109 protein-coding genes, 2 pseudogenes and 1 other annotated feature (1 of these 112 running past the window's edge) are annotated in these 115343 nt (G+C 35.3%); of the genes and pseudogenes, 27 read left to right on the forward strand and 84 right to left on the reverse strand.

Features of this window, described 5'->3' with window-relative positions; all coding sequences use genetic code 11:
* The 6 genes from NQZ71_RS22565 to NQZ71_RS22590 form a co-directional block, all read right to left on the reverse strand.
* Positions 1–880: the 5' portion of an MFS transporter gene (locus NQZ71_RS22565; protein ID WP_186304140.1), read on the reverse strand. It extends 524 nt beyond the left edge of the window; the window shows 880 of its 1404 coding nt (coding positions 1–880); the start codon lies at positions 878–880; its stop codon lies beyond the left edge, outside the window.
* Between the two features lie 356 nt (positions 881–1236).
* Positions 1237–1971 carry an alpha/beta hydrolase gene (locus NQZ71_RS22570; RefSeq protein WP_317012478.1) on the reverse strand — a complete coding sequence of 245 codons (735 nt, stop codon included), beginning with the start codon at positions 1969–1971 and terminating at the stop codon, positions 1237–1239.
* Positions 1972–1980: 9 nt separating this feature from the next.
* Complete coding sequence (locus tag NQZ71_RS22575) at positions 1981–2976, reverse strand: FecCD family ABC transporter permease (protein ID WP_317012514.1); 996 nt, start codon at positions 2974–2976, stop codon at positions 1981–1983.
* 13 nt (positions 2977–2989) lie between these two features.
* Positions 2990–4000: a FecCD family ABC transporter permease gene (locus NQZ71_RS22580; RefSeq protein ID WP_317012479.1), complete on the reverse strand. Its 1011-nt coding sequence runs from the start codon at positions 3998–4000 to the stop codon at positions 2990–2992.
* 64 nt (positions 4001–4064) lie between these two features.
* A complete protein-coding gene (locus tag NQZ71_RS22585; RefSeq protein WP_394374155.1) occupies positions 4065–5027 on the reverse strand; it encodes an ABC transporter substrate-binding protein in 963 nt (320 codons plus the stop codon).
* 88 nt (positions 5028–5115) lie between these two features.
* Positions 5116–6732, reverse strand: a complete 1617-nt coding sequence (locus tag NQZ71_RS22590; protein ID WP_317012480.1) for an ABC transporter substrate-binding protein — start codon at positions 6730–6732, stop codon at positions 5116–5118.
* Between the two features lie 120 nt (positions 6733–6852).
* On the opposite strand from NQZ71_RS22590, the gene NQZ71_RS22595 reads away from it, so the two are divergent.
* On the forward strand, positions 6853–7668 hold the full coding sequence (locus NQZ71_RS22595) for an alpha/beta hydrolase (protein WP_317012481.1): 816 nt from the start codon (positions 6853–6855) through the stop codon (positions 7666–7668).
* A 600-nt stretch (positions 7669–8268) separates the two neighbouring features.
* Here NQZ71_RS22595 and NQZ71_RS22600 read toward each other — a convergent pair.
* Complete coding sequence (locus NQZ71_RS22600) at positions 8269–8733, reverse strand: HTH domain-containing protein (RefSeq protein ID WP_275008872.1); 465 nt, start codon at positions 8731–8733, stop codon at positions 8269–8271.
* 70 nt (positions 8734–8803) lie between these two features.
* Between NQZ71_RS22600 and NQZ71_RS22605 the strand changes: the two genes are divergently transcribed.
* Positions 8804–9283, forward strand: coding sequence for a hypothetical protein (locus NQZ71_RS22605; RefSeq protein ID WP_317012482.1), 480 nt, complete (start codon positions 8804–8806; stop codon positions 9281–9283).
* 739 nt (positions 9284–10022) lie between these two features.
* On the opposite strand, the gene NQZ71_RS22610 is transcribed toward NQZ71_RS22605, so the two are convergent.
* From NQZ71_RS22610 to NQZ71_RS22640, 7 genes are all read right to left on the reverse strand, one after another.
* Entirely contained in the window at positions 10023–12104 is a 2082-nt protein-coding gene (locus NQZ71_RS22610; protein WP_317012483.1) for a TerD family protein, read from the reverse strand.
* A gap of 207 nt (positions 12105–12311) precedes the next feature.
* On the reverse strand, positions 12312–13232 hold the full coding sequence (locus NQZ71_RS22615) for a hypothetical protein (protein WP_317012484.1): 921 nt from the start codon (positions 13230–13232) through the stop codon (positions 12312–12314).
* 161 nt (positions 13233–13393) lie between these two features.
* Positions 13394–14068 carry an aspartate/glutamate racemase family protein gene (locus NQZ71_RS22620; RefSeq protein WP_317012485.1) on the reverse strand — a complete coding sequence of 225 codons (675 nt, stop codon included), beginning with the start codon at positions 14066–14068 and terminating at the stop codon, positions 13394–13396.
* A gap of 21 nt (positions 14069–14089) precedes the next feature.
* Positions 14090–14971 (reverse strand): LysR family transcriptional regulator, encoded by an 882-nt coding sequence (locus NQZ71_RS22625; protein WP_144457216.1) that lies wholly within the window; start codon positions 14969–14971, stop codon positions 14090–14092.
* A 69-nt stretch (positions 14972–15040) separates the two neighbouring features.
* Positions 15041–16318, reverse strand: coding sequence for a four-carbon acid sugar kinase family protein (locus NQZ71_RS22630; protein WP_317012486.1), 1278 nt, complete (start codon positions 16316–16318; stop codon positions 15041–15043).
* A 13-nt stretch (positions 16319–16331) separates the two neighbouring features.
* On the reverse strand, positions 16332–16973 hold the full coding sequence (locus NQZ71_RS22635; RefSeq protein WP_260055274.1) for a class II aldolase/adducin family protein: 642 nt from the start codon (positions 16971–16973) through the stop codon (positions 16332–16334).
* Between the two features lie 56 nt (positions 16974–17029).
* Entirely contained in the window at positions 17030–18109 is a 1080-nt protein-coding gene (locus tag NQZ71_RS22640) for an isocitrate/isopropylmalate dehydrogenase family protein (protein ID WP_144457210.1), read from the reverse strand.
* Between the two features lie 356 nt (positions 18110–18465).
* Between NQZ71_RS22640 and NQZ71_RS22645 the strand changes: the two genes are divergently transcribed.
* On the forward strand, positions 18466–18960 hold the full coding sequence (locus NQZ71_RS22645; protein ID WP_275008863.1) for a PTS sugar transporter subunit IIA: 495 nt from the start codon (positions 18466–18468) through the stop codon (positions 18958–18960).
* Between the two features lie 47 nt (positions 18961–19007).
* Here the strand turns inward: NQZ71_RS22645 and NQZ71_RS22650 are convergent, their stop codons facing one another.
* The 3 genes from NQZ71_RS22650 to NQZ71_RS22660 all read right to left on the reverse strand — a co-directional run bounded on the left by NQZ71_RS22650 (position 19008) and on the right by NQZ71_RS22660 (position 22281).
* A complete protein-coding gene (locus NQZ71_RS22650; RefSeq protein ID WP_317012487.1) occupies positions 19008–19799 on the reverse strand; it encodes a TerC family protein in 792 nt (263 codons plus the stop codon).
* Between the two features lie 74 nt (positions 19800–19873).
* On the reverse strand, positions 19874–21166 hold the full coding sequence (locus NQZ71_RS22655) for a CitMHS family transporter (RefSeq protein ID WP_127738638.1): 1293 nt from the start codon (positions 21164–21166) through the stop codon (positions 19874–19876).
* A 35-nt stretch (positions 21167–21201) separates the two neighbouring features.
* Positions 21202–22281, reverse strand: coding sequence for an isocitrate/isopropylmalate dehydrogenase family protein (locus NQZ71_RS22660; RefSeq protein WP_182102907.1), 1080 nt, complete (start codon positions 22279–22281; stop codon positions 21202–21204).
* Positions 22282–22537: 256 nt separating this feature from the next.
* Between NQZ71_RS22660 and NQZ71_RS22665 the strand changes: the two genes are divergently transcribed.
* Positions 22538–23161: an RraA family protein gene (locus tag NQZ71_RS22665; RefSeq protein WP_317012488.1), complete on the forward strand. Its 624-nt coding sequence runs from the start codon at positions 22538–22540 to the stop codon at positions 23159–23161.
* A 52-nt stretch (positions 23162–23213) separates the two neighbouring features.
* The gene (locus tag NQZ71_RS22670) at positions 23214–24359 is read left to right on the forward strand and encodes an MFS transporter (protein WP_144457203.1); all 1146 of its coding nucleotides are present in this window, start codon (positions 23214–23216) and stop codon (positions 24357–24359) included.
* A 37-nt stretch (positions 24360–24396) separates the two neighbouring features.
* Here the strand turns inward: NQZ71_RS22670 and NQZ71_RS22675 are convergent, their stop codons facing one another.
* Both NQZ71_RS22675 and NQZ71_RS22680 read right to left on the reverse strand, forming a co-directional pair.
* The gene (locus tag NQZ71_RS22675) at positions 24397–25182 is read right to left on the reverse strand and encodes a class I SAM-dependent methyltransferase (RefSeq protein WP_275008859.1); all 786 of its coding nucleotides are present in this window, start codon (positions 25180–25182) and stop codon (positions 24397–24399) included.
* Positions 25183–25445: 263 nt separating this feature from the next.
* On the reverse strand, positions 25446–25901 hold the full coding sequence (locus NQZ71_RS22680) for a hypothetical protein (RefSeq protein ID WP_260055268.1): 456 nt from the start codon (positions 25899–25901) through the stop codon (positions 25446–25448).
* Between the two features lie 184 nt (positions 25902–26085).
* Here NQZ71_RS22680 and NQZ71_RS22685 point away from each other — a divergent pair, with 184 nt between their 5' ends.
* Positions 26086–26961 (forward strand): VanW family protein, encoded by an 876-nt coding sequence (locus NQZ71_RS22685; protein WP_260055267.1) that lies wholly within the window; start codon positions 26086–26088, stop codon positions 26959–26961.
* Positions 26962–27011: 50 nt separating this feature from the next.
* Here NQZ71_RS22685 and NQZ71_RS22690 read toward each other — a convergent pair whose 3' ends face one another.
* The 3 genes from NQZ71_RS22690 to NQZ71_RS22700 all read right to left on the reverse strand — a co-directional run bounded on the left by NQZ71_RS22690 (position 27012) and on the right by NQZ71_RS22700 (position 28815).
* On the reverse strand, positions 27012–27446 hold the full coding sequence (locus NQZ71_RS22690; protein WP_260055266.1) for a hypothetical protein: 435 nt from the start codon (positions 27444–27446) through the stop codon (positions 27012–27014).
* A 93-nt stretch (positions 27447–27539) separates the two neighbouring features.
* Positions 27540–27941, reverse strand: a complete 402-nt coding sequence (locus tag NQZ71_RS22695; RefSeq protein WP_317012490.1) for a hypothetical protein — start codon at positions 27939–27941, stop codon at positions 27540–27542.
* A gap of 46 nt (positions 27942–27987) precedes the next feature.
* Positions 27988–28815 carry a TrmB family transcriptional regulator gene (locus NQZ71_RS22700; RefSeq protein ID WP_275008855.1) on the reverse strand — a complete coding sequence of 276 codons (828 nt, stop codon included), beginning with the start codon at positions 28813–28815 and terminating at the stop codon, positions 27988–27990.
* 138 nt (positions 28816–28953) lie between these two features.
* Here NQZ71_RS22700 and NQZ71_RS22705 point away from each other — a divergent pair, with 138 nt between their 5' ends.
* Positions 28954–29583: a homoserine/threonine efflux transporter gene (locus tag NQZ71_RS22705; protein WP_260055263.1), complete on the forward strand. Its 630-nt coding sequence runs from the start codon at positions 28954–28956 to the stop codon at positions 29581–29583.
* A gap of 545 nt (positions 29584–30128) precedes the next feature.
* On the opposite strand, the gene NQZ71_RS22710 is transcribed toward NQZ71_RS22705, so the two are convergent.
* From NQZ71_RS22710 to NQZ71_RS22730, 5 genes are all read right to left on the reverse strand, one after another.
* On the reverse strand, positions 30129–31994 hold the full coding sequence (locus NQZ71_RS22710) for a serine hydrolase domain-containing protein (protein WP_317011773.1): 1866 nt from the start codon (positions 31992–31994) through the stop codon (positions 30129–30131).
* A gap of 328 nt (positions 31995–32322) precedes the next feature.
* Positions 32323–33210 carry a DMT family transporter gene (locus NQZ71_RS22715; protein ID WP_275008852.1) on the reverse strand — a complete coding sequence of 296 codons (888 nt, stop codon included), beginning with the start codon at positions 33208–33210 and terminating at the stop codon, positions 32323–32325.
* Positions 33211–33274: 64 nt separating this feature from the next.
* Positions 33275–34195 (reverse strand): D-alanine--D-alanine ligase, encoded by a 921-nt coding sequence (locus NQZ71_RS22720; protein ID WP_317011774.1) that lies wholly within the window; start codon positions 34193–34195, stop codon positions 33275–33277.
* Between the two features lie 5 nt (positions 34196–34200).
* Complete coding sequence (gene pdxR, locus NQZ71_RS22725) at positions 34201–35649, reverse strand: MocR-like pyridoxine biosynthesis transcription factor PdxR (RefSeq protein ID WP_275009032.1); 1449 nt, start codon at positions 35647–35649, stop codon at positions 34201–34203.
* A gap of 204 nt (positions 35650–35853) precedes the next feature.
* Positions 35854–36399 carry a sugar O-acetyltransferase gene (locus NQZ71_RS22730; RefSeq protein WP_317011775.1) on the reverse strand — a complete coding sequence of 182 codons (546 nt, stop codon included), beginning with the start codon at positions 36397–36399 and terminating at the stop codon, positions 35854–35856.
* A 199-nt stretch (positions 36400–36598) separates the two neighbouring features.
* Here NQZ71_RS22730 and NQZ71_RS22735 point away from each other — a divergent pair, with 199 nt between their 5' ends.
* Complete coding sequence (locus NQZ71_RS22735; protein ID WP_275008849.1) at positions 36599–37342, forward strand: SDR family NAD(P)-dependent oxidoreductase; 744 nt, start codon at positions 36599–36601, stop codon at positions 37340–37342.
* A gap of 99 nt (positions 37343–37441) precedes the next feature.
* Here NQZ71_RS22735 and NQZ71_RS22740 read toward each other — a convergent pair whose 3' ends face one another.
* Together NQZ71_RS22740 and NQZ71_RS22745 are read right to left on the reverse strand one after the other, a co-directional pair.
* Positions 37442–38695, reverse strand: coding sequence for a DUF445 domain-containing protein (locus NQZ71_RS22740; protein ID WP_260055259.1), 1254 nt, complete (start codon positions 38693–38695; stop codon positions 37442–37444).
* Between the two features lie 149 nt (positions 38696–38844).
* Positions 38845–39012, reverse strand: a complete 168-nt coding sequence (locus NQZ71_RS22745; RefSeq protein WP_186304134.1) for a hypothetical protein — start codon at positions 39010–39012, stop codon at positions 38845–38847.
* 223 nt (positions 39013–39235) lie between these two features.
* Between NQZ71_RS22745 and NQZ71_RS22750 the strand changes: the two genes are divergently transcribed.
* Positions 39236–39706, forward strand: a complete 471-nt coding sequence (locus tag NQZ71_RS22750; RefSeq protein ID WP_144457175.1) for a DinB family protein — start codon at positions 39236–39238, stop codon at positions 39704–39706.
* A 167-nt stretch (positions 39707–39873) separates the two neighbouring features.
* On the opposite strand, the gene NQZ71_RS22755 is transcribed toward NQZ71_RS22750, so the two are convergent.
* The 3 genes from NQZ71_RS22755 to NQZ71_RS22765 are packed head-to-tail and all read right to left on the reverse strand — an operon-like array spanning position 39874 to position 42138.
* Positions 39874–40515, reverse strand: a complete 642-nt coding sequence (locus NQZ71_RS22755; protein WP_317011776.1) for a hypothetical protein — start codon at positions 40513–40515, stop codon at positions 39874–39876.
* A gap of 32 nt (positions 40516–40547) precedes the next feature.
* Complete coding sequence (locus NQZ71_RS22760; RefSeq protein ID WP_317011777.1) at positions 40548–41150, reverse strand: hypothetical protein; 603 nt, start codon at positions 41148–41150, stop codon at positions 40548–40550.
* Between the two features lie 58 nt (positions 41151–41208).
* On the reverse strand, positions 41209–42138 hold the full coding sequence (locus NQZ71_RS22765; protein WP_317011778.1) for an arginase family protein: 930 nt from the start codon (positions 42136–42138) through the stop codon (positions 41209–41211).
* Between the two features lie 192 nt (positions 42139–42330).
* On the opposite strand from NQZ71_RS22765, the gene NQZ71_RS22770 reads away from it, so the two are divergent.
* Positions 42331–42798 (forward strand): flavodoxin domain-containing protein, encoded by a 468-nt coding sequence (locus NQZ71_RS22770; RefSeq protein ID WP_144457169.1) that lies wholly within the window; start codon positions 42331–42333, stop codon positions 42796–42798.
* A complete protein-coding gene (locus NQZ71_RS22775; RefSeq protein WP_317011779.1) occupies positions 42788–43672 on the forward strand; it encodes a hypothetical protein in 885 nt (294 codons plus the stop codon). The genes NQZ71_RS22770 and NQZ71_RS22775 overlap by 11 nt, the downstream gene beginning before the upstream one ends.
* Positions 43673–43726: 54 nt before the next feature.
* Here NQZ71_RS22775 and NQZ71_RS22780 read toward each other — a convergent pair whose 3' ends face one another.
* From NQZ71_RS22780 to NQZ71_RS22810, 7 genes are all read right to left on the reverse strand, one after another.
* Positions 43727–44116, reverse strand: a complete 390-nt coding sequence (locus tag NQZ71_RS22780; RefSeq protein WP_260055255.1) for a hypothetical protein — start codon at positions 44114–44116, stop codon at positions 43727–43729.
* Positions 44117–44234: 118 nt separating this feature from the next.
* Positions 44235–44630 (reverse strand): hypothetical protein, encoded by a 396-nt coding sequence (locus NQZ71_RS22785; RefSeq protein ID WP_317011780.1) that lies wholly within the window; start codon positions 44628–44630, stop codon positions 44235–44237.
* A 324-nt stretch (positions 44631–44954) separates the two neighbouring features.
* Positions 44955–46472 (reverse strand): ABC transporter permease/substrate-binding protein, encoded by a 1518-nt coding sequence (locus NQZ71_RS22790; protein ID WP_317011781.1) that lies wholly within the window; start codon positions 46470–46472, stop codon positions 44955–44957.
* On the reverse strand, positions 46469–47419 hold the full coding sequence (locus NQZ71_RS22795; RefSeq protein WP_317011782.1) for an ABC transporter ATP-binding protein: 951 nt from the start codon (positions 47417–47419) through the stop codon (positions 46469–46471). The genes NQZ71_RS22790 and NQZ71_RS22795 overlap by 4 nt, the downstream gene beginning before the upstream one ends.
* Positions 47420–47440: 21 nt before the next feature.
* A complete protein-coding gene (locus NQZ71_RS22800) occupies positions 47441–48409 on the reverse strand; it encodes a zinc-binding alcohol dehydrogenase family protein (RefSeq protein WP_317011783.1) in 969 nt (322 codons plus the stop codon).
* 62 nt (positions 48410–48471) lie between these two features.
* Positions 48472–49401, reverse strand: a complete 930-nt coding sequence (locus tag NQZ71_RS22805) for a Bcr/CflA family efflux MFS transporter (protein ID WP_317011784.1) — start codon at positions 49399–49401, stop codon at positions 48472–48474.
* Between the two features lie 17 nt (positions 49402–49418).
* Positions 49419–49685: an MFS transporter gene (locus tag NQZ71_RS22810; RefSeq protein ID WP_317011785.1), complete on the reverse strand. Its 267-nt coding sequence runs from the start codon at positions 49683–49685 to the stop codon at positions 49419–49421.
* A gap of 192 nt (positions 49686–49877) precedes the next feature.
* On the opposite strand from NQZ71_RS22810, the gene NQZ71_RS22815 reads away from it, so the two are divergent.
* The gene (locus tag NQZ71_RS22815) at positions 49878–50234 is read left to right on the forward strand and encodes a winged helix-turn-helix transcriptional regulator (protein WP_317012517.1); all 357 of its coding nucleotides are present in this window, start codon (positions 49878–49880) and stop codon (positions 50232–50234) included.
* A 230-nt stretch (positions 50235–50464) separates the two neighbouring features.
* On the opposite strand, the gene NQZ71_RS22820 is transcribed toward NQZ71_RS22815, so the two are convergent.
* On the reverse strand, positions 50465–51643 hold the full coding sequence (locus NQZ71_RS22820) for a glycoside hydrolase family 88 protein (RefSeq protein WP_317011786.1): 1179 nt from the start codon (positions 51641–51643) through the stop codon (positions 50465–50467).
* A gap of 60 nt (positions 51644–51703) precedes the next feature.
* On the reverse strand, positions 51704–52810 hold the full coding sequence (locus tag NQZ71_RS22825) for a DUF2264 domain-containing protein (protein ID WP_317012518.1): 1107 nt from the start codon (positions 52808–52810) through the stop codon (positions 51704–51706).
* Positions 52811–53047: 237 nt separating this feature from the next.
* Between NQZ71_RS22825 and NQZ71_RS22830 the strand changes: the two genes are divergently transcribed.
* Positions 53048–53914, forward strand: coding sequence for a helix-turn-helix domain-containing protein (locus NQZ71_RS22830; RefSeq protein ID WP_317011787.1), 867 nt, complete (start codon positions 53048–53050; stop codon positions 53912–53914).
* A gap of 131 nt (positions 53915–54045) precedes the next feature.
* Here NQZ71_RS22830 and NQZ71_RS22835 read toward each other — a convergent pair whose 3' ends face one another.
* The 12 genes from NQZ71_RS22835 to NQZ71_RS22890 all read right to left on the reverse strand — a co-directional run bounded on the left by NQZ71_RS22835 (position 54046) and on the right by NQZ71_RS22890 (position 65716).
* The gene (locus NQZ71_RS22835; protein ID WP_317011788.1) at positions 54046–54441 is read right to left on the reverse strand and encodes a GyrI-like domain-containing protein; all 396 of its coding nucleotides are present in this window, start codon (positions 54439–54441) and stop codon (positions 54046–54048) included.
* Between the two features lie 284 nt (positions 54442–54725).
* Complete coding sequence (locus tag NQZ71_RS22840; protein WP_317011789.1) at positions 54726–55694, reverse strand: transketolase family protein; 969 nt, start codon at positions 55692–55694, stop codon at positions 54726–54728.
* A complete protein-coding gene (locus tag NQZ71_RS22845; protein WP_317011790.1) occupies positions 55691–56542 on the reverse strand; it encodes a transketolase in 852 nt (283 codons plus the stop codon). Before NQZ71_RS22845 ends, NQZ71_RS22840 begins: the two co-directional genes overlap by 4 nt.
* An 87-nt stretch (positions 56543–56629) precedes the next feature.
* Entirely contained in the window at positions 56630–58006 is a 1377-nt protein-coding gene (locus NQZ71_RS22850) for a PTS ascorbate transporter subunit IIC (protein WP_144457138.1), read from the reverse strand.
* Positions 58007–58049: 43 nt separating this feature from the next.
* Positions 58050–58331, reverse strand: a complete 282-nt coding sequence (locus NQZ71_RS22855; RefSeq protein WP_127738611.1) for a PTS sugar transporter subunit IIB — start codon at positions 58329–58331, stop codon at positions 58050–58052.
* 30 nt (positions 58332–58361) lie between these two features.
* Positions 58362–60428 (reverse strand): BglG family transcription antiterminator, encoded by a 2067-nt coding sequence (locus NQZ71_RS22860; RefSeq protein ID WP_317011791.1) that lies wholly within the window; start codon positions 60426–60428, stop codon positions 58362–58364.
* Positions 60429–60801: 373 nt separating this feature from the next.
* On the reverse strand, positions 60802–61434 hold the full coding sequence (locus NQZ71_RS22865) for a LysE family transporter (protein WP_275008831.1): 633 nt from the start codon (positions 61432–61434) through the stop codon (positions 60802–60804).
* A gap of 488 nt (positions 61435–61922) precedes the next feature.
* Complete coding sequence (locus tag NQZ71_RS22870) at positions 61923–62672, reverse strand: ABC transporter permease (RefSeq protein ID WP_144457132.1); 750 nt, start codon at positions 62670–62672, stop codon at positions 61923–61925.
* Positions 62673–63434 carry an ABC transporter ATP-binding protein gene (locus tag NQZ71_RS22875; protein WP_275008829.1) on the reverse strand — a complete coding sequence of 254 codons (762 nt, stop codon included), beginning with the start codon at positions 63432–63434 and terminating at the stop codon, positions 62673–62675.
* Between the two features lie 145 nt (positions 63435–63579).
* Positions 63580–63921, reverse strand: coding sequence for a DUF1048 domain-containing protein (locus NQZ71_RS22880; protein WP_144457129.1), 342 nt, complete (start codon positions 63919–63921; stop codon positions 63580–63582).
* A gap of 50 nt (positions 63922–63971) precedes the next feature.
* The gene (locus NQZ71_RS22885) at positions 63972–64292 is read right to left on the reverse strand and encodes a PadR family transcriptional regulator (RefSeq protein WP_144457304.1); all 321 of its coding nucleotides are present in this window, start codon (positions 64290–64292) and stop codon (positions 63972–63974) included.
* Positions 64293–64582: 290 nt separating this feature from the next.
* On the reverse strand, positions 64583–65716 hold the full coding sequence (locus NQZ71_RS22890; RefSeq protein ID WP_144457127.1) for a polysaccharide deacetylase family protein: 1134 nt from the start codon (positions 65714–65716) through the stop codon (positions 64583–64585).
* 804 nt (positions 65717–66520) lie between these two features.
* Here NQZ71_RS22890 and NQZ71_RS22895 point away from each other — a divergent pair.
* Complete coding sequence (locus tag NQZ71_RS22895; RefSeq protein ID WP_260055725.1) at positions 66521–66997, forward strand: hypothetical protein; 477 nt, start codon at positions 66521–66523, stop codon at positions 66995–66997.
* Between the two features lie 61 nt (positions 66998–67058).
* Here NQZ71_RS22895 and ahpF read toward each other — a convergent pair whose 3' ends face one another.
* The 4 genes from ahpF to NQZ71_RS22915 all read right to left on the reverse strand — a co-directional run bounded on the left by ahpF (position 67059) and on the right by NQZ71_RS22915 (position 70781).
* Complete coding sequence (gene ahpF, locus NQZ71_RS22900; protein WP_317011794.1) at positions 67059–68588, reverse strand: alkyl hydroperoxide reductase subunit F; 1530 nt, start codon at positions 68586–68588, stop codon at positions 67059–67061.
* 12 nt (positions 68589–68600) lie between these two features.
* Positions 68601–69164, reverse strand: a complete 564-nt coding sequence (ahpC, locus tag NQZ71_RS22905) for an alkyl hydroperoxide reductase subunit C (protein WP_127738603.1) — start codon at positions 69162–69164, stop codon at positions 68601–68603.
* A gap of 681 nt (positions 69165–69845) precedes the next feature.
* Positions 69846–70466 carry a hypothetical protein gene (locus NQZ71_RS22910; RefSeq protein ID WP_275008826.1) on the reverse strand — a complete coding sequence of 207 codons (621 nt, stop codon included), beginning with the start codon at positions 70464–70466 and terminating at the stop codon, positions 69846–69848.
* 138 nt (positions 70467–70604) lie between these two features.
* A complete protein-coding gene (locus NQZ71_RS22915; RefSeq protein WP_317011795.1) occupies positions 70605–70781 on the reverse strand; it encodes a hypothetical protein in 177 nt (58 codons plus the stop codon).
* 615 nt (positions 70782–71396) lie between these two features.
* Between NQZ71_RS22915 and NQZ71_RS22920 the strand changes: the two genes are divergently transcribed.
* On the forward strand, positions 71397–72080 hold the full coding sequence (locus tag NQZ71_RS22920) for an Ltp family lipoprotein (RefSeq protein WP_394374136.1): 684 nt from the start codon (positions 71397–71399) through the stop codon (positions 72078–72080).
* A gap of 485 nt (positions 72081–72565) precedes the next feature.
* On the opposite strand, the gene NQZ71_RS22925 is transcribed toward NQZ71_RS22920, so the two are convergent.
* Positions 72566–73000: a PH domain-containing protein gene (locus tag NQZ71_RS22925; RefSeq protein ID WP_317011796.1), complete on the reverse strand. Its 435-nt coding sequence runs from the start codon at positions 72998–73000 to the stop codon at positions 72566–72568.
* Positions 73001–73360: 360 nt separating this feature from the next.
* On the opposite strand from NQZ71_RS22925, the gene NQZ71_RS22930 reads away from it, so the two are divergent.
* Positions 73361–73996 carry a pentapeptide repeat-containing protein gene (locus tag NQZ71_RS22930; RefSeq protein WP_317011797.1) on the forward strand — a complete coding sequence of 212 codons (636 nt, stop codon included), beginning with the start codon at positions 73361–73363 and terminating at the stop codon, positions 73994–73996.
* An 840-nt stretch (positions 73997–74836) separates the two neighbouring features.
* Here NQZ71_RS22930 and NQZ71_RS22935 read toward each other — a convergent pair.
* From NQZ71_RS22935 to NQZ71_RS22950, 4 genes are all read right to left on the reverse strand, one after another.
* Entirely contained in the window at positions 74837–75367 is a 531-nt protein-coding gene (locus NQZ71_RS22935) for a cysteine hydrolase family protein (RefSeq protein WP_317012519.1), read from the reverse strand.
* A gap of 167 nt (positions 75368–75534) precedes the next feature.
* Entirely contained in the window at positions 75535–76158 is a 624-nt protein-coding gene (locus NQZ71_RS22940) for a chloramphenicol phosphotransferase CPT family protein (protein ID WP_317011798.1), read from the reverse strand.
* A gap of 591 nt (positions 76159–76749) precedes the next feature.
* Entirely contained in the window at positions 76750–76974 is a 225-nt protein-coding gene (locus NQZ71_RS22945) for a hypothetical protein (protein WP_144457116.1), read from the reverse strand.
* Between the two features lie 269 nt (positions 76975–77243).
* The gene (locus NQZ71_RS22950) at positions 77244–77603 is read right to left on the reverse strand and encodes a MerR family transcriptional regulator (protein WP_275008818.1); all 360 of its coding nucleotides are present in this window, start codon (positions 77601–77603) and stop codon (positions 77244–77246) included.
* Positions 77604–77735: 132 nt separating this feature from the next.
* Here NQZ71_RS22950 and NQZ71_RS22955 point away from each other — a divergent pair, with 132 nt between their 5' ends.
* Positions 77736–78578 carry an SDR family NAD(P)-dependent oxidoreductase gene (locus tag NQZ71_RS22955; protein WP_317011799.1) on the forward strand — a complete coding sequence of 281 codons (843 nt, stop codon included), beginning with the start codon at positions 77736–77738 and terminating at the stop codon, positions 78576–78578.
* 133 nt (positions 78579–78711) lie between these two features.
* Here the strand turns inward: NQZ71_RS22955 and NQZ71_RS22960 are convergent, their stop codons facing one another.
* A complete protein-coding gene (locus tag NQZ71_RS22960; RefSeq protein ID WP_275008816.1) occupies positions 78712–79200 on the reverse strand; it encodes a hypothetical protein in 489 nt (162 codons plus the stop codon).
* A 367-nt stretch (positions 79201–79567) separates the two neighbouring features.
* On the opposite strand from NQZ71_RS22960, the gene NQZ71_RS22965 reads away from it, so the two are divergent.
* Complete coding sequence (locus NQZ71_RS22965) at positions 79568–79981, forward strand: helix-turn-helix domain-containing protein (RefSeq protein ID WP_260055718.1); 414 nt, start codon at positions 79568–79570, stop codon at positions 79979–79981.
* 391 nt (positions 79982–80372) lie between these two features.
* Here the strand turns inward: NQZ71_RS22965 and NQZ71_RS22970 are convergent, their stop codons facing one another.
* The 4 genes from NQZ71_RS22970 to NQZ71_RS22985 all read right to left on the reverse strand — a co-directional run bounded on the left by NQZ71_RS22970 (position 80373) and on the right by NQZ71_RS22985 (position 85364).
* Positions 80373–80825 carry a S1 domain-containing RNA-binding protein gene (locus NQZ71_RS22970; RefSeq protein WP_144457106.1) on the reverse strand — a complete coding sequence of 151 codons (453 nt, stop codon included), beginning with the start codon at positions 80823–80825 and terminating at the stop codon, positions 80373–80375.
* Positions 80826–81634: 809 nt separating this feature from the next.
* Positions 81635–82414, reverse strand: a complete 780-nt coding sequence (locus NQZ71_RS22975; RefSeq protein ID WP_144457102.1) for an alpha/beta fold hydrolase — start codon at positions 82412–82414, stop codon at positions 81635–81637.
* 444 nt (positions 82415–82858) lie between these two features.
* On the reverse strand, positions 82859–83806 hold the full coding sequence (locus NQZ71_RS22980; protein WP_317011801.1) for a sensor domain-containing diguanylate cyclase: 948 nt from the start codon (positions 83804–83806) through the stop codon (positions 82859–82861).
* A gap of 367 nt (positions 83807–84173) precedes the next feature.
* A complete protein-coding gene (locus NQZ71_RS22985; protein WP_275008813.1) occupies positions 84174–85364 on the reverse strand; it encodes a Ger(x)C family spore germination protein in 1191 nt (396 codons plus the stop codon).
* Between the two features lie 789 nt (positions 85365–86153).
* Here NQZ71_RS22985 and NQZ71_RS22990 point away from each other — a divergent pair.
* Positions 86154–86312 (forward strand): hypothetical protein, encoded by a 159-nt coding sequence (locus tag NQZ71_RS22990; protein ID WP_186304132.1) that lies wholly within the window; start codon positions 86154–86156, stop codon positions 86310–86312.
* 309 nt (positions 86313–86621) lie between these two features.
* Here the strand turns inward: NQZ71_RS22990 and NQZ71_RS22995 are convergent, their stop codons facing one another.
* Positions 86622–87521 (reverse strand): CPBP family intramembrane glutamic endopeptidase, encoded by a 900-nt coding sequence (locus NQZ71_RS22995; RefSeq protein ID WP_317011802.1) that lies wholly within the window; start codon positions 87519–87521, stop codon positions 86622–86624.
* 462 nt (positions 87522–87983) lie between these two features.
* Between NQZ71_RS22995 and NQZ71_RS23000 the strand changes: the two genes are divergently transcribed.
* The 3 genes and pseudogenes from NQZ71_RS23000 to NQZ71_RS23010 all read left to right on the forward strand — a co-directional run bounded on the left by NQZ71_RS23000 (position 87984) and on the right by NQZ71_RS23010 (position 90886).
* The gene (locus NQZ71_RS23000) at positions 87984–88994 is read left to right on the forward strand and encodes a DUF3231 family protein (RefSeq protein ID WP_260055716.1); all 1011 of its coding nucleotides are present in this window, start codon (positions 87984–87986) and stop codon (positions 88992–88994) included.
* A 95-nt stretch (positions 88995–89089) separates the two neighbouring features.
* Positions 89090–90164: pseudogene (locus tag NQZ71_RS23005) on the forward strand (cation:proton antiporter).
* A gap of 548 nt (positions 90165–90712) precedes the next feature.
* Positions 90713–90886 carry a hypothetical protein gene (locus NQZ71_RS23010; RefSeq protein WP_186304131.1) on the forward strand — a complete coding sequence of 58 codons (174 nt, stop codon included), beginning with the start codon at positions 90713–90715 and terminating at the stop codon, positions 90884–90886.
* A gap of 85 nt (positions 90887–90971) precedes the next feature.
* Here the strand turns inward: NQZ71_RS23010 and NQZ71_RS23015 are convergent, their stop codons facing one another.
* Both NQZ71_RS23015 and NQZ71_RS23020 read right to left on the reverse strand, forming a co-directional pair.
* Positions 90972–91577, reverse strand: coding sequence for an NDxxF motif lipoprotein (locus NQZ71_RS23015; protein ID WP_317011803.1), 606 nt, complete (start codon positions 91575–91577; stop codon positions 90972–90974).
* Entirely contained in the window at positions 91574–92152 is a 579-nt protein-coding gene (locus NQZ71_RS23020) for an HAAS signaling domain-containing protein (RefSeq protein WP_317011804.1), read from the reverse strand. Before NQZ71_RS23020 ends, NQZ71_RS23015 begins: the two co-directional genes overlap by 4 nt.
* A 1152-nt stretch (positions 92153–93304) precedes the next feature.
* Between NQZ71_RS23020 and NQZ71_RS23025 the strand changes: the two genes are divergently transcribed.
* Positions 93305–94708 carry an MFS transporter gene (locus tag NQZ71_RS23025; protein WP_144457089.1) on the forward strand — a complete coding sequence of 468 codons (1404 nt, stop codon included), beginning with the start codon at positions 93305–93307 and terminating at the stop codon, positions 94706–94708.
* 144 nt (positions 94709–94852) lie between these two features.
* Here the strand turns inward: NQZ71_RS23025 and NQZ71_RS23030 are convergent, their stop codons facing one another.
* The 5 genes from NQZ71_RS23030 to NQZ71_RS23050 form a co-directional block, all read right to left on the reverse strand.
* Positions 94853–95461, reverse strand: coding sequence for a transglutaminase-like domain-containing protein (locus NQZ71_RS23030; protein ID WP_275009031.1), 609 nt, complete (start codon positions 95459–95461; stop codon positions 94853–94855).
* A gap of 558 nt (positions 95462–96019) precedes the next feature.
* The gene (locus NQZ71_RS23035; protein WP_275008806.1) at positions 96020–96187 is read right to left on the reverse strand and encodes a hypothetical protein; all 168 of its coding nucleotides are present in this window, start codon (positions 96185–96187) and stop codon (positions 96020–96022) included.
* A gap of 36 nt (positions 96188–96223) precedes the next feature.
* On the reverse strand, positions 96224–97792 hold the full coding sequence (locus NQZ71_RS23040; RefSeq protein ID WP_317011805.1) for a 2-isopropylmalate synthase: 1569 nt from the start codon (positions 97790–97792) through the stop codon (positions 96224–96226).
* A gap of 54 nt (positions 97793–97846) precedes the next feature.
* Positions 97847–98092: a binding site (T-box leader), on the reverse strand.
* A 289-nt stretch (positions 98093–98381) separates the two neighbouring features.
* Positions 98382–98747: a cupin domain-containing protein gene (locus tag NQZ71_RS23045; protein WP_317012520.1), complete on the reverse strand. Its 366-nt coding sequence runs from the start codon at positions 98745–98747 to the stop codon at positions 98382–98384.
* Between the two features lie 83 nt (positions 98748–98830).
* Entirely contained in the window at positions 98831–99193 is a 363-nt protein-coding gene (locus NQZ71_RS23050) for a cupin domain-containing protein (RefSeq protein WP_144457083.1), read from the reverse strand.
* Positions 99194–99413: 220 nt separating this feature from the next.
* On the opposite strand from NQZ71_RS23050, the gene NQZ71_RS23055 reads away from it, so the two are divergent.
* The gene (locus NQZ71_RS23055; protein WP_275008804.1) at positions 99414–100277 is read left to right on the forward strand and encodes a LysR family transcriptional regulator; all 864 of its coding nucleotides are present in this window, start codon (positions 99414–99416) and stop codon (positions 100275–100277) included.
* A gap of 143 nt (positions 100278–100420) precedes the next feature.
* Positions 100421–100759, forward strand: coding sequence for a nuclear transport factor 2 family protein (locus NQZ71_RS23060; RefSeq protein WP_317011806.1), 339 nt, complete (start codon positions 100421–100423; stop codon positions 100757–100759).
* Between the two features lie 108 nt (positions 100760–100867).
* Here the strand turns inward: NQZ71_RS23060 and NQZ71_RS23065 are convergent, their stop codons facing one another.
* The 8 genes from NQZ71_RS23065 to NQZ71_RS26275 form a co-directional block, all read right to left on the reverse strand.
* On the reverse strand, positions 100868–101311 hold the full coding sequence (locus NQZ71_RS23065) for an ASCH domain-containing protein (protein WP_317011807.1): 444 nt from the start codon (positions 101309–101311) through the stop codon (positions 100868–100870).
* Between the two features lie 463 nt (positions 101312–101774).
* Entirely contained in the window at positions 101775–104453 is a 2679-nt protein-coding gene (locus NQZ71_RS23070) for a beta-glucosidase (protein ID WP_317011808.1), read from the reverse strand.
* A 948-nt stretch (positions 104454–105401) separates the two neighbouring features.
* A protein-coding gene (locus tag NQZ71_RS23075) for an IS3 family transposase (RefSeq protein ID WP_317010862.1) occupies positions 105402–106960 on the reverse strand; the annotation gives its coding sequence in 2 pieces (ribosomal slippage) (positions 105402–106309 and positions 106309–106960; 1560 coding nt in all).
* Between the two features lie 462 nt (positions 106961–107422).
* A complete protein-coding gene (locus NQZ71_RS23080; protein ID WP_317011809.1) occupies positions 107423–108853 on the reverse strand; it encodes a 6-phospho-beta-glucosidase in 1431 nt (476 codons plus the stop codon).
* Positions 108854–108864: 11 nt separating this feature from the next.
* Positions 108865–110739, reverse strand: a complete 1875-nt coding sequence (locus NQZ71_RS23085; protein ID WP_144457066.1) for a beta-glucoside-specific PTS transporter subunit IIABC — start codon at positions 110737–110739, stop codon at positions 108865–108867.
* A gap of 127 nt (positions 110740–110866) precedes the next feature.
* Complete coding sequence (gene licT, locus NQZ71_RS23090; RefSeq protein WP_144457064.1) at positions 110867–111703, reverse strand: BglG family transcription antiterminator LicT; 837 nt, start codon at positions 111701–111703, stop codon at positions 110867–110869.
* A gap of 204 nt (positions 111704–111907) precedes the next feature.
* Positions 111908–112249, reverse strand: a complete 342-nt coding sequence (locus NQZ71_RS26270) for a glycoside hydrolase family 3 N-terminal domain-containing protein (protein WP_394374137.1) — start codon at positions 112247–112249, stop codon at positions 111908–111910.
* A 31-nt stretch (positions 112250–112280) separates the two neighbouring features.
* Positions 112281–112619, reverse strand: coding sequence for a hypothetical protein (locus NQZ71_RS26275; RefSeq protein WP_394374138.1), 339 nt, complete (start codon positions 112617–112619; stop codon positions 112281–112283).
* Positions 112620–112744: 125 nt separating this feature from the next.
* Between NQZ71_RS26275 and NQZ71_RS23100 the strand changes: the two are divergent.
* Positions 112745–113023: pseudogene (locus NQZ71_RS23100) on the forward strand (IS3 family transposase); the annotation flags it as partial.
* 409 nt (positions 113024–113432) lie between these two features.
* On the opposite strand, the gene NQZ71_RS23105 reads toward NQZ71_RS23100, so the two are convergent.
* Positions 113433–114179: an SDR family NAD(P)-dependent oxidoreductase gene (locus NQZ71_RS23105; RefSeq protein ID WP_260056148.1), complete on the reverse strand. Its 747-nt coding sequence runs from the start codon at positions 114177–114179 to the stop codon at positions 113433–113435.
* Positions 114180–114342: 163 nt separating this feature from the next.
* Between NQZ71_RS23105 and NQZ71_RS23110 the strand changes: the two genes are divergently transcribed.
* Positions 114343–114699 carry a winged helix-turn-helix transcriptional regulator gene (locus tag NQZ71_RS23110; RefSeq protein ID WP_317011810.1) on the forward strand — a complete coding sequence of 119 codons (357 nt, stop codon included), beginning with the start codon at positions 114343–114345 and terminating at the stop codon, positions 114697–114699.
* Positions 114700–115343: the final 644 nt, after the last annotated feature.

Below are 115343 nucleotides of genomic sequence, written 5' to 3' on the forward strand. Positions count from 1 at the left end.
ACATTGCAACTGTTGCAATCAGTCCTGAAATACTTAATGCTTTAGCATTGTCGAAATAGTTTTTGAACAAATACACATCGACTGCGCCCTTTAACATGGAGCTCATAATAAATACTAAAGAGGCAGAAAGAATGATGAGCAGTGGCTTGTTTTTTGCGACCCCTTTTAAAGTAAGTTTAAGAGAGGTTTTTTTCTGCTCTCTCGTTTCCGTAATACGTTCGGTAGACATCTTATAGCATGCCATATAACAAGCAAGAGAAAGGATCGCAAAAATTATCGCTGCTAAGAAAAAACGGTTAGGATCTGCTTTGTTGTCGACAAAAATGATTAGCGGACCCACCACGTTTACAATTAACCCTGCTAATGTAGCTCCCATTGTCCGGAAACTGGACAGCGACGTACGCTCGACAGGATCACTTGTGATGACAGAAGCCATTGATCCATATGGAATGTTCACTGTGCTGTAAAGTGTTCCCCATAATATATATGTCACAAAGGCATATGCCTCATAAAATCCTGTTGACATGCCGGGGATATGTATAAACATCAACACACCCGAAAAGACGAGAGGAAACGACATTCTGAAAATCCATGGTTTAAACTTACCATGTCTGCTTGGCTTTCTCGTATCGATAAAACGACCCCATGTTACGTCAGCCACTGCATCCCAAAGGCGGGCAATCAGAAAAATCGTTCCTACCATTGCAGGGCTGAGACCAAATACATCTGTGTAATACACCATAAGAAATGAACCTACTAGGATAAAAAAGAAATCATTGCCAAAATCACCAAACAAATAGCCTAACTGATCTTTCACTCCAAATTTTTGTACTTTCCTGTCTACATCCGGTATTTCCAGCTCTCTATTAGTTTGAGCCATCAGTATCCCTCCATACAGAATTGTAATTAGTGACGGAAATTTCAAATAAATCAGTTCGTGCATATGCAATTGTCTCTAGAGGCATAAAAAAGTCTAGCATGCAGTACTTTCGTCAAAATAGAAAACTAGCTCCTCCCCCCTGTTTAACCATTTTGTAAACCCTTACATTTTAGAGAAAATGCACAACCCATAATTAATTATTATTAAACATAATTAATTTGTTTAATGAACTAATTAATTGGTCGTTATTAGATTAACACCCTCTTACTCGTTCGTCAAACACTTTTTTGAAAGCGCTATTATTTTTTAGGACAGGATATAAATAATGCGATGTCTTCATTAAAGAAGCATCGCAATCATTGCCTGTATAGCCAGCGTAAAGCAGTGAAAAATTGCTCGATAAAGAATTCACGATGATGATTAGCAAGTAGCTTAATTTCAAAATGGAGATTATCCTGTGAGAACCCCTTTTGCTTTAGGATGTCATTAGCGTCTTTTACAGCTTGAACCATGTTATTTTGAATATTCGTTTTTCCTTTTCCTTCTTCACTGCCAACATATAAATACAGCTTCTTCCCCTCAATTTTGCAGTCTTGTGTTTCCATGTATTTAAGTATGTCTGGAAACCATAAGGATGGGGAAATTAAACCGTATTTTCCTATTTTGTAACCTGTTGTAAACAGCGCAAACAGTGTGATTAGGCCACCTAGAGAGGCGCCAAGCATACCTGTTTCCTTCATATTCGGAATTGTGCGGTAGTTGCTATCCATATATGCTTTAATAGAATTCTTCCATTCTTGCAAATATCGATTTCCTTCTCCCTTAAAAGCTGGAAAATCTGATGTTAAGCTCTCTGCAGGCCACGGAGTATACTCATGAAGTCTATCAATCGGTTCCATACCAATAAAAATCACTTCTTTCATTTCTTGGCGGAAATAGCTTTCTTTTAATCTTTCGAGATTATGAGAAAATAAATAGTGGCCATCATGCACATACACTGCTGGATAATGATGATCTGTTTGATGGTAGCTGGGAGGCAAATAAATATACAGCTTCCTGCCAGCAACGGTTCTTTCAATAATCTCTTCCATTTTTGCCTCCTACACTTTCGCTTTAACTAACAAAAAGATGAAAAATGGTGCACCGATTATACTTAAAATAATCCCAACAGAAATCTCTGCAGGCGCGACAACACTTCTGCCGATAAAATCAGCTACTGTCAGGAGCAGCATACCGACAAGCCCACAAACCAGCAAGGAATGGCGGTGCTTTAAACCGACAAGAAGTCTTGCAATATGAGGACAAATAAGGCCAATAAATCCAATGCTTCCAGAAACAGAAACACAGGAGCTAACTAAAACGACTGCACCTGCCATTAACAGCCATTTTTCTTTCTCGACCTGTATGCCAAGCCCCTTCATCACATTCTCTTGCAGTCTAAATAAATCAAGCTTGAAGGCTTTAATGATAATAAATGGCACGACAAGCAAAAACCAAGGCAGAATCGAAACAACATAAGTCCATGTAGCATTATAAATTGTTCCGTTTAGCCAAACTGTTGCCATTTCAAAATCCTGTGCTTTCATCTTCAAGGATAGAAACATTGAAAGAGATCCAAACCCTGTACTAATAGCAATCCCCGTTAAAAGCAGCCGCTGGGAGTCAAGGCCGGTAATTCGATTCCATGCTAACAGGAAAATAATACTTGCCGCAAATAACCCGCCGACCATTCCAATCAGCGGCATAAGCAGCTTCATCAACAACTGATCTCCAGAAAAGGTGCCTTGAAAAAGGATCATATATGCAACAATAAAGGCTCCTGCTCCACTGTTTATGCCGAGAATTGCTGGATCTGCCAGCCCGTTCTTTGTTATCCCCTGCAGGACTGCACCTCCAACTCCAAGTCCAAAGCCAATCAGTAAGGCAAGTACAAGTCTTGGCAGTCTTAATTCGAAAATAACTAAATCAATATCCTCCTGTTGCTGCAAGCGGAAGATACTTTCAAAGAATTGATTGAAGGTGATTGGGTACACGCCATTTGTGATGCTGTAATACCCCGCTGCAAGTATTAACGCAAGTAAGACAGCAACAATTATGTAAAATCTTTTATTAAACACGTTGAGAGCCTCCTCCCTTCCGTTTGATTAAATAAAGAAAGAAAGGAACACCGATGATGGATGTTATGATGCCAATAGGTGTTTCAAACGGATAGTTGACAAACCTGCTGATCACATCACAGAAAACCAAAAATACTCCTCCAAGTATGCCAGCACACGGGATAACTGCCCGATAGTCGCTGCCTACTAGAAATCTCGTAATATGGGGAATAATCAGTCCAATAAAGCCTATCTTTCCAACAAGCGCAACAGATATCCCAGTCATTAAGCCGACAGCTGCCATTGATAACAGCTGAATCCAGCGAGTTTCTTGCCCTAAGCCTGTTGCCAAATCCTTACCTAAGGATAGGATTGTCACTGATTTGGACAAAAGAATGGCGATTATGATACCGATTATGCCAAATGGAATGACAAAGGTTAGTAAATTCAAATCAATTTGGTGAAGTCTCGCATTGTACCAAAAGCTCATTGTTTGCGATACTTGAAAATAGGAGGCAAGACTTGAGGATACCCCGCTAAGAAATGTCCCAATGATAGTCCCGATAATTGCCAGCTTGACAGGCGAGTATCCGTTCTTAACGAAAGCTGCCAAGCCCATAACAAGGGCTACACCAAACAGAGAGCCTAAAAACGAAAGACATAATAATTGAAAGGAAGACAAATTAGGCAAAAAAATAAACGAGATTGTAATAAAAAAGGCAGAGCCGTCTGTCACACCCATAATCGATGGTGACGCTAAATAGTTTCTCGTAATCCCTTGCATTAAAGCACCTGATACTGCCAGCAATACCCCAATAAGCAAGGCGCCGACTGCTCTTGGTATTCTTGATGTCCTTACGATTGTCTGCTGCATATTTTCTTGATCATAGTGAAAAATAGCCGCAAAAATATCTTTAAAACTCGTATCTGTTGCCCCATATCGAATCGATAGAAGGATTACTACTGCAAATAAGACTGGTGATAATAGGATAATTAAATAGGTTGCTAGTTTTTTATGATACATACCGATTCACCTTTATAAACAATTAGTACTTGTCCGGCAATTGCTGGACAAGTACTTGTTTTTTTTACAGACCTAATTCCTTTTTAAATGCTGCAAGGAAATTTGTTTTGCTCCAAGCAGTACCGCCTGCTGCCATCGGATCAATGACATTTTCATATACATGACCGTCTTTCACTGCATTTAATTTCTTCCAAATTGCATTGCTCTCTAAATCCTTCAATGCATCTTTATTTTCCTGATTTTCGGAATCCTCAAATTGAACAAACAAATAATCAGGATTCATTTCTGCTAATTTTTCCAGGGAGATTTGCTCCTGTGCTTTTGCTGCTTTCACTTCTTCTGGAACTGTAAGTCCTAAATCTGTGTAAAGAACAGGATTGAAATAAACACTTTCTGGATAAATAGTAATGCTGCCATTACGTACTCGGAACATCAGCACTTCCTTATCACCTAGTTTTTCAGTAACTGCAGTTTTTGTCTCCTTCACATTTGCTTCATAATCAGCAATATACTTTTCTGCTTCCTCTGTTTTGTTCGTAATTTCTGCCAACACAAGCAGATTATCCTTCCAATGTGTAGAAATATGAGAAATCGGAATCATTGGCGCAACTTTGTTCAAGCTATCGGCAACATCTGCTTGGAACTTGCTCGTACCAAGAATAACATCAGGTTTTAATTGCAGTAATTTTTCTGTACTTGGCTGGAATTTGTCACCAATTTCCTCTGCCTCTGACATAGAATCACCTAAAAAGGCCGGAAACTCGCCACCGGTTGCAACTGCCCCAACTGGTTTAACACCTAAAACTGCAGAATCCTCCATTGCTTCCTGACTTGCTGCAACAATTTTTGTACTGTTGCTTGGAATTTCATATTCTTTATCTAAGAAAGTAATCGTTTTTGTTGTATCAGCACTTGCCTCTTCTGACGCAGCTGCTTTTTCATCAGTGCTTGCAGATTCTTCTTTCCCGCAGGCTGCTGCTATAACTAGCAGTATTCCTAACATTATAATAAGTGCATATTTTCTCACGAGTATCTTCCCCTTTATATAGTCTAATTGATATTGATAACCACTATCAATTAGGATTATACAAAACTATCTTTTATTGGAACATGGATTATTTCCTCTCTTTTCCTTGTACTTTTTCCGTAATCAACTCTACTAAATTATCAATAACCCGTATATGCGAGCTTGCAGAGCATTCATTCCACGGGTCTGATTGGATAAAATATACCTGCTGACGTTTGACTGCTTCTATATTGTTCCACTCTGACGATTTCCTTAGCTTCTGCCAATATTTCAGTGTTTCCTCATCCTGCCGTATATTCAGCAGAATAAAATCAGGCTGCCATTTGATAATCTTATCTAACTGAGTGCCCTCATTATGCTTCCATTGATTTTTAGCTTGAGATGAAGCAATCTGCAGTTCTTCAAATATAACCTCAATAGCCGTTCTGGAGCGATTTAAATAAAAATTATCCTTGAAAAGGCTGATGACTAGTCCTTTCTTATCATTGAAATAGGGAGTTAATTGGACAGATGTACGCTCAACATGCCTTTCATAGTTATCCATCCACTCCTTCGCTTCTTTTGTACAATTCAAAAACTCTGCAATTTGGAAAAACTGCTTCTTCCAATTATCATTTTCTGAATAATAAAAGACAGAAGCGATTTTTTCCAATTCTGCCTTTTCCTCTGCAGTTATATCCTGTTTCGCAATGATTAGATCTGGCTTTGCCTCTTGTAGCTTTGCAATGTTTTTCCCCCATTCCGTATGTTTTCGATATGACTCAAGGTGAAAGATAATATCATCTTTAAATTGTTCATAATAGTCAAGTGTCCATTTCGGATGAATAGGTGCAGCATATGGAAGTATTTGCAGTGCAAGCAAATGTCCTGTTGTTGCAAAGTCATATGAGGCGATTTTCCTGTTTCGCTTCTCACGATATGCTGATGGAGATATACCGACAGCTTGTTTAAATTTTCTGCTCAAATAAAATTCATCTGCATAGCCAACAGAGCTGGCAATGATACGAATACTGTCCTTTGTCATTAATAATAACTGCTTTGCCTTATTTACACGCAATCTTGTAATATAGTCGCTAACTGTAATCCCATATTGCTTTTTAAACATTTCTGAGTAGTATTTCGGACTAAGCTCTGCCTGTTGTGCCAGCGTATCAATCTTTAACTTTTCATTGAAATGCATATCCATATATATTTTTGTTTCCTCGATCGCTAAGAGAGTATCATTAGGTGTTACGTGCTTTTTATATGATAATAAATGAAAAAACATTTCATTTAGCTTTGCTTTTTGCAGGAAATGCAGGTGTGGAATTTCCTCTCCTTTAAGGCGGTATAAATCCTCTATTAGTCCCGCTATCACTTGATGAAACGGAATCACCTGCTGCTGAATACACGCCAATCCGGCTAATGAAGGCTGAGCCTCTTCTTTCATATCCTTCATAAATACTTGAAAGGAAACAAGATAATAATCCACTTCACTAGCAAATGTTAGTTTATATGTACTGCCTGGCGGTATTAAAAGCAGCTGATGGCTGGCAAAGTGTTTTTCTTCTTTATTAATCGTAAATGTGCCCCTGCCAGCATGAATATAGATTAGTTCAAAATAAGAAGTGATTTTATTTTCTTTCCTTTGCTTCTGAATACGATTAATACTGTTCAAATCTAAGTAGATGTTTTTCCAAATATTATGATTTGTTATGGTTGCCACTTGTTTTCCTCACCAGTTCCCTTTAAAATATGAATGATATTGATAATCATTTTCATTAATAGTACCAAATTTTATCCAATTAATAAAGATAACCTATCAAATATGGAAATGGAGAAAACTATGATAACAGAGCCATATGCTTTACCTCACACGGAAACCTGGTCTATCTGTTCACAAGAAATAAAGCGTATTTATAAAATATTTGTGTCTGTTCCTGATTCACCGCCACCTGATGATGGCTTTCCGATTATGTATGTTTTAGACGGAAATTCTGTATTTGCCAGTTTTACAGAAACGATGAACCTGCAAACAAGCAGAGCAGACATAACAGGCAAAAAACCGCATATTATTGTAGGCATCGGCTATGAAACAACTGGTCCATTTAATGACAATAGATATTATGACTTAACGTTTTCACCAGACATTGATTTTTTATCGTATTACCCTATTGATAGAGAGCTGCCACAAGCGGGCGGCGGCGAGTACTTTCTGACGTTTATTGAAAAAGAATTGAAGCCGCAAATTGAACAAAAGTACGATGTCAATAAGGAGAACCAGGCGATTATCGGCCATTCTCTTGGTGGATTATTTGTCCTATCAACATTGTTCACATCGCCTTCGTCGTTTCAATATTATATTGCCAGCAGTCCTTCCATCCATTGGAATGAAGCGTTTCTGAACACAGCAAAGCAGCAGTTTTTGGCAAGCGAGATGAAAGCGAATCTGCTGATTACGAGCGGAGAATTGGAAAGAGATCATTTTTCACAAATGAACGAAAAAGCGAAAATGCTTAATGATGAGCTTCAAAAACATACTACTGCCGTGTTTAAAAGTGAATTCCTCGAATTTCCCGGTGAAGATCATATGACTGTTCTCCTCCCGCTCATTAATAAATCGATACTTTTTGTTAATGATATAAAAACACAAATTAAATAACTGGGTTGATTTTGCTTGAGTGAATAGCAGCATGTGTATGATATGAGAAAATAAGAAAAGCCAAGGAGCGGTAACTCCTTGGCCTTGGCAATATATTAGATTAGGAAGAAGAACTATCCTTACGTTTGTGGCGCGGGGGTGGTTATTCTTTGCTTTTAGCCAATGTAGCGATGTTTAAGTTTAATGAAGGTTGGTAGAACAGAAATAGAAACTCAAATCCTTAGTTTTTAAATTCTTTAGGAGTTTTTTATTACATTAGTACAATAATTTATTTTGTCGAACTAATTTCAAACATAACTAAATCTTTTGTTACATTACTATATACTAATTTTAATGTTACGTTATTATAATATTTGATTTCTATTTTTGTAGTTCTAGTAATTCTTACTGTTTTAAGAGGTTATAAAAAAGAATAGTTAATATTAAAATAAAAAACGTTAAGAAAGTGATGCACCCCAAAAGTTAGAGTTGAAATCTAACTTTTGGGGTGTTTTTTTTATGTCACTAAAGAACCTTTAAGAAAGTAAAGAATATATTTCCCTTTCTTTTACTTGAACAACTTTTAATCAAACTAATGTATCACATTCTTATTATGAAACTTTAGTCCTCGAATAACTTACTCAACATAAATAAATTAAGACAAATTTTAACTAGATGCTCTTTTTCTATTTCTTCATTTTGATTATAAAATGTATCAAACACTTTATAGGGAACCCCAGCATATGCAGCTAAACTTTTATCTGTAAAACCATATTCATCCTTAAGTGGTGATGCTATTAGTGTCTTTATCCTTTCTTGTGGCTCTAACAAAGAATAGCCTTCCGTTAAGAAAATAGTACGATGAAGAATAATACTGATTTCTTCATCAGTCAATATAATTTCTTCTTGATTCCCTTGTAAAACTTGTTTAACCATTTCAGTAGAGATTCCTAATAATTTTGGAATTTGATTTTCATTCACATGAAAATTCTCTATAACAGCTAGGATTTTCTCTTTTAAAAAGCTGTTAAACCCTTCAACTTGTGAACAACTTTCGACAATTATCTCATCCTTATACTCTTTCATATCTTTACCCCTTATCAAATTTTTGTATTTATTATACAATTATTGCGACAATTATAAAAGGAGGAGAACTATGAAAAAAGTTATTAGCTTTTTATTGTTATCAATTTTATTAATTACTATCACACCTGTTATTACTCAAGCTGAAGATGTAACTGAACAAAATCAGAGCCCCATGATAGAAGAATTCAGTATACCAGTTTACGAAGATATAAATAGTTTGATTGATTCGCCTAAAAAAGCAGCTGTAGTAAAGAAAGTGGCTGACATCAAATTTTGGGTAACTCCTAATACAAAACAAATACAATGGACTGTTATTATGAAGCCAGGATATTTATTCGGTTCGTTTAAAGCAACTATTCATGTTACAGATCTGACTAGTGGCAAAAGAGACGGTTATCATGATTTAAAAACTAGAGCAGGAAACCTAAATGTGCCCCATCTGAAAGGACATACAATGTTTGCACAAATTGTTTCGGGTAAGCTCCTAACTAACAAAGGTGTAGCACAAACTATTCCAAGTGGCTCCGCTTTAAAATGGAAAGCCAAGTAAATTTATAGCTAATAAACCAGTATGGAGAATTCCTCTATCTTTATAGTGGAAGATCCAGGATATGTTGGTGCTTGAGAAGCTATAAAATTTCATGATTTCACATTAGAACTTTACGTGTTTTTGAAACAGATACATTTTTTTCTAACCTGAATCAGAAGAAATTACGACTAATTTATATAACACCCTCTCACCAGAGTGAATGTCCATCCAAAGAAAGCTTAAAGCCTATAAATTGGAATAATGTTAAAACAGGGATTTATTATTAAAAGATGTGATAGTGAATTCCGTTATACACAAACAACCATCCCAACATCAGCCTCCATTAATTTAGCCAGAGTCATTTATTTGGGAACTTTTCGAAGACTTTTCTTCCTGGAAAACGAATAAAGATTTATTAATAAACCAGGATAAAAAGCAATTTTCTCTTTTTGAATGCCTTACTTCGCTTCTTAACCAGATTTCAATGGCCAAATTTATTAAAGATGCTGAATGGAATCATATCTTAAACGAATGCGTCTTGTTTCAGAGTGATAAAAAACCAAAACTACAATAAATAAAGCCAGACCCTAATAAGAGCCTGACTTTACAAGGAAACTGCCATACCTAAGTTCGATAAAACTTGAGAGTTTAAGAAGGAAGGTATGGCATAGCCTTAATATCAATCGGGAAAGCTATCCATCTAACATTTTTGAAAGATACGAGAGTTAGAAGGAAGATGGATAATAGCCCAATATGTAAATTATAGATAGTCTGCAACAATAATATCAAGATCAAAAGGGGTTATCCCTTTATCAACAGAGAAAACTAAATCTGCTTCCTCTATCTTATCAGAAAGTTCTCCTCTTGCCTCAATATGAAGCTTAAATAAATCATATAAGTTTGGTTTGACGAGTGTGGTTAACGCCTTCCCCATCAAAACCATACCCATTTGATTTTCTTCTACATTATTAGCATAATCTGGTTCATTCCGAAGTGCAATATCTGTCCAAATAACTTTATTCTCATATAAATCAAGAATCATTGGTATACAAATCATGGAATCAGATGTAATATCCAGTCTGTTCTCAACTGTTTTTGGTTCATATATTTCCCCAGAATTAGGATTTTCTCTGCTCATCCAGCCCATAAAGCATTCTGGCAGCTCATTAAAAGCTTCCCCGCTGAAAGAGTGAATGGAAAACACAATATATCTTCCGCCAAAGTTCCGAACCGACTGTATGTCTAAATCAATGAACTCACTAGCGCCAGCTGGTGCTGAGGTAATATCTCCGCTGTGACATGATTTATATTTAGCTGACCTTAAATTTGTATACGAAACATGTTCCAAGTATCCCCATGAGTCGTCATACATAACAGCGGATAAATCGATATCTGTGCCCCATTCAGTTGACCCGTCCTTCCAATATAAAAAGGTTCTAATTGTATTTGTTGACTCAGCTATATCAATCTTTGAGCCTCTGACAACAGATTTTATCGACTTATTTGCAGAGCGCTGCGAAAATGGAACAATATAATTTTTGAGCGCTTCATCCAAGTAAACCTTTCCAAGCGGCTCCTTTTGCTTGTATGCCTCAATCAAGCTGTTTTCGCAAACAGAGACAGCAGCTTCGCAAACATTTTCGTCTATTGCAGGCAATGTATTATCAATTACAAACATCTTAGCAACATTCCCTTTAGGGAAAAACGACCTCTTTTCTTTGTCTTTATTTCTGTGCTTGAAATGCTCTCTTACTTGCAGTAGTACAGTCGTTTCGACTTTATCAGTCACTAGCTGAAAGCTGTCTATCACAGACTGAGGTTGGGGATGCATGCGTAGAAGCTGATCAAGCTTGCGGGCAAACTCCCCTGGTCTTTTTGATAATAACCTAATCGCATCGTCTATTTGGTTATTTTGCAGTGCCTGTGCAACAAGCCCATTAAATGTAGGAATATCCTCATTGTTTCTCAGCTTTGAAAATGCTTTGTTCGCTTTTGTAAATTGCTTGTATTCTGCAGGATGCAGTCGCTCTCCTAATCTAATCCATCTGTTTTTATATCGCTTCATATCCTCTTCGATGCTTCCGCAATTTTCAAGTAAAGCTAATAATAAACGCCTTTCTTTTCTTTTAAAGCTCTTAAAACGCGTATTCGCCGCTAAACTGATGTCTCCATCAGACAGAGACACTGCAATTCTTAACACATCTGTCGCCGTTTTAACATATTGATTCAGCGGTTTGTAGTTAAGTTTGTTTTCGACTATTAGTTTTCCGAGCAGTGCAACATTCTCCTTAAGAGGAATGTCTTGCGGAATTATTTGCTCAACATGTTCTGGCAAACTAGCAAAAACATAAGCTAAATCTTCCCTATCACTTTTTGATAAAGATGTTTTTGAAGAGAGTAGGTTCCGGAAAATCATCAGAAAATCGTTCATTGAACCAAGGGCAATCAGCTTTAGATTTGTCCTGTCATATAATGGCAATCTTGTCTGTTGTTCATAATGAGGCAGAATCTTACCTAAAGAAGCGTAATGAATAAGTGCATTCATATATAATTCTGCATCACTTGCTTTCATTACCTGTTGCGGAAAATTAGGATACATTGGCTTATAGGTCTTATCAGCACCCAATAACTCTTTCAAACTTTGGAAAGTCGATAAATAGAATTCGTTAAGCTGGTCTGTGGAATATGTATAAAGGATATCTATGACAGGCTTTGACAGTGAATAGCCCAGTGACTCGAAATTAGCTGCGATTGTGGCTATGTAATGGAGTTGCGGTGTGGGTTCATTGCTTTTGTTAAGTATGAGTTTGTTTTTTCTTCGTAAGTAGATTTGATTAATCATTATTCACCTCTTATAAATAAATACCTTTCTAGTTATAACATTATTTAGGAGGAAAATAAAATAATAGCTTCCAGTTTTATTATAATTTGGGAATTTTATAGTATATATATAATGAGGCAGGCTTTTCAAAGGTTTAGCTTAGAATGACAAATTTCAAGGGAACAATCAGTATCCCCCTCATTTATTTTATTAATACAGTATTCAATATTAAAAATCCTCTTCATCCTCAATAGGAGTGATATCAAATAGATAATCTGTGAATTCAGTTCCTTCCCAGCCTTCTTGTATGATATTACCTTGTTCATCTGTCTCCTCGCTCATTCTCTTCAAAGCATATGTGGAAATATAAAAAGCATCAACTGGCAACTGTTTTTTACTTAATTTCTTTATTTCTCCATTTGAAATGTCATGTGGTTCATTTTCGGCAAAGTCATATTGTGATCTTTCTCCGTAACTGAATAATTTATATGAAGAAAACTTACCCTTGGCAATTGTAATATCTTGAATATCAAGCAAATCCAAATTTTCGAAGTAATGCTTTGTATCCACTAGAAACACAAATTGGCTCCATTCTTCATGATGACTCTTAGATATTTCGTATTCTTTCTTATCAGTAAAGTATTGAATTCTATAATAATCATACTCATTGTCTTCTTCCCCAAGCATCTCCCAGCTTAAGTCAGTTATATTTCCAGATTGGGTGTAGTTCATACTAAAATTATCGAGCTTTATATCACTCTCCTCTAGTTTTAATTCCTTCGTAATCAATTCATTCTCTTCCGCAAAATCAATCGTAAACGCCGATTCTAGTTCATGCTCGATTGTTATCGTACGGCTTTCCCACATATAGACAGTAATTGGTGTAATCCATTGAACAATGATAAATATGATTAAACCAAAGATGGCTGCTTGTCGTTTAATATCTGCATTTACCTTAGGCCGGAAAAACAGTAAATAGATAATAAAGCCAAGCGGCAAGGCAATTCCATTAAATTTAAATGCAAATACACCTAAAATATAATAACCAATTATTTTTAATGGAAATTTTGCTTCTGTATCACGCTTTTTCTTGATTAAATACAATAACCCTCCAACAACTAACACGATGTAAACAATAGATGCAATCACACATGATCCCCCTGACTGGAGAGTTTTTGGATTTCTCCAGCTTTTTCTCTGTATTATAATCCCAATATAAGTATAACATGGTAATTATGATTAATTTATAATTTTTTTTGTGTATCCTAATATAAATAAGACCTCCATTTAGATGAAGGTCTTCCTATTATTTAACGATAAAATGATTCTAGCTCACTGACAATCTTATTAGAGCTTATTTCTGGACTAGTCAATATTGGAATTTCAACATCCTTCAAAGCAGTCGTTGCTCTTGCCATCGAAAGCTGGGCCAATATAATAACATCGACTTGATTGTTGAGCAGTTTATTGACACTGCTTACAATATAACTGTCATGTGTTTCATAGTCTTTTTTACTTAGAGCAGTAAAAGCGGCTGTATTAACTTCAACAAGCACCTCTACTTCTTTTCCTAAAGCTTCTGCCTTTTCTAGTACGGCTTTTTCTGTGGTTGGTCCTGCAGTTGCTACTGTGGCAACCACACCTATTTTGCTTCCGAGCTTTACTGCTTGTTCAATCATCGCGTCATCTACATTTTCAATTGGAAGCTGGGGAAATCTTTTGCGCATTTCTGTAATTGTTGGACTGTAGGCAGAGCAGGATAGAAGGATTCCATCCACCTCTGTCTCCACCGCTCTCCCTAGCAAACTCGCAAAGCGTTCTACTAATGCAGGGGTAATTTCCCCTTCTTTGTTTAATGCTTTGAGCAGTCCCTCATCCATGAAATTAAGCGTTTCAATTTCAGGGAAATTCTTTGCGAAAGCTTCCAGTATTGGGTTAACTGAGTTCAGTGTAGCATGGATCAAACCGACCTTATATTTTTTCATGTTCCACACTCCATCCTTTTTTTAAGCTTGCTTCGATATCATATCTTGAAAGTTTATTTCGTCCATAAACTCAATAAATGTTTTTACTAATTTTAAATTATAGTCATCTTGGTTATAGAACATCCAAGTATGTCTGGTGATTGGGTTATTATCCTTGTCATTTAATGGTAGCTGATATAAATTACCTGTGTTTTTAATAACTAGACTAGGCATTATTGCATATCCTAAATCATGTGCTACCATTTCACGGCAAGTGTCTGTCTTATCTACTTTAATACCTACCTTCGGGGGTACAGAAAAGTTCTCTGACCACCATGTATCAATCATATCTTGAAGCTTAACATCGCATATATAATCAATACGCGGTAATGATGGCAGGTCTTCCAAATCAACCTTACTATGAGCTACTAGCGATAAGTTCTCTTCTAATAATAATCTTTTACCGCCAATCCACTTATAATCACCTCGTACAAAGCCAATATGGATTTCGTGATTATACACTTGATTAAAAATTTGGCTGCTCCATTTGCTTGTTAAGCTGAAATTGACCTTTGGATGTCTTGATTTAAACTCTTTAAGAACAGGCGGGATTTTTCTTGTTATGAAGCTTGAAACACCTAACCGTAATGTACCGGAAATCTCGTCATCCATATTAGCTAAATGATCCTGTACTTCTATATCTCTTTTTATCATTTCATCTGCATAGTTTACGAGGTATTCTCCTTGAGGTGTGAACTGAATCCCCTTTTTACTGCGATGAACGATTGTTACCTTATATTCTGCTTCAATTTGCTGAATTCTTTTTGTAAGTGCTGGCTGTGACATGAACAGACTTTCTGCAACTTTTGTTATATTTTTTTCCTTGTATAACTTTTGCAATATCTGCCAATCTCGTTTGTCCATGTTATACCTCCTGAAATCATAACCTCTAGTTTAAATTATATAGAACGTTAATTGATTTAGAAAGCGCACTTACAGTGAAGTTAGTTCTTCAAGGTGTGTAACCGCTTTAATAAGAAAGTCCTTTTTACCGAAACTGCCTGACTTAAGGACAATTAACATTTCTTTATCAATTACTAAGCCAGATGGCACACCTGTATCAATTTCCTTCACAATATAATTGCCTTTAATTTCTAAATGCCTGCATACAGTGCCAGAAGTGTCTCCGCCCGCAACGACAATTCTTTTTAAATTGAGAGTATCAGTCAGTCTTTTAGCAACAGCAGCTAAAAAGCTGGAGATTCTTTTACTAATAATTAATTCACTTAAACCCTTTAGTTTTCCGATTTCCTTTGTTTCCTTTACAATGCTTGGATTATTTTCCGCCATAATTAACACGTCTTGCCCGTCTTTCAATAGCAAATTCGCTTCATTATATACTTTGTCCAGTTCTCCTTGATAATTGCTGTCTAAAATTTTTCTTGAATCAACGATGATAGCTGAAATCCCAGAATCTATTAACTCTTTCGTCTGCTCTTTTGTTTGCGGTGTTAAGCTTCCGGATATAATTAGAACTCCATTTTCATCCTTTATTGATACAGTGCTAGCTAAATGAGGAAATTCTGATTTCGGCAGAGCTTTAGGCAATTCCTCTCCTAAGGCAGAGCTTCCAGCGAGAACTTTATATCCTGCTGCAGCTTGGGCGATAATGTTTAGATCCTCTTGTGTTTCCCCATCAATGAGTACGTACTGATAATCGTTTTTTGCCTTTTCAATCGCCGTTTTTAATTCTTCGGGACCTTTTCTGACTACATCTAAATAAATAGAAGTCACTTTTCTTCTCGTTTGCTTTTTCAAGATGGATTCTAAGTTTGACTCTATCGTTGGATGAACAGGGTCATGGAGGAACTCTGAATCTTCTAGTCTATTCCCGTTAACCTTGTGAATCCCATTTACGGTAGTTCGGCCGTTTTGTGGAAAGGATAGTGAAATAATCGCAAAATCTTCTTCCAATTCATCAAGCATGGCGTCAAATTCTACACCAATATTCCCTCTAAACACGGAGCATGTTTTATTGTAGTACATCGAACAATTTGCATTCTGTAAAACCTTGGTTGCTTTAAAAACCTTATCATAAGCAGTTTTTGGACTGTCTAAGCGACTGTCTGTATCAATAATAACTACATCTGCATCTTTAACTATTTCCATATTTTCTTCAAAGGTAAGCACCTTTACCTTATAGCCGCTTTTTGAAAACATGATGCCAATATCATTTGCGCCAGTTGTATCATCTGCTACTACACCAATCATCGTAATGGCCTCCTTATCGTTTAATCCTTGGCTTATAAAGGGACTCTTCCAAAAACTCTGTCACTTTAACGCTTGGCAGCGAATGTAATTCAACCCCACTGGATTTTGCTGTTAACAACATTCTGCACGTCATTTCTAATGTTTCTATTCTCATTAAAGCTTCAGAAATGGAGGAATCCATTACTACTACACCATGATTTCGCATCATGATGACATCAGATTTCTTTGCCTCTTCCGCTATCGCTTCTCCTAGCTCTCTTGTTCCTGGATGAAAATAGTCTACATAGCCGATATTTTCCAGGTAATAAAAGTTTTCAATAAACAGGTTTGCCAGTATTGGTTCTTTACTGCATGCAAAGAGCGTTGTATAGAATGGTGATGAATGGATAACCGCTTGTACATCTGGCCTTGTTTTATAAATTCCTGTATGCATTGGCGTTTCTTTCGAGGCTTTTCGTTCACTTAAATTTTGTTCATTCTGAAGGTCAAATAGGACAAAATCTTCGTCTTTCAAATCCCCCATAAAGGTGCCTGAAGCAGTTATCAGCATTGTATTTCCATCGACTCTGCTGCTGATATTTCCTGATGTTCCCCATGCCAAATTATTATTGAGCATATATTTGCCACATGCTATCAGCTCATTTCTGCTATTCATGAATTCATCCTCCTATATAAAAAACCAAACAGATACCCGTTTGGTTTTTATTTTATTTATGCTTGCATTCTTTTGATAACAGCTTCTGTAAATTCTGTCGTAGATGCCGTTCCGCCAAGGTCACGGGTAGTTGGTCCTTCGGCGATTGTTTGTAAGACAGCATTTTCGATTACTTCGGCAATGACATTTAAATGATGGTCATCATGATGGTTTGCCAGCCACTGTAGGAGCATCACTGTTGACAGCAGCATACTTGTTGGGTTTGCAACATTCTGACCGGCAATGTCCGGTGCTGAACCGTGTGCTGCCTGTGCCATTGCTTGCTCACCATTTGTATTGAGTGATGCTGACAAACCAAGACTTCCAACAAGTTCACCAGCAAGATCTGATAGGATGTCACCGAATAGATTAGTAGTTACGATGACATCAAACTCTTCTGCTCTTCTTACTAAGTGTGCTGTCATTGCATCAATATGAAAATCATTCACTTCTACTTCTGGATAATACTTTTCGCCAACCTCGTAGCAAACATCACGGAATAATTCATAGGCAAACTTGATTACATTTGCTTTGTGAACGATTGTTACTTTTTTTCGTCTTGTCATTGCCAGCTTAAATGCTTCATGGGCAATTCTTTCTGTTGCTTGTCTTGTAAATACGCCTGTTACTAATGCAACATCCTTATTTACCATGTATTCTCCTGTCCCTTTATACATATTTCTATCGGACAGGAAGCCCTCCGTATTTTCTCTAAAAACAACAAGATCTGCATTTCCTACTAAACTAGTAGTCCCCGGCAAGGCGCGGCTTGGACGTACATTAGAATATAGATCAAAATGATGTCTAAGTTCACCACTTGGATTACGCTTCGAGATTCGATGCTCATCAGGGTAAGCTGCTGAATCATGTGGAGCCATCAGCCAGCCATTTGTATCCTCCAGGCCTTTTTTTGTTATTTCTGGAACAGGATCATTATATTTTTTAATACCTTCCCATCCCATCGGCAGCTCCTTGTATTCAAAAGTTGTACCATTATTTGCTTGTTGAGTGGCAGCCTTCAATACTTCTACAGATGCTTTCACAATTTCAGGACCAATTCCGTCTCCATAAAGAACACCTAATTTATAATTTGCCATCAGATAACCACCTTTATTGTTGTATGAATTAACTGGTTAATACTTACTTTCTACATTTATTCTATTACATTTAAACCATAATAAAAAATACACATTTTTTATTAAATATCATAAAAAAAAGTTATGGATGTACGAGATTACCACCCAAATTTCTTAAGAAAGTCTTCCATAACTTTTCATTATCTCTGTTCATTCTATATTAGAATAATGCCTGAATCTGTTGGTATCACTAGGTTTCTAGGTTTGTATATTGATGATCTCCTAAAAAGGAATTGACGAACAGTTTGCCACTCGTTACATTTACTTTTAAAGGGAACAGGAGATTTAGTATCTCTTGTATGAAAGGAGATTAAATAATGTTTAAAAATAGTCATCAGAAGAAAACAGAAGCAAATTCTATTTTTACTCCTGCAGATGGAAAGTTTGTCTCTTTAGAAACTGTACCAGATCCGATTTTCAGTAATAAGCTTGTTGGTGAAGGCTTCGCGGTCCATCCTTCCAATGGTAAAATTGTTTCACCCGTTTCTGGTGTGGTTACCCATATTTCTAATACGAACCATGTGATGACGGTAAGAAATTCAGAGGATATAGATGTTTTGATCCACATCGGTCTTGAAACCGCTTCCTTAAAAGGTGATTATTTTAAAGCTTTAGTCACACTTGGTAAATCTGTAAAAATGGGCGATGCTCTCCTTGAATTTGACCTGAATTATTTAAATGAAAATGCTTATAGTCCGCTAATATTAGTAATTTTACCGAATATCAAAAATAAAAACTACTCGCTTATATGGCAGGATGCTGTTACTTTAGCTGCTGGCGAGACAAAAATTGTTTCTGTTGTGGAAAGATAGTTAAAAAAAGAAGGTGCCGATTTGAAATTCGGCACCTTCTTTTTTTATCAAACTTTTGTCAGCTCTCTTTCCCGTTCTTTATGGCTCTCTATATTTTCGCCATTCAGGAAATCTTCAGGTTTTTCCTCATCTATAAAGCCAATTGATTCCTTTACTTCAGCAAAAGCTACATCACCCGCTGGAATATCTGCCGCTTTCTTATTTTTATAAACTCCTATCCCAACTACCAATGCAATGACTAATAGTTCAAAGCCATACTTTAATAATGGGTTTTGGAAGTATGTGCCTATAAAGGGTTCCGCGACGATCATTTTCGAGGCTGTCCATGCTAAAATCCCTGCACCGAAAGTAATAATGACAGGAAAGCGCTCAATCCATTTCAATATTAATGTACTGCACCACATTACGACAGGAATGGAAATTAATAAGCCAATGACTACTAATAAAATACTGCCATGGGCAGCTCCTGCAACTGCTAGCACATTATCTAAGCCCATTAAGGCGTCGGCAATAATAACTGTTCTGACAGCACCCCAAAAATTATTGCTCGATTTTATATCGCTATGTTCCTCATTTTCTACTAATAATTTATAAGAAATAAAAACTAGCATTAGCCCGCCTGCTACATGCAGCCCTGGTACCTTTAATAGCCATACAACAGCTAGAGTTGCTATAATTCGAATAATGATGGCACCAAGTGAGCCCCACATAATAACCTTTTTCTGCTGGTCTTTTGGCAAGTTTCTAGCAGCTAGACCTATTAATATGGCATTATCTCCTGCCAATACTAAATCAATAACAATAATGGACAATAATGCCGTGAAAAATTCGAGTTCCATTTTCATCCTCCTTCATAATATAAATAGCCCTTTCGCAAGGGCTATTATATGTGGTTACATTTAGTTTCTTGAACTCACAGGACCATTGCTCCTGTTAAGATTCCAACGATAATCATCACAACTGCAGTTAAGAGAATCCAGCCCATTGTAAATTTTTGTAGTTTTCCTAAATCACTTCTGATTAATTCGATTAACACCCATAATGGTGCTGATGTTGGACCTATTAAGTGTATTGTCTGTCCAATCACTGATGCTCTTGCAATACTGACAGAATCAACGCCATACTGACTGCCTGCCTCTGCTAATACTGGTAATGCCCCAAAGAAAAAGGCATCATTAGACATAAGGAAGCTAAGCGGCAGACCGATGATTGCGACAATGATAGTATAGTAGTCTCCAAACGCGCTTGGAATAATCGAAACAATATCATTTGCCATATGGTCAACCATTTCCGTACCTTGAAGAATACCTGTGAATATACCTGCTCCCAGCACAAGCGATACAACTGGTATGGCATTTGAAGCATGTTGTTTTAGCACCTTTTTTTGTTCTTCAATATTTGGGAAGTTAACTACTAAAGCAATGGCGAACCCAATGATAAAGAGAATATACAATTCTACTACGTCTAGAATTAATACGCCCATTATTGCTAAAGTCAGAAATAGGTTAAACCAAATGATTTTAGAGTTCTTTTTCACTGGTGCTTCTGCTGTTGCTGCAATCTCTTGATTATATTTAGCAATAACTTCTGCGCCAAGACGCTTTCGTTCTCTTTTTCCTAAGAAATAGGCAATCGCTAATGTAGAAATCGCCCCAGCAACCATAACCGGCAGCATTGGAATAAAGTATTCATTAGCATTAAGACCAAGCACACTTATTGCTCTTGTTGCAGATCCGCCCCATGGCGTACTTCCGGCAATAATTCCTAATGACATGATAGAGACAGTTGCTAATATTAAAGGATTCATGCCAATTTTTCGGTACACGGGCAGCATCGCTGAACAAATAATCATATATGTTGTTGTTCCATCTCCGTCTAATGCTACAAGCAATGCTAATATCGCAGTCCCCATTGCTATTTTAACCGGATCCCCTTTAGCAATCTTTAAAATCATATTACTAACAGGATCAAATAAACCAGTATCCATCATGATACCAAAGTAAAGAATTGCAAATAAGAGAAGTACTGCTGTAGGAGCGGTAAGCTCTACTCCCTGTACCATCATATCCCCTAATTCTGACCCAAATCCCCCGAGTAAGGCAAAAATTACAGGAACAAAAATGATAGCTGTAAAGGCAATTAATCGCTTAGACATGACTAAGTAAGTAAACACCGCAATAGTTAGAAACCCTAGAATTGATAACAAATTTATACCCCCAAACACACTGAATGCGTTTTCATTTATTTGACAGCTAACTCACCAATTCTTGCGATAATCGCCTCTGCAAACTCAGAAGTTGATGCAGATCCCCCTAAGTCCCCGGTCATTGTCCCGTCTTTAAGGCAGCTATTTATTCCTTGTTCAACAAGCTCGCCAACCTGGTGTAATTTTGCGTCATGATGTCTTTCACTCAACCAATCCATCAGCATAACTGTTGACAGCATGATTCCAATTGGATTGGCAATATTCTTCCCAGCAATATCCGGTGCTGATCCGTGAGCAGCTTGAGCCATTGCCTGATTTTCATTCGTATTGATAGAAGGAGCTAGTCCAAGGCTTCCAACTAATTCACCAGCCAAATCTGATAATATATCACCAAACATATTCTCTGTTACTATAATATCAAAATCTCTTGCTCTGCGGACTAAGTGTGCTGTCATTGCATCGATATGGTAGTCATCAACCGTAACCTCTGGATATTGCTGTGCTACCTCTTTACATGTATTTAAGAAAAGTCCTGTTCCTAGCTTGATAACATTTGCTTTATGAACAATTGTTACTTTTTTTCTGCGCTGCATTGCCATTTTAAAAGCAGCGTGTGCGATTCTTTCAGCGGCTTTCTTCGTAAATACACCTGCAGAAACGACAACCTCTGGCGTTATTTGCCATTCTCCCCCGCCTATATGCATGTTTCTATCTGTGTAAAAGCCTTCTGTATTTTCACGATAAATAATTAAATCCGCTTCACCTACTACGCTTTTCGCTCCAGGCATTGTTTTTGCTGGTCTGATATTTGCGTATAAATCTAAAGTGTGACGAAGCTCACCGCTTGGGTTTCTTTTTGCTTTATGTTCTGGCGGATATGCTGCAGAATCGTGTGGCCCTAGTATCCAGCCATCACAGTCATTTAACATTTCCTTCGTATAGCTAGGTGTTGGATCATTATACTTTTCAATCCCCTCCCAGCCCATCGGAAGCTCTGTCCAATCAAATTTAACATCTAATTCCTGTGCAGCTGCTTTAAAAACCTTCACTGTAGCGCTTACAATTTCTGGACCGATACCGTCACCTTGTAATACTCCTAGCTTATATGCCTTCATCATTTCATCTCCCTATTTGTTTTGTTCTTGTAGATTTTCAATATTGAATTTCTACTATCACTGTAATATAAAGCTAACGATAAATGAAATATCGCTTTTTTATGTTTATCCATAACTATTTTTTATTTTTGATTTCTAGACATGACGATTTAACCATCACTTTTTTTTATAGATAACGATAACTTATATTGATTTCTATCCTATCGTGTATGTTTTGTATAATGATAGAAAACGGTTATCAAAAGGAGAGACTTACATGGAAAAAATAATAGAGCAATTCAAAAGCATTCCTACTACCTCCATTTCCGATACAATGAATGGATTAAATAATCTCGATCCTTCTATTAAGCCTATTAAGGAGGAATATTCCTTCGCTGGGAGAGCACTTACTGTTAAGATTCCTGTTGGCGATAATTTAGCTGTTTTAAAGGCAATTAGAGAGGCAAAACCCCATGATGTTATTATTGTTGATGCAAAGGGGGATACATATAGAGCTGCTGCAGGAGACTTTGTGATTGGTATGGCCAAAACGCTTGGGGTTGGTGCATTTGTTGTGGATGGTGCTATTAGAGATATTAATGGCATTAAAGAACTTGACTTCCCTGTTTTCTGTAAAGGAACAACTGTTGCAGCAGGTGGAAAAGCTGGCATGGGAGAGATTAATGTCCCAATTTCTTGTGGAGGCGTTACGGTAAAACCAGGTGATATACTTGTCGGCGATATTGATGGTGTTGTTGTAATTCCTCAGGAGCAGGAAGAAGAAATATTGACCAAATCACTTGATAGAGTGGAAAAAGATAAGTTAAGAGAAGAAAAAGTCTCAGGCAATAAAGAAGAAATTATTAAATACCTTGATCAAATGATCAACTCTGTTAAATAACTAGTAGGAAAGGAAGACCTCAGCTCTTCCTTTTTATTATGGGGAGATATAGATGATATTAAGAATTATTATATTTTCGGTTTTTGCGTTTCAATTAATTATTAATATTACTCGGCCAATTATCACGCTATATGCTTCTAACTTGGGCTCAAATACATTTGAAATAGGCATTTTAACGGCTGCATTTGCTTTTTTCCCACTGCTATTTGCCTTACAGGCTGGCAGAATAGCGGATAAGTATGGTGATCGCTATCCAGTTATCTTTGGGATGATTGGATTAGCTGTTGGGATGTTTTTTCCATACTTCTTCACCACGATTTGGGCGCTTTATATTAGTCAGTTTATTGTTGGGATATCCAATATCTTTATCGCTGTGTCCTTGCAAAATGTAATTGGAAATATTGCTACTGAATCAAATCGAGATCAGTATTTCAGTATGTTTGGCATGGCAGTTGCAGCAGCCTCGTTAATAGGACCGATTCTAGGAGGCTATATTTCCGAACATTATAACTATAATAGTGTGTTTCTCGTTTCCCTCCTATTAGCTATTTTCCCAATTTTCATAAGCTTTAAGGTTCCTGCCATAAAAAAGGACGTGAGTGAAAAGAAAAGCATCATCGAGTCAATCGGCCTATTAAAAATCCCTTTACTGAAGAAGGCTTTATTTTCAAGCGCTTTAGTCTTATACTCCAAGGATATTTTCGTTGCCTACTTTCCAATTCTTGCAAAGGAAGCAGATTTATCTAATTCCCAAATAGGGCTCGTTATTTCCTTACAAGGATTAGCAATGATTATTATTCGGTTTGTTTTACCAAGACTTCTTATACTAATGAGCAGGGACTTCATTTTATTTATTTCCGTCATCTTGGCAGGGGCCTCTTTTCTGCTAATTCCATTTACAGGCAGTCTGATTTTTTATTGTGTATTTAGCTGCTTAATGGGGTTTGGACTTGGTTGTGGCCAGCCATTATCCCTAACCACTACTTATAACGCTTCCCCGTTAAACAGAACTGGTGAAGTGCTTGGTTTACGACTATCTACCAATAGATTATCTCAATTAATAGCACCAATATTCTTTGGCCTTGTCGGCTCATGGATGGGCATTCTGTCTGTGTTTATTTTTAGTGGCTTTTTCTTAATTGGCGGGTCTTGGTTTTTAAAAGAAAATAAAACTGGTTCTATTCAAATAAACAAATAATAAAAGGATAAGCTGGGTCAGCTTATCTTTTTTGTGTTTACTTTTTTTCCAACAATGCAATCCATTCGTCGAGTTTAAAGGAATGGATTGCATTTTGTGTCAGTTGAAAACCGAAATAATCCTTCACCTGTTTTTCGGCATTTTGTATGTACTGTGCTACTTTTGAGATTTCCTCTTCCGAACTAGTTGTTCGTTCGACCCAGCCTTGGTATTCTAGTTGTTTTTTTCTTACTTTGGATTTCAAAAGAACAAAACCTGCTTCATCTATCCAGTTTTGCCATTCATTCTGTGAATAGCAGCGAACATGGCTGTTATCTCTCAGCTGTTCTAAAGTATTAATAAAATTATCTAGCTGAGGATCTACTGGTGCAATATTATCAACTAATAACAGCCTTCCGCCCTGCTTTAATACCCTGTGTGCTTCCTTTATAAATTCCTTCACATTTGGAAAATGATGTGCAGCAATTCTGCATGTAACTAGATCAAAGGAGTCGTCTAAGAATGGTAAGCTTTCTGCATCTGCGACAATGTAATTAACGTTGGAAGCAGATAAATCCACAAAACGCTTCGCTTCTTTTAGCATTTCCCTTGTGATATCAGTTGCTATAACTTGGTTAACCTGTGGAGCTAAAAGCTTTGTTACATGTCCGCCGCCTGTTGCAATATCAAGTACAGTCCAACTCTTTTTGGGCTCAGTCCACTCAAGCAACATTTTTAAGTCTTCCCCAGATGAATGGCTTTTACTTTCTACATATTTTTTGGCGTTTGCCCCGAATTGCTGCTGTACTTTCGACTTTATTTCACTGGAATTATGATCATTCATTCTCCTCACCTCTCTTTATACTATATAACTAATTATTCATTGTTTATCATCGAAAATAATTATCGGTAAGGATAAGTTTTCGTTATTACACAAAAAAAAGCTGCCAATATGGCAACTGAATATCTTCTAACATTAAGAAACATCCTTATCCTGTGTAAAGAAAAAAATAAAGATAACAATTGGCAAGGCGATCAGAAACAAACTGGTTTTATTTGCACCTTTAATTGTTGGTAAATCCGTTAAAGCCATTTGCGTTCACCTCGTTAGCACTTTTTTAATTTTTCCAATAATGTATGATCGATAATGTAACTGGAGTTCACAATTTCATTAAGCTCCCTTTGATTCTTTTTTAAATACGGTAATACGGGTACTACCTTCTCCCTGCCTAATAGTGGACCGCTTATACTTAAAGAAAATCTTGCATCAGAGGAAATAAAAAGCCCCACAAGGTTTATTTCGTCTTTTATTAAAAGAATAGCCACTAAGATATCAATAACATCTAGCGAAAAGTTAAACAAATGATTCTTCCCTTTTCCTTCTAACCTCGAAACTCCTGTAATCGGACCACCAACGGTTACCCCAAAATAACCTGGCCCAAAGTAAATTCTTGTTAATGTTATTTGTCCCGTTAATAATAGGGCGGCAATAATGAGATCAAGATCCCGTTGTATTTCTCTAATAACAGCACTATCTAACATTGCTTTTTCTTCCAATTTCATGATATTCAGCACCTACGAACCGACATATGTTAGTTATATGCCTAGAACCAAAAATGGTTCCTGCAAGGTCGTTTATCTGTAATAGATGGACTGTCCAAAACCTGTTTCCATTTCTTAACTATTTAATAAAGCTTACATAAAAATTAGGCTATTATCCCAAACTGATAATAGGGAGGGTTTGCAAATGTTACTTAGTTGGATGCTTGCACTTTTAATTTATACGCAGCAGGAAAATGTACAAGATAACTTAATTATTACGAACAAGGGCGATGAAATGTACGTTGTAAATCGGTCTAACTTTTCCATGCAGTTCCCTATACTGCCTTTTATAGACACGAAAAAAGTGAAAGACTTTATGGATGAAATAGATGAGCAAGTAAGCAAAAAACCTAAAAATGCTTCTTTGGACGCTAACGGAAATATTACATCAGAACAAGTTGGCTATCGCTTAAACAGAAGAGTTTTCACAGAGGAAATGCTTTCTTATTTTTTTAATAAAGGCACATCGACTATAGAGCTGCCGATAGTCGCTAATTATCCTCGGGTGGACAGTGAGTTACTTGGAAACATTAAAGGGGAAAAGATTGGGGAATATATAACATTTTATAATCCTTACAATAAACAAAGAAAAAATAATATTGACCTCGCAGCAAAGGCAATCAATAATTATGTTCTATTTCCAGGAGAGGTGTTTTCCTTTAATAAGGTGGTTGGAGAAAGAACGGTTGATAGAGGATATATGCCTTCAACTGCAATCGTTAACGGGGAATATTCTGAAGAATTCGGCGGAGGAATTTGCCAAGTTTCCTCTACGCTTTTTAATGCTGTCGATAGTGCAGGTTTAAATATTGTGAAGCGCTTTACACACAGTAAAGGGGTTGCGTACGTTCCAGTTAACAGGGATGCAACAGTAAGCTGGGATGGACCGGATTTTATCTTTAAAAATGATTATAATCAGCCTATCCTCATCCTTGCAAAAGCAGTTAATAACCATGTAAAAGTTGAGATTTATTCATCTGATGTAATTACATATACGCCTAAAAAAATTCCATATCTTTAATAGTTAAAAACAAAAATTATTTCAGACGTATTTAAGATTTTTGGCTCTCTTCAATTACTTGTCACGATAAGTTCTTTTGTATTGATATCATAAATTGCATAGCTTATTTCCCACATATGATCCTTTGTGACGGTTATTGCACAATAATAGGGTATATTCCTACCATAGGCGTCAAGCTGTGGAATTTCTTTAAATGAATAAATGTCGTTTGAATTTTGCATGATAAAGTCCACCATAGTAGACCTCCCAGCGGAATCTACTTCAATTACACACTTTCCTTTAACGACATCATATTCTTTAAACAGCATGTATTTTAAGCTTGGCAAAAACACTATTAAAATTAAAGTGCCTAAAACAATTGCTCCACTGGCTTTTCCTATCTTTATAAAAGGATAGGTCTTTTTTCGATACATTTGAATAAAGGAATAAACCGAAAAAATTACCAGCAAGAAGCCAACACAAAGGCCGAAATAATATACAAGCATTTTCTCACTTCCCAGCATACTAACAAATTAAAGCAAGTGACCCGTAGGCGGCTTATTAAGATTAAACATTTAACCAAATTTCTAACAGCAGGATTATAAACAATCACTCACCAATTCCTCAAGAAAAAGTGTCAATTCTTGTTCGATTTCTTCTACAGTTTCATCGATTAGTTCTCCTGTGATCTTACTGCCCGGTATCCATCGTCCTATTGGTACACCCAAAAAGGTACAATTACATTCCCAGATATAAATGATATGTATATCTAAAGGTTCCCCTTCGCTTTCACTTATGCCTACTGAAATGGAGGAATTGTAACCAGGGATAAATGAATCATTTCCTTCGATTACAAATTCAGCTTCAAGTAATAGTCCTTCCTCCATTAAAATAGGCTTCTTTTTCTTTACGTATTCTTTTACAAAAATAGTTAAGACTTTTTCTTTATTTTTTATTAGCTTCCTCAAATCACTATTAAATTCTTTTTGAGGATATTTCATTAAACTATCACATCACTTTTTTTATTTCACATAAAAATCAAATCTGCTAGTCCACATAATGCTTCTTAAAGTCTGGATGAATGGAAAATTTGCGGCGCAGCTGAGTGAGATTTTTCCCGAAGCTTTCCTCTAATAGTTCTCTGTGCTTCGCCATAATTTCCATAAGATATAAATCGTGAATCATCACTTCTGTTATTGGCATCACTAATCCAACATGCATTGTCCATGCTGCACGGCTATCATCACCAAGTGAGACAATTCCTGCAACTACTTCCGAGTCATCGCCACTGATTACAATCCATCTTCCGCCATACTCATCTGTAATGGCATCACCCATATAATGCAGATATACGTTAGCGAAATCAGAAACAATTTCCCCGTACGCAATAATCGTTACGTTGACCCCTCTTGCGGCTGCTTGTTTTAGTTCAGCCTCCAGCACTTCGTATTCCTCTTTCCAAACCTCAAGTAAAATTCGTGTGGAGGAAGATGAAATACAAGCTTTTACCTTATCGAGTATTTCACTTCGACCCATAATGTTCCAAATGTTCTCACGGTCATTTGCAGAGTTCTCAAACTGAGCTAATGATTTTTCGGCAAGCTCAAAATTCTCTTCCGCTTTTTGTCTGCGGTTTCTAATTAGCTCCTTCGCAGGCACTGGTGTGTACTGCGGCGTATTACCTAGACTAACTAAAATATCACCTCTGCTTGTAAGATTGTCCAGTACTTCATATATGCGCGAACGCGGGACACCGGAATTTTTTGCGACAGCATAGCCTGTTAATGGTGAATCCTGTAAAAGTGTGAGATATGCTTTTGCTTCATACTCTGTAAAATGAAGATTTTTTAATGTTTCGAGAATGTTTTCTTTCATAAAGCCTCCATCCAATAGTCGCTATGTTTGTAACTAATATTTTAACAAAATCTGTTGATTATTTCCAAATCAATCTGCTATACTCATTTAAAAGTAGTTACCTAAGTAGTCACTATCAAAAAAAGGGGGAAATGTAACATGGATAGCTTATTAACATATGTAACAATTGCTGCGATGATGGTTATTATTCCGGGAGCTGATACAATGCTGCTTGTAAAAAACACGCTAGGTTATGGTGCGAAGGCAGGACGCTTCACTGTACTGGGGATGGCAACTGGATTATGCTTTTGGACACTTATTGCAATTCTTGGGTTAGCGGTTGTTATTGCAAAATCTGTGATTCTTTTCAGTACCATTAAATATTTAGGGGCTGCTTACTTAATTTACTTAGGAATTAGAAGCTTCTTTACTAAAAGCGTCTTCTCTTTAAAGGAAATCCAAGCACAAGCAAATGCACCAATAAAGTCCTCAAAACGTTATAATAAAGAGGCTTTTATGCAGGCGTTGCTGAGCAATGTTCTTAATCCAAAGACTGTTTTAGTTTACATAACAATCATGCCGCAATTTATCAATCTGAAGGAAAATGTGAACGAGCAGCTGATTATTTTAGCTCTCATCCTGACATCACTTGCTGTTGTATGGTTCTTATTTCTTGTTCAGCTTATTGATTATGCGAAAAAATGGTTGAATAATTCTAAATTCCAAAAAATCTTCCAGAAGTCGACGGGAATTATGTTAGTTGCTTTTGGAGTTAAAACAGGAATTTAAACCTTAAGTTTATTATTTCCGTTCAGAGAATCATCTGGACGGTTTTTTTATTATGTACACTACATAGATTTTCTTTACACTTGACAATAACTTTGTTATGATAAACCAAGTTCCAATATAAGGAAGGATGTAAAGACATGGTTTTACTTATTATCTTTGGACTATGCCTCGTTTATTTATTACCATTAGCTTATATGTTTTTTAAGACTGACAGTTTTTTTGTTAAGATTATTTCTTTTTTTGTAGCTATATCATCTGTCGCTGTTGCCCTTATTATCATGTGTGTATTACAGAACTTTGATATATTTTCAGATGATCGCTTCATGCACTTCTTTTACATAAATAACGTAAGTAATTAAAGGATCCATATTTATTGCATTGCTTAACGGAGGCTTTCTCGTTGACGGTTAAATGAAGACTTACCGTATAGCGATGCAATAGACCTTAAAATTCCGCTATAAAAAAGGATGCCTTATAGACATCCACCGTACATACCTCTTATTACAATTTTTTTGTATTAGGTTTAAGATAATAAAGAAATTTAGTTAACTATAAAACTGCCATGTTAATAGTAAAAAAATCAGCATGCTAATCGAAAATATTGTTAATACATAAAAGCACTTCTGTAATTTTGTTAATTCAACCGTGTTCCACTTAAATAATATGAAACCAATAGTTATAGCAGCAATAACGGTTAAAATATAATTTATCATTATCTGTGGTAGTACCTCAGCATAACCTCTATCACTATTACTTAGCATCCTTATTATTAATACCATTATGTTTACTATGAATGCTGTGCCAACAATGTTTAATAGATATATCCATTTTCTAAGTTTTAAAATCAACTGTTTTCGCTTCTTAGTTAATAAACTTGTTATTATTAAAACAAAAGGAGAGATGATAAAGAAAAGGACGCAATATGCGAATAAAATTGCGCTGAATGCTAGCCAATAAGTGTTATTCTTCATTGGCAGATAATCAGAAATCGATGTATGAATTTGATTAACTGAACCATCTTCGAATGAGAAATAAAGAACATTTGTCGGAATAAACATGGAATGACCTTTGTTCATTTTATAAACATATGGATATATTTGCGTGTAAATAGCTGTTTGCCCTGCCAAACTAACCTCTATATCAGTCTCATTCACTGATTTCACTACAAGCGGCATTAGCTTGTAATACACATTTAAGAAGCCACTTTCCATTTGTCTTGCAGTAATATATTTTCCTTCGGTTATTTTCGAATCTGGCAAGTCTGTTAATTTGACGTCATTTATTTCTCTCTCTCCAACTAATTCTTTCGTAAGCCCATATGTTAGATCAACCTCTCCTGCTTGATTCGTTAACACAATAACAGCAAAGTTTTCTTCCGGGACTATATGAAAATTACTGGAAAATGATGCCGTATTACCTCCATGTGTGTATCCTTTTGACTTACCATGATATTCCCAAAAACCGTGAGCAATACCAGGAACATTTCTATTAACAGTATAACTTTGCTTAAACATGCTACTTAACGTATTTTCGTTCTTAAATAAAACCGACTTCATAACCTGCGGCATCAACGCACGTGCAAATTCTGCTAAATCCTGTGCTGTTCCATTTATTCCTCCGCTCGGGTACATAGACATATAATAAGGTGTTGATGGTTTAAAATCCCCTTTTCCAAGCAGTTCATAACCATTCACTTTAGCCTTTGTTAACGGCTCTTTTACACCTAAATAGAACGTTGAGTCTGAAATCCCCAACTTTTGAAAAATATGTTCTTCCACATAATCACTAAATTCTTGTTCCGTAATTAATTGAACAATATAAGCTGCCAGGCTTGTAGAATAATTGGAGTACGCCACAACTTCCCCAGGACGATAAATTTGGTTCGGCTCATGCTTTTTTAATCCTTCTTCTAATGTTTTCATATGGTCATCTGTCGCATATCCTAAGTCAAATATCCATTCCTCAAAACCCGCTGTATGGTTCATTAAATTCAGCATGGTTATTGGATCCTCATATTTTAAATTGTGGAGAAATCCTTTAGGCAAGTAATTACTTATATCTTCATCCAACTTGATTTTCCCTTGTTCCTCTAATTGCATTACTGATACCCAAACAAACAACTTACTTATGGAACCCCATTCAAAAACGGACGTATCCGGATTTATTTTCTGTTTCTTGTCAACATCTCCATAGCCATATCCTTTTGAAAAAATCACTTCATTATTTTTTACGATAATAATGCCTGCACCAGCTGTTTCTTTACCAATATAGTCACTCACATAGTCATCAACAAAGCTCTCTATTTCAGTAAGTGGAATTCCTGACGGAGTTGTAAGTTCCTTTGCATAAAGTGTCTTTGGTACAAATAATGCAAATACTATGAGCAAAAATACAATAACTATTTTTTGCATATTACCCCCTTATTATTATGCGAAAAAGATACCGTAAAAATATCCAAATTTTCTGTTATTTTCATGTATAGTAATAAATACACTTTTGCGCATTAATTGGCATTCTTCTCCCTTTAATTGTATCTGTAAATCATTTACAAGTAATCGACTACAAGACCTGTTCTTCTCTAAGCCTTTAGAAGTAGTAAATATATAAATTGAAACTTTTTTTGGCAAGATGATAAATAAATGAGCACATATGTTAAGGAAGCTAGGTTCATATTCCACAAAAAAAAGCCGCAACTAGCGGCTGACAAAAATAATCCTATTTTAGAAGTCCAGCATTTGTTTATGTTTTATAAGAGTCGCTTCGTGTAACCTTTGTATTTTTACCGACAATAACAGAAAGCAGAACTATGATAGCAATACCAATTGTCATAAAACTTATAGCTTCATTGAGAAAAATAGCAGCAAATAAAATCATAAGAAATGGCTGTAAGTATTGTATTTGACTGACTCTGGCAATACCGCCCAAGCTCATTCCGCTATACCAGGCAACATACGCAAGAAACTGACTGACCACACCAAGATAAAGTATGCTGATCCAAGCTTGCATTGGTGCATGTATCATATCTTGCGTGAAATTTAAGCCGACAGGAATAATGAAAAATGGTGCAGCAATCAAAATTGCCCAGGCAATCACTTGCCAGCTGCCTAATTCCTTCGCTAATCTTCCTCCCTCTGCATAACTAAAGCCCAGCAGCACCACAGCAGCAAGTAAAGCTAAATCGGCGAAGTGTAATTGACCAAAACCTAGAATTAGTGCATACACAATAACTGCACAAGACCCTATCAGACTAGAAAGCCAGTATTTAAGTGATGGTTGTTCTCCTGCTCTTAACATGGCAAATCCTGCTGTTACTAACGGCAGGAGTGCAACTTCAACAGCTCCGTGTGATACTGGCAAGTATTCCATTGCCCATGATGTGAGGAGAGGAAATCCTAACACAGCACCGAGTGCAACGATGAGAATACTTTTAAATTGCCGAAAAGAAGGGAGCTTTTCTTTACGGAAGATCAGGATGATAGCTACTAATATAGCGGCAATAACTGTTCTTCCTAACCCGACAACGGTCGTTCCGAAATAAGCTACTGCTATACTTGTCGCAGGGAGTGTTAAACTAAAACACATAACACCGACTATTCCAAGTAAAAAGCCTAGTTTTTCTTTTGCCATGTAAAAGCCACCCTTTCCCCCGCATTTTATTCAAGAAAACACAGTAGTTATTCTTTGTAGTTTTTTATTGTTCCGTATACTCTTTTGCTCTTTCTTTCCATGAATTTTCAATAATTACATCAAGCAACTTACCATATGAGATTCCTGCTGCATGAGCACTCTTCGGAAGCAGGCTGTTTTTCGTCATGCCTGGTAGTGTGTTAACTTCTAAAATATAAGGGATACCATCTTTAAGCATCATGTCGATTCGCGCATACACACTGCATTTCAATGAATGATAGCAAGTCATTGCAGCTGCAGAAACGCGTTTTTCTATGTCTGGGGGAAGCTGAATCACCTCTTCAATCGTAGCTGCATCATCATATTTGGAAGTATAATCAAAAAACTCTCCTTTATGTTGAATCGAAATAATCGGCAACAGCTCCCCATTTATGACAGAACAAGTAATTTCCTCACCCTTAATATGCTGCTCAATCACCACTTCATAATCCCATTTAAGTACTTCTGATAAGGATGATAGTAACGACTCTTGATCATGGACAATTTTCACCCCTACACTCGAACCGCCTGAATTAGGCTTTACAACTAGTGGATAGCCCATTTTTTCTATTTCACTTAAAGGCAGTTCCTCCAGGCTTGATAGCTGAATCCAATTTGGTGTTAACATACCTTCATAGCGGATGATTTTTTTGGAGAGATTTTTATCCATGCATAAGCTGCTTGAAAGGACACTGCTTCCTGTATAAGGAATGCCGAGGGTTTCAAGTGCTCCTTGAATGACACCATCCTCCCCGAACTTGCCATGCAGAGCAAGCAGTGCGATATCAAGGTTTTTTGCCTTTTCGACGACTTCTTGTTTACTGTTAAGCTCAATGGGGATAATTTCGTACTTATTTGTATCTAAATGAGCAATCATTTCCTTCCCTGTCATAATGGACACTTGCTTTTCAGAGGATACTCCACCCATAATTACGCCAACTTTCATAATCTTTAGCCTCCATAATGTTCTTTTATCGTTTGTCCTATCAGCTTTATTCCACTGCTTATTTCGTCTTCCTTCAATCTTGAAAAGCCTAAGCGCAGTGTATGTTTTCCACTATCGTCAGTATAAAAATCATTTCCTAGTGAAAAGACAACGCCCTTTTGAGAGCATTTTTTTAATAGCTCATGGGAATCAATCTTATTATCCAGCTCAATAAAAAGATGCAGACCACCATCACCAGTGATTCTTTTCATTGGGATATATCTTTTCGAAGAAGTTAATGCTAGTTCATACTTTTTCTTATAAACGGATCTTGCTTTTTTTATATATTTCTCAAAGTAACCATCATGTAAATACTGATATAAAACTGCTTGATCTAATGTAGACGTATGAATGGTGCGAGCACGCTTCATACTTTCCAAATAATAAATTAAGTCTTTATCCGCTAGGACCCAGCCGACCCTTAAACCGGGAAAAAGAATTTTGGAGAAGCTGCTTGTATAAATGACATTATTACCGCTTCCAGCAAATGCTGCCAATGGCGCAAGATGAGCCCCTGAATATCGCAGCTCTTCATTAAATCCATCCTCAACAATTGGAACTTGATAGGCAGAAAACAATTCCATCATTTTCTTCCTTTTTTCAGATGAGGTTACAATACCAGTTGGATTATGATAGGAGGGAATTAGGTAGGCAAAATCATATTTGTTTTTTGTTAAAAGGGATTGCAGCATGGAAATATCCATACCGTCATCTTCCATGTCAATTCCATCGATTTCATAACCGTGCATGCGAAATAGCTTAAGTGCAGAATGATGTGTTGGATTTTCACATATAATTCGGCCATTTTTCTTATTTAAAGAAGATAAAATAATATCTAGGCCCTCTGTGAAGCCATTTGTTATCAAGATATCCTTATCTTTAATGTCAACGCCTTTCACTTCCATATAATGCAGCAAGTATTCAATAAGTGGTTTATAGCCCTTTGCATAACCATAATTCAGAACAATATCTCCTTCAATAGCCATTCTGTTTAAAAAGGCTCTTTTAAAATTTTCCACGTCAAAAAGCTTTTCATCTGGTGCAATACTATTGAATGAGATCATTTCATTCCTTCGGCGCACGCCATGCTTCATTAAGTCGAGGTTTTCTGCCATAATTGCTTGCTCACTCATCTTTTCTTCCCAATTCACTTCGATAGATGGGGTTTTAGAGGTTTCCACACTTTTAACAAAGTTTCCTTTTCCCTTAACTGCGTAAATAAGGCCTTCTTGTTCCAAATCTGCATATGCTGTTAAAACCGTATTTCGGCTAATAGCTAACGAGACGCTCAATTCCCTTGTTGATGGAAGCTTTTGATTTTCAAGCAAATGCCCATTTGTAATCATTCTTTTCAGATATTCTTTAAGCTGTATATATACTGGACGCCCTTGGTTAAGTTTAAAATCATTAAACACAGCCTTCATCCTCTCCCTTACATTTTTGCATTTCCAGCGATATTTCTAAAGGTCCACTCAAAGTGGATTTTTATCAATTGGTGGTATGTAATACTTTCTAATCACGGTAAGATAAATAGTTATTAGTTAAGTATAAAGCTAATTTAATCATTTTTGCATTCCTCTAATAAATTAAAAAAAGCCGCCGTTTGGCAGCTATATTATTTACTTGTTATCAATGTTTTTTATCACTTTAGCTGGATTTCCTGCAACTACAGCGTTTGCCGGGACATCCTTTGTCACAACAGATCCTGCAGCAACAATAGAATTATCGCCGATTGTAATTCCTGCCAATATAACACAGCTGCCGCCGATCCACACATCATTGCCTACTGTAATAGGGATTCCATATCCGCTTTTATTTCTGCCCTGTGGTCCGATTGCATGTCCAGCAGTATAAATTCCGACATCAGGTCCAATCATACAGTTATCGCCTATTCTAACTTCTGCCATATCTAAAATCGTGCAGTTGTATCCAGCGTAAAAGTTATCTCCAACATGAATATTGTAACCTAAGTCACAATGGAAATTATGTTCAATCGCTGAATTTACGCCAACACTCCCGAATAATTCTCTGATTACTTCTTCTCTTTTTTCTGAATCCTCTACTTCACTATTATTAAATGCGCGGACAAGTTTTTGTGCACGGATGCTTTTTAATTTTAACTCATCTGTCCCCCGTTCATAGAAGACCTTCTCTTTCTCGTTCACATTAACTTCCTCCCTTCAATTCTATCTATTTTACCATGCAGTGGTATATTTATCCTTTTATACTTATTTTATTTCTATAAACGTAATATATTAATTTGAGATATTTTAATTGACACTTTTAGACTATAGGTATATTATTAACTTGTAGATAAATACTAGTTAATAGAAATACAACTTAGACATTATTGGAGGAATTAACATGACAAATTTACAAGACAAAGTAGCAATCGTAACTGGCGGTGCTTCAGGTATTGGATTAGCAACCGTTAAAGCTTTCCTAGATAAAGGTGCGAAAGTTGTTTTAGCAGACTATAATGCAGAAGCAGGCGCTGCTGTTGAAAAAGACTTAAAAGAAACGTATGAAAATGTATTGTTCGTAAAAGCAAATGTTGCCGAAGAAAGTGAAGTTGAAAATTTGGTTTCTGAAGCGGTTAAACATTTCGGCAAACTAGATATCATCTTTAACAATGCTGGCGTAGGTGTTCAAAAGCCAACACATGAACTTACTGCAGAAGAGTACAAACGTGTTATTGCGATTAACCAAGATGGCGTATTTTATGGTGCAAAATATGCAATCCGTGAAATGCTTAAAACTGGCGGAGGTTCGATTATAAACACTTCTTCTATCTTAGGATCTGTTGGGGAACCTACTTCTATTCCTTACGCTGCAAGTAAAGGTGCAGTAAATCAAATCACAAAATCACTAGCTTTAGAATATGCAGATCGTAGTATCCGTGTTAACGCAGTAGCACCAGGATTTATCGAATCTGGCATGGTTAGTAAAGAAGCTTTAGGTGATTTCTATGATGGTTTAGTTGCAAAACATCCAATCGGACGCTTAGGTAATCCAGAAGAAATTGCACATGCTGTTATGTTCTTGGCAGAAAATGACTTTGTTACAGGTACAACAATCTTTGTTGATGGCGGTTATACTGCCATATAATAAAAAAATCCCTCCGATTTAATAAAATCGGAGGGATTTTTTATTTTTAATATATGATAGTTGCTTTAACTAAAGCTTTTACCATAAAGGCCTCACTATTTAAATCAACCCAATTAAATAATGAATACCAGTCAAAATAATCCCGATAATAAATCCGCAAATTGCTCCATTTACTCGAATCCACTGCAGGTCTTTGCCAATATTATTTTCAATCATGTCAATCATTGTTTCATTGTCGAGCTTATCGAGATTTTCCTGAACAAGATCACCAATCTTAGAATGGTTTTTCTCGATCAGTATGGAAATTTGTGTTTGAATCCATTTATCAATCGTTACACTATTTTTCTGAATCATGCCTAAGAAATGCAGGCATAGTGGCATAAGATACGTATCAATAAATTCTTCATCATCTAATTGAAGCAATATATTGTCCTGTAGCTTTTGTAAAGCTTCCAATACTGTATTATCTAAATCCCATTCAGATAGTAGCTGATTTTTCCACTTGTCGATACCCTCAATTAACTGCTCATTATCGTTCATTGCCTCAATTTCTTTACGAATATATTTGACGAGAGCTTCGCGGTTTGGTTGCCCTTTATGCTGCAAGCTTCTTACCCCGCTCAACAAAAGGTTTTGAACAATATTCCCGAGTTTCTCTTCGCTAAGTAAGCTTTCAATTGATCTTAACGCGAATTTGAGCATGCCATCTGCTTCAATTCTGTTGATGACATTCATAGAAACACTGCCAAGCTTTTCCTTCGTATCCTCTTGTCTTAACCAATTGTCTGCTTTTTTCAGCACATGGTCTAATACTTTTTCATCGAAATTTTCATTCACTAATTTTGAGCTTATCATTTGCAGAATTTTATTCACTTCAATATTAGAAAGCGTCAAAACAATTTGTGTCTTAATGAAAGGCACCATTTTTTCAATTTCAATATTGCTTACTAGTTTTTTAACTGCTTTAACCAATCCAGCTTTCAGAGACCCTTTCGTTATAAGTTCTGTTATGGTTGGGAGCAATTTATCTGTAAATGAAATATCCTTAATCTTATCTTGGATGCTCTCCTTTGAAAGCCAATCATTTTTCAGCACTGTTACAAGTCCGTTTGTGACCCTTTTACGATTATTAGGCAATAATGCTGTATGGGGTATTGGCAATCCAAGTGGATGACGGAACAATGCAGTAACTGCAAACCAATCCGCTAATCCGCCGACAAGACCTGCTTCAAATCCTCCTTGCAGTAATCTGATCCAAATGGAATCATCAAACGGTGCTGTTGCGATATAACCTATTCCCATAATAATAAGGGAATATACAGCTAATTTTTTTGATTTTGTTTTCATAGACATCTTTTTTCCTCATCCTTAAATAATAGTAAATATCTAGTCTTTTCTTTATTATAACCTTCAATTGCCGAAAAAAACGTTGAAAAGGCATTGGATAAATAAAAAAGCCGAATTTTTCATCCGGCCCCTTATATAATCTATAAAATTCTCTATTATTTGTCTAGTTTATTCAGCTTTTCAGAGATATCTTTAAGAAGACTATTTTTTTCCTTTTGCAGCTTTAACAGCTTCCAAGCATACCAAATTGCAAATACAAAGATTGCTATTTTCCCTAAAAATATAAAAGGAATTACTATTAAATTAGCATCCATCCAACTCATGTTAAAACCCCACTTTTTTTCTTTTTACTTATCTAACTGGCTAATTATAACTTTTATTCATCTTTTTAACAAACCCTCATGCAAACAGATCCGCTTTCCTCATTAGTTTTTACGAAATAAATGAAAAAAGGTTCCCTTCTTTTTTTAACAAATACGCTTTATTTTTTTAACTCACTTATCCATTATTGTATAATAATAACAAGTGTAAAAAGAGGGGGAAGCTATGAATTCAATTGATTTGATTTTATTAAATTTTACAGAAGTAAGAAGAAGAAGTATAAAGGTATGGACATCCATTCCTGCAGAAAAGCTGTTATGGAAGCCGGATAATGAGGCGATGAATTGTATCGAAATGATTAGGCATGTCCTGGAAAGCGAGCATTATTATCATCTGGCAATTAAAAACAAAGGAAGTTTAGACGTATTTAATTCTCCATTTGAAGGACTGCCGTACACGACAGTTAAAGATGAATTAGATTTTGCTGAACCATATCGCAATGATTTTTTGAAGACAATAAAATCATACACACAAGAAGACTTAGCTACTATAAAAATTGATCGCTCAGAATCAGGTTACATAAGAGAATTGGGAGATATGCTGTTGCGAGTAGCCTATCATGAGTCTGTTCATACAGGCCAGTTATTGGATTACTTAAGGTCAGCAGACGTTCCTAGAGTGCGTATTTGGGATTAAAAACTACATAAGACATTAATCCTTTGTTGACTGCTTTTATTTATATGGAAGCTTGTTACTGCTCCTCAAAAGTTCTCACTGTTATGCCATTATTACAAAATAAAAAGGGCTGCAATCTGTGATTATTTAACCTCTAGTCAAATAATCACAGATTGCACCCTAAAATATTATATTTCATCTATCAACTTATGATTAATTTGCGTAACCACTGTTCCCTCTGGCAGGTTATCCATTAACTTCATAATACTTGAATATCGTTCTTCGTTGGAAAACAGATAAAATCCATGCCCATCAAAACCAGGTGTAATATAAAAAGAATTAGGTTTTTCCTCAATAACTGCTAGGCGTTCCTTATGATCGAACCGAACGTTATCTTCTGAAGAAATCGCAAAGAATTCGTTCATTTGGGCGATTCCATAATTGGCATTGATTATTTTTGCTAATGTATTAATGTCCATAAATTTCACACAAATGCTTGCAGGATGATAATAACGTCTAATTCTTCTATGTGTGTAAAAAACTCTCTGTGAAGTTGTATACCTTACCTCATATTCTAATCCTAACTCATTTAATTCCTTTTCATATTCCGCCAGTATTAAATATTCAATGGAGTATGTAACATACAAAGGAAAGGTTTTAGTAGCAGACAAAAATTTAATTAAATACTCCTCTTCCGTTCTATCATCTTTGTCATCAACACTAATACAATAAACCTTAGGTTCTCCACCTGAAAGTTCAATCCTAACGGGCAAAGAATGCTCCTTCAACACCTCTTGTAAATCCTCTTCTTGAATCCATAACTCATCCATTGTTTTTCCCCTTAATAAGTAATAAGACTGCTTTATTCTAAAGTCGTTCCATTCGGTAGATGGCTACTCAGCTGTTCAACTGTTGAATACTTAGAATCATTCGTGTAGAGGTTAAACCCTTGGCCATCATGCCAGATTTTAATGACAGTCGCTGGATGCTTCATATTAAAGCATGGTACTAAGTATTGTTTCATCTTTCCAAATAACCCTTTTTTAAGGATAGACTTATAGCTAGTATTATCAGAAAAGGAGATAGAATAAAACTGATTAGAAGCAGCAATCCAAAAGCTTTCCTCTAGAACAAGCTTTAATGCGGATGGACCATTAATTGTAATCGTTAAGACAGGAAATCGTTTAAACTCTGAACCCTCATACCTTAATGAATATGGAATACCCTCACTTATGTATAAATTCTCTATTTCTTCCGTTACGTCACCATATGGTTCATACAAGACAAAATAAGGAAAAGCATTTTGTTCACATAAAAATTCGTATAAAAATTGTTTAGTATCCTCATCGTAATTTTCATACTCAGAGGGTCCAATATACAATTTCTTCAGTTTTTTTGCCTCTTCAAAACCAATACAATCCTCTTCAGAATCAAACGGTACTTCCGTTATTGATATTTTTGTCAAATGCCATCCCTCCCAAAAAAGGGACATTCAAAAAATCTAATGACCCTTTTATATAGTATTAAAATATCCAGTTATAAGACGGTTTGTCTGTTTTATTTATATCACCAATTAACGGAAGACGTCTTAGCATATTCGCCAATGCAACAGCCTCCCATGGAAAATGCTCTGTAATCCCAAGTCCAACAATGTCATAAGCCTTTCCAACATCTTGAAGGACCCGAATGATCGTTTCCATGCTGGAACCTTTTGGTGTTTTTTCAACCTTTGTGCTATATGTATCTGGATTTGCAATTAGTAATGAACGAAACTCTCTTAAATCAAGTACATCTAAATCAAAATGAACAATTACTTTTGAAACATTTCGATTATCTAGCCAATCTAAAACTGAGCTGCTATCCTTCACAATTTCCTCAGGCTTAACAACACTCAAATTAAATCGGTCCATCACTTCTTTTTCTGAAGCTGTTCCATCATTTAAACCAACATATAACACGTTTTTGGGATCGACCAATTTGGGCACTTCAGCCACAAAGTCCTCATCTCCCACCCCAATGAGATTTGCAAGAACATGTGCATGATGGTGTTCAAAATGCTCTGGAGTGTTTACATCTGGATGTGCGTCAATCCAAAGAATTGCGGCATCCCCATCATACCTATTATTGAGATAGGCAAACGGAGCTAATTCAACGCCACAATCTCCACCGAAAACGACAACACGATCGGGATTATGTTTATCGAGTATTGCTTTCGCAGCATGTACTTGTTTAAGGAGTGTACTCCTTGCAAAAATCCCCTTCTCAACAGTAAGCCCTTCTGCTGACAGGTCAATCGGAACCTCTTCAAAGGCATCATTTGAACTTGGAGCAAGCCAATTAAGAAGCTGTGCACCGAGGTAATAAGCTGAATTATTCCCGCCTTGCCATTGTGGCATTAGTAGCCTTAATGTCTTGTCGCCTTCAGTTTTCAAGCTTACATTCCTTTTCATCATACAGCCTCCCATTAATACAAGATTATAAAAATTAAACTATATTTTTATAGTAATACTCCTCCAACCAGCTTGTAAAATTTAACTCCTTGGCCTTTTGTCAAATATTGAAGCATTTTTTACATTGACATTGATAATCATTATCATTTATAGTTATTAATAATGAAAATTATTCTCATTTAAGAGGTGTTAATTATGAAAGTACTAATTGGGTTTGCAAGCTTAACGAGCAATACAGAGGATATAATGATGATTTTAAAAAATAAATTAGAAGCATTAAATTGTGAAGTGGCTGTTGAGGATTTAGACTTAATTCCGCTTCAAAAGCTGTCACAATATGACCTTGTTTTTTTTGGAAGCTATACATGGGGTGATGGAGATTTGCCGTATGAGCTTGAAGATATGTATGAAGAATTAGACGAAGTGGATCTAACTGGGATGTCCTTCGGCGTATTTGGCTCAGGAGACCGTTTTTATCCTGCCTTCTGTCAGGCTGTTGACCTGTTGGCAGACAAGGTGAAGGAACGAGGCGCAGATGTGTTTAGCTCTTTATTGAAAATTGAGTTTAGTCCTGATAGTGAGGAGGAAGTGCAAGAATGTGAACAATTTGCAGTAGGTGCCTATGAGTGGGCAAAGGAAAAGGATACTAGTCATGCACGCTAATGGAGCGACTGCTGTTGTTTCTACCTCCCCTAATGAATTTTTAGTTTCCATTAAAGGAGAAGGCATTTATTCGTTTAAGCATAATAGTTGGAAGCTAATCATTCCAATACAAGACTCTATCTATCAACTGAAAAGAATTGGTGATTACATTATGGGTGTTGGTGACAGAGGTAGATTCATTCGACTCCATGAAAGAACAGGTAGATGGAAGACCTCCTTCTTTCCAACAAGTCAGCGCTTATGGAATATTGTTGGCAACGACAGTGGGTTAGTTATTACACATGCAGGTACACAATTACTTGTGTCCTCAGATTTCGGGGTAAACTGGAAAGTCATTTCGCTTTTTAAAGAACTTTCCGTTAGGCCCATTATTCGCTCTTTAACAATACATGATGAAGACTTATATGTTGGTACACAAATACATAAACAAAATGGCGGGTTGTGGAAATACACATTATCTTCCCAGCAGCTGGTCCCAGTTCTTCATGATGAAGAAACAATGGTTTCCTCTATTCATGTTGATAATTCCTTTCTATGGCTGACAACAGGTGCATGCCAGACAAAAAAAGGCACTTTCGCCTTCCGAAATCATCGAGACAACAAATGGCATTCCCTTACTTGTGAAATAGAAGAACGTGCTTTTTTAGGCATGGTACATTTTGGCGAGCATATTTACGTTTGTTCCAGCAAGGACGAATATGGATATTCACGTATTTATCATGGTGACTTATCACAAATGACACTAGAGCCAGTTGAAACAATTAAAGGCCATTGCTTTTGTGTAGCTGCCAGTGCGGAAGACCTGTTTTTGGCTGGTGGAGAAGAATGCAAATGGATGAAAGCGAGCTTAAAAGAAACAAAGATTCTTCATTAAAAGGAACAAGGAGCATCGCTAAGAAGACGCTCCTTCTCTTTTAAGCTGTAACTCTTAGCCCTCTACAATAGCTAGATAATGAAATAGTCCTGAGTCATTTTCAACAATTAGAATATCTTTACGTTCTTTAGCAGAAAAAATCTTTGACCCTACCTTCAGCTTATTTGCCATTTCATCGTTAAAATCTGTATTTGCATCATTTATTTTTTTTATTTCACCGACTTGAACATCCTTCGTTAAAGCTAATTTATCTACCCAATCAATGTTTGTTTGATATATTACTCCTTCAAACTGAAAAATATCGGCGTCTGGGTCCAAACCTAGCACTTCCTCAGCATCAATTTCACCACTAACCTCTGTTACTTCATCCCCTTTTGCAGAGCATCCAGTGATAATAAGCAAGGCTAAAGCAGTCAAAACAATATACAGCTTTTTCTTAACCAAACCAATAACCCCCTTTTTATCCTTTAGACGCTTGTTTAGGACTTAAGGTTACTGGATTATTGGTTATTTTTGTAAAAAAAACAATTCTTCCTAAAAAAAGAATCGCTGAGAAATAAAGCTATTTATTTTTCAAACTAATGCTTTCCGTCTGATTATTCCACTCAACGGTTACATTTACTTTAGACTTATCCGTCACTTTTGCATTTGAGGCATTATTCTCATTTGTCTCTGTATAAATACCTTTCTCATCAAGGGTAGCACCGTTGCCACTATAGCCGCTTGCTTTAGTTGCTACAGTATAGATAATTTCACCAACGGAGTTCACGTCCTGCCCCTTATATTGCAATGTTAAATCTTGTTTTTCATAATCATCCTCTCCCTGCGTAACCTTTAATTCAACCGACCAATTGTCTGATTCACCTGTAAAGGTAAACGGCTTGGAATAATTATTACTGGTGCATCCTGATAAGACAAGGATGATTACTAACGATAAAGCAGTTAATATACGCTTCATCTCTTTCCCTCCGAATAAATATATAAATAAATTATTTTACAAACCATTATACGTTCAGGCAGGATTAAAGTTTCGGTTCTAAATAACATTTTTGTATCTCTTTTCACCATCATTTTTGAGTTTTTTCTTGTTGGTTTAAATGGAGTAAATCTCAATGATAATTAGTCGAATGTTGAAACATCAAAAAAATCAAACAGCTTAATCTTCTTATGAAGATATAATCCGTTTGATTTCTCCCTTAATTGATCTCTTAAGAATCAGCATTTTTGGATACAGAATAATTTATACTAGCTAACATAGTTGGAAAATTTTTATTATCCATCATTAATTAAGTAAGTTCTTCTCTTCTAAAAACGTTTTAGCAACATCGCTTGCTTTTTTCTTCTCAACTGCAACTTCATAGTTCATTTCTCTCATTTCGTCATCTGTTATTTGATCTGCTAGTTTATTTAATATGTCTTCTAACTCTGGGTATTTCTCTAACGTCTCTTTTTTTAGGATTGGTGCTCCTTGATATGGTGGAAACAGGTTTTTGTCGTCTTCTAAAACAGTTAAATTATTTCGTTGGATTTCACTATCTGTTGAATAGGCATCTACAATATTTATATCGGCTCTTTTAACAGCAGCGTACCTCAATTCAGGCTGCATGATGTTTACCTTGGAGAACTGGATACCATAGAGATTTTGGATTCCTACATATCCATCTTGACGTTCTGGAAACTCTGGTGTAAAGCCTGCTTTCATACTTCCTTCAATTGCTTTTAAGTCGGAAATGGTCTTTAAATTATACTGTTTTGCGAGTGCTGCAGGAACAGCTAATGCATAGGTATTATTGTATTTCATTGGCTTAAGCAAAACTAAATTCAATTTAGTTAAAGCCCCTTCTTTCGCTTGATTATAAACCTCTTGGCTATCCGTACTTTTCGGCTGGTCTTTTAAAAGATCAACGATAACGGTCCCAGTAAATTCCGGATAAATGTCTATATTGCCTGATGTTAAAGCGTTATAGACAAAAGTAGTTCCTCCCAAATTTGGTTTGATGTCCACTGTTAGGGAAGATTCCTGTTCAATTAGCAGCTTATACATATTCATTAATATTTCCGGCTCTGGTCCCATTTTGCCGCCTATTATTATATCTGCATCTTTAGGCTGATTTAAGGCGGATACTGTGATAATTAAAAATGCAATTACGATTACAGATACGATTGAAACAAATGCTTTCTTAAAAGAAAGCTTTTCAAATTGTCTTAATAAGAAGTCAAAAAACAGGGCTAAAAGAGCCGCTGGAATGGCACCTAATAGGATAAGAGTAGTGTCATTTCTGCTAATCCCCACTGTAATTAAGTCTCCCAAACCTCCTGCACCAATAAGTGCAGCAATTGTAGCTGTACCAATGATAAGAACCATCGCTGTTCTTATACCAGCCATAATAACTGGCATGGCAAGAGGTAGCTCTACCTTAAAAAGCAGCCTTCGGTTATTCATTCCTAACCCTTTTGCGGCCTCAATTAAATTTGGATCAACCTCTTTTATTCCTGTATAAATATTTCTTAGAATTGGAAGTAATGCGTAAATAACTAATGCAATAATCGCTGGTATTGTTCCGATTCCAACAATCGGAATAAGTAAACCTAATAAAGCTAAAGACGGTATTGTTTGGAATACAGATGTAATGCCGATAATGATTTCGGCAGCCTTTTTCTTTCTTGTTAAATAAATCCCGAGCGGAACTGCGATAATTAATGCAAAAAAGAGCGCAATAAATGATATTTCGATATGCTGAATTAAATCCTTTAGTAACTCCCCTTTTCTTTCTAAGAAGGCTTGATATAGATTACTCACTCATTTCCACCTTCCTTCATGCCATTTAATTGATATTGGATAAGCGATTGCCTATCTATCAAGCCAATGATTGCTCCATCCTTTTCAATTCCTATTTGATCGTTTTCAGACAGTGCTTCTAAGGTTTCTTGGAAAGAGCTTGTTACTGGAATAATCGGTCCGGCGAAATGACTGATGGTTAATGGAGACAGAATATGTTCAAGCTTAAAGGAAATATTTTCATGACTTACCCTTCCAATAAAATCTTTTACAAAATCATTCACAGGATTATTTATTAATTCCTCTGGAGTTCCAATTTGGATAATCTCCCCATCTTTCATTATGCAAATTCTATCACCTAATTTTAATGCCTCCTGCATGTCATGTGTGACGAAAACAATTGTCTTTTTTATCGCTTTTTGCAGGCTTACAATATCATCTTGAAGCTTTTCTCTGCTTATTGGATCAAGAGCACTAAAGGGCTCATCCATTAGGATTATTTCTGGGTCTGCGGCTAATGCTCTGATTACCCCTATTCTTTGCTGTTGTCCGCCAGACAGCTCATTCGGTTTTCTGTTTTTATATGTTTGCGGCTCTAATCCGACCATTTCAAGCAATTCATCAACTCTTGCAGCTATCGTCTCTTTCGTCCACTTTTTCATTTCAGGTACAACTGCTATATTTTCTGCAATGGACAAATGAGGAAATAAAGCAATTTGTTGCAATACATAGCCAATATTCCAGCGCAGTTCACTAATTTCGTATTCACTTATTTTTTTCCCATCAACGAGAATGGTTCCATTTGTTATATCTATTAACCGATTTATCATTTTTAATGTGGTCGTTTTACCACTCCCGCTTGGCCCAATCAGAACAAATAGTTCTCCTTTATTGATTGTTAGATTTATTGAATTAACAGCTGTCGTACCATCTTGGAATAGCTTCGAGACATTTTCAAATTGAATCATATGTAATCTCCCTTACATTTATTATGTATTTACTATTACAATCTTGCCATTTGCAGTATTGCTCTCCATCATCAAGTGGGCTTGGCTAATCTCCTCTAAAGTAAATACCCTTGCTATCGGTACTTCTATCGCAAATTGTTCCATATGTTGAAATAATTTAGTCAGCAATTGGGGTTTGAAGTTAACTCCACTGTCAAATTGGGTAAAATACGTTCCAGAAGGGATATCTACCATTGGCTCAAAGCTTGCCATCTCCCATTCACCGCCCAATATGCCAGCCATACAAAGGATTCCTTTTTCATCAAGCATCCTCAGCGAATTCTTTAATGTGACAGTGCCAATTAGTTCTAATATCTTATTAACGCCATCTGGGAAAATACTATAAAGCTGTGGCTGTATATCCCCTTCATCTAATAAAACGTAATCAGCACCAAGCTTGTTCAATTGTTCTACCTTTTGTTTATTTCGTGTTGTTGACACAACTGTTACGCCAATACTTTTAGCTAACTGGAGTGCAGCTATTCCTACCGAACTTGTGCCGCCACGGATTAGAAGGGTATCCCCTGTTGTCAGCATTAAACTATCAAATAATGAAGCATAAGCTGTATAATACATTTCGGGAATTGCCGCAAGCTTTACCCAATCCAGTTCATTGTTTATGGCATATACTTGGCTGGAAGGTATTAGTGCATATTCTGCATAACTTCCATTAAATTCACGACCTAGCCCCCCCATCAAGGAAACGACCCTTTGCCCTTTTTTCATCGTACTATCTGATGGATCTGCAATCTCTCCAACACATTCGATCCCAATAATTCGCGGCAGCTTCACAGATGGTGAATGCCCTTGTCTTGTATAAATTTCCGAACGATTGATTCCGAAGGCTTTTATTTTTACTAGTACCCATCCTGGCTTCACTTTAGGCATTGGTACTTCCTTTAAATATAAATCCTGTGGTGCACATGCTTTTTCTAAAACAACTGCTTTCATTCAAGCGCACTCCTTTGCTTTATCAATTCATGAACGTATCTGACTTTTAATAGATTTTACTTTTAGAGCATTTTTAACCGCAACGAGTAGGTCAGCACAGCAACAAGACCACTGCAGAAAATAATGAACCCAAATGGTATGGCAGAATTTTCACCGGCTATTCCTACAAGGGGGCCAAAAATGGCACCTAATAAAGTCGGACTAATACCAAGTAAGGCAGATGCACTTCCTGCAATATGGCCTTGCCTTTCCATCGCTAACGTAAAAGATGCGGAGCTAATGTTACCAGTTGACCCAACAAACAAGAAAAGAGCGATAACTAGAGCATATAAAGGACTTTGAATAAGTACTATCAACATTACTGCTCCGCAAGAGATAAATGCGACAGCTAACCCTATTAAAACAATTTGTTGTTCTGCGATTTTACCAGCCATTTTTTTAACAAATTGAGAGCCAAGGATTAAGCTGATACCATTTAAAGAAAATAAAAGTGAATAAAGCTGTGGAGAAATACCATAAATCTTCTGATAAACAAATGGTGATCCAGAAATATATGCAAATACCCCCACAAATATAAATCCTTGAATTAAGGTATATCCCAAAAACGTTCGATCTTTCATCAAAATGGTAAAATTCCAAAAAAACTCTCTTAAATTATTAGGGACACGCTTTTCGACAGGAAGTGTTTCTGTTAATCCCCAAGCTGTTAAACTTGTTAATAATATGGCAAGAACTCCTAAGAAGAGAAAAACACCAGTCCATACAGTAAACGCAAGAACTGCACTTCCTGCAAGTGGTGCAAGCAATGGAGCCAAATTGGTAAACATCATAAGCAAAGAAAAAAATTTAGTTAACTCTACTCCGCTATACATATCACTGACTATTGCACGCGAAATAACAATGCCTGCAGAAGCTGAAAATCCTTGAATAAAGCGTAAGGCAATAAACACCTCTATATTTGGTGCGAATACACAGGCAAAAGAAGAAACCAAATAAATAATCATCGAAATTAGTAAGGCTTACGTCTGCCATGAACATCACTTATAGATCCCATTACAAGCATCCCAATACTCATTCCAATCATACAAGCCGTCAAGCTCATCTGTATCATAGAGGCAGTTGTTCCAAAGTACTTCATCATTTGCGGAAATGCGGGAAGATAAGTATCAATAGTAAACGGCCCTAAGCTAGAAAACACAGCTAACAATATGGCAAGCCTTACTGAATTTTTGTTACTTTTATTTAGATTAGGATATTTATCGCCAGTAATATTCATTTTGGATTCATTCCCCTTTCGTTTTAAATGCTTAGAAAGATTTTAAATTTTAAAGAAACATACTGTATTTACATCTAAATTGACAATGAAATGGTTAAATCATAAAATCATGATAAATGTCATTGTTACTTTTGAAAAGTAGGTACCTTTAGGTTGTATAGTAACCTTTTAGTAACTATTGGAGGTCTTATGATGGAAACAAAAAAAGAACTGCCAGCTTGTCCTGTTGCAACAACAGTAGGACTGATAGGCAACAAGTGGAAGCTATTAATCCTAAGGGAATTATTAACTGGCACAAAAAGATTCGGTGAACTCAGAAGTGGCATTGAGGGCATTAGCCAAAAAGTCTTAACTCAAAATTTACGCTCTATGGAGGAAGATGGCATTATTAAATGCCAAGTTTTTGCAGAGGTTCCACCACGGGTCGAATATTCACTTAATGACTTGGGAAATAGTCTTAGACCAATAATTAGTGTTATGGAAGAATGGGGATTAGGTTATAAAGCATTGATAAACGGGGAAACAAATCAATTGATAGGCAATAAATAAAACTAGATTTAGAGCTGAGTCTTTGCCAGATTGTTGGATGACAGCTAATACATAATAAAAAATGTCTAATCCTTTATATAAAAGATTAGACATTTTTTACCATGGTTTTAATCTTTCTCTCATTGTCCATTACGAACTAACTTTTACGTCTGTGTTAATTTATATTTGTCCATAGCGCCACCGTTATTGTTGCAATCACTAATTCACTGTTTGTATTCTCCTATTCTATCTTACCAGTACATCCTCCAGCTCATAGCTGTACGGATTAAAGCTTCAAAATAATAATAATCTCCCCAAATACAACATTCATCAACCCCATTATCATCAGGCTTTGAGTAAACAGCATGTTGCAGAATACCATTGGAAGGAACCTCTTTCGTTGTATAGTTTGCGGCAAGTGATTTAATCATTTTTATGGCTGCATTTTCATAGAGTTCTCTGTATGGATTGGAAATCGGCAGGTGCTTGCTTAATTCTAACAGTCCACATGCCATGATGGCAGCTGCTGAACTGTCGCGCTCCTCCGTACCATCTGTAAAAACTAAGTCCCAATAACAGATTGCATCTTCAGGAAGGCGATTAAGAAAATAGTTTGCTAGTCTTTCTGATAAATCAAGGAATTCTCGATTCCCTGTATGCACATAACTTAATACAAATCCGTACACTCCCCATGCCTGACCACGAGCCCAGCATGATTGATCCGTATAGCCTTGCGCCGTCTTTCCATATAAGGGATTTCCGGTTTCCGTATCCATGTAAAAGGTATGGTATGTGGAAGAATCTGCTCTAACAATATATTTTGCTGCTTGTTCAGCATGATTTGCGGCAATATCATAATACTTTTTATCACCTGTTACCTTTGAAGCAAAATACAATAACGGCAAGTTCATGTTGCAATCTATAATCATTCTTCCATGCTGCTCAGGGTCCGATAAATCACCCCATGCTTGCAGAATTTTTGCTTTTTTATGATAGCGAGTCATTAACTTATCAGCCGCTTTTATGGCAGTTTCCTTTGCTGTTTTGTCATTCAGCACTTCATATCCCGCTACACAAGATAAAGAGTATAAAAAGCCAATATCATGTGTTTCTAACTGGATATTTTTTGTTAATCGGTCTTTAAAGCTTTCAAGCTGTATTTTTATTACATGAAGATACTTATCATCATTTGTATATTCATACGCTAGATAAAGCATGCCTATCCAAAAGCTCGCCGTCCAATCCGTGTTTTCTTCCGGGATATAAACTAAGTTTTTTGACGCAGCAGGCGGTACTTTCGTTTTAAATATATCGAGATTTTCATCTATTTTTCGCAAAACGAACTGAATTTCCTTATCCAACCACTCTTTATTTAATTCCGTTCTGATTTTAAAATTATTATGTTTTATCCCTTCATCAATGCTTTTCATATTCTGGCTCCTTCCATGATTTCAATTTATTAAGTCATAATGTCTGTTGAAAAAAATCTTCTACAAACACTGGTCAATTGGAAATGCCTTTCCTGACCAAGCTCTTTTCGATTTCCATTCCATCGATGGGTGACTCCAGAATGGATCTGATTCTGCCAGTCCTAGTGGCAGGAACATCGCGGCACATAAATAAACACTGCCTGTCGAGATATATCCTTCACCAATCTCTGGTTGATGGCCACAAAACATTATAGTAAGCCAGCCTGTATCGGTAAACGTACCCGGAGCTTCCATTGACCGTTTCAATACTTGAGTTAGCGCACTTCTGATTTGTTCAGGAGCTAATTCTCTCGGTAAATCCTGACGAAGTGCATGATGAGCTAATGTTTGAAAAACACCGAAGCGATAAGCAATCGATCTTCCAACTGGCGGAAAAGTCCCTTCTGGTGAAATTAAACGCTCTTGTATAACCGCATACCTTTTCGATCTTTCTATAAAAGTTCCCTTTCTTTCAAGCCAGTCCTTGTACTCATGTCCAACCGTTTCTAATAAATCTACTAGCATAGGATGGATAACAAAGCTATTATAATAATCATAATGAAACTCAGGACCATCGCTGTAAATTCCATCACCCAAATACCATTGATCAAATTGTTTAACAGCATAATCAATCCGCATCGGGTCCCAGTCCTTCTCACCAGCTTTATATAAAAAGGCCTCAATAACTGCAGAAAATAAAAGCCAATTAGAATAAAACGGTTTCCTTGTCCTGCTAGCTTTCATCGCGTTTATCACATTTTTCTTAACCCTTTCATGGAGTGGATCCCATAACTCATTTGGAGCTCTAAGAAAGGCATGGGCAAGAAAAGCTGTATCCACAATTGGCTGAAAATCACTAGAAAAATTCATGTAGTCTGGAGAATGAGGATCTGTACCTGCATCAATCGCTAAGCGTGCTAGCTCACAATACTGGATACGAAGTGCATTTTCCTCACTATTTTCGCTTTTCATTTCTAACCACGGAGCCATTCCAACAAGCAGTCGAGATAACGCTTCCAAATGAGTGAATTGATCACGGTTCGTGTCTTTTTTCATCTCGATCGGCATTACTTTTTTTAGAGTTCCAGCCTTTAAATTTTCAAGTACCGGGTTTGCAATTTTAAGCATGGCTTGAAGCCAATATTTGCGAATTTGCTCGTTCTCCTCGGCCACTTTTTCACCCTCCTATTTCTACCAATTTCTTTACTAAATTATAACTTACGTATTATTCTTAAAGTGTTTGTTAAATAACCAAAAATGTTGTTCTATTGCTCTATATCGGGAAAGATAAATAGTTAAAAAGAATAATCTAGAGATCTCGAATAGTAAGCTTTCAATGATTGATTAATAGGTGGAGGAATTTCGGTGAATAATTTATTTGAACAAATTGATCTTAAACCATTTAACTGGGTTTATCGCAGGGTTTCAGAGAAGGATTTCCAAGGTTATTATCACTGGCATCAAGGCTGTGAACTATTATTCGTCTATCGTGGAAAAGGGCGAGTAATTGTTAACCAGCAGACTTATGAGATCAAAAGAGGGATGCTTTTCTTTTTTCAGCCATTTCAATTACATAAAATACATGTAGAAGTATCACCTGAAACTCCGTATGAGCGAAGTATTCTTCATTTCGGTACGTTGATGCTTGGAGAAAGTAATCTTAACCATTTCCCTGGTCTTAATAGTCTGTTAAAACAATTACAATATGGCGTAAATGAGCTGCAGGCATTTGATTTAGAAGATATCTATAGTTACCTATATGAGGTTTATGAGATATTTAACAAATCATTACAAACAAAAAACTGGGAGGAAGATGCCCAGCTCTTTCTAATGCAGTTACTCTCTTGTATCCGCTTAAAAGACTACAATACTGATACTAATGCAACCTCTAATCTTCCTTTGCGGCCCTTGCTCTATTCTGAAAGGCTTATGAACTGGATAGAAGCGCATTATATGGAGCCCTTTAACTTAGAACAATTAGCTGATGAGCTTCATTTATCAAAATCATATTTATCAAGAAGCTTTAAACGTGAGACGGGAAGCAATTTAACAGAATACCTTACAATTCGAAGGATAAAGGAAGCATGTCAATTACTTGAGATGACTCATAAATCGGTTGAATTTATTGGTGAAAGTGTAGGACTAAAAAATGCGTCCTATTTTATTCAGTTATTTAAAAAAGTGATCGGAATCACCCCGCACCAATATAGGCTAACACACCAGAAAGCTTAAAGAATAGCATTAAAAAAACAATAAAAATAGTAAATGATTGAAAAGTCGAATGGAGACGTGTCTTATCAGATGTGATAAGACACGTCTCGTTTATATACAGAGTAAATCACCTTAGGTACTTGCGTTGTAATCTATTTAATTGCTATGCGAATCTCTATTTGACCATTAGGGTAATATTTCTCAAAATCATAGGAGTAAGCTCTTTTTAATTGCCCCTTCTCTTCACGTTCCCAAATCTTTTGCCAAGCATTTAATACTCCCGTTTCCTCAGAGGTATCTACAGTAAAAACTTCATATTCACTGGTATTTAGTATTGTAATGGAGGGATTGTATGTATCTTCTATAGCTACGCTTACTGTATAGTCACCTTTATAATTACTTTCGTAATTATAATACACTCCATATGTAGCCACATTTTGATTTTCCAAAAGACTTGATGCCTCTTTCCACATCTCTGTGATTTTTTGCATGATGGCTGCATCTTTAAAATTATTCGTTCTAACACTATTAAGAATTCTTAAATTCATATTAATTCTTCCTCCCGCATTTTTATTCGTAAAAGTAAAATTTCGCCATTTAATTTAAATAAATCATAAAAGCAATTAAACTAGCTGTTCTCCATTCACCTCAGATTCTATATTTCTATTTCTTTTTGCTATCAGTATCCGAAAAAGTCTGAATAATTAATATCAACTATACCATAAAATATTAAAAAAAGGAACTTATGTTCTCGTTTGATCAAATAAAAGCATAGCCCCCTTCCATTAACGGAAGAGGGCTATGTTCATCCATATTCAACTTACAGCAACTATTAATCTTTCTTTGACATCACTACCTCTTCAACAGCACTAGTAATATCACTCGCTGTTAACTGATAAAATTCTTTTAAATATTCAAGCTTACCAACCTGACCGAATTGCTCTTTGCCGCCAATACGTTTCATTGGTGTAGGGCAATGTTCACTTAATACCTCTGCCACAGCACTTCCTAGTCCTCCGATGATATTATGATTTTCTGCTGTAACAATTGCTTTTGTTGTTTGAGCGTACTTCACAATTAAGTCCTTATCAATTGGTTTAATTGTGAACATATCAATAACCGCTGCTTTTATTCCTTGTTGTTGAAGTATGTCTGCTGCCTTTAATGATTCAGCCACCATAATACCGCTCGCAATAATCGTTACATCCTCCCCTTCACGAAGGACCTTCCCTTTTCCCGCTTCGAAAACTTCATTTTCCGGGTAAAGCTTTACTGCGTTTTTACGGATTGTGCGGATATAATGGATGCCATGCTCTTTTTCCACCTTTAGAAGCAGGTAGCGCAGCATAGTAGAATCACTTACTTCATAAACATGACAATTTGGAATGAGCCTGGCTAGGCCGAGATCTTCAAATGCCATATGTGTACCACCGTTATGCTCTGCGGTTACTCCTGAATCAGATCCTAATATTTTTATATTTGTTTTAGCATAGGCGCCTGAAATGAACAGTTGATCAAAGGCACGACGGGTAGCGAACTGACCGAATGTATGAACAAAGGGAATTCTTCCTGTTAGCGATAAACCTGCGGCAACTCCCATCATATTTGCTTCCATAATTCCTGTATTGATCAGTTGATTAGGGATTTCCTTGATAATTTTATTCGTTGAAATGGCGCTCATTAAATCTGCTTCTAAGCCTATCACCTGAGGATTTGCCTTAGCCATTTCCATTAAAGTATTTGCATATACCTGACGCATTTCCACGCTTTCTAATTCATAGTTTTTAGACGCTGTAATCATCCCTTCACACCCTTTCCAAGTTTCGTTTCTAATTCGGCAACTGCACTTAAAATAGCTGCTTCATCTGCTTCACTAGGACGAATATGATGGTTATCGGCCTTCTCCTCTAAATAAGGAACCCCTTGCCCTTTGACTGTATCTAGTATAATTGCTATCGGCTTAGCATTTTGCGCTTTTCCCAGTTCAATTGCTTCATATATTTCTTGCACGGAAGCACCATCCACCCTCCTAACATAAAAGCCAAAGGCATTAAATTTCTCTACGAAATCTAGTGGATCAATAATATCCTTCGTTAACCCATCTAGCTGTTTTTTATTGTCATCAACAAGTACAACAAGCTGATTCAGCCTGTGATGCGCTGCAAATTGAAATGCCTCCCAGCACTGTCCTTCGTTTAATTCACCATCTCCCACAATACAATACGTATAGTTGTCTTTATGAGCGAGCTTATGAGAAAGTGCTACTCCAACAGCCGCTGAAATTCCTTGCCCGAGAGAGCCTGTTGTCATATCGACGCCAGGTGTTAAATTTTTGTCTGGATGTGAAGGCAGCTTCGTACCATTTTGATTTAATGTATACAAAAGGTCTTCTGGGAAATAGCCTTTAGCCGCTAAAGTTGCATATAAACTCGGTCCACCATGCCCTTTTGATAGAATAAAATAATCACGCTCTTCCCAATTAGGATTTTCCGGGTCTATCTTCATCACTTTTCCATATAAGACGGCCAATGCTTCAACAATTGACAAGCTTCCGCCATAATGACCAAAACCTAAGTTATATAACTCTTTTAATGTTTTTAAGCGTATCTCATCTCGGAACAGCTCTAACTTTTGTGTATCCAAACTCATACTAATTCCTCCTTTTGTAAACAAATGACCTGCTATATCAAACATCTCTTCACAAGCAGCGTTAGCGTTCCATATACCTTCTTAGCATCAGACACCAAGCTTTTGTGAATTATTGCTGTCTTTGTTTTTCTTAAAGAAGCCAAATACAACAGCAAGTAAGACAAGACCAACAACCGTAATGGTAACACCAGTAGCTCCAAACGATTTAGCGACGTTTCCAAGAACAATTCCAGATACAGCGAAGTCTGCATCAGAAAATGTTGTGCTAACAAAGCCTAAGTCTCCAAGTACAGGCATTAAGAATACAGGCAGGAAGGTGATTAATAATCCATTAACAAATGATCCAACTGTAGCGCCTCGAACGCCACCTGTTGCATTTCCAAAAACCCCAGCTGTTGCACCAGTAAAGAAATGCGGGACTACACCTGGCAAAATGATTACGGAGCCTGTCAGTGCAAGGATTACCATGCCGACAATTCCGCCAGCAAAGCTTGAAAAGAATCCAATTAAAACTGCATTTGGCGCATATGGAAACACAATAGGGCAATCAAGAGCAGGCTTAGAATTCGGAACTAGTTTCGTAGAAATCCCTTTAAATGCTGGGACGATTTCTGCTAATACGAGACGAACTCCTGAAAGGATGATAAATACTCCTGCAGCAAAAGTAACTCCTTGAATAATAGAGAAAACAAGGTAATGACTGCCATTACTTAGTTCCTGCTCCACATAGGAAGGACCAGCAAAAAGGGCAATGATTACATAAAGAACCACCATTGTTAACGAGATTGTCACAGAACTATCACGCAAGAAGCCTAAACCTTTCGGAAAGTTTATCTCTTCTGTTGAGCGTGATCCTTTTCCTACAAGCTTTCCAATAAGTCCAGACGCAACATAGCCTAAGCTCGAAAAATGGCCAAATCCAACATTATTGTTACCTGTAATTTTACGCATAATCGGCTGACAAATTGCAGGAAACACTGCCATGATTAACCCTAGGGCAAGTGATCCAATAATAATAAGGGGGATTCCTTTTAAACCAGAGACAACTAAGATAACAGCAAGCATACATGCCATATATAAAGTATGATGACCAGTTAAAAAGATATATTTCAATTTTGTAAACCGTGCAATTAAAATGTTGGCAATCATTCCAAAGAACATAATAAAGGCTGTCGTACTGCCAAATTCGTTAAGTGCCACTGCAACAATTGCCTCATTATTCGGAACAACACCTGTTACATTAAAGGCGTGCTGAAACATTTTCCCGAACGGATCGAGAGACTGAGTTATGATTCCAGCGCCTGCTGAAATCACTAGAAAGCCAAGAAACGTTTTAGTTGTACCCTTTACGATTTCACTTGTTGGTTTTTTCTGTATAATAAGTCCTACTAATGAAATTAATGCAATTAAGACAGCTGGTTGGCTCAAAATATCCATCATCAATTTGAGAATTCTTTCACCCATTATATATGCCTCCCTATAGTTCACTTAAACTAGCATTTGATTCTTACAGCAAGCCCTTTTGTTGTAAAACTTCTTGCAGTTTCGCTCGTAGCCCATCCATATCTATGATGCTATCAATAACAATAACCTCACCTAAATGGCCCATTCCTGTGGCAATGTCCTTTGCCGCTATAAACAGATCTGCTGAATCTGGCGTTGCTGAGCTAAGGTCACAATGATCTACCTCAATCCCACTGATCCCAAGCTCTGACAAAATTTGCTGCACGTTCATCTCCAACATAAAACTGCTTCCTAAGCCTGTTCCACAGATTGCTAATATTTTCATCTTTATTCCTCCTAGTAAATGTTTTTTATATTAAACCGCTCCCGAATATAGCTCGAATAAATGAAGAATGCTCTCCAATGACTCTGTTTCTTTTAACATTTCAATGTTGTTTTTATCGCTCAGCAGCTTCGTCAATTGCGACAGTGCTTTAAGATGTGTTGTATTATCGCTGGCCGCAATACAGAAAAACAAGCGGACAGGGTATCTTTCATCATTTAAAATATATACAGGCTCATTAAGCTTTAAAAAGCTCATCCCAACTCGATTCACTCCCATTTCCGGCCGTGCATGCGGGATGGCAACTTCAGGACCAAGTACTACATATGGGCCTAATGTTTTAATATTGGCAATCATCGCTTCTATATAAGAGGACTCAATTATGCCTTTTTCTAACAACGGATTTGCTGCAAATTTTAAAGCTTCCTCCCAATCGGGCAGTTGTTCTACAACTTGAATGGTGTCTTCTTTTAATAAATCGCTTAACACAGGTTGGTTCCTCCCCCTCTGAATATCTGTTTTTCGATGATAAGTCAGTTGACTTAAAGCACTTGTTAACCCCTTTTCATCATATATATTTGCATACCGCCCAATTGTTTGGACAAGCTCTTTCAAAGATATATCATGGTATTGAATATTAAATAGCTGCTGATATACTTCATTAACTAAGCTGTTTTTTTCATTTGGCGTCATTAATGGCTTAACATAATAACAAGGCAGCTTTGACTCGATCTCTACTGTCGAAAAAACAAGGTCGTATTGATTAACATCCTCTTTTTGATATCCTTGTAACGATAATGTTTTTTCTACCGTTATTTCTGAAAAAAGCGACTCGACAAGATGTCTTACCATTAACGAAGAGCTAACACCACTTGGACATACGACAATAGCACGTTTCTTTTTCGGCATAGCCTGCTTTGGTTTTGCTAATAATGCCCCAAAATGAATCGTAATAAAGCCGATTTCTTCCTCTGGGATATTTATTCCTAATAGTAAGCCAATCGGCTGGATCAGCTCCTGTACAATGGTATAAAGCTCTTTATGCTCATTTTTAATTTGTTTGATTAACGGATTATTAATAGGAATGCGGTATTTCATTCGATAATAAGCTGGCTTTAAATGTTGATACAAGGTGTGAACAACTTCACCCTTTTTTTCAAAAACGATGGCCGCTTTATATTCAAAATCAAATACTAGCTGTTCACATAAGTTGAAGAGTAAATCCCTCCCGCTGCCTTGAGTAGCATGACTTCCCAATGAGAGCCCTAATAATTGAATCGTAAAATAGCATAATTCATTTTCATCTGCCTCTAAATCAAGAAAGCGACATAATTCCTCTGCGACTAACCACATAGGGTCTTTTTTTAATAATGCGATCTCATCATAGTGAAAACGAATTAATTTCTGCTCTTTAAGCCGATAAGAATAAAAAATAAGAAAATAAGTAAATTGATGCAATCGTTCCTCTACAAAATGTAAATCAAACTCTTTTTCTATTTGGGTTAATACACGGTGAATCCAATCTAATTGAATTGGATCTTTTCGGTCGTTTCCCAAATAACTGATAATCGTTGAGAAGTAAGGTACTTGCAGCATCTTAGCTACATGATGTTGGAGAAGAATTCTCTTATCAGACTCTGTTCCAGAAAGATGGTAGCCCTTCTGCCTGGAATAGCGAATTTCGACCAATGATGATTGATTTTTTTGATTGGCCTTTTTGACATCGGATATAACCGTATTTTTACTAACCTGTAAAAGCTGTGTTAAATGAACAGATGAAATGGCTTCCTGCCGAATAAACAGATAAAAATAAATGAATATTAAACGTTCCTCTTCTGTTAAAAAAATAGATTGTTCCTTTTTTTCTGGTTGCTGTTTTTTATAATGGAACACCACCTCTTCTGGGACTTGAATATAATTAATTCCTTTGTACGCAATACTAGGCAGCTTTCGCTCCTTTAACCAATAATTGATTTTATCCAAATCATAGGCAATTTGCCGTTTGGATAATTGAGTTTGTTCGATAACCTGATTCATAGTTGTACTCTTCACTTTTAAAAGGTACTCCAGTAAAAGTGCAGGTCGTTTATCAATCATCATTGGAACTACCTCCTGAAACAATCTTATAATAAAACGCTTACATTTAGAGATATCATTGGGAACAAACAATGGTATGCGCGCGTTAGCAAAATTGTGATGAACCCCTGTTGAGACAAAGCTTTGTTTCCTCCTTAACCTTTCCTTGTCTCTATCTATAAAGTACATTTGAGTATAACCATTTAATCATCCAGCCTCAAGAGGATTTTTTATTGGTGGGTTAATAGCCATTTGCTTTTAAAAAATGGTAGAGCTTCACATAATGGAAAACACAATTGAAATTTTTATACCGACAAAAAAAGGCATTTTCCAATTAAGGAAAACACCTTTTTACACTGCTCTGCTATATTTTTAAAATTACCTTTTCATATATACCTTATAGTAATGCTTGAATTCCGATATAAAACTCATATAAGAAATAGAAGCCGAATCCAGACAATAAAATCCCTGCAATAATAGATGTCCATTTAATCATTTGGCGGTTCATAATTTTTCTTGTAAACGACACGATCGTTAACAACCCAATATCATGTAATAAAATGCCTGTAATAATACCTAATGCAACAATGACAAAGCTGTTTGATTCACTGCCTTTATAGGAATCTGCTAACACAGCTCCAAATACAGAAACCCAAAACACTAAATTCCCAGGTGATACCGCGACAAGCAGGCCATTACGATATGTTTTGAAAAAGGATTTGTTGACTTTTTCACCTGCCATAGTAATATCCTTATCTGCGTTTTTAATAGAATCATAGGCAAGGAAAAATAAAAAAATGGCTCCCACAATCCATAATGGCATTTGTATAAAGGGAATAGCTAATATCTTCGCTAAGCCTAAATACAGTGCTATGATCAAAATTAAATCAACAGTCATACCTCCGATACCTACTGCCCATCCATGCAAAAACCCATTTTTTAAGCCTTGCTTCGTCATCTCAACTGTAATTGCTCCAACCGGCATTGCAATCGCAAGCCCAACCATTACATAAGCAAAATACAAACTCACATAAACACTTCTTTCAACTCATAAGATTCCTTCTTACGTCCGTTTATATGAATTATTATACATTAGATTTTATAAAAATGAAATATTATCCAGTGATTTCTCTAGTAATTTATTAAGTCTCTTATACTATTTCACTACTATAAGGATTGACCTTGCCTGTTTTCCGCCTAATGAGAGGTTGGGACAAAATAAAATATAAGCTATCTACACACGAATAACAGATAATTTCTTCTAAACCTTGTAATGATGGACCTTTGGATTATAAACAGGAATGCTCCTCGTTTTCGCCTGCGGGGTCTCATCTTTTCCTCTATTTCCCTTAGTAGCCGATTCGCCTACGCTCCATTCCACTAAAAAGTTTAGATATAGTATTCCAACAGAAAATACAACAGCACAAACCAAAACTATTAGTCAAAGACTTAAATATACCGGTACGTGATTATACTTAATTACTTATGTCCCAGCCTCATTTCCATCTGATAAGGTACTTACCCTAATTTACGCTTAAACTCTTTACTAGCGAATACGTAAGCTAGTATCGTTATCCCCACACACCAGACAAGCGCAATCCAAATATCGTTTCCAACATAACCTTCATATAAGAGGGCTCGAATACTGTTTACGATTGACGTTACAGGCTGGTTCTCAGCGAACACACGAACAATTGTAGGCATCGTTTCTGTCGGAACAAAGGCAGAACTTATAAAGGGCAGGAATACTAGTGGGTATGAATAGGCTGTTGCCCCTTCCATTGAAACAGCTGTTAATCCAGGAATGATCGCCAGCCATGTTAGTGCCAGGGTAAACAACCCTAATATCCCAGCAACCGCAAGCCACTCAACGATATGAGCGCTTGTGCGGAAACCCATTAAGAGCGCGACAAGAATAACCAGCACGACAGTAAGTGCATTCGAAACTAGTGATGTTAACACATGAGCCCATAATACTGCAGAGCGCTTGATAGGCATAGTATAAAATCTTGCCATTAAACCGCTCTTAACATCATTGAACAGTCTTACAGAAGTATAAGCGACACCAGATGCAATCGCCATAAGCAAAATTCCCGGCAATAAATAATTAACGTAGTTATCCGTGCCTGTCTTGATGGCACCGCCGAATACATAAACAAACAGCAGCATCATCATAATCGGCGTAATCGCCACTGTAATAATCGTGTCAGGGCTACGCATAATATTTCGCATTAAACGCCCAAGTAGTACTCCAGTATTGCTGTTCATCTATTTCTCCTCCTTTTTGCTAATGATTGCGAGGAATATTTCCTCTAATGTTGGCTGCTTCTCGATATATTTCACTTCCGCTTTCGGAAACATCTCTTTAAGTTCATTAAGGGTACCTGTCGTGATGATCTTTCCGTCATGCAAAATGGAGATGCGGTCTGCCAGTTGTTCTGCTTCCTCCAAGTACTGGGTTGTCAGCAAAATCGTTGTGCCGCCGCGGGCGAGCTCCTTGACAGTATTCCAGACCTCAAGTCGCGCTTCAGGATCAAGCCCTGTCGTCGGTTCATCGAGAAAAATTACTTCAGGTGTTCCAATCAGACTCATAGCAATATCAAGCCGGCGCCTCATTCCACCTGAATATTTGTCTGCGCAAAGGTTGGCCGCTTCTTGCAGACTGAATTTCGCAAGAAGTGTATCAGCAACTTGTGCTGGATTGGGTACTCTCCGCAGCTTGGCAATCATCAGCAGATTTTCTCTTCCTGTCAGCATACCGTCTAAAGCGGAAAACTGTCCTGTCAGACTAATGCTTTTGCGTACAAGCTCAGAATGAACCATGACATTATGGCCACAAATTGCAACCTCACCACCATCAGGCTTCAGCAGCGTTGACAGGATATTTACCGTTGTCGTTTTACCAGCTCCATTTGAGCCAAGCAGGGCAAAAATTTCACCACGCTGCACTTCAAAGTTCACTTCTTTTAATACCTCTTTGTCTTTAAAGGCTTTTTTTAGTCCCTTAACAGAAATTACTGGACTGCTCATTTTTTTGCCTCCTAAAGGATAATTTTAGAACCAGCTATATAGTCTGACTAATATTCAGTATTACTTAGTACCAAATTAAAAATATAACTGAATAACGAAGGAAAATAACAATCAGCTATTCAGTCTGGATTCAAACTATTCCATTTCACTTTTTTCCTAATTCATCCATGATACTCTTATTCAAATCTTCACGGTACTTAGCAACATATGTTTTTGCGTTTGCGACAAGCTCATCAGCAAATGTGGCAACATCTTCACCAGTTATCTCCAGCACTTGTCTGCCTTCTGCTGCACCACCTTCAAATAACTCTATTAATTCATACTGAATATGCAGCATATCCATTCCGTTGCCTGCAGAGAATTGCCACATATAGTTTTGGATTTTCTTAAAGACAAACTGGTAGTCCTCTGGCAATGCTTCAACCCGTGCCATCATCATCTTATATTCTTTTTTATCACCAAGCATTTTTTTAAACATTTCCAACATATTATTTTCCTCCTTGTTTTAAAAACTAAGCAGCAGTATTTCTCATGAAGCTATGTTGACTTTAAGACACCAATTTTCGAAGATACGAAATCCCACTTTTTCCAAAACAATTCAAGCTCCTGCCGACCAGCCTCATTAAGTGAATAAAACTTTCGCGGCGGTCCCATATCAGATGGTTTCTTTTCTATGTTGACCAGTTTTTTCCTCTCAAGTCGCACAAGAATGGTGTAGACTGTTCCTTCCACAACCTCGGTAAACCCAAGCTCATTTAAGCGACGGGTAATCTCGTAGCCATAGGTTTCTTTACGACTGATGATTTCCAGTACACAGCCCTCTAAGGAACCCTTTAGCATTTCAGTTAAATTTTCGATGTTCAGCGCCTCCTCTATTTTGTGTGACTTATATTCAGTGTTACTTAGTACTAAAATAAAAATGATACCGAACAGCATTTTGTTAGCTATTCAGTATTACTGATTACAGCTACATTGTAGCACCGAGTAGAAGAGGAGTCAATGGGAGCTTTTAAATAATAAAAAAATAGTCAGCTATCCATTTTACACACCTATAAAAAACCCCTAATCACATAATGCAAACAACCACTACCTTAAAAGGCAGTGGTTTTACATAAGTATTTAACATGCAAACTGCAAGAATCATATTATTATTGAGCTTTGCTGCTATTATGTGGATAACAACGATCATGACACTCAAAACTATATGAATCAAGCTCGTTATCAATTATTTCTGTTTGATAGTTGTTTTTTTGTAAATAATTTAATAACTCCGGGAGTTGTGAGACAGTCCCACTTCGGTCATGCATTAAAATAATCGGAGCATGTTTAGACGGATCTAACGTTTTTAATTGATCAATGACGTCTTGGACATAATTTTTATTAGAAGCACTCCAATCATCACTGTCCACATTCCAGTCCCATAAGATAAATTTATTATCACTTAAAACCTTTCTAAATGAATCTGTTAAATAAGGAATGCTGCCATATGGTGTGCGGATTAGATTTGTTTTAACACCTGTTATGCTCAGTAATGTTTCTTGAGCAGTTTGCATTTCCTGTAAAGCAGATTCTGGTGATTGATAAAATTTACTGACATCATGTGTAACACCATGTAAACCAACTCCATGCCCATCTTTCACAGTCCGTTTTACCGCGTCAGGAAATGCCTTCATTCCCGGTTCTAACATAAAGAATGTTGCTTTAACCTTGTACTTGTCGAGAATATCCAATATTTCTAAAGAAGAAGCGGTAGGTCCATCATCGAAAGTAAGATAAACGGTTTTTTCATTCTTGTTATTTTCGGTTGCATTGTTACTCTTATTATCCCCTGTTGGTTTTTCAACCGCTTTGTCTTCTGTTACTTTTTCTTCCTTCTTTGAATCATTTGTAGTCTTATCTTCCTGGTTATCTTCTGTTACCTTTTCGTCCTTTTTACTTTCTGTCATCTTTTCATTCTGCTTATCTTCTGTTGTCTTTTCCTCCTGCTTATCGTCTGTTACTTTTTCGTTTTGTTTTTCTTCGGTTGTTTTTTCATTCTGATTTTCTTCTGTGGGCTTTACATCCTCATTATCTTCCTTCGTATTTTCAGCATTTTTATTTTCAGTCGTATTTTCAACGTTATTGTTTCCCTCTATTTGAACTTCATCTTGTTTACTTGTCATTTTGTCTTCTTCCATTTGTTTTGGCGCAGTGTCACTTGATAATATTCTATTCTTTTCGGCCATGACTAAAACTAATAATATGGCTAAAATACTAAATACGATAACTTTAATTTTTTTCATTTTACTGCCCTTCTCTTTCTATCTTTTAACTTATGACAATATGTATTTTATCTCTTTTCTCTTTTCCCTTTTCCATTAACAAAAAACACCAAAATAAAAAAGGCAAACAACTACTCAAAATAAGAAATTGTTTGACCTTCTTTTAAAATTAACTTTAATTTATAAAGATAAAAGTAAAAACAAACACTTCATTCTGTTTCATGCAGCATACATTTTTAAAAATTTAATGGTACTTGCCTTGATTCTTTCAATGTATCAAAAATAACTTAACTTCATTATATTTATGTAATATTTTAGCATATTTTTGAAATAATTTCTTTATCACCAATGGACTATTCTTAAAAATAAACTAATTTGTTTAACTAAAGGAATGATTGTTGTAAGTATGAACAATTGATTACCTATAAATAGTATTTCTGCAATTGAAATTTTACCCGGTTTAAAAGTGTGCAATTAAAAATCTACCCTTTTAAATAAAACTAATGAAATACTCTCTTACACTATGTTTAATACTAAATACATAAGAGAGAAAAATAAATGGAATACTTCCTATATCTATACTATAAAAAACGAGTTTTCTTCAAGAAAAGTTTCATTTTTTTTAAGAAAATTTCATTATTTTATCAATTTTTAGATATGATTGCGTTTAAATAATGTCTCAACAGAAAATATTAGTGATTTAAAGCTTCCAATTTGCAACGGGATATTATTTCTCATATTACAATGACTTTTTTAAAACACTTTTTATGAATAATAAAGAAAAAAAAACCAATCATAATAATAAAAATATGTGAGGATTTAACTATGTCATTTAAGATTCAAGCAATATTTAATATTTGTATGGTTACAATCTCCTGGTTATCTCTGTATTTTATTGGTATTAAAAATATAAAAAGATTTCTTCCAGCTACCATAATAATCGGTATTATTGAAATTTTGCATGCGAAGGTTGGAAAAGATCGTAAGTGGTGGGTGTTTTATAATAAGCCAAACACTTATGTTGTTGATGAATTGCCCTTTAATACCGGTCCATTTATCTTTATTACCATGTGGACATTAAAGATTGCCTATGGGAATTTCAAGAAGTTTATGCTAATCAATGCCCTCATACATGCGTTTTTTGCATTTCCTTATACTTTTGCTGCAAAAAAACTGAAATACTACACATTAGTTCGCTTTAACAATATCCAGTTTTTTATCTATTTCTTAATGAAAGCACCGTTATTGTATTTGTTACAATACCTTGTTGAAAGAAGCAATACTAGTGTACAGAAGCAGTAAAATGGGGAAAATAGCAAAAAAAACTGTCGACAAACATAATTTGTCGACAGTTTTTTATTGTTTAATTGCGGATTAGATAATCAAATGCTCCTAATGCAGCAGTAGCACCTGATCCCATGGAAATAATAATCTGCTTATATGCACTATTTGTACAATCTCCAGCAGCAAATACTCCAGGGATGTTTGTAGATCCGTGTCTATCAACAACGATTTCACCGAATCGAGTACGTTCAATCGTGTCACCTAACCAGTCAGTATTTGGCACAAGACCAATCTGAACGAACACACCTTGAAGCTCAACATGGTGAACCTCTTCTGTATCACGATCGATATAAGAAATGCCGTTAACTTTATCAGTACCGGTAATTTCTTTTGTTTGTACGTTCTTTAATACTGTTACGTTTGGTAGGCTGTATAGACGATCCTGCAATACTTGATCTGCTTTTAATTCTGGCATGAATTCAAGCACTGTAACATGCTTAACAATTCCTGCTAAATCAATTGCAGCCTCAATACCAGAGTTACCGCCGCCGATAACAGCTACGTCTTTTCCTTCAAACAATGGTCCGTCACAGTGAGGGCAGTACGCAACACCTTTGTTTTTGAACTCAGCTTCTCCAGGCACGTTAACATTTCTCCAACGAGCTCCTGTAGATAGAATGACAGATTTACTTTGAAGAACAGCTCCATTTTCTAGCTCTAATTCAATTAAATCTTTCTTTTCTAAACGTTTAGCACGCTGTAAGTTCATGACATCGATGCCATATTCCTTCACATGCTCCTCAAGGCTTGCTACAAGCTTGGGACCTTCTGTATGCTTCACACTAATGAAGTTTTCAATACCCAAAGTATCCATAACTTGTCCGCCAAAACGCTCCGCTACAATTCCAGTGCGTATACCTTTACGTGCTGCATAAATAGCTGCACTTGCACCAGCTGGACCGCCGCCGACAACTAATACATCATAAGGGTCTTTATTAGAAAGCTCTGAAGCATCTGGACCGCTGCCGATTTTATTAAGAATTTCTTCTAACGTCATACGGCCGCTGCCGAATGGTTCGCCATTAACGAAAACAGTTGGCACTGCCATAATATCCTTGCTTTCAACTTCCTCTTTAAAAGCTCCACCGTCAATCATCGTATGTGATATTTGAGGATTAAAAATACTCATCACATTCAATGCTTGGACAACATCTGGACAGTTGTGGCAAGTTAAACTGATATATGATTCGAAATGGTATTCACCTTTAATATTCTTAATTTGATCAAGCAAGCTTTGGTCTACTTTAGGAGCTCTCCCGCTCACCTGCAGCAGTGCCAAAACTAATGAAGTAAATTCATGGCCTAATGGAATCCCAGCAAAAATGACACCAGTATCTTCTCCAATACGGTTAACACTAAAGCTTGGTGTTCTTTCTAAAGTAGTATTTTCCACTTTAATTCTTGACGACATTGTAGCCAATTCATCTACTAAGGAAAGCATATCACTAGATACTTTATCAGTACCTGCACTAACCTTTAGTAAAACGTCGCCTTCCATCAGCTGAAGATATTGTTCTAATTGTGCTTTAATCTCCCCATCTAATAACATTGATGACACTCCTTAGATTTTTCCAACAAGATCAAGGCTTGGCTTAAGTGTTTCAGAACCTTCTTGCCATTTAGCTGGGCAAACTTCACCTGGATTGTTGCGAACATATTGTGCAGCTTTAATTTTGTTTACAAGTGTGCTTGCATCACGGCCAATTCCGTCTGCATTGATTTCAACTGTTTGGATAACGCCGTCTGGATCAATGATGAAAGTACCGCGATCAGCAAGGCCTTCTTCTTCATTCAACACATCAAAGATGCGAGAGATTTTTTGAGATGGGTCACCGATCATTATGTATTCGATTTTTCCGATAGCATCAGAATGATCGTGCCATGCTTTATGAGTGAAATGAGTGTCAGTAGAAACAGAATAAACTTCTACTCCAAGATCTTTCAAAGCACCATATTGGTTTTGAAGGTCTTCTAATTCAGTTGGGCATACGAATGTGAAATCTGCTGGGTAGAAGCAAACTACACTCCATTGACCTTTTAAGTTTTGTTCAGAAACATCGATGAATTCACCGTTGTGGAATGCTTTTGCTGAGAATGCTGCGACTTCTTTACCGATTAATGACATAAAAAAATTTCCTCCTTAAAATAGGTTATTGTAAAGTTGATATATATATTAATTTAAAATTAATTTCCACTCAACAACACCAAGTTATAATTAGTATTATAAAATAATTACTATTTATAATCAAATAAAATATCCTTTAATAATTAATTTAATTATAAATTACTCCTAATATTACGGAGACGAGTAGCCTTCAGCATAGGAAATCCCTATATTTTTAAATGATATTCCGCTTACCTTCTTCGGCTAAAACATCTAATTGCAACAATTCAATGCCAATAGTTTTTTCCGTGATTTTTTCAATTACATTGGCTTAAATAATAATGTGTTTCACATGTAAGCTGGGATATCATTTTTTAGAGAACTTTTTTATTTTTTCCTTTGCAATTATAATCATTCATTCTTGATAATAGATAAAGTCATATAATAAACATAGCATGCAGAAATTACGATTCTTTGAATTGTAAACACAGCCTAGTTAAGAACTACATTGGAACTTGCATGTTTTCATTTCACCATCTTCTTGGTTTTTATATAGATTATCATGTATTTTATTTTAGCGTACGAATTACCTAATACTTATTATTTCCCAAAAAGCGCCATACCCTTCCTGTTTATTGGAAAGATTCCTATTCACCTAATTAATAGAAAAAGGAGAGTCTTTTATATAGATTCTCCAAGACTCTAATTGTATTCATCATAGTGCCGCTGCGATATTATCCCCAATTCTAATGCACGTTCTGAACGGACAAGGAACGCAGGACTTATAGCAAAGAACATGTAAGCGAAAAAATGCAAAAAAGTAAATAAGGAAAGGCCACTTGCACTTGTCGCTAGTGAAACTTGTAAAATGATAAATCCTGCTGTACCTACTGCAAATATACTCACGAAGTAATATAGTAAAAAGCGACTAGGTTCTTTTCTTTTACTGTCCTTTATGCCGTTGAGTCTAAGAGCTAAAAATTCTCGTTTGATAAAACCAACAACAAACGTAGCTAGATGGATGAAAATTGTAAACCAAACCGTCCAGTGGCCCCATATAATACTGAATAAAGGAATAGAAAAATAGACGGACATCATTGTCAACATGATAAAAACATTGACACTATTCAAAAGAATACCACTGTGTCCTAACTTTAACCAAAGGATAAATACTAAAAAAGATATGATTGGGACCGTTAGCATAGTGCCAATGAAAATCTTTAAGTTTTCTGTAACAGCGCCTGTTAATAGTGAAAAAAAGAAGCAAAAAAGGATAATGCTTACGACATTCGTGTGTAATATTGGCTCTCTACCTTTCTTCATCAGAATCCTCCTTATAACCGTTAGTTGTTAGATAAAGGAATGTTGTAATTATTTGGTTTATCTACGGTAAAGGAGGGGATTGGGTTTCAAATTGACGAATGAACAGTTCAAATAGTCTAGAAATAGAGAAATCCTTTATTAATATTCTTGTTGCCCTTTCGGTTTTTTTTTTCTTAAACTGTTAGCAGATTCCTTCATTTGTTCTATAGTAGCGGTATAGTCCATTTCGGCATATCGAAATACCTCATCCTTTTCCACTAATAGAATTCTGTCCTCAATAATCTTTTTGACGGTCCAAAGATATTCTTTCTCCATGTCTTCTTGTACCATTTCAAAATATGTTCATTCTCCGAGCATGACATGGTAAATGCCCACACATAATCAAAATCCTTTTTGTCCTCTACTTTGTCTCTTAGTACTATTTTTTCATCAGTCTGAATACTGTTGACAGCAGAACCATAGTTTTCCTCTTTGATGCAGTAATGTTAGCTCACACCTGTCAGCGTCACTTTGTCAACATCTGTAACCTTCATTTTAATGAAGTTAGTTAATTCCCCATTTGTATAAAAATGATTACTATGTCTTTATATATTTTGCAAATATCCGCATATATGAGTTATTTCGGTAATTTCAATATAACCCTTATTTAGGATACTCGTCATATTTATTCCCCTTCTGCTTAGTTAAGTAGCTCCCATTATAACACTTCCAATCGTCATCATCCTGTCAGTATCGGTTCGATGGAAACAAAACAGTTACTCATTATAAGTATTACAACTTAGCAAGTCACTAAGAAATTTAAATTGTGGTTTTCTCTCATAATATTCTGTTTTTGAGGGATGGTATTAGTAAAAAGTCTTCATTCCCATTTTCCACCTTGTTTTCTCTTTTTTTGTCTAAATTGGTTTATCTCTGCAAAATATATAGTCAATGCATTGTCAAACCTCTATAAAATCGGTAATAAAATATAAACAACAGGAGGGAATTTTCTTGAAAAAATTTTTCAAATTTGGATGTTTAGGAATTATCGTGCTTATTATCCTAATCATCATCATCGCTGTCGCTTCAGGTGGCGATGATACTGAAAAAGATAACAATACAGGTACAACCCAGACAACAAAGGAAGAAGGAAAAGAAACGAAGGAAGAAGATAATGTTCCAAGCGAATATAAGTCTGCTTTAGAAAAAGCTGAATCGTATGCAGAAACAATGAACATGTCTAAAAACGCCATTTATGACCAATTAACTTCAGAGTATGGTGAGAAGTTTTCTAAAGAGGCAGCTGAGTATGCCATGGGGAAACTCGAATATGACTGGAAAGCAAACGCTTTGAAAAAAGCTGAATCCTATTCAGAAACTGCCAATATGTCAAAACAAGGTATCTACGACCAACTTGTTTCCGAACAGGGTGAAAAATTTACCGCAGACGAAGCACAGTACGCGATTGATAATATGAAGGCCGATTTCAAGGAAAATGCATTAGCTAAAGCAAAAAGTTATCAGGAAACAATGGATATGTCACCTGAAGCGATAAGAGACCAATTAACCTCGGAGAATGGTGAAAAATTCACACAAGAAGAAGCCGATTACGCCATTAAGAATTTAGATAAATAAAACGCATAAACAGCCCTCTACTTTCTTTAGTGGAGGGCTTTAAAAATAGCATAGGTCAATCCTGTCTTTACAAACAATACCTCGTTAGTTGCTGCTTTAGAAAGAAAATTATACAGCCTCTTTCTTTCTACAAAAAAAGATTCTCTTAATTTTAAAAGCAATTAATCCGCTGTATAAAAAGCCTGTGATATTCCACCACGTAAAGAAAACCAATAACACCGAGTACATTATAACGTCCGTTATATCCTTTTTGTTACTAATCACGCTACCACATCCATACATATCCAACAATTACATAAATATCCATATACGCAATATACATTAGAATTTGATATTACGCAATAAACAAATTTGTTAAGTAACTAATACTTTTAGATTAAGATGCTGAAGATGTTATAAATAAATAATATAGACAAACAGCTAAGAAAGCGGCTTCCTGTCTTAGCCCTCGTTTTCTTATAAAGTTTTCTTTTCATTTTGTTTTTTTATGACTGGATATTTTTTATAGAGACGTGCGGACAATGTTCAGAAAGGTATTCCATGAACGCATCTCTATCTTTTGGGGAAATTAGAACTGAATCAAACGCATTAAACTGAATCTCCAGACGTTTCAAGGAAGGAGCGGGACTTGATATGGGATTATTAGTCTTTTGAATAGATTTAATGGCTTCTAAAGGAATAGTCGTTTTAAAGGGACCGTACCGGATAATCAAGTGTGTTTCGTTCACTACGTAATAGGTTGTTAACCATGTCCATATCATTAATAAAGGAACTCCCACACCAACAATAACTAATATAAGAAAAACGAATATATTATAGGTAGCGGCTATTAATGCAAAGAAAGAACCCCCAATAGCAAGTAACATCCCTCCCCAATTAATAGCGGAAAGCCACCAGTCTTTTTTCGGCATAAACTTCATTGTTCATTCACCTCCAATACTAATGATAACAAGTAACCCGCAAACATTAATAGGGGAGTTTGCCTATTTCTTAAATAGTTCCGGCTTATCCACACTAGCCATTACGAGCCTATTATTATGAAGAAGGTAAATTAATTAATCTTTGTCTCCCTTGTTCGGAATATGCTGAGCGGAGAGCGTATAGACTTAAAAATTAATGGAATTTTAAATCATTACTACAATACGCACTTCTTTTCTTATACTTACTATTATTGAAAACCTTCACTAACAAAAATATCATTAGCTAGGTAATTTTGAATATGCTATACTTTTCGCTAGTTAACTTCTTAAATATTAATTAAGAGAAAGAAGGTTTACTTTATGAAAATCACAGCACCCAAAATTTCGTTAGAGTTATCTGATAAGAAATTTAGTGATATTTTTTACGAAGAAGATCCAATCCTTGAAATGTGTACAATCACTAACTCAGAATTTACAAATGAATCCCTTTATCGCGTCCGCCTTGAAAAAGCTATTATAAAAAATTGCAAATTCAATCATACTGATTTTAGTAATATTAGCATTACCGATGTTCGTTTCGAGAATTGCGATTTCTCTAATGCTAACCTAAGTGGTTCTTCTATTCATAGAGCAGAATTCATAAACTGCAAATTATTAGGCACCATTTTTTCAGAATCTAGCATTGGCAATGTAAAATTTGAAAACTCGATATTAAACATGGCTACGTTTGGACATTCAAAGCTAGAAAAAGTAGTTTTTCTAGAAGCTGTCTTAAGAAGTACTGATTTATATGAGTGCAAACTAAAGAACGTGGAATTCGAACTATGCGATCTTAATGGTGCAAATTTTGAACAAACATTGTTAAAAGGAATAGATATAAGTTCATCTAAGTTTGAATCACTTATTATTTCCATTGATAATTTAAATGGCTGTATTGTTTCAACAAAGCAAGCTATCCAGTTTGCAACGTTAATGGGATTAGTTATAAAAAATTAGGATGCTTTAACTCCTTAAAGAACCAATACACTGATAAAATATTTTACCTTTATGTTTTGCTATTAAATCCATATGTAAAAACACCATACTATATTTTATAGGAGCAAACGCTGGCTAGCTTTTAGAAACTTGCGTGCGTTGCAGCTCCTAGCAGTATTGGGTTTCTTTCCTTTCCATATGAAGTCAAGGTAGGACCTTAATCTATATTAGACGAAATGGATTTAAGTATAAACAGTCAGCTTTAAAAATAATCACGACCGTTTCTATTAAGGAATTCCACGATTCATTCCACTTTATTACAAAACACCAAAAACTTGTTACCAAATATTCGCAAACTATAAAAGTATACTCGACAAGAACTTTTTACTATACCCACACACTAAATATTAGTGAATAATTTTTTTGGGAAATTTATCAATAATTACTTATTCTTCCCCTTCTTTTTACTAAATAAAAATACTTTTGCAAAACGTATAGGAATATGTAATTCTATTAATAAAAGAAAGAGGGAGAGTGCGCATATGCTTAAACTAGGAGAAAAGGTACTACATTGTTCTGAGAAATACGAAGTTGTATACATTTATGATAGCGGTTACGTAGAGATTAAAAAGAATCCGTTTTCTATTAAGTTAGTTCATGTTTCTGAAATCACTCCTAGTGGAACTTGCTAGTACATGTGTATTGTTCTTTTTCTAAGGAGCTTCTTACAACCATTTTAATTACATAAAAAAAGCTGCTAAAGGCAGCAGCTGAAGGATTAATAAAAAATTGCAAGGTTTCAAAAAGATAATACCCTTCTGTCCATTCCGAAAACACTAATTGAAAAATATATTGCACACACTAAAATTCAATCTGGTTTGTATCCATAACATTAGCAAACCAATCTTTAAATACTTTATTATGATGCATAATAATTTGCTCGGCAGCAATATTTTGACTGTTATATGTACTATGACCATCTTTAACAATAGTAACAGCAAATCCTTTACTATACGCTTGACGACAAGTTGAGTCGACACATATTTCTGTTTCAAGACCAGCAATCACAAGATGATTAATATTTCTTAACATTAACTGTGCTTCCAAGTTTGTTTGTTGAAAGGAGTCTGGATAATTCTTTTCTATAATAATTTCATCCCCCTTTAACTCCAAAGAAGGATGAATGGACCAGCCAGCTGATCCTTTTTGACTTGGACTGCCTAATTTCCCATTATGTTTCGTTAGAAAAATTGGGATGTTTTTTTTACGGGCATTTGTTACCAATGACTTAATATTATTCTTAAAATTCTCGCTTTTATACAGTGTTTCGTTTCTGTTAAAGTCTACAACTTGGTAATCAATAATTAACAATGCCGTTTTACTTTTTTCCATATGTATCACGCTCTAACATCTTAAAATACCTTTATAATATTGGCTTATTGTTATTATGCAAGAAATTTTTGTAGTTATACTGAAAAGTAAATACATGGCATTACTATACGCTTATTTCCTACCAATCAATATAATTTCATAACCTAACTTTTGACTTTATTCGTTTCTTAAATGTTCAGATCTGCAATTTGCTTAAATGCCGTGCCAAATGGAGTTGCTTCTAAACGCCTGCCGATTACTGCAGCACATTCTTCCGAGCTTAACATCGATGTATTCAGTTCCATATCATAAATACCAGGCACGTGAACAGAATCCTGCCATCGGTTTACCGCTTCTGGCACTGCGCCAGCTTCTGTATAACCAGTACCCCAAGTTGCAATTCTTCGTTCCATAATAACATTCACATTACATTTAACACCTACAAATAATACAGGAAAGTCCTTCAAAGTCTTAGCACATTTATCCAGAATACCCCTACTAGTGGAATAAAAATCATGGTGCCCAACATCAACGACAACATTAAGCCCTAATTGGCTATGTGCAGCTATAGACTCATACATAGCTTGATACAAAGTAACAATAAGCGGCTCAAGATCAGGACGCTCTCCCCCAGGTCTTAATCCGATACCTGGTTGATAACGCTCTGGAGTCATTTTCATGAAGTGATCAACACCTAAATTCATCCAGACTCCGTCAAAGGAATCTTGGATAATCGCTGCTATGCTTGATTTTCCCGACCTAGGAGCTCCATTAAGTATTACGATTTTACCAAGTTTTTTTGAATTTTCCACTGACTACTCCCTCCATTTTCAAAGTAATATAGTGAGCTACTTACGGCATAACTCTTATAATCCGTCAATACGGAAAGTTGAAATGAAAAAAGATTTACACTTATAATTATATTGAATCAGTGGTACAAAAGGAACTTTGGTTCTATAGATATAAATTGCATTATACCCCTCCTTTGAACCAGACGTTATATTGGCAGATTACCTCCATTATTGTAACTTGCTGATAAAAAGAGGCTGGGACAAAACAAAAGATAACCTTTCTAAACACGAATAATAAAATTACATCTAAATTGGAAAAATGAAGCACGTGACTAAATAGAATATGGGTTTAAAATTAGTTCGTTTCATTGCGCTGCAGCCACTCGCTTTCCGCGGGGAGGAAGCTGAGCCTCCTCGTCTTCGCCTGCGGGGTCTAAAGCGTCCTCTATTTCCCGCAGGAGTCGAGTGTCCTCCGCTCCACTTCACTAAGATTTCTAATCAGTTGTATTAATCCTAAAGAAACCAAAAAACCGAACCATTAAATCATTAGTCGATTAAATGGTTCGGTTTTTACATAGATTCACATACTTTTGTCCCAGCCTCTAAGTTAGTTTATATAACTACATTCATTAGTTTGTTAATTGTAAAAATTGTAGAGTTAATGTCGTCACAAATTTCAACAACGGAGGTATTTAAACTTTTTAGTTCGTAACAACCATCTTTAAAACATATTAAAAGTAATGGTTTATCATCATTACCATTAATAATCATGTTAATTTCAGATGTATGATACTGCTTTAATGTTTGCAGCATCGTTTTTGTATACTCTAAAGACATTTATAGTATCCCCCTTCCCGATTATATAGGGAAGGTGACTAAAAAAAGTCTGGTAGGACCCCAAATAATATAAAATTTTATATTACTTTTACCTTAACATAGGACATCTTAGTAAGTAAAGCAGGTTAAGTACCTATTAACCTGCTCTTTGTCTAGCTGACAGGAGGAGATGGAGTTTTAATACATTGGGCATAAAAATTTTAAAAAACTGATTTTCAATCGTTCAACTTCCAGCCAAAACAACTCAAAGGTAACTTGAAGCATCGGTATTACGCTTTCCTCTTAAGCCATGTTCCTTCAGCTATTTTTTCATCGATAAAATCTAAAACAGTCTGTAATTGAGCCATTTGATTTTTCACTTTTTCTTTATGCTGGTGCATTCCAGCCACCATTTCAGGGCTCATATTACTAGTATTTGCAATATCAAGATATAATTTCACTTCATCTAAACTAAGATTTGCTTTTTTCATACAGGTAATCATTTGCAGCCGTTCAATATCAGGTTGTGTAAAGACTCGATGTTTATTAGGCAGCCGTTTTATCTTGGGAAGCAATCCGGCTTTTTCATAATATCTAATCGTATCAATGCTTAATTTGGTAAGCGTACTCGCCTGTTTAATTGTATACATACGTCTGCCTCCTTTTTATAACGCAATTATAAAACATGGAGTTGACTCCAGGTCAAGCAGATTTTTTTTGTATTGACCTGAAGTTAACTCCATGTTCTATACTACATTCATTCACAAATAGGAGGCTATAAAATGATCATATCAAAAAGAAAAACAGCACTTGTTACAGGGGCGAACAGCGGAATAGGACTTGAGCTGACGAAAAAATTGATTGAAAACGGGTGGGAGGTAGCTGCTTTAATTCGCTCCGAATTCCCCCAGGAGGAGCTTAATATCCACCAAAAAATCCGTCAAGGAAGCATCCGCATTTATCGTGCCGATTTATCTGATTTCACAAAAATTAAAACTGCATTGATGCAAATTAAGGAGAAGGAAGCGAAGCTAGATGCTCTTTTCAATAATGCTGGAGGCAGTTTCCCAAGTCTTCTCTTTTCACCGCAAGGACGTGAACTGCATTATGAAATCCAAACAGTGGTTCCCTATATCATCACAATGGAATTGCTTGATCTTTTGAAAAAAGGCGAGCACAGGATAGTTATCCAGACTAGTTCAGACGCATTTAAAATAAAGAAGTCCTTTGTACCGGAGGAGTTGGCAAATCCGCCTAAATTTCAGAAATTAATTGGTCCATATGCAACTACGAAGCTAGCAATCACGTTGTGGACATATGCATTGGCACCAAAGCTAAGGCAAGAAGGCATAACTATTGTCAGCATTGATCCAGGAAATAACAATACAATGCGAAAAGGCAGAAATGGTGGATTGCCGCTGGTTATCCAGCCGTTCATTAAATTTTTTGGTCCCCATCCAAGTGTTGGCGCAAGCCGATTGTATGCTGGATTAGAAAGTTCACCTGAAGATGCGGGGGTGTATTTCTCAAAAGGAAAGCCTTCGGTATTTCAATTCAAACAGCACGCAGGCAAAGTACTAATGCAGGTACAATCTATATATGAAAATGAATATTTGCCATTATAATTAAGAAAAACAAGCTGTCGTAGCTTTCTCGACAGCTTGTTTTTCTTTGATGGACGAATGTTCTATTCATTATTAACTACTTAACAAGTTCAACTGTTAATACAAGCTCTTATTTTTAAGAATGCTTGATTGTTTAAAATACTTGATCTTTGAATGTTGAAGTCTCTTGCCAATCTTTTGTAATAACTAGTTCATTTTCGTTTGAAACGGTTATTTCTCCTTTTTTCTCAACATTCTGACTGGAGGAATTCTTTATATCCGTTAATTTTAAAGATAGATTGTATGTATAGATTACTTTACCATCATCATTTTCTTTCTTTTTGCTTACATTAGCATTCGTTAACTCAATAGAATGATTAGTATTCTTTGCAAGGTCTGGAGCCAATTGAAAAATTCTGTTTGCTTCTTGGGCTTCTAAAGCATCCTCAGTAAGATATTCTTTTACCTTTGTTGCAATTTCATCTCCTGTTGGCGTTACTTTAGGGTCTTCTATCGTGTATTGCTCTGTTTTATACTCCTTCAGTAAAGAAAGGACATCCTCATCTTTAATTTCTTCGGTTTTGCTACAGCCCACTAAACTGATAATTAATAAAACTAATATAATTCCTACCCATTTATTCATAGGTTTCCACTCCCTTTCCAATTATTGTATACGATTCACTAACATAAAAGTTTCATGGATAAAAGAAGGACAAAGGCCACCATTATTAGCAGCAGGACTCAAATATATATAAGTAAGCAATTCGGATTAACTATTTATTATACATATTATTCAAACGTGATTTGCCATAGCCATTTCAGTTTGAGGTTGGACTAAAAAGTTTATCTGCTTCCTTCTTTATCATTAAATTTGAATAATTAAGTTCAGGTAATCATGATATTGTGATATTTAGTTCTGTAAAGCGTTAATTTATGTATGAAATTTCAAAAGGATTCTGTTATAATATTCTAAAAAAATTCTCAATTAAGAACTGCTAGAGGGGGACAACATGAAAAACAAACAATTTGCGGAAGAGCTTGTAAATCGTCTTAAAGAACTCCGGCTCAAAAGAGATTGGACTATCAAATATACAGCTGAAAAGATAGACATAGGAGCATCCATGTATTCTGGATACGAGTCTCAACTTCGTCTACCGCCAATGGAATTATTACCTAAGATTGCGGAAGTTTTTGATACTACGACTGATTATCTATTAGGAAGTTCAAAAAAAGATGAAACAACCATGTTCTCAACAGATATAGATTGGATTCTATCTCAAGAACATATTAACTATAAAGGAGTTGAGTTAACATATAAAGATAAAGAAAACGTGAAGGTATTATTGGAAATGTTGTTAGAAAATAGAATGGAAACAATTAATGATGTAAGTTGCCGCCTGGAAGCTAATCAACAATATGATTAGCTGGATGAATGAAGGAGTCAGGCCAGCTATTCACTTAAGAGAGGATATTTTACTCTTGCCTATTTCGATACGGAACTTGTTCTATTTCTGATGTTTTTTGTCATTTGCAGACAGTTAACTTTCGTTGACTTGAACTGATTTTTAACTATTAAAGATAGGTATAAAAAAACATTACACGTTACTTGATTTGTCCTACTTACTATAACTTTTACAAACAAAAAAAAGGTGTACTACCAGTCAGCGGTTGGTTATACACCTTTTCATTTCTAATTTAACAATTATCTAGTTTATTTAGTAACATTTTAGCAGGTTTAACTTGTTCTTAAACCTACAAAAGGCATTTAGGATGACTAGGTCACTTTAAAAGAATAGTGAATAAACTGTAAAAAGCTTATCCACGTCTTCCTCCTCTTCCCCCTCTTTTACCTTCCGCGTTACGTTTAATAGTTGATAAGCTCTCCTCACTACTCTTTAAGAATTGAGAAATCTTATCTTCAAAGGTTTCTTTTGGTTTAAAATTCCCTTTAGAACGATCATTTCCTCTTCCGTTAGTTGGGCGGGGACGTGGTTTAGAATAAGAAGCTCTTTCTGGTCTTTCAGGTCTTTCAGGTCTATCTACAGTTTGCTTAATGGATAAAGCAAGCTTTCCTTCTTTTTCACTTAAAACCTTAACTTCAACCATATCACCAATTTTAAGATGATCATTAACATCTTTTACATAGTTATCAGCAACCTCACTGATATGCACTAGACCTGTTTTTCCTCCTGGTAATTCAACGAATGCTCCAAAATTAGTGATACCAGTTACTTTACCTTGTAATTTACTACCTACTTCGATTGACATTAATATAATGTGCCTCCTCCATTTATTAAAACAGTTTATTATAACAAATAAATAGTATAACGTCAAACCCCTCGCATCATTATGAGAAATTTACTATGACTAAAAACCACACAAAGAATCGTTACACACGCGTAAGATATTTTAATTTATAAAAATATTTTCAGATTCCTTTCATCGTATATCGGTAAAAAGTTGCATATCTATTTTAACAGACTAATGTATCTATTGTAAGTAGCAGTTTTATACTAATTATTCTATAATCCTGCCTTGCTTATAAAAGAAGAACTAGATCCTACAGCCGAAACGCTGCCATGTTTCTTCCACAAAAAGGGTCCATTCATTTATTACAGGATTACTGCACTTTTTAACAATAACAAAGGCGTTTATAAATGTTTTCTATAATTTTTTATTACTTTTTTAAACTCCAATATTCCGATAATTAGCACTGAAAATCCCAATGGAATAAACAAAATGGCAAAAGTAATTTCATTAACTAAATTTATGCTAAAAATGATTAATAGCAGGATTGTAATAATTGTTATGTAATGAAACTTATTTATTCTCCTCACCTTTTCTATTACTACTATTTTTTCCTTTTATATGGAATGTATTATACAAAATTTTATTATTAGCATTTATCAAAGTATAATTTATTTTCTTCCACTAGTCTGCCATGTCAGTACATTTGATTGTTTTTTCATAATAACAGGAATGCTGCCACTTTAGTTTAGCTACCTGTGAGAAAGGAACATTAGCTACACCAACACTTAGTATTCATGTAGTAATAAATAGACGAAATAACATGTATATTACCGCAAAAGTTTACATTCCTTTGGTAGACTTCCCTTTTGTATATATGCTTCTATCATATGATTAAAGAAATCCGGCATTGCTAAAGAAGCTCCATGACCAATGTTAGGTACAATAACACCTTCACAATTCGAATTAGCTTTGATTATTGCTTTAGCAGAATTTATCATAATAGCATTTTCTTTCTCTCCTACAGTAACCAACATCTTTCCGTTTGCTTCACCAAAGTTTTTAGGTATTTTAAACGACATGTTTTCTTTTAATACCCTAACAAGTGTTTCAGGTTTAATTTGGCGGCTTTCCTCATAATATTTCTCAAAGTAGCCTTCTTTAACATATAATGTTTTTGCTTGTAATTTGGAAAACCATCTTTTTTTTATTAATGGATAGGTTAAGGTAATAGTTGGTTTTATTAAATTTATTGCGAGTGGTAGTGATTTAACTAAAGCACTATTTATTATGGCAATATCTATTAAATTTGGCTTCATACTTAACATTTGAATTATTACCTGTGCACCTAAAGAAAATCCTATTAGAATTGTTTTCTTTCCGCTAGCTTTTTCTTCCACTAATTTAACTAATTCTTCTGCGCTTCCTTTTATAGTAAAATTAATATCAGTATTGTTTAACCCATGCTCAGGCAGAATAGGCACGATACAATGATAATGAGTGAAATGTTGAATTTGTTTATCCCACATCCATCCACTAACTCCTCCACCATGGATAAATAGTATTAAAGTAGCACTTCTGTCACCATACTCCTGATAATGTAAGGTCAAGCATTTCACCTCTCTACTTTAAAATTTTTTGGTCTTAGTAATTAATAGTTTTGACGATATAATCGCTTCCCCCTTAACTTAAGATCGAAAAAGATTAGTTATGGCCGACTTTTTTAAAGTTCTTTATTTTTTTACATCCTTAATTAGTTTACGGTTTACCTCCTCTATATGTTTCAGGAATTTAACTTTTCAAATAGCTGCTACCAAATTTGCGTTGATAATTAACATTATTTACAATAATCACTTAACAAGTTTATGTTTATATACTTACTTTAGGATCAGTCTCCCATATATTAATCTAATCTGGGGAGAAGTACATGTTATATGGCTACCCAGAAAATTGTTCACAAAAAAAGTTAAACGAAAAAAGCCCCCAAACAGGGACTTTTTCCGAGCAAGTCAAAATATATTTTTATTACATATTGAAATATATAATATAAAAAGTTAGAAGTACCGATATGTATTTTTACCACTTGCTTTTGCCCGATATAAAGCATTATCGGCTTTTTTTAACAGGTCTTCGAGCGATTGGTTTTCCCTTGAATAAGTAACAATGCCGATGCTTACGGATAAGCAGAAATTCTTTATGTGAAAATCCCAAGACGATAAGTTACGAATAAGCGCATTGGCTATATCATCTACTTTTTCTTTATTAATATTACTTAAATTAACAATAAACTCATCCCCGCCTAAACGAAAAACAGCCCCATTTAGCGTGCTCTGCTTAATGACATTTTCTATTCTTAATGAAACCTCCTTTAAGACAAAATCGCCAGCCTCATGTCCTAGCTGATCGTTAATCTTTTTAAAACCATCTAAATCCATAAAGAAAATGGTTCCCTCTTTTTTTGTATATTGATTAAAGAATCTTTCCAGAAAATATCTGTTATAACAACCAGTTAAATGGTCTCTGTAAGCCATGCTTTCTAATTCTAAATAGTATGAAAACATCTTTGCCAGCTTCTCGATTAACTTTATACTATTACTGTTAAACGTTGTAGCACTTTCCTGAACTGCACATATGGTTCCAAAAACTTCCCCATTTCTTAGAATTACTGGCACCCCCAAATAGGCATTTACATTTGTCGATTGATAAGTACTTTTTATATCCCTCAGACTCGCTTCTTTGCTTATATCTTCATATACTAAGGCCTTACCTTCCGTAAAATTAATCCTTGTACAAACTGCGGATTGTAGTGGAATAACGGCTCCTTCATTTATATGAATGTTTTCCTTATTTTCAGCAACTTTTAAGATGTGCTGTTCCATATCTGTAAATGCACTTAAGAACAAAAACCCCTCGGGTAATATCTCTTTTGCTAAGGCAAGAATGTCTATAGCAAGCTCATTAAAGCTTTCGTAGAACTGATATTCTTTTACAATTTTTTTCATGTATTTTAACAACCTCTTACCTTCACACAAAAATGAAGGTTCTCCTGAATTTTTTATATACTTATAAAAGCATATAGTATTTCTTATCTAAATGAGGCTCCTACCCTTGCTAACATTTGATGCAAAGAGACCACAAAGGTCTGCAATCAAATGGATGAACTTGTGGTCTTTCTAAATTAGACAAAAAGTTAAAAGATAGAAACACATTTAATCACATTCTTTTTGGTTAGTTACGACCTATACATACAGCTTTTATATCGAAGATTGAACCTTTACTTGATGAATCTTCAATAGCAATCAAAAAAGGCACCCTTTCCTTCTAATAATAACTCACAATGTTAATTATTTCCTAAAACTAATATATACTCTATTTATCCTCTATATAACGTTCTTTTCTTAATCCACTTCTTTTAATTTCTGAATTGAAATTAACATGCATCTCCGCTTTTGCATACCCATCATCCCAAGTATCTTTATATTTTTTGAAATTTTTATAATCCTGTTCTCTTAATAAGTCACCTAATCCAAAGATATCAGCATTAAACTCTTCTTTCGTTTTTTTTATGAATGCTTTTATCTCTTTTTCCATTGTTTTATTTATAGATAATTCAAAGCTTTCGAATGCACCTGCATCACCTAACTTTGTTAAACATTCAGTACCATCCAATATGCCTTCTGTCTTTATCTTTATGTAAAAATTTGGTATGCCCTTTATCTCTTTTGCAGTAATCTTTGTAGTAGAATGGGTTACACGATATTCAAACTTTTTTTTCCCATCTTCACATTTAGCGTCAATAGATGTACTTTTTATTTTACCTTGGACAAAAAGTAAATCGCGTACTTCAAATAGAGATGCATACCCTGCTAGCTTTCCATTTTTAAATGCTCCCATAGAATTAACCTTTACTTGACTATCAGGATCTTCACTTTTTAAATTTTCAATATTTCCACCCTTTTTTGGATCCCCAATTAATTGGACTGCAGGAAGTACTGGAGCCTGTCCTTCTGAATTAGAGATTCGTGTATAATCATTTAACTTAATATCTGGAGCTCCTCCCCAATCCTTTTGCATAGTAGTTAATTGAGAAAATAATTTGAGCGAAGGACTTTTTTTATACATATTATTTACTTTCAAGATATCGCCTGCTTTTCCTGTTCTTGCAATAACAATAAGAAAGTCATCTCTAATTTGACGATTTCGATCAAAAAAATCCATAAAATCTAACATTCCATCCTTTGCCAGCTCTTCACTAATAACTAAAACTCTCATATGAGAATATATTGGAATAGTTGCATTTACAACGTTAAATTTAGAAACAAGTTCCCCGATTGTATTCCCTTCTAGAGAAGCAACATTCGATGAGGCTAAACCAGTTGCTGTTAGAGCCGTCATCTCTCTTGCCTCTGTAGTTTCAATAGTAAGCTTATATTTAAATGACTCCCCTTTATCAACTGCCATGCCTGTAACAATAGAAGTCTTCGCCAGTTCATTCCTATCCCAGCAACCAGTTAAAAGGAGTACTAGACATAGTAGTAAAATATATTTTAAAAAGTTCATTACCAAACTCCTCTAGGATAAATAGTAAGCCTATATTATTATTTGACTCTTTGGTGAAGACTACTCCCTAATAAATTACTTCTTACATAGAATCATGAGAAAATTGTTCTTCATTTGTGTTCTTATAAGTTTTTTTATATACCTGTATATAAGTTATCACCCTTTCATTACGAAAAGTAAGTAAAAGGAGGCTGGACAAAACAAAAGATAACCTTTCTAAACACGAATAATAAAATTACATTTAAATTTGAAAAATGAGCACGTGACAAAATAGAATATGGGTTTAAAATTAGTTCGTTTCATTGCGCGCTCGTCCTCAAAATAAACCAATATTACTCCTTGATTGATCAACAATCAATAAAGGTACAACTTATTATGCATTACCAATGCCTTAAGTTATAAAATCTTGAAAGGTATACAATTTCTCTTAAAGCAAATTATAAAAAAAGATGCTTATATTGGAGGTTAATTATGTTCCCTAACTACAAAGGAAAACTTATTACAATTATGTGGATGGGTCTTGGCTCTGCTCTACTTTCAAGCATATTCAGTGCTATTCTCATTGCTATTTCTATTAACACTTACCAAAAAGTTAATAAAATATCTAATCGCTAAGTATTATACCTAGTATTTCATGTATTTTTTATTATTATTTCTCTAATTGCATTAATCTGCCGAATTAGGTAATCCACTTAACACAAAAATATTGACCTGTTATTCCATGTTGAGGATAACTATTTAGTCGTGGAAAGAAAGTATGGAAGAAAAATTAAAGAAATAGGTGAGTTGATGAAATTAAAACCTTCAGCTATGTTTACGAGCAAGAAAATAACATTTGCATTTTTTGTGTCTCATTTAGCGGGCTGGATATTGGCTAATCTTCAAACGATTTGGATTGTGTATGAGATTAGAAAAATGAAGAAAGAGTTATCAAACCGAATAAAATAAAAATTCCATAAGAGTTATTTATATAAATGGAGAATTATTTACGACTAAAAGCCTGTATCAATGATTATTAAGTAATCATCGATACAGGCTTTTTAGAGTTCCCCCCTATTTTTTAGAAGTGAGTATCTTCACAATTTGTGAATTTTGCGCTATAAAAAAGCATATACAGGAATGCTGACCTGTTGGTGTCAAAGCCACGTATTATGTTTTTTTGAATTGATGGCCACATCCTCATAACGAAAGCCACAACATTACCTATAATCAATAAAATCTAATTTCCATATTCCTTTTCTAGTTTCCATATTACACTCAAATAGAAGCTTGATTCCTTTTTCCAGAAAATAAATAAGTACAAACAAAGCCAAAGATGATCAATAAGGTAGCTAAGAGCCCTCCTTCTAAACCAAAAGAACCACCCGTTACTATATCATTTCCACCACTCACATCAATTGTATATACACCATATGGCGTTGTTCCACTAACAGGAAAGCCGAAAACATTTCCTTGAAAATAGTTCCATGTAATATGATATCCAATAGGCGTCCACAAACTCTGTGTTTTGTCATACATGTATGCAAATAGTATTCCTACTAGGAAGATATTGAAAATTCCTAGCGGTGTTACATTTTGATTAGCCAAATGGGCAATTCCAAAAATCAGGGCTGAAACAATGTAAATGGTAACCTTTCGACGACCTCTATCTGCAAGGGTAGACATGATATAGCCTCTAAATACAAGTTCTTCAAACAAACCAACCAAGATAAAAAAGATTAAGTAAGTAACAGAATAAGTTGTAAAGTTTGGGTTGGAAAGTGAATTAATTAATTCGATATTATCGGTAAATAGGAGGATAAAGAAAATGATTGCAATAGATACTGCTCCTAATAATAAGCCAAACATTATATTTTTCAGGAAAAAACCAAAACCTAAATCTTGTATTTTCTTTTTATTTAAAAATTTCCATAATAAAAGCAATGAAATTAAAGCAGCTACATAACCGAAAGCATAAGAAAATAAATCTAACCACGGACGACCTGACATAATATCGCTTCTATCCATTGTAAATACACCTGTACTGTCTGAACTAACCGTAAATAATGCGTACATCTCAACTGGAAGCATAAAAATTGCTTGAATTATAAAAGTAACTATTAGCGTTACAAAAATGAGCCAACCTGTCCTTACCTGACCATTACTGTTTTTAAACAAATCTTTCACTCCTTCTACTTGTAAGCCATAGACACATACTAGAAAACTAATCTAATAGAAATAGGTAGAATTCCGTTTATCCCTTGAAGAAACCTAAGTGCTTTTCAACTCTTTTTTTTATCTAATCTTAACGATATTTTTGTTCCATCAGCACATGCCGTAACTCCAACAATGCCTATTCCTTTCATTAATAGTGGATAAATATATTTTCTAAATAAATTCACACGAACCATTGTCAAATTATATTCAACAATCCCGCAAAATACTCCAAAAAAGTGATATCTTTCTTCTAAATAATTCCTTTTCTCTTTTAGTGTGTATTACTTTAAAGTGACTTTTCTTTATACCATTTAATAATACATGTTAGATTTTTTATTCATTAATATTACAACTCTGTATTGTTTACCTTTTGTTTGCAAACATTATTAATAATATAAGTATACATTACTGGAGGCATGACCCTTGTTTCAAAACAATTCTATAAGCGCTTCTGAAGTAGGAGCAATATGGCAAACTTACCAGGAAAAAACACTAATTATGAGGATTTTGGAGTATTTCATTGAAAAATCTGATGATTTACAAGCTAGAAATATTTTAGGTGGTCTCTGGCAAGAACTAAATTTTTATGTTTTGGAAATGGAAGAACTATTTTCCGAACAAGGAATGGTTAAACCAATAGGTTTTACCTCGGAAGATGTAAATCTAACAGCACCTAAATTGTACGATAATGGATTTGACATCATGTTTATTCGAGTACTAAAAGAAGTCAGCATGGGATTGTATACCTTAAATATGAATATGGCATACAATAAAAGAGTTATGCAAATTTATGAGGGATTAACGACAATTACGCAAAAAATATACAAATTATCAACTTGTTACTTGCTAGAAAGAGGAAATCTTGCGCTTCCACCTCAAGTTTCCTTACCGAAAAAAAACGAAATTATTGAGAGTAAAAAGTATATGGAAGGCTTTAAACTAACTGGTGATAAAAGAGCGCTTAATGATTTAGAAATTGGCATCCTTCATCATAACCTTCAATCCAATAACATTGGGCTACAACTCATCACAGGGTTTGCACAATGTGCACAAAGCAAAGAAGCTACAACATATTTTTTAAAAGGAAAAAAGCTTGCAAAGAAACAAATTAAGATGATGGAAGATATTCTTCGAGAAGGAGATGTCCGATTTTCCAGCTCTTCAGTAGGTACTGTAACAGCCTCAAATGTCTCCCCATTTTCAGACAAACTGATGATGCACTGTATCTATATTCTAAATGGATTTGGACTTGTAGGCGCTGGAACGGGTGCATTCTTTAGTTTAAGAAATGACCTTTCTATGAAGTCCATTTTGCTAGCAAAAGATGTATATTTTTATGCTCAAGAAGGCATAAAAATTAAAATTAAAAACGGTTGGTTTGAAGAGCCTCCTCAAATGGAGGATCGCAATCAACTAATCAAGGATAAAAGCTGAATATCTATAAAATTCTAGAATCTGATTTAAATAAAAATATACAAATTCAAACTACTTAAAAAGGACTCTTAGGAGTCCTTTTATAAAGCAAATAAATTGCAGGTGATTTATCCGTAAGATTAGGACAGCCAGCTGTACTTGGAAAGTTAATCATTGGAATAATATTAGGTCCCGCAGTCCTTGGGTAAATAGAAAACGATGATTTTATTCATTATTTCTCTGAGATTGGAGTTTTATTGCTCAGGTTCTTAGCCGGTTTGAAGACAGATCTGGACCAGCTTAAAAAGAATTGGAAAGCTGCTTTTGCGGTTGCTATACTGGGTATCCTATTTCCTTTTATCGGAGGATTTGGTATCGGAAAGCTATTTGGACTAAATACAACATACTCCCTATTTATAGGAGTACTACTATGTGCAACATCTGTAAGTATTACTGTCCAAGTGTTAAAGGATATAGGTAGACGACGTTCTGGTTGTCGTACTTTTAGCTGTCATGACTAGTTTTCTTGGGATTGGAAATGAGTTCCATTGGACTTCTAATAGGTAAAAAGGTCATCTTCTTTATTGGTATTTTACTTGCAGGAGGTTTCCTTGTTCCCAAAAAGCTAAAATTATTATCTAAATTAAAGGTTACTGAACCAGTGGTATCCATCTCCCTTGTCATTTGTTTAGCTTTTGTATATTTTGCAGATATCCTTGGAATGGCAGGAATTATTGGAGCGTTTGCAGCTGGCATAGCGATTTCACAAACAAACTTTAAGCACACCATCGAGAGCAAGGTGGAGCCTATAGCATATGCCAATTTGTTCCCGTTTTCTTTGTAAGCAGTGGTTTAAATGTCTCATTTAATGGTGTAGGAAGCCAGATTGGGTTTATTGTAGCACTAGTAATTATTGCGATTATAACGAAACTTGTAGGTGAAGCTATTGGAGCAAAAATATCTGTTTTTAACAATCGTTCCTCTTTAATTATTGGGGCTGGAATGGTTTCACGAGGAGAAGTAGCTCTAATTATTGCCGCCACTGGTTTACAAGAATCTCTTTTGTTACCTGAATATTTCACTGCTATTGTAGTCGTTATAATTGCAACAACCTTGTTCGCTCCTCCATTATTGAGATATTTAATTCCAGGGGAAAGTAACTCTTTAAATAACAAAGAAAAAACTGTATAACTTTATAACTTAAGAAGGTCATTTTATTAGAAAACATTTACCACCTTTACCATTTACTTCTTTATAATCTTCATCAGACAATACAAAATTACTGATAGTAAAGACATAAAACTATCATTCTTTAATAAATCTAACGCTTCATTTGTGAAGCTATAACCAATGGTTTTTTTGCGTCAGTATCTTGATCTATTCTTTTTAACATTTTTTTCATCATTAGCTATGGATAACTTTGTCTGGAAATACTAAGCCACTTACACATCCATCAGTTCCAGGAATTATTTCCCTATACTCTGACGAAACCATTTTTGGTAGTTGTTTGTAGGTTTTATTTTTGAAAATCAAAGTTTTAATATGTCTCCATCTGCCTTTTTTTAAAAACAGGACTTTCCAGGCTCTCACGTTTTATAGTTTAAAATTGCACATTCTCTTTCTTGTTGCACGATTTTCGCCAATTATTTGACTCCCCCATGTCAAAACTTGTGGGTTAATTTCACTTTTCTATACTCGACCCAAGCTATATAATAGGATTAATCAAAGGAGGAGTCATAATGAAACAATTAACTCTTCATCAATGGCACAATGAGCATAATAAACGAATAGCAGGATTTCATAAAAACCATGAGATTGAAATTCAGCGTGGTGAAAATGGGAACAGCTTGTTAGCTAAATGGGAAAGATTTTTTTATAACAATGTAATTTCCCCGCTAAAAAATGGAAAATAGTATCTAGCCATAAAATGAACTGTCATCCTAGTACAGTTCATTTTTTTGCATTTGTTTTTTTAGTCAGCTAAACTGCTTCTTTAATTTATGTTTCTCTTCCAAATGCTTTAGTACTAATATCTTTCTCATCTAGGAAATCCTCAATTTTTTTCTGTTCCCTTCCATTCACCGCTTCAGTTTTACTTTTTATTGAACCTAAGTTTATTTCTGGAATTATTCCTTCATTTAGGTCTTCTGTAATATTACTAAGCGTTCCATCTAGTCCATAAAGAATTTCATTTGAAGCTGTAATATATTTACTAATCCTATTTGTCTCTTTTTGATATCCTTCAGGTAAGGTGTTTTTTAAAATATAGTTTGAAAAATTCTCGTCATTTTCTTTAGTAAGTTTGCTGATTTTTTTAAATTTCTCCAATTCATTTCCACTTAAATCCTCTCCTTCATAGAGAACATCTAAAAATGGAGAACTAGCATTAGTTAATTCTTCATAGCTATCTAGATATGTTTTTATGCTTAAATTTACTTCTTCTTCGTCTATTTTTTTATTTTGTTTTTCTGAGGTGAAAATATTACTTGGAATTTCTACATCTTGAGTAGAAAGAATTTCATCTTCCGTATCTTCTATAGGTTCATTCTGTGAGCATCCACATAATATAACAAAAATTAAGAAACAATATGTTACCCATCTCATACTAACTTCTTCTCCCTCACGATTGATATGTTCCATCTCAAGTATTTAATAAATAGTTTGATAAAGAATTTCCCTATAAAATATCCTGTGAGTGCTAAAATAGCCCCTATAATAAGCCCCTTTATAGATTCGAAAAAATCTCCAGCACCAATTGTACCAAACCCATTAACAAAGCCGAAAATAATTAAAATTATTGGTGATAAAATCATGATAGGTACACCAATGAAATAAGCTAGAATAAATGGTAATAGTATTAGCATTATAAAAAAACCCATCATAATAAATATAAAATTCATGATGCTTAACCCCATAATTGACAACATTGCTGTAAACAAACCTTTAATGGTACTATTCTCTTCAACCCTTTTCATAGCATAAACAGCGTTTAATTCTTTAGCAATTTCTTCATGGCTCCCTAATTTCTCCGATATTTCCTCTTCACTTTTTCCTTCAAGTTTCCCCTCATCAAAGTGTCTATTAAATTCATATACTATGTCCTTTTTTTCTTGCTCAGACATAAATTTCAAACTATTTTTGAGTAATTCCAAAAAAATATTTTTGTTCAAGCATATCATTCTCCTTAATAAAACAATAAATTTCCAGGAAAATATTTTAAGTTTTTATGATTTATCACTTATTTGGTCTTTCCTACTATATATTATTTAGTACTATGTTTAATACTGTACCTTCTCATAATGAGTCTTAATAAAATTATATTAATTGTTACGAGTAAAAATCATACTGATATTCAGGATTAATTTAAATTATAGACAAAATCCATTGTTACTTAGGTTTCTAAAGATCTAGTTAACATACCTTCGCTTTTTATATATGTATACAATTATCATAAGCACCACCTACCTTATATTGGAATTATTTCATTATAAAGTAAGTTTAATGCTTTTGCATCCAATAATTGTAAAAAAAAGAAAAAATTCATCTAAGATAGCATTTTATCAAGCAACAGATGTTGTTTAAAGTGAAATATAATTATCCTCTTCTTATTACCTCCAATTTAGAAATTGCATTAGTACTTATTTCTCTAATAGGGGAAGGAAAACCTTGATTTTATCTCAAGATGGCTTTACTACCAAAGAAAAAGGATATAAATGGTCTTGGACTAAATAAGGTTAACATGACTCTAGATCAGTATAAATTTGCAGAACATATTATTCAGTATAACGTAAACAATAAAGTCATTTTTATCAGCCATTTCGAATTTTTGCTTTAGAAGCCTATAATTTTTCCTTTAGATATAGATTGTAAACCAAAGACGTGTTCAGTTAATCCCAGACACTAAGTCAGCTCATTTATACAGGCCAAAAAGCGTTATCTTTCATCCCAACTTTTATGTTTTCATCTCCCTTGTTGGTACTTATAACTCAGAAGTTTTTTATATTATGTTTAACATAAGATTTGTACGGGTATTTAGTATTAAATAAAAATTTATGGTTTTATGAATAGAACTATTGTATTGAATGATAGCAATGTCTGGATATAGTTAAATTTATTTAATAATGGGAGGGATATACCTATTCACCTGTGTTAAATGACTTACGTTGGTTGTTATTTTTAACCTGAAGATTTTGGCACTTTTAATTATTTATACTTACAGTATGCTTCAGATGCTTTTGCACACAATATGATACATATAAGCGGTACCATGAGTAACATTAGTTTAGCTCATTTGTTCTCTTTGTATAACCACACATCACGGAGTTGAAAAAATGAAATTTAATAAGAAGAAAATTAACGTTGTTGATATCCAAACAGCGAAGAAAAGTGTGTTTGCAACAGGAGTAGGAAATGCAATGGAATGGTTTGATTTTGGTTTATATTCCTACTTAGCTGTTATTATCAGTCAAAACTTTTTTAGTGCAGTTCAAAATGACGAGTTAAAATTAGTATTTACTTTCGCAACTTTCGCCATTGCCTTTTTAATGCGTCCATTGGGCGGTATTATCTTCGGTAAAATTGGTGATAAAGCAGGAAGAAAAGTCGTCTTAACTACAACAATTATTTTAATGGCCTTTTCTACATTATTGATTGGGTTATTGCCTACTTATGATCAAATCGGAATATGGGCACCGATACTGTTATTAGTCGCAAGAATTATTCAAGGATTTTCAACTGGAGGAGAATATGCCGGTGCAATGGTCTATATTGCCGAATCATCTCCTGATAATAAGCGCAGCATCCTTGGAAGTGGATTGGAAATTGGTACACTTACAGGGTATATATTGGCTTCACTTGTAGCCAGCATACTCTTTATTACCCTATCAGATGAACAAATGGCCTCATGGGGTTGGAGAATTCCATTTTTGCTTGGTTTACCCCTAGGATTTGTTGGAATGTATTTAAGAAAAAGCTTAGAGGAATCACCTATTTTTGAGAATGAAATTTCTACAAATAATGCTGAAGAGCAAGTAGAAGAAGGCTTCTTCTCTATCCTAAAAAATCATAAAAAGGATATAATTGTCTGTTTCGTATCTGTAGCCTTCTTTAATGTAACAAATTACATGTTACTATCCTACATGCCTTCCTATTTAAACGAGATAATTGGTTTATCAAGCACAACAGGTACTATTTTAATTACACTTGTCATGGTTATCATGGTGCCACTAACATTACTCTTCGGTAAGTTAAGTGATAACATCGGTAATAAAAATGTCTTCTTAATTGGTTTAGGCGGATTATCTCTTTTATCTGCAGTAGCTTTTTATCTCGTGAACATGAATGGCCTGCTATTTATTTCGTTAGGTATTCTAATTCTGGGCGTACTGCTTGCAACATATGAAGGCTCCATGCCCGGTTCATTGCCAGCAATGTTCTATACCGATATACGCTACCGAACATTATCAGTAACGTTTAATGTCTCTGTTTCCATATTTGGTGGTACTACACCGTTAGTTTCAACATGGCTCGTTCACCAAACAGGCAATAACCTAGCACCTGCCTGGTATTTAACAATCGTAAGCATTATCGGATTCTTTGTAATTCTATTCTTATTTAAGAGTACAACCGGAAAGTCCTTAAAAGGATCTTATCCAACAGTTGCAACGAAATCTGAATTTAAAGAAGCTGTTGCGAATCCAGAAGATGCCTTATGGTGGAAAACTGAACAAGAATAAACCATATTGGAAAGTGCACTCGACAGCTACAGAATGCTGCTGTTCAGTTTGCTAACTAAATAAGCTGCCGTATGGCAGCTTATTTAGTTAGCTACAATTCGTCAAGTCAGCAATAAAATGTTTCCTCTCTCCTTTGTATAACAACTACAAGCTGTCTGGTAAATGATGTTTATACATTTCTAACGCATTTGTATTTTCTTTTAAGACAGCAACAATTTTGGGATGAGGCTTAACATAAATAAGAGGATAATCTTTTTCATGTAATTCTTCATTAATTGCAAATGCTAATTTCTCTTCTTCAAAAGAAAATTGAGAATTAACCCCTTCTTTATTCCCACGAGCATCAACTCTAATCCATTTATTTAGTGATTTAAAAAAGATAGCATTTAATGCGTGAATACAATACCCTTTTTCTGGAGTATCAAATAACATTAATCTTTGATAACAAAATCCTGTTGGTATTCCCTGCGAACGTAATAATGAAGCTAATAGATGAGATTTTGCATAGCAAATCCCCTCTTTAAATTCTATTACTTCCGAAGCACTACAAGTAACTCGTTTTGATTGAATATCCCAAGAATGCGAAATTTCATCACGAACAAATTCAAAAGCTATTCTCGCCTTTTCTATTTCCGTTTGAGATGGATCAAACAATTTTTCTCCTATCTTCTTTATAATCGGATTAGAATAATTAACTTCCGTTAATTCGAGTAAATAGTTATCTAATTTTTGCGACTCACAAATCAAAATTATAAACCCTTCCCCCTAAAACTAGCGCATATGTATAACCCTAATAACATAATCATACATTTTTTGTTGGTTTGGTTAAACTATTTATTATTGTGCTAGTCCTCCCTCAACAATCCTCTTAACTACTGCTCTTCACTTAGCGTTTTTTCATTGAGTAATGTTCCTTGTCAATTAGAATTGATTGTAGTTTAGGATATACATGTTAAGTTGACAAGCCTAAAACTAATAACCATTTTCATTTTTTATAAAAAAAAATAATTTTTCTTGTTAAACTAACAGCCCCCGTTAATTTAAGTGTAATACTTTACAAATTATTCTTGTTTCATCCTTTATTACAGGAATGCTGCCCAGTTAGTGTGGACAAAGAAAAGTAGAGCATTAATTCTTATTGGACCAATGCTCTCTAAAGTGAAAATATTCTTTTTTAACAGTTTTTTCATTAGGAAATTGATTCTGAATTTACTCGTATTTAAATAAAATTAACTTTTCTGTAAACTAAACCAGCACTTTTTTGTTTGGATGAAGCAATAAAATCTTTGTCTATATACATCCATGATTATTTCATCTTACATTTGCACTGATAATTAATTTTTTTCTAGAATTGTAAAATGATAATAATTTACTTGGAATTTTGTTTTCTCTTACAATTATTGTATTTGTAACTTCTTCTGCAGATTGTTTACCTTCTGGAATTAATATTTGTTGTACTATATTTTCCCTTCCCTTCATTGATAATCTCCTAACTTTTCAAATCATATTAGGTTTTTATTTAACTGGAAGTAAATGATCGACCACAATACTATTTATGGCATTAATATACGCATATGCACTTGCTTTTAAAATGTCTGTATCTGATGCTTTGGCAATATATATTTCCCCTTTAAATTCAACTTGAATTTTCACTTTCCCTAGTGCTTCTTTTCCCCTTGAAACACTTCTAATATCATATTGAATCAACTTCATATCTAAATCACATACATTCATAATTGCAGAATATAAAGCATCAATCGGACCAGAACCTATCGCAGTTCCCTTTATGATTTGATCAGCCTTCTTTAACTCCACACTAGCAGAAGGAAATTTTGTATTACTGATCACTTGCAGATCTATTAACTCATAAAAATTGTTACTGTAATGGCTGATGTCCTGATTATTCCCCTTTACTTTTTTGTAATAATTTTCAATCAATACATATAGATCATGATTATATACCTCTTTTTTCGCATCGGCTAACTCAAGAAAGTCTACAAAGATTTCCTCGAATTCTGAATTTGAAAATTGATTCATACCTAATTTTTCAAAAGCAGTTTTAACCGCATGGCGTCCAGAACGTGCTGTCAGAATAAGCTCCATGTCGTCAAGACCCACAGTGACGGGATCAATTATTTCATAAGTATTTCTTGATTTGATTAATCCATCCTGGTGAATACCTGAAGAATGTGCAAAAGCATTTTCCCCTGTAATTGCTTTGTTTACTTGTACATCAAGTCCCATGAATCCACTTACCATCCTCGACGTATTCATAATTTCCTTTGTATTAATATTCGTAAATACTTGATATATCTCAGAACGTGTATGAACAGCCATAACTACTTCCTCTAATGAAGCATTTCCTGCACGTTCTCCAATTCCATTAATGGTACATTCTACTTTTTCTGCACCATTTTTTATTGCTGCCAATGTATTAGCTGTAGCCATTCCTAAATCATTGTGGCAATGAACACTTAGAAGCACTTTATCATTCAAATTCTTCAAGCGATCATTTATCTTGTATATTAATTCACCGAACTCTTGAGGTTCAGCATAACCAACTGTATCAGGTATATTAATAATTGTGGCTCCTGCTTTTACAACAGCTTCTATAGTTTTCCATAAATATTCAAAATCAGCTCTAGACGCATCCTCTGTTGAATATTGCACTTCTGGTAGGAGTGTTTTCGCATACTTCACAGCATCCACTCCTATATCTAATATTTGATTTTTCGATTTTCCAAATTTCTTTTCCACATGAATATCCGAAGTACCTAATACAATATGGATTAGTGGATTTTTTGCATATTTCACACTATTATATACAGCATCAATATCGGATTTTACTGCTCTTGCTAACGCCGTTATTATCACATCATCTGTATTTCCTATCCTTTTAGCAATTTCTTTAACCGCATTAAAATCACCTGTTGATGAAGAAGGAAATCCAGCCTCAATCATATCAACTTTGAGTTTCTTTAATTGCTTGGCAACTTCTAATTTTTCATATACATTCAATTTTGCGCCAGGAACTTGTTCTCCATCTCTTAATGTTGTATCAAATACCCAAATTTTTCTTGACATGTGAAACACTCCTTATTTAATAAAATATAAAAAAGCCCCGCCTCTATATAAAAATATAGAGACGAGGCATTGCTCGCGGTACCACTCTAATTGGTTAATATAATACAAAAGTAACCCACTCATTTTCGGCAGCAATCACCACCTATCTTTTATAACGGAAGAAACCCGACATCTCCTACTTATATGGTTCAGAGAGTAGCTCTTGGATGAGTTCAAAGGGTATAACTACCGATTCGCACCAACCATCGGCTCTCTGAAGGAGTTTATAAACCTTATACTATTTCCAATCTTTGCTTATTTATTATTTAATTATAGGCTATAATATATCAGTAATTTCAAGTTGTCAAGTTGTAATTTTCAGAAATATTTAATTTGCATAATTTTTCCGAATTTGTTACATAAGCTGTCTTTAGTAATTTGATTAATTGGACAAAATAAAGGTCATTTCCACTCACTAAAAATATTCTTTGTTTCATTATCCACTTCAGTAATTCGACTGGTACTTAATAAATAACTCTTTTTGAATCTAAGCTTTCTAATTTAAACATTCAGTCGAATAGTTTGATAATTGTTTATACTTTATCATAAATTAGATCCAGATATCATTAACTGCGGTTAATGCTGATTTAGTATCGCCAGTATTTACAATTCCCCTTGGCTCTACTAGCATGATATGACACTCTTGTATAGCGAAAGGTTTATGTTCGGTCCCCTTTGGCACTATAAACATCTCTCCTTGAGTCACCTTAACTTGACCATCGCGAAAATCAATGAACATTTCACCAGCTAGAACGATAAACACCTCGTCGGTATCTTGATGATCGTGCCACACAAAATCCCCTTCTATCTTGACCACTTTGAATTGATAATCATTCATTTCACCAATTACCTTTGGAGACCAGCGTTCGTTGAATTTAGAAAATTTCTCATTCAAATTAATAGCTTGATAATTAATATTAACCACCACCTTTTGAATTCTCTATATCTTATTTTAACTCAATCCATTTTAACCAATCCTACTTTTAAACTTTCAGCTTTTCAAATTCCTTGAGGATTCAACACAGTTCGTTCATTGACCACATTCCCTGTGTTTAGTGTGGTTTTTGGTTCGATTAATAGCAAATGAACTTCCTCTTCAGCAATTGGCTGATGTTCTATTCCTTTAGGTATAACAATAAATTCTCCTTCATTAAGAACTATTTCACCGTTTCTCAAACGTATTACCAGCTTTCCTTGCCATACGAAGAACATCTCATCCTCATGATCGTGGTGATGCCAAATAAATTCACCCTTAATCTTTACCATTTTTATGTATGAATCGTTTAACTCACCACCTATTCTAGGATTCCAGTAATCATTTATTTGTAAAAATTTATCCTTTATATTGACCATTGAAATCAAGAGCTTACCTCCTCGTTATTGACAACTTGTGTATTATCTTACCTAGCTAAATTTCCTTTTTCTCCATTTCCCTCCTTATTTATGAATAATAAGTTACTCTATTACTTAGTCTTTACGTTAACCTCTTACAAACTAAGTTTACATACTCCAATGCATCATGTAAAATCAAAAAAAAGAGGATAGTTAATCATAATTTGTGATGCTAAAGGAGAAACTTGCTTTGGATATTAAATCTTTAGAAGTGTTTAAGGCAGTAGCTATTGAACAAAGTATTACTAAGGCTGCTGAGAAATTAAATTATGTACAGTCAAATGTTACTGCAAGAATACAGCGTCTCGAACAGGAGTTAGGAGTTCCCCTGCTATACCGATATCATAAGAAGATATCCTTAACCCCTGCAGGCCGTGAATTATTACCATATGTAAATAAGTTACTTTTTGATTTTGAGGAAGCTATTGAAGCAGTCAAGCTTTCCTCTACTCCGCGAGGATCTTTGCACATCGGAGCTATGGAATCAACTGCTACTACACGATTACCAATTATTTTCTCTCAATATCACAGGGAATTTCCTAAAGTAGAACTAAGCTTATATATGGCACCTACTGTAGATCAGGTTAATGCTATTCTCAATTACAAGATAGATGGCGCATTTGTTGATGGGCCAATTCTTCATCCAGAAATTATTGAGTACCCTGTACTTGATGAATCCCTAGTTCTGATTACAAGCTACTCTACAGAAACATTTCATATAGAATCAATTTTACACGAACCACTGCTTTCGTCATTCGCTCATTGCACTTATTTAGGAATTTGGCAAAAATGGCTAGCGGACAATGATTTTGCTCCTATGAGGGTAATGGAATATGGCACTCTAGAGGGTGTCCTTAAATGCGTTGAAAACGGGTTAGGTGTCACCGTATTACCAATATCTATGGTTGAATCACGGATGCAGGACAAACTTAACTGCCATCCATTACCGGATACACATAGAACAGTTCCCACTGTGTTTATAATGCGTCGTGATTCGTATATGACTAGTGCTCTCTCAAAATTTATGGAGTTCGCAGGCATTACTAATCTATGAAGAACGGAAACAAATCAGCCAGTATGTAGTTCCAAAAATGATTTGTTAGACTTCGACAGCCGATATTTGAGTCGGTTAAAGCTATCTTTTCACGTAAAAAAAGAACGACTCACTTTAGCAGGTAATACAGAAGTAATCTTAAATTGGGTGAACAAGCATTTGAAGAATTACTGAGTCTTTTTTCAGACGATATTATATTTGTCTTAAATGGCCATGAAAAGCAAGGTATCGAAAACTGGAAGTTGTTTATGAAAATGGTTTTTAAAGAAAATGCTGATATTAAGCATATGTTTGAAGGCTGGAAAGCAGTTGAAGATACAGATATGTTTGAAACGCCTTGGGCAGTATGCGGAAAGCGTGCAACTGGCAGTGTCTTTACTCAAACAGGTAAAGATATTGCTAATTTGGATAAAAACGGAAAAATAACCTATCTAGAAAATGTACCAGACAATACAAATATGTTTGATTCATACAAAAAATAACATTAAAAAAAGCCGAATTTTCCTTGAGTGGAAAATCCGGCTTTTTTACCTTTACAGTAATCTCCACATAATGTGAAAACTGCGCCATTTATTATTTTCATTTATTGCTTATTTTGGATATACTTTTGTAAATCTTTCACACACAACTAACATATTTGGTGAAAATTCTATATCATACTCTTTTAGCAATGCAGTAAAGAACTTCTCGTGTGCATTCCACCAGAATTGGTAATCACCCTCACCCTCAGCTAAAGCAAATTCCTCGGTGACCTCATTCATTGGAACAACTTGAACAGATTCAATTTCAATAACTGCAACTGGAATTTCCTTCCCATTTAAAACAATATAATACTCACTAACTGTAGGGATTGCTTCCTTTTCCATTTCATAAAAGACGAGACCTGAAGTAGTTGCTGTCTTCTTTCCAGTAACAACTAATTCTGCTAACCAATCAGCAGAAGTCCCAAATTGGAAAGCATCTCTATAGTGAATCCCTTTTTTTTGAGTTTCTTCACAAAATTCATCCCAAAATTCTTTAACCCTGTTATTCATTTGACTCTTCCTTTAATAATATTTTAATTTCTTCAGTTTCTTCAATCTAGATACTTATTCTAGGTTATTTTGAATTATCCTTCTTGCACTAATCTGCCTAGTTTTTTCCACAAGTTGTTTTTTCATTTATCACAAGAATCCTGTCACTATTGTTATATAAAAAGGGATCAAAAAGAAACTAAGCAAAAAAACAGCTGCTTAAAGCAACTATAATTTTCTTAACTAGAATAAGGAAAATGCCATAAATGAAATAGCAATTAAGAGAATAGGTAAACCAATACCTATTCTACTAAAAACAATACCCGTAATTGCCATCTTCCTTCCCTCTTGTTTTGTATAATTTATTTCTTTTAGTCCAATAATTTGGTTGATTTTAGGTACTGTGTTTTTACTTGCTGTCATTAATATTGCAGACAAAACAGTATTATAGGCTAATCTAATAATACTCCTTAAATCGACTTTTTTAGCTTTTTGGTTGATTTTTTTTAACAGTTACACTTCCTTCTAGACGAATGTCACTTGAAGAGCTACCCACATAAATAGCTACTTTGCCTGGAGGAATGATCCATTTGTTTTTCTTTTCATCATAATAAGAGAAGGCTTTTGAATCGAGTTTAATTCTTACTTTCTTTACCTTACCAGGCTTTAGTTCAATCTTTTTAAATCCTGCTAATTGTTTAGGAGCTGTCTCTACATTAGTAGGAAGGTTACCAGTGTATACTTGTACTACTTCAGACCCAGTCACCCCACCTGTATTTGTTATATTGAAAGTAACTTCAACCATTGAATCAGTGGATTCTCTCGAATTTTCAACCTTTGCTTTTAGATTTTTATAATCAAATTTAGTAAAGGATAAACCATGTCCAAAGGGGAAAGCTGTTTTAATGTTTGCTTGTTCATAGCCACGGTAACCTACAAATATATCTTCTGTATAATTGACCACTTTATTAATTCCAGGATATTGTTCTTCAGTAGAAACAGGTGTTGATTCTTCATCAACAGGGAATGTGACTGGCAGCTTTCCAGAAGGGTTAACATCTCCGAATAACACATCAGCTATCGCATTTCCTTGTTCCTGTCCTGGATACCATGCTTGTACAATAGAAGCGACCTTACTTTTCCAGTCTCCCATTTTTACAGCAATGCCACTTTCATTTACAACCACGACATTTTTATTTACCTTTGCGACTTCTTTAATCAATTGTGTTTGGTTATTAGGCAGTTCCATATCTGATCGATCTATGTAACCTTCGCTATCGTACGTTCTTGTTACAATAACCACTGCATCTGATTTTTCCGCTAAGTTAACGGCACGCTTGATATTTTTGTCGATAATTTTGTCTGAAGCTTTCCATCCAAAGCGTAATTGACCGCCATTCTTATATCCAGGAGCCTCTTTGTAGTCTGTTTTATACTCTATTTTCAAATTATAATTTCTATTTGCTTCCAAGGTAATTGTCTGCTGTACTGTTTTCAGTTCTTCACCAGCATTATCTATCACTAGCTTTCCATCAATATACACTTTACTCGATCCATAACTTGTCGTAGATAAGGTGTATTTCTCTGTATTCGGTACATTTATTAAACCGGTATATCTTGCAGACATCTTGCCATTTAAGCTAGTTGGCAGTTTGTCTAATTTAGTTGATTGTGCATTAAAACCTTTATAATTATAGAAACCAAGATTTAAGCTAACTTGTTTAGCGGTATGTTTAAATTCTGGATTTCCTTCCATATTCTCATTCGACCAGTATTCAGCTGTTAATCCATTCTCCTTAGAACCTTCAGCTGGTAATAAGAAAGAAGAAGGAACTGCATCAGGTCCAGGAAAAATATCACCGGCATTAACTGGATCTGTCCCTGCCTCATATTCAACTTGTACATTTACTCCTGCACGTCTCTTTATACCTTCTAGCGGACTTACTGTATAAGTTGGATTAACAAGGGAACTCCCTCCGCCGGCTGCTGAAGCATTATCCGCGTCAGGTCCGATGACCGCAATGGAATTCAGCTTTTGTGTATTTAATGGTAAGACATCTTTCTTATTTTGCAACAACACAATTGTCTCAGCAGCGATTTGACGAGCTATTTCCCCATGGGCTTTTATTTTAATTGGATTGTTCTGCGTGGGGTTATCAAATAAACCTTTTTTAAACATTTGGTAAAGAATTCGATAAGCACTTTGATTTATTGTCTCTTTTTTTACTTTACCTTCATTTACAGCCTGTAGAAGCGTATTGCCCCAATCTCCAGAAGGCTCTCCCGGTGTTTCTAAATCAAGTCCTGCATTAATTGACTCAACTGTGCTGTTATTAGCTCCGTAGTCACTCATGACAAATCCTTTATAGTTTAAGCTTTCTCTAAGTAGACCTGTTAGTAAATCCACATTATTACAAGCATGAATACCATTCACCTTATTATATGAACACATGATACTTCCTAAATCAGCATTTTCAATGATGCTTGCAAATGGTCTTGCATAAATTTCATTTATTGCTCGTGCACTTGCTTGAGAGTCAACTGTAAAGCGGTCTTTCTCTTGATTATTCAATAAATAATGCTTGGCTGAAACCAATACACTATTACTTTGAATAGCATTCACATAGCTTGTTGCCATTTGTCCTTGCAAATATGGATCTTCACCAAAAGATTCAAAGTTTCTTGCACCGAAAGGAATGCGGGCAATATCAAGTGCCGGACCAAGCATAACATTATGGGTCGTATTAAAAGCTTCTTTCCCGATCAGGTTTCCATATTTTTTAGCAGTCTTTATATTCCATGTTGCAGCAAGGCCTAATGCAGAAGGCAAAGCAGTTGATTGTCTATCTTGAATTTCAGGATTAGCTATGCGGACTCCATTAGGTCCATCTGCCATTTGTAAGGCAGGTATTCCGTATTTTGCTAATCCCAGATTATAAAATCCGTAATCACTGTTGACGTTTCCAGTTATAAAGTCTACCTTATCCTCCAAAGTCATTTTTTTGACTAATGTACGAGCTCTTTCCTCAGCAGAAAGACCCTTATTCATCCACGGAAACTCTCTGGCAAATGCATTTAATGGTAATGTTGAAAGACTAAGAATCATCGCGAAAAGAATCATGACTTTCATCAACTTGCGTCTTACTATTGAAAATCCGACCATTATCCCACTCCTTTTAATTATTTTTGATAATTTGTACGTTCTCCTATATAACTATGATTTTTCACCTAATGTCTATAGTAATGAATGGGCTACATTAGTCATCTATCCACATCATCGAATCTGAGTTAACTTCCCCTAAAATATAGAAAATAATAACATTCCATTAAAATAAAAAAACCGTACATTTTGGCAATAATAAATGTACGATAAGAAAATTATTCAACTAATATTAAATTCAATGGTAAATCCCTTATAAATAATATATATTTTACAATCAAACAAAGAAGCAATTGCAACAAAATAACAAGTGTTTCTTGCCTGTAGTCCTCTTGGAAGATTAACAATAACCTGACTCTCAGCATAATCTGCACCTCTAACACAAATTAATTACAAGTAATTCCTTTCAATCAATGGATCTTCTTGTAATAGGAAAAAGATTCATAAATACGTTCACTTTTACTAGGGGTAGACTCTATACTAAGTAGACATTTATTACTATAAACAACAAATCATTATTGTAATACTGGATATTCCCTTCTAAGAGTCCTTGCTTATTCAACTTCCCTAATATTGGATATTATCCTATCAAAATCGTATATTCCATAAAAGAATTATTTTTAAAAAAGAATGATATTCAACCTGTTTCTGCTTAATGTGAAACAGAGTTCAGCCATCTGATCATTAGAAACTGGTCTTTAAAAAATGCATCTAAAATAAAAATACCCATGTAAAAACTAGATTTTAACACGGAGTATTTTTGAACAGGGTATCCAGTTCTTGGTGAATAGATAATGAAAGTATTCTAAAAAAGTAGCCATCAAATCATCGTTTAAGTCTAAAAAAAGAAGAGGGTGAGACATAAGTATGTGAATCTATGTAAAAACCGAACGATTTAATCAATTATGAAATGCCCCCTGTCAAGTAGACAGTTGAAATAATAAAAAAGATTTAAACAGCTTGAGCTCTATATTCCATAGGGCTTAAGCCGTTTAATCGTTTTTGATATCTTTCATAATTATAAAAATGAATATACTCCTCTATCGCATGTTCAAGTTCCTCAAATGTCTTATATTTATGTATATAATACTTCTCACATTTCAGTGTTCCCCAAAAAGATTCCATCGGTCCATTATCAATACATCGACCAACTCTTGACATACTCTGCGTCATTTTCGCCGCATCTATCCTTTGCTTAAATCCTTTGGAGGTATATTGATACCCACGATCACTATGGATAAGTGGATGTTCCTCCTCTAATAATAGTGCAGTTGCTTGGTCTAGCGTCTTAAATACAAGTCTATTATTATTGGAATGTCCTATAACAAAACTTACAATGGAGCCATCATAAAGGTCACGAATCGCACTTAAATAAGCCTTCCTTGATTGGCCATACTTAAATTCCGTTACATCTGTAACCCATTTTTCATTTGGTTTTTCCGCAGTAAATTCTCGATTTAGTCTATTTTCCGCCACCTGTTTAGGAGTAAAGTGTTTATAACGTTTCTTCTTGATGCGGATAATCGAGCGTAAGCCAGCCACTTTCATTAGTCGATAGATTCTTTTATGATTAAGTTTCTCTTTAAACTGTCTATTCATGTGAAGCGTCATCTGACGATAACCGAAGGTACTATCCACTTTTTCATGAAGAATCTTCATTTCTTTTATGATTTTTTCATTCAGTAAATCCTGGGAAGTAGGGAGACGATTCAGCCATTTATAATAGGCGGATCGTGCTATTTTGACTATTTCACAAAGTAAAGAAATACTTATGTTTTCTTCCCTGTGAAGCTCCTGGATAGCGATATATTTATCCTCGAATCGGATAGGCTTTATTTTCTCCTCCTTTCTATCTCCTCCAACTTTTTTAAATACAAATTCTCCGCACGTAACCGTTCATTTTCTCTTTCTAGCTTTTTCATTTGAAGCTTGAATTTTTCTTCTGGAGTTAGCTTTGATTCCTCTTTCCTTTTACCACGTCTATCTTTCAACGCTTCTTCTCCGCCATCTTCATACTTCTTTACCCAGTGATAAACTTGTTGATAAGAAACTTGATACGTATCCGCTGCTTCTTGATAATTTTTTCCGTTCCCCAAGCAATCAAGTACAATATGTAATCGTTCTTCCCAAGTTAGTTTGCTTTCATTAGTCATAGAGCCCGTCCTTCCTTGTGACGCATCTTTTAATTCACTATGACTATTATACTTCCTAATCCAACTTCTGAGGACAGAGGGATGGGATATTTCATACATTCTAGAAACCTCACGAATCGAAGAACCACCGGACAAATACTCTTTTATGGCGGATAACTTTAGTTCTTCCGAATATTTTTTCCATGCGGAAGACTCCTTTAATCCTTCTAAGCCAAAGGTATCAAACTTATATTTCCATTCCAAAACGGTGGCATGATGTACTTTATAAATGGATGCCACTTTAAGTGAAGAAAGTGATTCATCAAACGCCTTCACTATTTCATATTTTTCTTCTGCAGAGTAAAACTTTCGAGACATAAAAAATACTCCCCCATAGTATCCAGATTTTATTTTTTAACCTGTCTACCTATAGGGGAGCTTATCATTAATGATTAAATCGTTCGGTTTTTTGGTTTCTTTAGTTTTAATACAAATGATTAGAAATCTTAGTGGAGTGGAGCGGAGGACACTCGACTCCTGCGGGAAATAGAGGACGCTTTAGACCCCGCAGGCGAAGGCGAGGAGGCTCAGCTTCCTCCCCGCGGAAAGCGAGTGGCTGCAGCGCAATGAAACGAACTAATTTTGAACCCATATATACTATTTAGTCACGTGCTTCATTTTTCCAATTCAGATGTAATTTTATTATTCGTGTTTAGAAAGGTTATCTTTTGTTTTGTCCCAGCCTCTTCTTTCAAGTATTACTACCTATATATTTTCTTTTTCACTTAGACTCAACTATTTTAACGAAAGATTAGAAATATAAGTAAACAATTTATATTATTAATTAGATAAGTCTTCCCCATTTGTTTCAATTACTTTCTTATACCAATTAAATGACTTTTTCTTCGTTCTTTTAAGAGTACCGTTACCTGTATTATCACGGTCTACATAGATAAAGCCATATCTCTTTTTCATTTCACCAGTACCTGCTGATACTAAATCAATACAACCCCAACTTGTATAACCAAGAAGGTCAACTCCATCCTCGTCCACAGCTTCTTTCATAGCCTGAATATGCGCTGCTAGATATTCGATTCGATAATCATCTTCTACATACCCCGATTCATCTGGTATATCAACAGCACCGAGACCATTTTCAACGATAAATAAAGGTTTTTGATAACGATCATATAAATCATTCATTGTAATTCGTAAACCTAGAGGATCAATCTGCCATCCCCATTCACTTGCATGGAGGTACGGATTTTTTATAGTTGGGAATAGATTTCCTGCCGTTTTTTCAACATTAGAATCTTCAGCTGCTGCTACGCGTGATGCATAATAAGAGAAAGAAATAAAATCAACAGTGTGTTTCTTTAAGATTTCATGGTCTTCCGGCAACATATCAATTGATATGTTGTTCCTAGCTAATTCTTTTAACGCATAAGCCGGATAGGCTCCTTTTGATTGAACATCAATGAAAAAGTAATTCCCTCGATCCTTTTTCTTCCCCTCCCAGACATCTTCTGGTCGGCAACTGTAAGGATAATAACTGGCTGCTGCTAACATACAGCCTACCATATTTCCAGGGTCTATCTCATGTGCAATCTTAGTCGCTTCTGCACTTGCAACAAGTTCATGATGAGCTGCTTGATATTTAACTTGCTCCTCATTTTCCCCTTCTTCAAAACATATGCCTGCTCCAAGAAATGGCGCATGAAGAATCATATTAATTTCATTGAAAGTAAGCCAGTATTTTACCAGCCCTTTATATCGTGTAAATAATACTCTACATAGACGTTTATAAAAATCGATCATCTTTCGATTTCGCCAGCCACCATAATTTTCAATCAAGTACATAGGGCAATCAAAATGGGTTATTGTCACTAAAGGTTCAATTCCATACTTATGGCATTCCTTAAATAGGTCTTCGTAGAATTTTAGACCTTCCTCATTTGGCTCCAATTCATCGCCTTTTGGAAAAATACGGCTCCAAGCTATAGATAATCGATACGTTTTAAAACCCATTTCACCGAATAAACTAATGTCTTCTTTGTAATGATGGTACATATCAATTGCCTCTTTAGCAGGATAATAATACCCTTCCTCAAAATCATACATTTTCTTTTTACCAGTAATGATACTTCTTCGTTCACTACCTGTTGGAATAACATCCACATTGGCTAAACCTCGCCCACCTTGTTCGAAACCGCCTTCACATTGATTTGCAGCTGTCGCGCCGCCCCATAAAAAGTCTTCTCTAAATCCCATTTTCCTTCCTCCTACTTCATTATTTTAATTATTTCTTCTCCAAACATAATTGGGTTATCATTTGCTGTTAATATTTCCCCAACTTCTGCCGAGTTTGTAATCACAATAGGGGTAATTATCTTATATCCCTTTGATTTAATTCCCTCAAGATCAAACTGAATCAATTTATCTCCAATGTTAACCTTTTGTCCGTTCTGAATGAAATACTCATATCCTTCGCCATTTAGTTGAACGGTATCAATTCCAATATGAATTAAAATCTCTATACCCTCTTCACTCGTTAGTCCAATTGCGTGTTTTGAATCGAATATGGCGCTTACTGTACCATTTATAGGTGAAACAACTGTACCTTCTGAAGGTTCGATTGCAACTCCTTGTCCTAATATTTCTTCTGAAAACATACCATCATCTACTTGTTTTAGACTGTGTAAAGTTCCTTGCATTGGGGATAAAACTGTTGCACCATTAACAGTTGGCAATTTCCCCTTTGTTGCGGATTCGGTTGGTTCAACTACTTCATCAGCGATAGGATCTTTATAAAGTATTAATGTTGTAATAAATGTGACTATAATACTAATAACTGCACCAATACATGCATAGTAGAAGAAACTCAATGTGTTATCTCCAATATAACTAGGTAAGGTTAGAAGACCTGGTGACCCACCAGAAAAGTTTCTTACTCTCAAAATACCCAGAAATAATCCACCAACTCCGCCGCCAATCATTGCTGCGTAAAGTGGTGTCTTGAAGCGTAAATTAACTCCATATAAAGCAGGTTCTGTAATACCAAACAGACCAGTCAAACCAGCAGAATAAGCTAGTTGCTTAATTTTAGTATCCTTCGATTTAATACCAACCCCGATAGCAGCAGCACCCTGACTCACATTGGAAGCAAGCATTCCAGGATAAATCACTGTATCATAACCCGTTGTCATCCGGTTGTTAATTCCAATTGGAACTAGACCATAATGGGTACCCGTTGCAACAAGTAAGGGAGAAAACGTACCAACCAACAATGGAACAATCCAAGGACTAACAGATTCTAATGTTGTTATCCCCTTTGAAATAGCATCACTGATTAAATAACCAATAGGCCCTAAAACGACAAGACTAACTGTTCCTACAACAAAAATGGTGATTAATGGTTTACTAAAAAACTTAATTGCCTTTGGTGAAATTTTATCTGCAATAGGCTCAACATAAGACATAAACCATACAGAAAGAATAATCGGTATTACAGATGATGAATAAGATACTGCAGAAATCGGAAGTCCCAAAAGATGAATGCTACCTCCAGTCTCTTTTACTGCATTAACCATCGTAACGAAAGCTGGATGTAGTAAGATACCTCCAACCATTATTGCTAAATACATATTTGCCTTGAATTTTTGTGCAGAAGATACTGCTAGCAAGATAGGTAAAAAGTAGAATGCAGCATCTGCCATAAAATTAATAACTTGATAGCTTTGGCTCTCCGTTGTTAAAACATTAAATACAACTAAAACAGATAAAACGGCTTTTAACATCCCTGCTGCTGTTATTGCTGGAAGAATCGGTGTGAAAATCCCTGTAATTGTATCAATCACTTTTGCAAAAGCAGAACGTTTATCTTCTCCCTTAGTCTCTTCACCTTCATTTGAAATATTGGTTTGCTTAGTTATCTCTTTATAAACATTTCCTACATCGCTTCCAATAATAACCTGGTACTGCCCACCTTTGTTTACAACTCCCATTATACCTGAAGTGTTTTTTAAAGCTTGTTCATCCGTTTTTTTGTCGTCTTTTAAATTGAAACGCAAACGTGTAGCACAGTGATTCAAACTTTTAACATTTTCTTCACCACCAACTTTGTCGATGATTAATTTTGCTAACTCTTGATAGTTCATCCCTATCATCCTCCGTTTTAATAAACTCAACTTAACGCTTTCTAGAAAAAAATGAATAAAAAAATACCTAAATGAATCCCTTAAAACTAAGGTTCCATTTAGGTATAGCCTGCAAACAGTAACAATCCTAATTATTTGTTATTCTTTTGATATGTATCGTTAAGTAGATTAACTCATCTTCTTCTAAATCTTTTCCAAGTTCCTTTTTTATATACTCTTTAATTTTCAATGCACAAGAGTACTCATTTGTATATTTTTCTTTTAACATAAAAATAAAACTTGATGTCCCTGCATCATCCAATTTAACATCACTAAACAAACGCTGAAAGAAAAACTTTAAGTGAGTGATGAATCGTTCATAATAAAGTGAATACTCATCCAAATCAATTTTGAAATGAAACTTTATTATACTTAAGATTTTTTGGATAACCTTTGCTATTTCTGAAACGCGGCTTACTTGTCCCATATCAAGTTCTGCATTTACGATATGCAAGGCAATAAATCCAGCTTCATCTTCTGGCAACTCAACCCCAAGTCGGTTTCTTACAATTGATAACGCTTCTTTTCCAATTAAGAACTCATGGTTGTAAAACCTCTTGATTTCCCATAGAAGGGCATTTTTTATTTCCATCCCATTCTGATAGCGCTCAATCGCATAACTAATATGATCGGTCAATGTTAAGAAGACGTTTTCACTTAATTTTTTCCCAAGTGAAACTTTTGCAAAGCTAATGATTTCATTGGCTACTTGAATGTGTTCAATTGGGATTGAAGAAAGCATCTGGGTCAATTTATTGACATTCCACTCTTTTGAACTAAGATATATATTCTCAATTCGAGATTCCTCAATACTGTCTCCGACTTTTTTCTTAAAGCCGATTCCACTTCCCATTACGACAATTTCTAGATTATCTTGATTCCTAGACAATACGATATTATTATTGATTACTTTATAAACATTCATCGATAGTCCCTATTCATATTATATTCATTAATTTTACAAACTCAGGTATAGCCCACAATAAAGCGGTAACAATCCCTTAAGCAAGTCTAGCATAGGGATTTTCTTGTTGTCAATTTAATCTTTTCCAGTTAACACTTTTCTCATCGTACTAGTAATAGTATTATAATTAACGCACCCTTCTACAACATATTTACAATTTTATATCTACGTACTCGTAGATTCCATTAAAATTGGATATAATTCTGTCAAAATTGTAGATTCCTTCAGGAGGATTAGGTATGGTTTCAAAACTTGAACTTTTTTCGGATTTATCAGAAAAAACGAATTATAAACTACCAAATTATATGCTGGTAAGTAATCCTGTCTTAACTTTCTTTCTGACATATCTACAGTGTTATACTCTCTTCCAGCTTCCGGAGCCCCATATGCTGCAAAATGTTTTAAACAGGAAGCAACATAATCCAAGCTTAGATCACCTTGAAAACCCTCAACAGCAGCCTTTGCATAGAGGCTATTTAAGTACGCGTCCTCTCCTGTAGTTTCCATAACTCTTCCCCATCTAGGGTCTCGTACTAAATCAGCAACTGGAGAGAAGATTCCATGAACAAGCATAAGCGATTGGGATAGGTAACACTGTTTTATATCCATAAATAACATCTGCTAATAACAAAAGAGGAATTTTCAATCTGCTATTCTCTAAATACTCATCTTGTATGCCTTTTAATTTTTCAGCTCCAAATACATTAAAGATGGAACCCATATTATTAATTACATCATCACTGATTCCCAGTTTAGCCTTAGGTCCTGTCACAGCTGCATTTTCACTGTATAATGACCCATCCAATTGAACAAGTTGATAAATTTTTTCCTCTAACGACATTTCATTTAATAGTTCTAACAATTTTTCTACTTTCATGTGAATCCTCCTAACTGGAGCGTCTACACTTATCTGGACAGAAAAATTAAGGTCACGTACACTTGATCTAAAACAGATGAGGAGAACCCACTATGACAAAACGAGAACGCCGTACTTTCACGCCTGAGTTTAAAAACCAGCTCATTGACCAAACGTTAGCGGCCTTCCAGATTGGTCGCTCTTTAAGCATGAAAGACTGTCCATATGATAACGCTGTAGCGGAAGCTACATTTAAAATCATTAAAACAGAGTTTATTAGCCAAATGAAATTTGATAGTTTAGAATATTTAACGCTAGAATTCAGTGACTATGTTAACTGGTATAACAAACTTCGAATCCATGGAACACTAGGTTATGTAAGCCCCATTGACTACAAACAATCGTCCCTTAAAAAAGCTGTTTGATTTAATGTTGACAATCCAATATGGTTGCTTCTTGCACAAAACTGCCTCATTTTCTTCCACCTCTGTTTACCTTACAAATCTTACGAGAAGCAAAATTTACTCCTGCAACGTTTAGGGATTGCAAATATTAGGTTAAGTTAAAGGATATTTTATTTAAGGTAAATATTTCAACTAATATTAGAAAGTTATGATAGGATAAATTTATAGATATAAATTTCATATTATTCAAAATGGGGATTATGGATATGTTTGGTTGGCTAAATCTTGAAGGTAGCGTATGGAAAATGCGGATCTACATAAAAAAGTCGAATTCCCAGTCCGTAAAGGAAACGACTTTTTCATTTGATTTCTTCAAGTAAAGCCCCATTAACCGTTTTCCGGTCCCATCTGTAATCTCTGCAAAGTTATATTAAACCTGTGCTAGCCCACCATCTACGAACAATTCAACACCCGTCAAGTAACTGCTTTCGTCTGAAGCAAGGAAAGATACAGCGCTTGCTACTTCTTCAGGTGTCCCAACTTTTCCGGCTGGAACAGTATTTCTGTTATTTTCCATTACTCCTTCAAGTGCATCACCAAAAAGCTCATCGTAGGCAGGCGTAAGAATAACTCCTGGACTAACCACATTTACACGGATTTCAGTACCTTTTAGGTCAAGAATCCAGTTACGAACTAGTGCTCTTAATGCTGCTTTAGATGCTCCATATACACTAAACGCTGGGTTGCCAATTGATCCAGCAGTAGATCCCGTTACAATAATAGAACCTACTTTATTCGGGAATAGTGATAACGCTTTTTGAACAGTAAAGATGGTTCCTTTAACGTTAATGTCGAACGTTCTATCAACCTGCTCTTCAGTAATTTCACCTAATGGAAGGAAGTTGCCGGTACCTGCATTAGCAAAAAGAATGTCCAACTTACCTTTTTCCTGCTTTATAATGTCATATAGTTTGTCTAAGTCTTCAAGCTTAGAAATATCCCCTTGAACACCGGTTACGTTCTTGCCAATTTGGTTAACTGCTTTATCAAGTTCGTTTTGTCTACGTCCTGTGATATAAACATATGCACCTTCATCTACAAACTTTTGTGCAGTAGCAAGACCAATCCCACTTGTTCCGCCCGTTACAAGCGCTATTTTACCTTCAAATTTACCCATACTTAACACTCCTCTAGAATTACTTTTATTTCCAGTACCTTTAAGTACTTGAAGATCAACTTACAAGTTATAGTATCCTTCAGTAAGCCCATTATCGGAAGTACCCACTTTTTTGTGATATAGTAACTAAAAAGTAATAATTGTAGAATGGAGAGGTTTAGACATGAAAAAATTTAGTTGTGGTTTTGAAGTGACAAAGGAAGTTATTGGCGGTAAATGGAAAGGTCTTGTACTATACTTTTTAATGAATGGACCAAAGAGAACGAGTGAATTAAAGCGCATTGTCCCAAATATAACTCAGAAAATGCTGATTCAAACACTTAGAGAGCTTGAAGCCAGTGGACTCGTGAGCAGAAAGATGTATAATCAGGTACCGCCGAAGGTTGAATATTCATCCACTGAACTTGGAGACTCTCTTAAACCTATCTTGCAGGAGCTCTGTCAATGGGGAAGTCATTACGCAGAGCAAGAGTATGCAGAAGGTGAATTCGAAATCGTACCACCAGAAGAGGCTTCATAATAAGGTTACAACTATTAACACCATATATGTAAGGGAGTTTTTTTGTTGCACTGGGATGCGGGTATTATAATTCGAAGAATATTGTCTCGACTACAGGAATGCTGGCACGACTTTTAGAACAGAAAACAACTAACACTTAGGTAACTGTTTTCTGTTCTAAAATGTAAGATACTGATTTAGTATCACTATGTTCTACTGATATCATAACCTAACAATTTATTCATTAAAATTAACAAAAGAATCAAACATGAGCGTTTTATTTCCACCCTATGATGAAAAATAGTCTTCTTTGATTTACTCCAATAAATGTTTTATGGTAGACGCGACAAGCTTTTACCATATAATTTCACCATGATAGGAACAAACAATATTAGTGTAATTTGTAATTACGTATAGCAACTCGCTGAACTCCTAGCTCAATATCCTTCTGAGTCCCCGGGTTACTAACACATAGCAGTCCACATGGTTATAATGCCCGACCTTCTTCATTTAAATCAGTACTGCAAACCTCCCCCAAAGAATGTGCCCTTTCCCTAATATGAGTTTGGACTTGCAAAAATCATTGTGTACATTTCTCAATTAGGGAAATATTTATCCATCAAAGTTTGGGAAGATTACTCCAAGGATACCGTCATTATCAGCAT

The sequence above is a fragment of the Niallia taxi genome (genome assembly GCF_032818155.1).
In the GTDB taxonomy this organism is placed as follows: domain Bacteria; phylum Bacillota; class Bacilli; order Bacillales; family Cytobacillaceae; genus Niallia; species Niallia taxi_A.

Bases quoted from the DNA above. Each gene is read 5' to 3' on its own strand.
- NQZ71_RS22965 (WP_260055718.1), top strand. From the start codon at position 79,568: ATGAAAAACAAACAATTTGCGGAAGAGCTTGTAAATCGTCTTAAAGAA.
- NQZ71_RS22910 (WP_275008826.1), bottom strand. From the start codon at position 70,466: ATGAAGAAAGGTAGAGAGCCAATATTACACACGAATGTCGTAAGCATT.
- NQZ71_RS22625 (WP_144457216.1), bottom strand. From the start codon at position 14,971: ATGGACAAACGAGATTGGCAGATATTGCAAAAGTTATACAAGGAAAAA.
- NQZ71_RS22620 (WP_317012485.1), bottom strand. From the start codon at position 14,068: ATGAAAAAATATAAGGTCGGTTTGATCCATGCTACACTGAACTCAGTT.
- NQZ71_RS22875 (WP_275008829.1), bottom strand. From the start codon at position 63,434: ATGAGCAGTCCAGTAATTTCTGTTAAGGGACTAAAAAAAGCCTTTAAA.
- NQZ71_RS22735 (WP_275008849.1), top strand. From the start codon at position 36,599: ATGACAAATTTACAAGACAAAGTAGCAATCGTAACTGGCGGTGCTTCA.
- NQZ71_RS22605 (WP_317012482.1), top strand. From the start codon at position 8,804: ATGAAAAAAGTTATTAGCTTTTTATTGTTATCAATTTTATTAATTACT.
- NQZ71_RS22920 (WP_394374136.1), top strand. From the start codon at position 71,397: ATGCATTGTCAAACCTCTATAAAATCGGTAATAAAATATAAACAACAG.
- NQZ71_RS23070 (WP_317011808.1), bottom strand. From the start codon at position 104,453: ATGGTCGGATTTTCAATAGTAAGACGCAAGTTGATGAAAGTCATGATT.
- NQZ71_RS22645 (WP_275008863.1), top strand. From the start codon at position 18,466: ATGTTTAAAAATAGTCATCAGAAGAAAACAGAAGCAAATTCTATTTTT.
- ahpF (WP_317011794.1), bottom strand. From the start codon at position 68,588: ATGTTATTAGATGGGGAGATTAAAGCACAATTAGAACAATATCTTCAG.
- NQZ71_RS23015 (WP_317011803.1), bottom strand. From the start codon at position 91,577: ATGAGATGGGTAACATATTGTTTCTTAATTTTTGTTATATTATGTGGA.
- NQZ71_RS22740 (WP_260055259.1), bottom strand. From the start codon at position 38,695: ATGTCTATGAAAACAAAATCAAAAAAATTAGCTGTATATTCCCTTATT.
- NQZ71_RS23110 (WP_317011810.1), top strand. From the start codon at position 114,343: ATGAAAAAATTTAGTTGTGGTTTTGAAGTGACAAAGGAAGTTATTGGC.
- NQZ71_RS22755 (WP_317011776.1), bottom strand. From the start codon at position 40,515: ATGGATGAGTTATGGATTCAAGAAGAGGATTTACAAGAGGTGTTGAAG.
- NQZ71_RS22840 (WP_317011789.1), bottom strand. From the start codon at position 55,694: ATGATTACAGCGTCTAAAAACTATGAATTAGAAAGCGTGGAAATGCGT.
- NQZ71_RS22670 (WP_144457203.1), top strand. From the start codon at position 23,214: ATGATATTAAGAATTATTATATTTTCGGTTTTTGCGTTTCAATTAATT.
- NQZ71_RS22685 (WP_260055267.1), top strand. From the start codon at position 26,086: ATGTTACTTAGTTGGATGCTTGCACTTTTAATTTATACGCAGCAGGAA.
- NQZ71_RS22665 (WP_317012488.1), top strand. From the start codon at position 22,538: ATGGAAAAAATAATAGAGCAATTCAAAAGCATTCCTACTACCTCCATT.
- NQZ71_RS22925 (WP_317011796.1), bottom strand. From the start codon at position 73,000: ATGAAGTTTATGCCGAAAAAAGACTGGTGGCTTTCCGCTATTAATTGG.
- NQZ71_RS22580 (WP_317012479.1), bottom strand. From the start codon at position 4,000: ATGTATCATAAAAAACTAGCAACCTATTTAATTATCCTATTATCACCA.
- NQZ71_RS22825 (WP_317012518.1), bottom strand. From the start codon at position 52,810: ATGCTTAAAATTGCAAACCCGGTACTTGAAAATTTAAAGGCTGGAACT.
- NQZ71_RS22870 (WP_144457132.1), bottom strand. From the start codon at position 62,672: ATGAACAGCAATACTGGAGTACTACTTGGGCGTTTAATGCGAAATATT.
- NQZ71_RS22705 (WP_260055263.1), top strand. From the start codon at position 28,954: ATGGATAGCTTATTAACATATGTAACAATTGCTGCGATGATGGTTATT.
- NQZ71_RS22915 (WP_317011795.1), bottom strand. From the start codon at position 70,781: ATGGAGAAAGAATATCTTTGGACCGTCAAAAAGATTATTGAGGACAGA.
- NQZ71_RS22985 (WP_275008813.1), bottom strand. From the start codon at position 85,364: ATGAACTTTTTAAAATATATTTTACTACTATGTCTAGTACTCCTTTTA.
- NQZ71_RS23065 (WP_317011807.1), bottom strand. From the start codon at position 101,311: ATGAATAACAGGGTTAAAGAATTTTGGGATGAATTTTGTGAAGAAACT.
- NQZ71_RS23080 (WP_317011809.1), bottom strand. From the start codon at position 108,853: ATGGGATTTAGAGAAGACTTTTTATGGGGCGGCGCGACAGCTGCAAAT.
- NQZ71_RS22950 (WP_275008818.1), bottom strand. From the start codon at position 77,603: ATGTATACAATTAAACAGGCGAGTACGCTTACCAAATTAAGCATTGAT.
- NQZ71_RS23025 (WP_144457089.1), top strand. From the start codon at position 93,305: ATGAAATTTAATAAGAAGAAAATTAACGTTGTTGATATCCAAACAGCG.
- NQZ71_RS22635 (WP_260055274.1), bottom strand. From the start codon at position 16,973: ATGAATAGCAGAAATGAGCTGATAGCATGTGGCAAATATATGCTCAAT.
- NQZ71_RS22700 (WP_275008855.1), bottom strand. From the start codon at position 28,815: ATGAAAGAAAACATTCTCGAAACATTAAAAAATCTTCATTTTACAGAG.
- NQZ71_RS22930 (WP_317011797.1), top strand. From the start codon at position 73,361: ATGAAAATCACAGCACCCAAAATTTCGTTAGAGTTATCTGATAAGAAA.
- NQZ71_RS22650 (WP_317012487.1), bottom strand. From the start codon at position 19,799: ATGGAACTCGAATTTTTCACGGCATTATTGTCCATTATTGTTATTGAT.
- NQZ71_RS22845 (WP_317011790.1), bottom strand. From the start codon at position 56,542: ATGAGTTTGGATACACAAAAGTTAGAGCTGTTCCGAGATGAGATACGC.
- NQZ71_RS22600 (WP_275008872.1), bottom strand. From the start codon at position 8,733: ATGAAAGAGTATAAGGATGAGATAATTGTCGAAAGTTGTTCACAAGTT.
- NQZ71_RS26275 (WP_394374138.1), bottom strand. From the start codon at position 112,619: ATGAAAGTAGAAAAATTGTTAGAACTATTAAATGAAATGTCGTTAGAG.
- NQZ71_RS22815 (WP_317012517.1), top strand. From the start codon at position 49,878: ATGGAAACAAAAAAAGAACTGCCAGCTTGTCCTGTTGCAACAACAGTA.
- NQZ71_RS22720 (WP_317011774.1), bottom strand. From the start codon at position 34,195: ATGAAAGTTGGCGTAATTATGGGTGGAGTATCCTCTGAAAAGCAAGTG.
- NQZ71_RS22810 (WP_317011785.1), bottom strand. From the start codon at position 49,685: ATGAATATTACTGGCGATAAATATCCTAATCTAAATAAAAGTAACAAA.
- NQZ71_RS22860 (WP_317011791.1), bottom strand. From the start codon at position 60,428: ATGATGATTGATAAACGACCTGCACTTTTACTGGAGTACCTTTTAAAA.
- NQZ71_RS22960 (WP_275008816.1), bottom strand. From the start codon at position 79,200: ATGAATAAATGGGTAGGAATTATATTAGTTTTATTAATTATCAGTTTA.
- NQZ71_RS22750 (WP_144457175.1), top strand. From the start codon at position 39,236: ATGAATTCAATTGATTTGATTTTATTAAATTTTACAGAAGTAAGAAGA.
- NQZ71_RS22745 (WP_186304134.1), bottom strand. From the start codon at position 39,012: ATGAGTTGGATGGATGCTAATTTAATAGTAATTCCTTTTATATTTTTA.
- NQZ71_RS23010 (WP_186304131.1), top strand. From the start codon at position 90,713: ATGAAACAATTAACTCTTCATCAATGGCACAATGAGCATAATAAACGA.
- NQZ71_RS22675 (WP_275008859.1), bottom strand. From the start codon at position 25,182: ATGAATGATCATAATTCCAGTGAAATAAAGTCGAAAGTACAGCAGCAA.
- NQZ71_RS22880 (WP_144457129.1), bottom strand. From the start codon at position 63,921: ATGTTGGAAATGTTTAAAAAAATGCTTGGTGATAAAAAAGAATATAAG.
- NQZ71_RS22990 (WP_186304132.1), top strand. From the start codon at position 86,154: ATGAAATTAAAACCTTCAGCTATGTTTACGAGCAAGAAAATAACATTT.
- NQZ71_RS22770 (WP_144457169.1), top strand. From the start codon at position 42,331: ATGAAAGTACTAATTGGGTTTGCAAGCTTAACGAGCAATACAGAGGAT.
- NQZ71_RS22715 (WP_275008852.1), bottom strand. From the start codon at position 33,210: ATGGCAAAAGAAAAACTAGGCTTTTTACTTGGAATAGTCGGTGTTATG.
- licT (WP_144457064.1), bottom strand. From the start codon at position 111,703: ATGAATGTTTATAAAGTAATCAATAATAATATCGTATTGTCTAGGAAT.
- NQZ71_RS22970 (WP_144457106.1), bottom strand. From the start codon at position 80,825: ATGTCAATCGAAGTAGGTAGTAAATTACAAGGTAAAGTAACTGGTATC.
- NQZ71_RS23105 (WP_260056148.1), bottom strand. From the start codon at position 114,179: ATGGGTAAATTTGAAGGTAAAATAGCGCTTGTAACGGGCGGAACAAGT.
- NQZ71_RS22630 (WP_317012486.1), bottom strand. From the start codon at position 16,318: ATGATTGGTGTAGTAGCAGATGATACAACTGGCGCAAATGATATTGGC.
- NQZ71_RS23035 (WP_275008806.1), bottom strand. From the start codon at position 96,187: ATGAAGGGAAGGGAAAATATAGTACAACAAATATTAATTCCAGAAGGT.
- NQZ71_RS22820 (WP_317011786.1), bottom strand. From the start codon at position 51,643: ATGAAAAGCATTGATGAAGGGATAAAACATAATAATTTTAAAATCAGA.
- NQZ71_RS22595 (WP_317012481.1), top strand. From the start codon at position 6,853: ATGATAACAGAGCCATATGCTTTACCTCACACGGAAACCTGGTCTATC.
- NQZ71_RS22775 (WP_317011779.1), top strand. From the start codon at position 42,788: ATGCACGCTAATGGAGCGACTGCTGTTGTTTCTACCTCCCCTAATGAA.
- NQZ71_RS22680 (WP_260055268.1), bottom strand. From the start codon at position 25,901: ATGAAATTGGAAGAAAAAGCAATGTTAGATAGTGCTGTTATTAGAGAA.
- NQZ71_RS22660 (WP_182102907.1), bottom strand. From the start codon at position 22,281: ATGAAGGCATATAAGCTAGGAGTATTACAAGGTGACGGTATCGGTCCA.
- NQZ71_RS22610 (WP_317012483.1), bottom strand. From the start codon at position 12,104: ATGATTAATCAAATCTACTTACGAAGAAAAAACAAACTCATACTTAAC.
- NQZ71_RS22895 (WP_260055725.1), top strand. From the start codon at position 66,521: ATGTCATTTAAGATTCAAGCAATATTTAATATTTGTATGGTTACAATC.
- NQZ71_RS23040 (WP_317011805.1), bottom strand. From the start codon at position 97,792: ATGTCAAGAAAAATTTGGGTATTTGATACAACATTAAGAGATGGAGAA.
- NQZ71_RS22955 (WP_317011799.1), top strand. From the start codon at position 77,736: ATGATCATATCAAAAAGAAAAACAGCACTTGTTACAGGGGCGAACAGC.
- NQZ71_RS23020 (WP_317011804.1), bottom strand. From the start codon at position 92,152: ATGATATGCTTGAACAAAAATATTTTTTTGGAATTACTCAAAAATAGT.
- NQZ71_RS22695 (WP_317012490.1), bottom strand. From the start codon at position 27,941: ATGAAATATCCTCAAAAAGAATTTAATAGTGATTTGAGGAAGCTAATA.
- NQZ71_RS22980 (WP_317011801.1), bottom strand. From the start codon at position 83,806: ATGAAAAAAATTGTAAAAGAATATCAGTTCTACGAAAGCTTTAATGAG.
- NQZ71_RS22570 (WP_317012478.1), bottom strand. From the start codon at position 1,971: ATGGAAGAGATTATTGAAAGAACCGTTGCTGGCAGGAAGCTGTATATT.
- NQZ71_RS22785 (WP_317011780.1), bottom strand. From the start codon at position 44,630: ATGAAGCGTATATTAACTGCTTTATCGTTAGTAATCATCCTTGTCTTA.
- ahpC (WP_127738603.1), bottom strand. From the start codon at position 69,164: ATGTCATTAATCGGTAAAGAAGTCGCAGCATTCTCAGCAAAAGCATTC.
- NQZ71_RS22850 (WP_144457138.1), bottom strand. From the start codon at position 58,006: ATGGGTGAAAGAATTCTCAAATTGATGATGGATATTTTGAGCCAACCA.
- NQZ71_RS22890 (WP_144457127.1), bottom strand. From the start codon at position 65,716: ATGAAAAAAATTAAAGTTATCGTATTTAGTATTTTAGCCATATTATTA.
- NQZ71_RS22640 (WP_144457210.1), bottom strand. From the start codon at position 18,109: ATGGCAAATTATAAATTAGGTGTTCTTTATGGAGACGGAATTGGTCCT.
- NQZ71_RS22690 (WP_260055266.1), bottom strand. From the start codon at position 27,446: ATGCTTGTATATTATTTCGGCCTTTGTGTTGGCTTCTTGCTGGTAATT.
- NQZ71_RS22795 (WP_317011782.1), bottom strand. From the start codon at position 47,419: ATGATTCAATTTGAAAATGTCTCGAAGCTATTCCAAGATGGTACGACA.
- NQZ71_RS22835 (WP_317011788.1), bottom strand. From the start codon at position 54,441: ATGAATTTAAGAATTCTTAATAGTGTTAGAACGAATAATTTTAAAGAT.
- NQZ71_RS22855 (WP_127738611.1), bottom strand. From the start codon at position 58,331: ATGAAAATATTAGCAATCTGTGGAACAGGCTTAGGAAGCAGTTTTATG.
- NQZ71_RS22800 (WP_317011783.1), bottom strand. From the start codon at position 48,409: ATGAAAGCAGTTGTTTTAGAAAAAGCATGTGCACCACAGGATTTATAT.
- NQZ71_RS23085 (WP_144457066.1), bottom strand. From the start codon at position 110,739: ATGAACTATCAAGAGTTAGCAAAATTAATCATCGACAAAGTTGGTGGT.
- NQZ71_RS22935 (WP_317012519.1), bottom strand. From the start codon at position 75,367: ATGGAAAAAAGTAAAACGGCATTGTTAATTATTGATTACCAAGTTGTA.
- NQZ71_RS22710 (WP_317011773.1), bottom strand. From the start codon at position 31,994: ATGCAAAAAATAGTTATTGTATTTTTGCTCATAGTATTTGCATTATTT.
- NQZ71_RS22765 (WP_317011778.1), bottom strand. From the start codon at position 42,138: ATGATGAAAAGGAATGTAAGCTTGAAAACTGAAGGCGACAAGACATTA.
- NQZ71_RS26270 (WP_394374137.1), bottom strand. From the start codon at position 112,249: ATGGAAACTACAGGAGAGGACGCGTACTTAAATAGCCTCTATGCAAAG.
- NQZ71_RS22945 (WP_144457116.1), bottom strand. From the start codon at position 76,974: ATGTCTTTAGAGTATACAAAAACGATGCTGCAAACATTAAAGCAGTAT.